Here is a 115,343-nt window from a genome sequence, read left to right on the forward strand (position 1 = left end):
TATTTTCCTCCTACTCGATTAAAGGACTATAAAAGAAGAAATATTTAGGTTAATATATTAAATAGATAAGCAAATATATTTAATAGTATATTATTATCTTGAAGGGAGAGATAAATATAATAAATATAGATTGGAAGCCGGATAAAAACATAAATAAGCCTCTATATATTCAAATTGTAGAGTACTTTAAGGAGAAAATAAATGGAGGAGAATGGCAAGTCGGATTCATGATTCCTACGCAACGAGAATTAGCTAAAATTTTTAATGTAAATAGAAGTACTATTGTTTCAGCTATAGATGAGTTAAAGGCAGAAGGAATCTTAGAGGGTAAGGGAAAGGGTGGAACTAAAATAGTAAATAATGTATCACCTTTATTATCTAATATACAACCAGATTGGAAGTCCTATATTGATGAAGGCATTCATATCCCTAATGTTAAGACTATTAAGAAAATCAATACCCTTGAGTTTAGAGAAGATTATATACGATTGAGCACTGGAGAACCATCATCAGAATTATTTCCAAAAGAAGATATGAAAATAATATTAAATGAAGTAGCAAGGGATATGGATAATTTAGGATATGAAAGTCCCAGTGGAACTATGTATCTTAGGCAGCAAGTAAGTAATTATTTAAAGACAATTGGCATATATGCATCACCAGGTTCTATACTTATTGTTTCTGGAGCTTTGCAAGCAATGCAGCTAATTTCTATGGGATTATTGCAAAAGGGTTCTACTGTATTGTTAGAAAATCCTTCTTATATGTACTCACTTCAAATATTTCAGTCATTAGATATGAGAAGAAGTGGGATACCTATGGATAATGAAGGAGTTATGGCTAATTTAATTCCAGATTACATAAAAAAACATGTTCCATCTATACTATATACTATACCAAATTTTCAAAATCCTACTTCTATAGTCATGTCAGAAAAAAGAAGAAAAGAGTTGATAAAGGTTTGTCAGAAAGAGAAGTTACCTATTATTGAAGATGATGTATATAGGGAGCTTTGGATTGACGCTCCACCACCGGACCCTATTAAGAGTATAGACACTAATGGATTGGTATTATATGTAGGGAGTGTATCAAAGACATTATGTCCAGGATTAAGAATTGGGTGGATTGTGGGACCAGAACCAGTAATTGAACGATTAGGTGATATAAAGATGCAAACTGATTATGGTTCTAGCTCTTTATCACAACTTACTGTGGGTAAGTGGCTAGAAACGGGGTTGTATGAAAATCATTTAAAAGAGATAAGAAGTCAATTAACTATAAGAAGAGATGTAACAATAAATGCTTTAAATAGATACTTCAAGGATATAGCTACTTGGGAAATACCCTCAGGGGGTTATTATGTTTGGATTACTTTAAAGTATAAAATAGGTATGTATAAGCTTTTTGATGAAGCATGTAAAATGGGAATTTTATTGTATCCTGGATATATATATGATGCTAATTTTAATAATTCTTTGAGAATATCTTTTTCCTATGCACCTATAGAAGAGCTAGAGGAAGGTTTATTAAAACTGTCATTACTTATTAAAGAATTGGTTAGAAGGTAAGAACTCTGTTTAGAGCGATTAAGCAATCAACTAAATTTAGAATTATATTTGTTTTTAATTACTCATAACATAATTATATGGTTGTGTTATGAGTAATTTTTGGTTGGGTTTATTTTAATTAATATGGATGGAGAAGTATTGAGTGAATTTTCTTATAATATAAACAAGATAGCAGCTGTTAAATAAAACTAATTTAAATTAGGTATCTTTATATTAGGGGACAGGAGAGGATACTATGTTAGAAAACACTTTGATTAATGATATTCATATAAAGGAAATAGAGGAGCTGGAAGAATTTCCGCTACTAGAGATAGATTTAAAAAAGGTATATGATAATACTAAATATGTAGTGGATTTATGTAAGAATCAAGGAATTTCTGTAGCAGGAGTAGTTAAAGTTGTACATGCTATGCCACAGATAGTTTCAGAGATGGATAAGGCAGGATGTGAGTATCTTGCTACATCTAGAATAAATCAAGTTATAGAGATGAAAAAACAAGGTATAAAAAAACCTGTTATGCTTATAAGAATACCTATGCATAATGAAATAAAACAATTAGTGGAATATGTGGATATAAGTTTAAACTCTGAAATTGAAACTTTAAAGAAAATAAACGAAGAGTGTAAATACAAAAACAAGAATCACAAAGTTATTTTAATGATGGATTTAGGTGATTTAAGGGAAGGTATTGTAGATGAAAAAGAGTTCATAAACTTAGCCTTATATGTAGAGAAAGAATTAACTAATGTAAAACTTTATGGTATAGGGACAAATTTAGGATGCTATGGTTCTGTGAAACCTACAGAAGAGAATTTAGGTAAATTATGTAATGTAGCAGAAAAAATAGAAGCTTTGATTGGAAGAGAATTGGATGTGGTTTCAGGAGGAGCTACTTCTTCGTTAACTTTAATTTGGGATGGAAAAATACCAAGTAAAATTAATAATTTAAGAATTGGAGAAGGAATATTAGTTGCTAAGGATTTAGATGATTTTTGGGAGTATGATATGTCCATGTTACATCAAGATGCCTTTGTGCTAAAAGCTCAGGTAGTGGAAGTTAAAAATAAGCCATCTCATCCAATTGGTGAAATATTTATAGATGCATTTGGGAATAAGCCCATCTATGAAGATAGAGGTGAAAGAAGACGTGCATTATTGGCAATAGGTAAGCAGGATTTTGTTTCTGTAGATACTTTAATACCTATAGATAAAAATATAGAGGTAATTGGTGCTAGTAGTGACCATTTAATTATAGATATAGAAGACTGTAAGACAAATTATAAAGTTGGTGATGTTATAGAATTCAATATATATTATCCACACTTATTATATCTAAGTGGATCAAGGGATGTAAATAAGAAATTTATATAATGAAGATAAAGGATGTTTAAATACAATATAGGTATATGCAATAGATATTTTGAAATCTATTGTATATACCTATAATTATTTACAAAATTAAATAATATTAATATAATAATATTTGTGACAAGGACATGTGCCATTAGCTCAGTTGGCAGAGCACCTGACTCTTAATCAGGGGGTCCAGGGTTCGAACCCCTGATGGCGCACCAAGGGAAACAATACTGTAGAGTGTTGTTTCTTTTTAATAGAAATTTTTTTGAAAAAAGTAGCTCGTAAAATAATTAATATGATTAAATTAATCTATTTAAGTATAAACTGAATTGGTTTATATTTTTTTACATTAAATGATAAATATTTATTTAATGTATTTTAATAAAATACTTTACAAAACTTACAGTGGGTTGTATAATAATATTTGTGACAAGGACATGTGCCATTAGCTCAGCTGGCAGAGCACTTGACTCTTAATCAAGGGGTCCAGGGTTCGAACCCCTGATGGCGCACCATACCTCGTAGTACTAATAAGTATTACGAGGTATTTTACATTTTAAACTAAAAAATAGTATAGACTTAATTAATAAAATATATTAAGGTTAATATAGATTTTATACAAAATGAAAGAAGGAAAAATAATGAATCATTTATCAACAGAAAAAACTAATGCTCCTATTTGGTTTATATTTAGACAAAATGAATTATTAGTAGAAGAAAAAGAGGATAAAATTTTTATACCAAGATTTAAAGATTTAGAATCAGTTAATATTAATCCAGTAAGAGTTCAAGATCTAGGAACTAGAAGTTGTGGTAAATGTTACTCTGTAGAGGTATCAAAAGAGTATACAGAACCTTTGGGTATGAAATTTATAACCTTAAGAAACTTATATGGACAAGTTTCTGATGAAATATATATAGAAGCGGGACGTGCTATTCAAATCATGAATTGGGATAGAACCCATCAATATTGTGGTGTTTGTGGTAATAGTACTAATACTATACTAAATGAATATGGGAAAATATGTCCACAGTGTGGTTTTATAAGCTACCCTAGAATAAGTCCTGCTATAATAGTTGCTATAGTTAAAGATGGTAAATTACTTCTTGCTAAAAATGCTAAGTCAAAACATAATTTTTATAGTGTTTTAGCAGGATTTTTGGAACCTGGTGAAACATTAGAGGAATGTGTAGAGAGGGAAGTAATGGAGGAAGTGGGAATAGAAGTTAAAAATATAAAATATTTTGGTAATCAACCATGGCCATTTCCTAATTCTCTTATGGTAGGGTTCACAGCAGAATATGATAAGGGTGAAATAAAGGTTGATGGAGTTGAAATTGAAGAGGCAAACTGGTTTGAGGTAAATAATTTACCTAGTATTCCTGGAAGCATTAGTATTGCAAGAAAACTAATAGATTGGTTTAAGGATAATTATACTGAGATCTAGATTTTAAAATTAAATTAATAATAGAATTCATAGGAAAAGTATATTGTGTTTAACAGTATACTATAAAAACTTTAACACATAATAAACAATGAATATATGTGTTAAAGGAGGGATAAAGATGGATCATGATTTATTAAGAGAACAACAATATGAGATTAAACAACGTGAAGAAGATAAAAGGAAATACAAAAAGGAGAACTATCTTCGTAATGGGAATAAATCTCAAGGTCAATACGCTCAAAGTAGCTTTAATACTACTATTGAAGAGCCAGGTACCAATGAAAGTGGTATCGTAGCAAAAAAAAACGGTTATTAAAATTAAATATTTTATTTATAAAAGGGCTATTTCAAAGTAATCTAAATCTTAATTATGTTGAGTATTATCTGCTAATGGTATTAAAGTATAAACTCAATATTTTAGAGATTCTAGAGAATTATTTTGAGATAGCTCTTTAGGGTTTAATTATAAAATCTTAGAATTTGAAAAGAAAATAATGTGCTAAGGAATTATATAAAAATTTCAATAAAAAAATCTTACTATGTTATAATAAAGCTATTGAAATTTTACATAGCAAATAAGGAGCAATTAAAGGATGAATAAGAATAAAGTTAAGGCTTTTGCCACTTGGGCAAGAAGTAATCTTATTGAAAAAATAAAAGATAGAGCGTATAAAATAGGTATTGAAGATAATAGAATTAGAGATATAGAAGTGGTTCAAAGTGGATTTAAAGTAGTGGGTGGAGAAGAAATATTTAATATTTCACCTAAGCATAGAAAATCACTAATAAAGGAAATGGAATCAAAATCTTTAGATGAAGTTGTGGAAGAAGTGGCATATACTTGGTTTAATAGGTTTATAGCTTTAAGGTATATGGAAGTACATGATTATTTGCCCATTGGAATAAGAATTATATCTTCAGAGATACCAGGTAAAATGGAACCAGATATTTTATTTAGGGTTGGTGAAGTTATAAGAGAGTTGAGACTAGATTCAGATTTAGTCTATAAATTGTTAGATAGTAGTAAAAATTATGATAGAGAAAATCTATATAAATATATTTTAATAAGACAATGTAATGAATTAGGGAATATTATTCCTGGTTTATTTGAAAAAATAGAAGATTATACAGAATTGTTATTTCCTGATAATTTGTTAGAAGAAGGTTCCATACTAAGGAAAATGTGCAATGACATAGATGAAGAAGACTGGAAAGAGGAAGTAGAAATTATAGGGTGGATGTATCAGTATTATATATCTGAAAAGAAGGAGAAGGTTTTTGATGATCTAAAGAAAAATGTAAAAATAACTAAAGAAAACATTCCAGCAGCTACTCAGTTATTTACTCCTAAGTGGATAGTGAAATACTTAGTAGAAAATTCATTAGGAACCATATGGATTCAAGGACATGAGGATGAAAATTTAAAGAATGAATTAAAATATTATTTAGAGGAAGGCATTCAGGATTTCGAAATAGATGACATTTTACATAATATTAAATTGGGGAGAAAAAATTTACATCCTGAGGATATAAAGGTTCTTGACCCATGTATGGGTTCGGGGCACATATTGTTATATGCCTTTGATGTGCTTTATAAAATTTACAAATCTGCAGCTTATCCAGAGCGAGAGATTTCAAGAAAAATTTTAGAAAATAATATATTTGGATTAGATATAGATTTAAGAGCTAGTCAAATTGGTATGTTCTGTCTTATTATGAAGGCTAGAGCGTATAATAGAAGATTTTTCAGAGAAGTTGAAAAAAATCCTTTGAAGCTTAATATAGTAGCTATAGAAGAAAGTAATGGTATTACTTATGAAATTATAGAATATTTCGCGAAGGAAGATGAAGAGCTAAGAGGTGATTTATCTTATTTAGTAAATACCTTTAAGGATGGTAAAGAGTTTGGATCAATATTAAGAGTTGAGAAGGTGAATTTTCAGAGGTTAAAAGAACGGTTAGGAGAGATAAATGAAGAAAATAATTTAGTATTTAGTGATTATAGACAGATACTGTTAAATAAATTACCAAAGCTCATTAATCAGGGAGAAATAATGAGTATTAAATATGAGGTTTGTATTACTAACCCACCTTATATGGGACTAAGGGGAGCTAATGATACCCTAGCTAAATATTTGACCAACCATTATCCTTTATCAAAGCATGATTTATTTTCTGTGTATATGGAAGTGTGTAAGAACTATCTTAAAGAAGATGGAATATATGCCATGGTAAATCAGCATTCATGGATGTTTTTAAGTAGCTTTTTAGAACTTAGAAATAAGATTTTAGAAGACAGTACTTTTATTAGCATGATTCACTTAGGATCTAGAGTATTTGAAGATAATGTGGGTACCATAGTACAGAATGTTGCTTTTATAAATCAAAATAGTGAAATTCCTAAATATAAAACGAGAATTGTAGACCTTACTAAAGAGTTAACAGCTTTGGAAAAGAAAATAAAGATTAAGTCAGTTTGTAGTGGAATGGAGAGAGATGGGATTTACAGTATATGGCTAAAAAAACTAATGACAATCCCAACAAAACCTTTTGCTTATTGGGTAAATGATAATGTATTAAATTTATTTTCTAATTTACACAAGTTTGAAAATATTGCAAAGCCTAGACAAGGAATGGCTACATCAGATAATAAACGGTTTTTAAGAGATTGGTATGAAGTTGATATAAATGAAATTAATTTTTCAGCTGCTGATAGAGATGAAGCTTTGTTAAGTAAGAAAAAATGGTTTCCATATAACAAAGGTGGAGAATACAGAAAGTGGTTTGGTAATAATAGATATGTGATTAATTGGGAAAATGATGGCAGTGAAGTAAAAGATTATGCAGCAAAGTTATATAAATCATATAGTAGAACTATAAAAAATGAGGAGTTTTATTTTAAAAGTGGTCTTACATACACTTTTATTTCTGAAAATATGGGAGTAAGGTATTCTCCTCAGGGGTTCATATTTGACGTTGCTGGATCTTCTATATTCTTTGATGATAAAGACCTAGAAAAGGTAGTACTAGCATTGTTATGCAGCAAAGTTGCTAATATGTTTTTAGATATAATGAATCCAACCTATAATATACAAGTAGGAGATTTGAAGAATGTTCCAATACATGAAGATATATTTAAAGAAGAAATAAAATCTACCATTGATGAAATTGTACAAGAAAACATAGCCATTAGTGAAGCGGAATGGAATGACTTTGAGACATCATGGAACTTTAGAACTCATCCATTGATGAGAGGCTTAAGAGAAAAAAAAGTTAAGGATGTAACCATAGAATCTAGATTTAAACTTTGGGAAAAAGAAAATATGAAAATTATTGAGAAACTTAAAAATAATGAAGAGAAGTTAAATAAAATTTTCATAGATGTTTATGGTTTAAATGAAGAATTATCCCCGGATGTATCATATAAAGATATAACATTAAGGAGAATTGAGGTAGAAAGAGAAGTGAAATCTTTAATATCTTTTGCAGTGGGATGTATTATGGGTAGATATTCAATAGATGTTGATGGGTTAGTGTATGGAGGTGGAAACTTCCAAGATAAATGGGATTTTAAAAATCATAGAGTTAAGAAAGTAGAAATAGATTCCACTGGAAAAGTAAATGATAATAGATGGGTTAATTCAAGTTTTATGCCTAAGGTTGATAATATAATGCCTATAACAGAAGAAAAATATTTTTCAGAAGATTTAATGACCAAGTTCATTGAATTTTTAAAAGCAGTTTATGGAAATGAAGTATTGGAAGAGAATCTTAATTTTATAGCCAATATTTTAGGCGAAAAAGATAGTGAAACTTCAAGGCAAAGCATTAGAAGATACTTCTTTAAGGAATTCTATAAGGATCATATAAAAGCTTATGGAAAGAAACCTATATATTGGTTATTTGATTCAGGTAAGAATGATGGATTTAAAGCATTGGTATATGCTCATAGATATGACGACTTAACTGTAGCTTTATTGAGGACAGAATATATTCATCTTATGCAACGGAAATATGAAGGTGAATTGAGTACATTGGAGCTAATAAAAGACTCACAGGAATATAGTGCTAAGGAAAGAGCAATAGCTAGGAAAAAAAATGAAAAGTTAAAAAGGAAAATAGAAGAACTCATTGAATATGATGAAATAGTTGCGTATATGGCTAATGAAAAAAAATCCATTAACTTAGATGAAGGAATTAAAGAAAATTATGATAAATTCCAAGGTATCAAAATTATGAAAACAAATGGAAAAGAAACTAAGATAAATCTTTTATATAAAATCTAAGGAGTTTATATTAAAACATATAGGGGTACAATTATACTTTATTTTATGGTAATATTTAAAATGGATTAATATTTAATAGAGTTTTATATAAGGTAAACTTTAAATAAGATTACTACATATCTCATATTATATAAAATGCTAAATTGTATTATTAAGTTGTATTATATAAAATGGATTAAGCTAAAGTGTGAGGTAATTAATAAATATATAAGGTAAGGTGAGTAAAATGAATTATGAAATATTAGCAAATACAATTTTCCCTAACATTGATAAGGAGCCTGAGTATTATATTTCAAAGTATCCCAAGAGAAACCTTAAAGAAGGTGCCAAGGTTACTAGATATGCTCCAAGTCCAACAGGGTTTCAACATATAGGAGGAGTATTTTCTGCATTAATAGATGAAAGAATAGCTACTCAAAGTGAAGGAGTTTTTTATTTAAGAATCGAAGATACAGATCAAAAAAGAGAAGTGGCTGGTGCTATAGAAGATACTATAAATACCATGCATAAGTTTGGGTTAGATTTTACAGAAGGTATGACAGGGGATAATACATCTAAAGGTGAGTATGGTCCTTATAGACAAAGCGAAAGAGAAGAGATATATAAAACTTTTGCTAGAGATCTAATTAAAAAGGGGCTTGCTTATCCATGTTTTTGTACATCAGAAGATCTAGAACAACTGAGAGAAAAACAAATTAGTGAAAAATTAACTCCAGGATATTATGGAGAATATGCAATCTGTAGAAATTTATCTCCAGAAGAAGCTTTAAAAAGAATAGGTGAAGGTGAAAAATATATTATAAGATTAAAATCTCCAGGTAATCCAGAAAACAGAGTTGAGTTTCACGATCTAGTTAAAGGTGATATTTCTTTCCCAGAAAGCAATCAAGATATAGTTATAATTAAATCTGATGGACTTCCAACCTATCATTTTGCTCATGCTATTGATGATGCGCTAATGGGAACTACTACTGTAATTAGGGGAGAAGAATGGTTATCATCTCTTCCAATTCATATTCAACTCTTTGATATTCTTGGATTTGATAGACCTGAATATGCACATACTCCTACAATAATGAAGTTAGATGGAGATTCTAAAAGAAAGTTATCTAAGAGAAAAGATCCCGAAAGTGCAGTAAGTTATTATGATGAAGAAGGATATCCTATGATATCTGTTATAGAATATTTACTTAATATAATAAATTCTACTTTTGAACAGTGGAGAGAAGAAAATCCATCATCTGATTATCATGAATTTAGAGTATATCTAGATAAGATGAGTAAAAGTGGTGCTTTATTTGATATTGTAAAATTAAGTGACGTAAGTAAAAATGTAATTTGCAAGTTAAAGGCTGATGTGGTATATGACTACTATATAAATTGGGCTAAGAATTATGATAAGGAAATGTATGACATAGTAACTAACAATGAATTAATGTGTAAAGAAATATTCAATATTGATAAAGAAGGACCAAAACCTAGAAAGGATTTTGCTAAATGGAATGATGTTAAGGAAAAAATATTCTTCTTTTTTGATGTATTATTTAAGAGTACTGTAGAAGAAATAGAATTTCCTAAGAATATAGATTTACCAGAAGCTAAAAGGGTAATAGAAGCTTATGCTAAGGCATATAATTTTAATACTGATAAGGATACTTGGTTTGAAGAGTTAAAAGTAGTAGCTATAGAATTAGGGTACGCTACAGATAGAAAAGCCTTTAAGAAAAATCCTGAAAATTACAAAGGTATGGTTTCAGATGTAGCTGGATGTGTAAGAACGGCATTAACTTATAGAAATAATACACCAGACCTTTATACTATTATGCAAATAATGGGGGAAGAAACAGTTAGAAATAGATTTGCTAAATTTTTGAAACTATAATTAGAAATATAGATAAAAATCATCTCTGTAATTTTATAGAGATGATTTTTTATCTATAACTGAAACATACTTATTACCTTCAATATAGTACCTCCAAAGAAAATCTTTTGCCTCTTCAGCGTAATCAATGCCAATCCTTTTAGAATATACAATTTTGAAATCTTTAAAATCGTCAGCATATAAGGATAATTCCTCACTTAATATAGAATGGGTATTTAAAGATTTGTCTATATTAAGGGCTATACATAGTTTTCCAGGACCAGAAGTGAGATTTAATATTTCTCGAGGCTTAAGCTTAGTAAAAGGCTTATTAAATCGGTTTTCACTCATAACTTCAATACCTTCTATTGGTTCAATGGCACGAATTAAGACTCCTTGAGGATCGCCTTCACAACCGGTTACTATATTCATACAGTTATACATTCCATATATTTTATATACGTAGGCTATACCAGCACTTTTAAATAAAGGTTCCGTTCTAGTGGTTTTCTTATAGTTATAGGCATGAGAAGCTTTATCAATTTTTCCCACATAAGCCTCAGTTTCTACAATTCTACCAGTAAGCTTATATCCCATATAATTCCTTACTACTATTTTACCTAAGAGGTCCTCAGCAACTTTTCTTGCATCCCTACGAAAAAAATCAAGGGAAAGGTTTTCAAATTTCATAAATATCCTCCATATTTATTTTACAAATGTAATATTTAATCTTTTATACTATATAGTTTAGGTTAAAATCGCTTAGATTATTTATAATATATCTATATAAAGATAAAATATCTAGTAATTTTCATTTGATTGAATTAAAATTTGAATTAATAATTTAAATCTGTATTATATATATGAAAAAATAAATATTAACTATTTTATGATAGTATAGTTTGAATTTTCAGGGAGGAATTATATATGAAAATTAAAATAGAAACAGTGCTAATTACTGGAGCTTCGTCTGGAATTGGATATGAGTTTAGTAAAATATTTGCTCGAAATGGCTATAACTTAATTTTAGTTGCCAGAAGAATTGAAGTTTTAAAAAGGATTAAAGAGGAGCTATCAAAGATTTATGGAATAGAAGTAATTATAATTGAGAAAGATTTATCTAAATCTCATAGTGGAAATGAGGTTTTTAATGAAATTATAAATTTAGATATAAGGATAGATGTACTAATAAATAATGCTGGTGTAGGTTATTGTGGTCTATTTCATGAAATTAATATGGAAAGTCATCGTTTAGTAATACAAACTAATATGGTTGCTTTAACGGAGCTTACATATTTAATTTCTAATGAAATGATTAAAAATGGGGGTGGAAAAATCCTAAATGTGGCATCTACTGGTGCTTATCAACCAGGACCTTATACTGCAGTATATTATGCATCAAAAGCTTATGTATTATCTTTAACTGAAGCTTTATCAATCGAACTTAAAAAGTATAATATTCAGGTAAGTGGACTTTGTCCAGGAACTACAAAAACAGATTTTCATCAAAGAGCTGGCAAAAGAGAATTAAGAGGAGCTATGTCGCCTAAGTTAGTTGCTGAAATAGGGTATAAAGAATTTATGAAAGGAAGAAGCATAATTATACCTGGGATTAAAAATAAAATTGCTATAGGAATATCTAAGGTTTTACCTAGAAAACTATTGGGAAAAACCGTTGGATTTATCCAAAATTCGGCTATTTTACTTAATAAGTAATATTTTTGTAGGAAATGTATTAATAATAATGTATAATTATATATTATATGGCTTTAATTTCATATAGGGGGGTAAAAATTTGAAAACACAAGATGTATTTTGGGGTATAATGGGAATTCTTATTGTGACTTTAATCATAGTTTCTATATTTAATATAAGAATTAGAAGTTCAATAAGAAGGCTAACTAATGAAATGGAGAAAATTGCTCAAGGTGATTTAACAAAGAAACTAAAGGCAAACAAAATTAAAATAATAAAAGAACTAATAGTTTATTCCAATGACTTTATGATAAAGGTTAGAAGGCTTATAGGAAAATCTACAGAAATTAGTGATAGGATACTTATAAACTGTGATGTCTTAAGTAAAGATATGAAAAATATGGAGTTACATGTGGTTGAAAATGTAGAATCTATAACCACCATATCGGATGATATGAATAATCAGGTTGATAAAGTTGTATCTGTTAGAAGTGATATAGAAAGTATTGTTTTAAATCATGGGACTATGGTTAGAAATTCTCATAGCGTGGAAAAAACAGCTATGTCAATGATGGAATCTGTAAGTGAAAGCAAGAGTGAGTTTGATAAACTTATTAATAAGATGGAAAAATCACTATGCTTGGAAAAGGAACTCTCTCTTAGGATAAAAGCCTTAGAAATTGGTGCACAAAAAATTCAAGATATATCTGATACTGTAAAAGAAATAAGTGGTACTACAAATTTATTATCTTTAAATGCATCCATAGAAGCTGCAAGAGCAGGAGAAGCTGGAAGGGGTTTTTCTGTAGTGGCTGAGGAAATAAGAAAGTTGGCAGAAATGTCATCTGTACAAGCAGATGAAATTCAAAAGATAACAGATAATGTTCAAAAAGATATATATGAATTTGGATCTATAATGGAAGAAGATTTATCAGTTATAAAAGAATCTATTTCATACGCTAAGAAAAATAGTGAAAATTTTCAATCTATATCTAGTTCTAGTATGAATACATTAAACTCTATACAAGAAATAAATAAAGCTATTGAGGAGCAAAATATAAATTTAAGGAATATAGAGCTATCTATAAATAGTATTTCTAATTTTGTTTCTAAAACTACCATTCATGTACAAAATACAGCAGAAAGTTCTAAGGTTCAACTTAAGGTAGTAAAGCGTGTTTCTGATAATATCAAAGAAGTTGTAAATATGAATAAAGATATGAAGCTTATAATATCATCCTTTGCACAAAATTATATTTTAGATGAAGATACTGAAAAATATATAAATAATGCTAAAAATATTTTGAATAGTGTTGCAAAAGAAGGCACAATAATATGTTTAGAAGAAACTAAGTGTAATAAAACATTAAAAGAATTTGTGAAAAAATATCCGTTCTTTTATCTACTATCAGTTATGGATATAAATGGAGATACTAAAGGGATAACCCTTGAGGGAAGCAGGGAAGAGTTATATTGTAATTATTCTCATAGACCATACTTTAAAGAATCCATTAAAGGATTAGTATATAAGTCAGAGCCCTATATATCTTCTGATACTGATGGATATTGTATAGCTCTTTCAGTACCTATAAAGAATAATAGTGGACAAGTGGTAGGTATTGTAATGGGAGATTTAGTATTAGAAAAGAATTAAAATGAAGCTATCTNNAGATAGCTTCATTTTAATTCTTAGTTTTATAAACTTCTAAAGCTCTTGATAATTGATCTGGACAGGAGGTATCTTTTGAACCGCACTGGATTCCTTTTAGTCTTGATATAACTTCATTGATATCCATGCCTTCTACTAAACTAGAAATACCTAGTAGATTACCGTCGCAACCGCCTATAAAGCTTACATTTTTTATTTTATTTTCAACTACGTCAAAGTTAATTTCTTTTGAGCAAACTCCTAAAGTAACATATTTCATTTATTATTTCCTCCTATGCAAACTTACATACTATTTGATAATACTGTAATAAGGTTAATATTTCAATATTATCAAATGATTATTTTAAAATTGAATAGATGATTTTGCAATAATTAAAAATGTTTAACTAATTATGAAGTTTACTAGCTATTATTTCTTTAACCACAGTAGGAAGTTTTTCTTGTTCTTCTTTAGATAAATTTTTAATTTCAATAGGAGGATGAATAAATAACTCTACATTAGCAGCCTTAATTCTATTGTTATTAGCTTCCATAAGTTTATAGGAACCATTTATAGTTATAGGTACAATAGGTGCATTAGATTTAGTTGCTAGTTTAAAGCTACCAGCTTTAAATTCACCTAGAGGACCACCCTTACTTCTAGTACCTTCTGGGAATATAACTAGTGAATGACCAGCTTTAATTATTTTTACCCCTTCAATTATAGCAGTAGCAGATTTTCTAAGATTACTTCTATCCATAAATACACAGTGAATATATTGCATCCAGGTTCTAACTATAGGTATTTTTAAAGTTTCAACTTTAGCAATAAAACCTTTTGGTTTATTAATATAACTCATTAATAGTGGAATATCAAAATTTCCTTGATGATTACTAATAAACACTACGGGAATATTAGATGGAATATTATCTTCACCATAAACAGATACTGTTGCTCCGCTATATTTAAGCTGCGACATAGCCCACTTTGAGGTTACTTTATGTATATAAGCTTCCATTTCTTCAGTTTTTCCGTGTTTCTCTAAAGAATTAACTTTATACATTGGTCCAATTTTGGTCAAAAGACTAATGGCAAAATGACCAAACCAAATAATTGTTTTAAACATAATAAATCCTCCATTATAATAACGTATATTAGTAATTATAGTACAGAGTATTAATTTAATAAAGAATAAAAAACCTCATATTAAGGTAATTGTAAAGTTTTAGTTTATTATTTAGTAAAAGTTTAAACAATTTATATGAAGAAAGTGGTATAATCCAATATAAGATAATATAGAAAGGGTGATATCTATGACTTTAAAAGATATAGACATAAAAAATAAATTTAAAAATCTTGAATTAGAGCAATTAGAAAAACATAATGAAAAATTATCTTCAGCATTAGTTGCTGGTGTAGTTATTGCTGCTATTGGAATTGGATACAAGGTAACTAGAACTATTATGAAGGTAAAAGGTAAAAAATAGTGTAACTTAGTGTCTATAAAATTTAAATTTAAAGCTTATAGGAGGTGAATTAAATGTATGAGATATTAAAGGAGATGGAAAAAGAATTAATAGATTTAGAATCTATTAATTTAAAGGATTTGAAAGAGGAAAATACAGCAATAATAGTTGTTGATATGGTTAGGGGTTTTTATGATGTAGGACCTTTGGCGTCTTCTAGGGTGAAGAATATAATAAGCCCTTTAGTGAAGCTAAATGATAAAACTACAGGTTATAAAAAAATATTCTTTATAGATTGTCATGAAGAAAACTCTAGTGAGTTTAATGCATATCCACCTCACTGTATAGCTAATACAGTAGAATCACAGTTAATAGAAGAACTAAAGGTCTATACAAAGAATAATAGAATTATAAAGAAGAATAGCACTAATGGATTTCATGCTAAAGAATTTCAACAATGGCTTAAAGAAAATTCTAGCATCAATAACTTTATAGTTACAGGTGTTTGCACAGATATATGTGTAGAAACCTTAGCCATATCCTTAAAAACCTATTTCAATGAATTTAATGAAGAAAAAAGTATAATAGTTCCTATGAACTTAGTAGAAACTTATGATTTAGGAATACATAATGGAGATTTGATGAATTTAATAAGTCTATACAAGATGAAAATAAATGGTATAAATATAGTTAAGTATATAGAATAATAAAAATGAGTGGACAATTCCACTCATTTTTACTTACAAATAAGTATCAAACCATTGAAGAGCTTCAGAAACTATAGCCTCTGTTATATAATGGTTTAGTCTGTCGTAGGTTTTCATATCTACTAAATCTTTATTTTGGTAGTGATCTTTTATTGCATTAAAGAAAGCAATCTCACTTTTAATTGGCACTAAAGCATCCTTATCCCCGTGAAGTAAAAGAAGAGGAGTATTATTAAAATTATTAATATTATTTATAGGGCTATATAAAGATAGTTCATTTAAGCTTTTATCTATATAATCCTTATTATCTTTATACTGATCCCCAATTATTTCTAAAGTCGCTTCGACCCAAGCCCCAGAGCTATTCATAATTACTCCAGCCTTAATGCATTTATTATGAGCAATGATACCAGAAGTAATCATTCCTCCCATGGAATGACCAGATACTCCAATTCTATGTTCATCTATATTGTAGTTAGATTTAATATAATCAAGAATAAAACTGAATTCCTTTACAGAGGATAACACCGTTGGCCAAAACTTAGTTAATCCACTTTCACCTTGCCAATAATCTATGGTTCCACGCTCACCATGATTTATTGAATCAGGTATAACCACCATATATCCATTGCAAGCTAAGAAACTCCCTAGGTTTTTATGAACATCCTTATTAGAACTCCAGCCATGATAAAAGAATATTACAGGAAGTTTTTCAGTAAAATTTTTAGGATATATTATTAGAGTAGATATATTTTCAATATATACTTTTTTAAAATTGATTAAATTATTAATCCACATTGTCTTACCTCCTTTAAGATTCCCCAATTATATTATACATAAATTATTATAATTTTAAAAGATAATTACCATTACTATTGAATAGGCTAATATTAAAAATTAAAGAAAACAGACCATATTGAATTGATAAAATATGATCTGCTTTTCTTTAAAATAAATATAACTAAATATTAGAAATTATTTTAGAATATGAAGTGAGCAATAATTGAAATTATAGGAAGAGTTATTAAAGTTCTTTCTATAAATATTATGAACAATTCTTTTATATTAACAGGTATTTTAGAACCTAGCAATAAAGCTCCAACTTCGGAAAGATATATAAGCTGGGTTATAGATGTTGCAGCTATAATAAATCTTGTCATATCACTTTGAATTCCACCTGACATTATAGATGGTAATAGCATGTCTGCGAATCCAGCTACTAATGTGCTAGAAGCTGTTGCAGCTTCTGGAATTTGAAGAAGTTTTAAAATTGGTATAAAGGGTAAACCAAGAATTTGAAATAATGGTGTATATTCTGCTAACATTAGTGCTATAGTTCCTACAGCCATAACTACAGGGATTACTCCAAACCACATATCTACAACATTTAATGTTCCTTTAGTAAATACATCTTTTTTTAAGGATGAAGATTTAGCTTTATCTATAGCTTTTTCTAACCCGAATTTAAAAGGCGTATACCCTTCAGGAAGAAGGTCTTCCATAGATTTATTTGTATTATTATAGTATATATCCTTTTTCATTGATAGTGGAGGTAATTTAGGTACTAATATTGCAGCTACTAAACCAGCAAAGGTAACTGATAGATAGAAGGGTAAAAACATATGACTAAGCCCAACGGTATCAATTACAACTATGCTAAAAGTTATTGAAACTAAAGAGAAGGTTGTACCAATTACACAGGCCTCTCTTTCAGTATAATACCCATCAACATATTGTTTGCTTGTTAAAAGAACACCAATAGTACCATCTCCAAGCCAAGAAGCAATACAATCTATTGCAGCTGAGCCAGGAAGATTAAAAATTGGTCTCATTATTTTTACTAGGAGGGAGCCTGCAAATTCTAAAAGTCCGAAATTAAGAAGAAGAGGTAGAAATAATCCAGCAAATAAAAATACTGAAAAGAGTATAGGAAGTAAATCAGATAAAATCATTCCTCCTGTATTTTCTGACCAAATTGCTTTAGGACCTATTTGAAACATTGTACATATTATGAATATTCCACCTAAGACTCTGATAATAAACCAAATATTATTTACATTGAAAAGAGAATTTAAAAAATTATTTTTAACAATAAATTTAGGCTTTAATGCTTTAGTTACTATTGTAAAAAATGCGGTTACAACTATTATTGTTGTTATTATGTATGGAAGTGATTGGCCAAGAGCTTCTTGAACATAGGTTGATAAGGTTGCAACAGGTATAACTACTTCTTCTCCTTTGGTAATTGGGATCATAAATAAGAAGATACCTAAAGAAGAGAATATAAGAAATTTAATTACAGCTAATATATATGAATAATCTTTATTATTTGCTGAAATAGACACTTTATTGCTTTTGCTTTCCATTTATATGCATCCTTTCTGTAACGAATTTATGTATAATTATACATAAATTTTCCCTATAATGCAACATAATTATACATAAATATTGTATTTAACTTTAAAAAAATATAATGTTTTTCAAGGAAATGTAAAAATATATAGATATTTGTACTATGACATTTGATTGATAATATATTATTTTTAAACTGAACTTACATAAGAGAGTTATATGAAAAGTTATTTACTAATTTATTTTTAGCTATAGGAATTAATAATTATTAATGAGTTAACTGCATAAAAATAATAAGTGTAAGTAATAATTATACTTATTATTACTACTTACACTTATCTAAAGGTAAATACTTAGTTAGGGTTATATTGAAAGGTAGCACATAAGGTTTCTTCACTAGTAGATGAGGTATAACCAGAAATATCAATAGAGTTCGCAGTGCATTTGAGTTTTTTATTATAAATACATTGTTCTGCATTACAATTTACATTAGAATAAGGAGTATTTATACTTATAGAGTTTGTTAATGCACTTGATTTGTTTATAAAGTTTTCACAATTTGTACCATCAGGTTGATAGGTATTGGAACCCCCAATGGTTATCTGATTTAAATTACAGTAGTTGGAATTATTATGTATACAGTTGTGAACTGAACATTGAAGTAAAACCATTTTATCTCCTCCGAAAATAATTTTACTTTAGTATACCTAATTATTCTATTTTTTATACAAAATCATAAACTTCTTAAAATCTTCCTCACTAAGAAACATATCTCCAATGCTACCGTGTTTAGTATCATCCTTAGAAATTCCATGAAAATCAGAACCACAAGTTATTATCATATCCCTTGATTTAGCTAAGGATATAAATTCATCGGTTTCTCTTTTAAAGTTTTGATAATACAGTGCCTCAATACCATGAAAATCATAATTTAATATATTTTTAATAGGTGTTTTTTTAATAAGTTTAGGATGTGCTAGAATTACAATGCAATTATACTTTTTAAGAAGTTCAATTCCTTCTGGTATGGATATATGTTTATTAGGAACATAGGCAGGGCTATCATTTCCTATAAATTTGTCAAAAATATGTTGAAAATCAAAGGGGTATCCAGCATTTACTATGGCTTGTGCTATGTGAGGTCTAGCTATAACACCATTACCAATTTTTAAAACATCATCTACATTTATTTTAATGTTAAAGTATTTATCTAGATTTTTAACTATAGATGAGGCTCTAGTTTCCCTGTTTCTCTTTAAATTATTAAGAAATTTAATTAAGGTTTCATCTTTATAATCATTTCCTTTAAAATATCCTAAGATATGTATGCTTTCTCCATTGTGATTACAGCTTAACTCTATTCCAGGAATAAAATTAAGGGAAATTTCATTAGCTTTATTTAAAGCTTCGCTAATACCTTCAGTGGTATCGTGATCTGTTATAGATAAAAGTTCAACATTTTTATTTTTAGCCATTTCAACTACTTGAGAAGGGGAGAACCTCCCATCAGATGCAGTTGTATGACAGTGAAACTCTGCTATAATATTCATAAATATCTCCTTCCTTTGTATAGTAAATAGATATAATAATATAGATTTATTATATCTTAAGTGTAGTATTATTTATACTATATAAGTTGAAAGAAAATTCTATAGATATTACTCTATTGCATCATAAAAATAATTGTCATAATTGAAATAAAGTTATATAATAAAGTCACAATGAAAAATACTTAATAAATTTAAAGGAGATAAAAATGAAAGGTGAAACAAGAAAAAGAATTGCAACATTAGATAATAGAATAAATACTACAAAGCTTGTAAAATTATATATCCTACATTATTTAATATATGAAAATAATGAGGAATATGGATTGGAAATAGTGAATTATATAAATAAAAACTTTACTAAAGTTTCTAATGGGTTGGTGTATCCACTTCTTAGAGATTTGGAGGAAAATTTATATCTTACAGCTAAATGGGAAGATTTTGATAGAAAAAATAAACGTTTATATAAAATTACCGATGAAGGTATAGAACACTATAAAAAAATAAAGGTAGATTATTTTCATGCCATAGAATATAATATTTCTATTTATAATAATGTTTTAAATCAAATTTATAAGAAACAATAGACAAGTTTTATAGCATTATTCAAAGATGGCTCATTCCTATTATTAATCACATATGTAATATTAAAGAATATTATATATGAAGAGATTAATTAATGGGAGGATTTTAATTATGTATAAGATAACCTTAGACCCTGGACATGGTGGAAGCGATCCAGGAGGCGTTTATGGTGATCTAATAGAAAAAGACATTACACTAACTATAGCTATAGAATGTGAGAAAGAGCTACTTAGACATGGGATAAAAGTTCAAATGACAAGAGATGCTGATAAATATCTAGGACTTTCTCAAAGAACTACTATGGCAAATAATAATATGTCAGATTATTTTATTTCTATCCATTGTAATGTAGGTGGAGGAGATAGAGGTGAAATAATTTATTCTATATATAATGGTAAAGGGTTGGAGCTTACAAAAAAAATTTGTAATGAAATTATGAATATTGGTCAGAATCAAGTTAAAATTTATAATCGAATGAATAAAAGTGGAAGAGATTATTTTCCTTTAATAAGAGACACTATTATGGATGCAATTATTATCAAGTGTGCTTTTATAGATAATGAAGAAGATAATAAGATAATTAGTACTATTGAAAATCAAAAGAAATTTGGAAAAGCTATAGCGAAAGGTATTCTTTCTCAACTAGATATTGAGTGTACTGACATGGATTAATTTAACAATATTTATTTTGATAGTTTCAAAAATATATATATTAAACGAGCAATTATAAATGAAGAAAATATTAGACCCATTAGTAGATTAATTCTAATGGGTCTAATATTATTTTATACTTTTTATATAAATACTAAGTATATCCTCATAGGTTAATGGATAGGGATGATTTTTAAGTTTTGCTTTATTGGAATTCATGTAAGAAGTATAATTTTTTAATTCATCAAGGGTTATTTTCAAATCCTTTGAAAATAATTCATCTATAAAGTTTCCAAACTCATCTACATTTGAGAAGTTCAATAAATATATGATTTTATCCACTTTATCCTTAGAATTATTTGCGTATATTTTAAGATATTCTTTTAAAAGAATTCCATTAGCCTTACCATGAGGTACATTATGATAATAAGTTAATGAATATCCCATTCCATGAGGAATAGATGTGCCGCTTTGTGAAATTACCATACCAGCAATAGAGGATGCTATTAATAAATTTTCACGTATTTTAAAGGGAATATTTTCTGAAGATATATATGAAATACATTCACTAAATATCTTTAAACCACTTTCTGCAAGAGCATTGCTAAAGCAGTTAGAATTAGTAGATAAATACCCTTCTATTAAATGTGAAAGTGCATCTATAGAAGTATTTATTGTTACATTTTTAGGTGTATCCATCAAGTAAGTAGCATCTAAAAAAGATACTACAGGAAAAATTTTAGGGCAAATACCTCTTTTATTTTTAATGTTATGATCTGTTAATATAGAGTAAGGTGTAGTTTCGGTTCCAGTTCCAGCAGTGGTAGGAACTGCAACGATTGGAAGAGAATTAAGAGCGGAATTTGTAAATAAATCTTCAATAGTGGCTTGTGAATTAAAAAGAAGAACTCCGGCAGCTTTAGATGCATCTATAGGTGAACCTCCACCTATTCCAATAATAAAATCGATACCTTTATCTTGGGCGAATAATTTTATTTTAATAATTGTTTCTGTAGATGGATTTTCTTCTACATCATCAAATATATGATAATCTATATTGTTTTCTTTTAAGGAATTTACCACATGGTTTAAAGAACCATTAGTTTTAGAAGAATGTTTACCAGTTACTATTAAAGCAGTACTTCCTAAAGAATTCATTATACTACCGTGATTTGCTATTGCGTTTTCTTCACATATAATCTTTGTTGGCATAAAAAATATTGGATTACTCAAAATTTTATTCCTCCTTAAAGTTAATTGTAATATTAAAATTTTATCTTATATTTTAATATAGCATCTATTACAAGTTTTCTCAATTCATTAGAAGGATAACTTTATTATAAATTTTTATCTGTAAGATCTATTATTATTGAATATTTAAATTAATTTTGAAAATAATAGTTAATAGGGAGGTGAGCTTTATGGCTAAGAATAAGCAAAACAAACCTAAGAAGTCTTCCAATAAGGTGAATGGTGAACTAACTTCTATGAATGACAAATCAAATGACAGTAGAAATTCTAAAACAGGATATATGGAACAGCAACCTAATTCTCACTTAAATCAATTTAAATAAGTCTAGGTTATACTTAAACCGGTAACACTACAAAATATTAATATGTAGAGTTATCGGTTTATTGTTTAGTTGGATTGATTTTTTTGTTAATAAAAATTATAATTCTTTTTATTAGAGTTATGAAGGGAAGTTTAAGATGGAAGAGAGATTACAAAAATATATGGCTAGATGTGGTGTTGCTTCTAGAAGAAAATGTGAAGAAATAATATTATCTAACAGAGTTAAAGTTGATGGGATTATAGTAAAGGAATTAGGAACAAAAATTGACTCTAGAGTTAATGAAGTTAGAGTAGATGACAAAGTAATAAAACCAGAAGAAAAAAAGATATATATAGCACTTAATAAGCCTACAGGATATATATCATCTGTAAAGGATGATAGAGGTAGAAAAACTTTATTGGATATTGTAAAAGTAGATGAAAGGATATATCCTATTGGAAGGTTGGATTATGATACTTCTGGATTAATTCTTCTAACTAATGATGGTGAAGTTTATAACAATGTAATGCACCCAAGAGTTTCTATTAATAAAACTTATATAGCTATAGTAAAAGGAATAATCAATGATGATGAAATACATAAATTTGAAAAAGGAATTGATATTGGGGATTATATTACTGCACCAGGAAGATGTGAAGTGTTAAAAAAATATAAAAATAGTTGTGAAGTTGCTATAACTATCCATGAGGGGAAAAATAGGCAAGTGAGAAGAATGTGTGAAGCAATTGGACATCCAGTTGTAAGTTTGAAGAGAGTTTCAATTGGTGAAATAAAATTAGATACAGGGTTAAAAGAAGGTCAATGGAGATACCTAAGTGAAATAGAAATACAATACCTAAAGAATGGAGGAGATAAAAATGTTTAAATACTTAGGAAATATAACAGATCTATCTCACTATATAATTGAAAATTTTGTGGTGGATAAAAATATAGCGGTAGATGAGACTCTTGGGAATGGTGGAGATTGTGATTTTCTAAGTGAGAGCTTTAAAAAAGTTTATGCATTTGATATTCAATCAGTAGCAATAGAAGAATATAAGAAAAAGAACAAAGATAATGTAAAACTCATTTGTGATTCTCATGAAAATATAGAAAAACATATAACTGAAGAAATAGATGTAGCCATATATAATTTAGGTTTTCTACCCGGTGGTGACAAATCAATAACTACGGAGGCTGAATCTACACTAAAAAGTATTAAAGAAACTTTAAAAATATTAAAAAATGGAGGTTTTGCCATTGTATCAGTATACATTGGTCATAATGAAGGTCTTCGTGAAAGTGAACAGATACTAAAATATGCAAGTTCTCTACCAAAAAATAAGTATGGAGTAATGATTCATAAAGTTATAAATAGGAGTGAAAGGGCTCCATATTTATTAGTCATTGAAAAGAAGTGATTGCTCTAAAACAGTGATTTTACAATACTTAATACAGAAACTTAAACTATGTTATAAGTTTATAATTATCTCTTATATAGGAAAAAATTCATAAAATTAATAATCATAGAAGTTTTATGTTGAAGGATAATCCATACTGTGTTAATATGAAGTATATAATTCATTTTTCAGTAAAATGAATTATATACTTTATAATCTTTTAAAAGGAGTTAAGTGATGGAGAATAATAATACTGATTTAATGAGAATGATACAAACTAAGTTTTCAAGGTTAAGTAAAGGGCAGAAGCTCATAGCTGAATATATTTTAAAGCATTATGATAAAGCAGCATTTATGACTGCTGCGAAGCTAGGAGCAAGCGTTGGTGTAAGTGAATCAACAGTAGTTAGATTTGCTAACCAATTAGGTTATGAAGGATATCCTGAACTCCAGAAGGCGCTACAAGAACTTATAAAAAACAAACTTACCACAGCTCAAAGAATAGAATTATCTAATGATTTTATTATTCCTAATAACGCTTTAAAAGGAGTATTAAAATCAGATATAGAAAATATTAGAGCAACAATGGAAAAAATAAATTATGAGGCTTTCGAAAGTACAGTTAATAGTATTTTAAACTCTAAGAAAATTTATATTGTAGGATTAAGAAGTTCCGCTGCATTGGCAGACTTTTTAGGATTTTATTTAAATTTAATATTAGACAATGTAAAAATCGTATCTTACGGGATGAGTGATATTTTTGAACAGATGCTAACATTAGGTGAAGGAGACTGTGTCATTGGTATAGGTTTCCCACGTTATGCTATGAGAACTGTTGAAACCCTTAATTATGCAAAGTCAAGGGGAGCTGATGTTGTTGCAATTACAGATAGCGTTTTATCTCCGTTAGCAACTAAAGCTGATTATGTACTAATAGCTGAAAGTAATATGGCTTCCTTTGTTGATTCTTTAGTGGCACCACTAAGTGTTATTAATGCTCTTATTATAGCTGTAGGATTAAAGGAAAAGGACAAAATATCTAAAACCTTCACAGAACTTGAGCAAGTATGGCAAGAATATCAAATTTATTCCTACAAAACAAATAAAGATATTAACAAGTTTTAATTTTTATGTCTAAATTTTTATAAAATTATGTTGATTTATATACAAAAGTATTCTATTATGTAAATAAAGGCATGTAATCGTTTTTAGTATTTGCAATAAATCTGTTAAAATGTTTTTAAAAAAGAAGGAAAAAAAGCAAATACATAGAATATATATTACATGTAAAGATTTACTTCAGTGTGTTATCATACAAAAAGTAAATTATATAAATAATTTTGTTTAAATTTTAGGAGGTATTGATACTATGGATACTAAAGCTTATATTGAGCAAGTATTAGAAAACGTGAAAAAAAGAAACAGCGCTGAACCAGAATTTATACAAGCTGTTGAAGAGGTTTTAAACTCTATAGGGCCTGTACTTGATAAGCACCCAGAATATGTAGAGTCTAACTTATTAGAAAGATTCTGTGAGCCTGAAAGACAAATAATGTTTAAAGTATCTTGGAAAGATGACAATGGTAAAACTCAAGTAAATAGAGGATTTAGAGTACAATTTAATGGAGCTATAGGACCTTACAAAGGTGGATTAAGATTCCATCCATCTGTTTACTTAGGAATTATCAAGTTCCTAGGATTTGAACAAATTCTTAAAAATGCATTAACTGGACTTCCAATAGGTGGAGGTAAAGGTGGTTCAGACTTTGATCCAAGAGGCAAGTCTGATGCTGAAATCATGAGATTCTGTCAAGCGTTTATGACTGAATTACAAAGACACATCGGACCAGATGTGGACGTTCCAGCTGGAGATATCGGTGTAGGTGGAAGAGAAATCGGATACTTATATGGTCAATATAGAAGAATTAGAGGAGCTTTCGAAAATGGAGTTTTAACTGGAAAAGGTTTAACTTATGGTGGAAGCTTAGTAAGACCAGAAGCAACAGGATTTGGAGTTACTTATTTCTGTGAAGAAATGCTTAAACATGAAGGAACTGACTTCAAAGGAAAAACAGTTGCAGTTTCAGGTTTCGGTAACGTTGCTTGGGGAGCATGCCAAAAAGTTGCTGATTTAGGTGGTAAAGTTGTTACTTTATCTGGACCAGATGGTTATATCTATGATAAAGATGGAATAACTACTCCAGAGAAAATTAATTACTTAGTTGAAATGAGAAATTCAGGTAGAGATAAAGTTCAAGATTATGCTGATAAATTTGGATGCGAATTCTTCCCAGGACAAAAACCTTGGGGTGTTAAAGTTGACATCATAATGCCTTGCGCAACTCAAAACGATATTCATATAGAACATGCAAAACAAATCGTTGCTAATGGCATTAAATTTGTATGTGAAGCTGCAAATATGCCATGTACAAACGAAGCAGTTGAATACTTCTTAGCTAATGGATTAATAGTTGGACCTGCTAAAGCTGCTAATGCTGGTGGAGTTGCCACTTCTGCATTAGAAATGGCACAAAACAGTATGAGAATATCTTGGACAGCTAAAGAGGTGGATCAAAAACTTCATCAAATAATGGTAACAATTCATAAAAATGCTATGGATGCAGCTGAACAATGTGGATTTGGATACAACTTAGTTGCTGGTGCTAACATTGCTGGATTTATGAAAGTTGCTGAAGCAATGCATGCTCAAGGAGATATTTAATATTAAATTAAAATAGTTTTAATATTAAAGGAGGGAATTTTTAAATTCTCTCCTTTTTCATGTGATATGACAAGGATTTTAGTTTTAAATGTAATTTATTATAATTAAACTCTACTAATAAACGTAGAATAAAATTTTAGTTAACAAAATAAATTCATTGAATAATTAGGAATTTTATATTAAATTATAATATAGGAATATATTTAAAATAAAACAGAAGAGATGGTGATTTTTTGGCACAAGTAGTAGTTGTAGGTGGAGGTCCAGCTGGAATGATGGCTGCAATAGCAGCAAGTAAAAACAATAAGGTTATATTAATAGAAAAGAATAATAAACTTGGCAAAAAACTGTTTATTACTGGGAAAGGTAGATGTAATGTAACTAATAATAAGGATATTAGTGAGTTTTTTGATTATATTCCAACTAATCCTCATTTTCTATATAGTGCTCTTTATACATTTACCAATGAGGATACTATTAAGTTTTTTAATGAAAGAGGAGTTGAACTTAAAGTAGAGAGAGGGGATAGAGTTTTTCCTAATTCAGATAAATCTTCAGATATTATAAAAGCCTTTGAAAAAACTTTAATGGAGAAAAATATTGAAATTAAACTTGGAATTGCTGTAAAAGAATTAAAAGTTGAAAATAATAAGATTACTTCAGTAATCCTTGATAATGATGATTATATAGAATGTGATAATGTAATCTTAGCTACTGGCGGGGCTTCATATCCTCAAACTGGATCTAATGGTGATGGGTTTAGATTTTGCAAAAGTTTGGGTCATAATGTAGTGTCTATAAAACCGTCCTTAGTACCAATTGAAATTAATGAAGCTTGGGTAAAAGACCTTCAAGGTTTATCACTAAGAAATGTACAACTTACATTATTAGATAAGAACAATAAAATTATTTTTAAAGATCAAGGTGAAATGTTATTTACTCACTTTGGAATTTCTGGTCCATTATGTCTTAGTGCAAGCAGTTTAATAAAACCAGGTGAAAAGTATAAGATTGTATTAAATCTTAAGCCTGCACTTAGCGAAAAAGAGTTAGATTTAAGAATACAAAAGGATTTTTTAAAGTATAATAATAAGGACTTTAAGAATGCATTAAATGATTTATTTCCACAAAAATTAATTCCTATTATGATTAATTTAAGTAAAATACCAGAAAATCAAAAGGTAAATAGTATTACAAAAGAACAACGTAAGTTTTTTCTAAATCTTATTTCAAATCTTACAATGGATGTAAGAGGATTAAGGTCTATAGAAGAAGCAATAGTTACATCTGGAGGCATTGATACAAAAGAAATTGATCCGTCTACAATGAAATCCAAGGTGGTTTCTAACCTAAGTTTTGCTGGAGAAGTAATAGATGTAGATGCTTATACGGGAGGCTATAATGTACAGATTGCTATTTCTACAGGTTTTATAGCAGGAAGTAAGATATAAATATACAAGTAAAGTTATTATTGAGAAATTTATAGTTTAAAAACATCTATTTAAATTATAGATTGATAGTAACTATATAACTGAGGAGTGAAACTATGAAAATATCAATAGCTATTGATGGTCCTGCTGGAGCAGGAAAAAGTACTATAGCTAAATTAATAGGAGAAAAATATAACTTAATGTACATAAATACTGGATCTATGTACAGAGCAGTTACTTTATTTGCAATGAGAAAGGGTGTTGAACCTAATCAAGTAGGTGATTTATGTGAACTTATAGATACTTTGAAGATGTATTTTGATAATGATAACCTATTTGTTAATGATATAGATGTGACTGATGAGTTAAGGAGTATTGAAGTTACTAATAATGTGTCGAGATATGCATCTATACTAGAGGTTAGACAAAAGCTAGTTGAAATGCAGCAAGAAATAGCTAAAAATTACAATGTAATCATGGATGGTAGGGATATAGGCACAGTAGTACTTAAAAATGCATCCTTAAAAATATTCTTGACAGCTAGGGCAGAAGAAAGAGCTAAACGTAGGTATGATGAGCTTATAGCCAAGAATGTAAAAGTAGATTATAATAATATATTAGAAGATATAAAAAAAAGAGATTACATTGATTCAAATAGAGAAGTAGATCCTTTAAGAAAAGCTGAAGATGCAATAGAGATTGATACTTCTACTATGGGTATAAATGAAGTAGTAGATGCCATATCTAAGTACATATCATATATAAATGTAGATAAATAGTCATGTGTAATATAAAATAATTTGTTTTATAGTAAATGGTATTAGAGGTGAGGATAATATGTCTGAAGTAACTCTTGCAAATAAAGCAGGTTTTTGTTTTGGAGTAAAAAGAGCAGTTGAAGAGACTATAAGATTGAGAGAAAAATATAATAAGGATATATACACATTAGGGCCATTAATCCATAATAATGATGTTGTGAAAAGCTTAGAGGAAAAAGGTATTCATTCTATAACTCTAGAAGAAGCATATAATCTTAAAAAAAATGATGTTGTAGTAATAAGATCTCATGGTGTTGGCAAAAATGTATTTGACCATTTAAGAAAGAATAATGTTATAATAGAAAATGGGACTTGTCCATATGTGAGAAATATACAACAAAAAGTTGAGGAGTATTATAACAAAGGATATAATATAATTATTGTTGGTGATGATAAGCATCCAGAGGTCATAGGGATTAATGGGTGGTGTAATGATACAGCTATTATATCTAAGGATGGAGAAAACATAGATGCAATTAAGAGCAAGGTATGTGTAGTTTCCCAAACTACAGAAAAGCAAAGTAATTGGGAAAAGGTTTTGAACAGGATAATATCATTAGCTAAAGAAATAGTAGCTTTTAACACTATATGTAATGCCACAGAAGAAAGACAGGAATCAGCGAATAAACTTTCTAAAGAGGTTGATTTAATGATAGTTTTAGGCGGATATAATAGTTCAAATACTACAAAGCTTTATGAAATTTGCAAAAAAAATTGTGAAAATACTTATCATGTAGAAAAAGTAGATTCTTCACTTTTAAATATGATAGGGAATGAAAATATAAATAAAATTGGAATTACTGCTGGGGCGTCAACTCCAGAGTACGTAATTGAGGAGGCTATTAGTAAAATGAAAAAACAAAACGATATAAGTCAAGAGGATATGGACCTTTATGATAAATATTTTAAGGATACTAGCAACATATCTGTAGGAAGTATTTTAGAAGGTGAAGTATTTAAAGTAAATGAAAAAGAAGCATATTTAACTATAGGTACAAAAACTGAGGCTATAGTAACAGCAGAGGAATACTCTAGAGACAATGAAACTCCTTTAAATCAACAAATTAAAGTAGGAGATGTTATTAAAGCAAAAGTAATAAACAGAAAAAATTCTGATGGATTAGTTGTATTATCAAGAACTGAGGTTTTAAGAGCTGAACAACAACAAGTGTTAAAGGCTGCTTTTGATAATGGAGAGATAATAAATGTTCAAGTTAAACAAGAAGTAAAAGGTGGACTTGTAGCTTTATTTGAAGGAGAAAGAGTATTTATACCAGCATCTCATATAGAATTAAGTAGAGTTAGTGATTTGTCTAAGTATATAGGACAAAATTTTGATATAAAACTTATAGAGTATTCTAGAGAAAGAAATAGAGTTAAAATAGTTGGTTCAAGAAGAGAACTTTTAGAGAAGGAGAATGAAGTTAAAAAGGCTACTACATGGGCTTCTTTAGAAAAGGGAATGGTAGTTGAAGGTGAAGTTAAAAGATTAACTGCTTTTGGAGCTTTTGTAGAAATTAATGGTATAGATGGTTTATTACACAGTTCAGAAATGTCTTGGAATAAAGTTAATAACCCATCAAAATTATTTAAAGTTGGTCAGATTATTAAAGTTGGTGTTTTAGAAGTTGATAGAGAAAATAACAAATTAGCTCTAAGTGTTAAAATGTTAAGTGAAAATCCATGGAATAATATTAATGAAAAATATCCAACAGGAAATGTTGTTGCTGGAAAAGTAGTAAGATTTGCACCATTTGGAGCATTTGTTGAATTAGAAGAAGGTATAGATGGATTAGTCCACATATCTCAAATTTCTAATGAGAGAGTTGAAAAAATTGAAGATGTTTTAAAAATTGGAGAGATCGTAAAAGCTGTTATAACTCAAGTAGATGCTGAAGGAAAGAAAATTGGACTTAGCATTAAAGATTTAGAAGCATAAAAATTTTTAGAAGATACACTATACTGGGGTATCTTCTATTTTAAATTAAAATAAATATACTAAAAATGGTTATATTATTTAAATTTGGATTATAATATATATATAGATTCAAAAGTATGAGGTAGATGGATTTATGTATAAATTAGAAACATTAAATAATTCAAATTTAAATTTTATAAATGAGTTTGATATTACTAATGAGTATAAAGAAGAACTCATAGAGATTTGTACAAATAAGAATATATTTAAAAAACTCCTTTTGGGAAAAAACATCAAGTATATAAAATCTCAACAAAAATATATAGGGTTTTTATGGTATAGTAAACTTCAATATCAAGTATATAAAATACACTGTATAAAGTTTATTCCAGAATATAGTACTTTTGAGTATTATAAAGAAGTTTTTAAGTTTTTCAATAGTTGTAATTCAATTATAATCAGTGAAAATAATAACTTGAATACAACTTTATTGATTAAACTAGGATTTAGTGTAGAAAGAGCTATTATTGAAATGGAAAGAGATATAAATTCCTATGAAGAACAGAATAATGATGAAAATATTTCTTTTGAAACCTTTAAAGAAGGTAAAGATGAAAAATATAGGTGTTTAATTCAGAATAAAGTTTTTGATTCAGCTAATAGACAGTCTATAAATAAAGAGGATATTATATATGAAAAATATCAAAATTATTATATTCCAGAAGGATGTATTTTTATTAAACATAAAGGGGTCAATGTAGGTTATGGACAATTAATAAAAAAAGATTCAAAAATTTATATAGCTAACTTTGGAATTTTACCGGAATATAGAGGCAAAGGTTATGGAAAGAAGCTATTAAAATATATAGTAAATATAGCTCATGATCTTGGTAATAGTAAAATATATCTTAAATGCGATAAAAAAAATATAGAAGCTGTAAACTTATATATAGGTGAAGGGTTTAAAACAATAGATACTTATCATGAGTATAAGAAAGATAATATAGATTCATTTTAATATAATAATTAATGTAGTAAATATAGCACTATACTTTATAATTATTAAGAACAAATATAATAAAAAAGAAATTAAGTCATGAAACTTAATTTCTTTTTTGATTACTATTTTTCAATTTTTACATATTCAGCTAAAGCTCTTTCTAATATGTCCATTGCATCAGCTAGAGCTTCAGTATTTAAACAATAAGATAATCTTATTTCATCCATACCAAGACCCTCTGTTGCATAGAAACCTTCTGCAGGTGCAACCATAACAGTTTTATTATTATAGTTATAGTCTGTAAGTAACCATTTTGCAAAATCCTCACCACTTTTTATTGGAAGCTTTGCTACTATATAAAATGCTCCAGTAGGTTTTTTACATATAACACCTGGCATTTTTGAAAGCTTTTCAAACAGAATGTTTCTTCTTGATTCATATTCTTTTTTAACATTAATAAAGTATTCTTTAGGAGTATTGATTAAATTTGCTGCTGCTAGTTGTTCTATAGTTGGAACACATAGTCTAACTTGACACATTTTCATAATTTGACTTATAAGTTCTTTATTCTTAGAAGCTACTAAACCAATTCTTGCACCACATGCGCTATAGCGCTTAGATATACTATCTATTAAAATTACTCTATCTTTAATATCTTCCATATAAAGAGCAGAAGTGTATTTTAGTCCATCATAAACAAATTCTCTGTATACTTCATCTGCAATAAGGAATAGGTTATTCTCTTTACATATATCAGCAAGCATTCTTATTTCATTTTCAGTGTAAACAACTCCAGTTGGATTTCCAGGGTTAGAAACCATGATTGCTCTAGTTTTAGGAGTTATTTTAGATGTTATAACCCCCTTTGCTGGTAGATGAAAGCCTTCTTCAGCTTTAGTTATAAAAGGTACTACTTTTACGCCAGCACCTTGTGCAAATCCTGCATAATTAGTATAGAAAGGCTCTGGTATAATTACTTCATCGTCTACATCACAAATTGCTGTTAATGCTAAAGAAATAGCTTCAGAACCTCCATTAGTAATAAGAATTTCATTTGATTCGAAATCTATATCCCATTCTTTATAGTATTTAATAAAACTATTAATTGCTTCATCTATTCCTTGAGATTGAGCATATTTAAGTACATCATCTTTATAGTTATTAATTCCTTCCATGAATTCCTTTGGAGTTTCGATATCAGGTTGACCAATATTTAGATGATATATTTTTACTCCTTTACGTGCAGCTTCAGCTCCATATGGTGCTAGTTTTCTAATCGGTGAATATCCCATAGCCAGTATTCTTTTTGAAAATTCCATTTTAACTCCTCCTAAAATAATATGAATAAATATTTAAGTTTATTTATTTTCATTATTGTACTAGTATACATTACATATTGTTTCTATTTTGTATAATATTTATGAAGAACTTTACCTAATCTTTTTATTCCTTCTACGATTTTATCTTCTGGCATATTAGAGTAATTTAATCTAAAGAAGTTTTTCTTTCCACCATTAGGGAAGAAAGAAGCACCAGGTACATAGGCTACATTCTCTTTTAGAGCATCTTCCATAATAGAAGCAGAATCTAAATCTTTTCTTAATTCAACCCAAGTAAACAACCCTCCTGAAGGGTAAGTGTATTTAACGTCTTCAGGGAAATATTTTTTCATGCTATCTATCATTAAGTCACGTCTAGCTCTATAAACTTCAATTATGCTCTTTATATGATCATCTAAACTGTAAATTTCCATGTATTCTCCTGCAATAACTTGAGCAAAAGTATTACATTGTAAGTCTGCGCCTTGCTTAATTAAAATATACTTTTTAATTATTTCTTCTTCTGCTAATATCCATCCAAGTCTTAGTCCGGGACAGAAAGTTTTAGAGAAAGTACCTAGATTAATTACATAACCAGCTTTATCAAAGGATTTAATTGAAGGAAGACTTTCTCCCTCAAATCTTAATTCCCCATAGGGACTATCTTCAATTAAAGGTATTTCATACTTAGCAGCTAGTTCAGATAAGCGTTTTCTTCTTTCGATATTCATTGTAATTCCACTTGGATTTTGAAAATCTGGAATAGTATAAATCATTTTTATATTGTGGTTTTCGTTTTCTAATGCTTTTTCTAATTCCTCTACAATCATACCATTTTCATCCATTGGTATTTCTAAGAATTTAGGACCATAAGCCATAAATGCATTTAAAGCGCCGAGATAGCTTGGACTTTCACATGCAATAGTGTCTCCTTCATTTATGAAAAGCTTTGCAGAAAACTCTAAACCTTGCTGAGAACCATTAGTTAGCATAACATTTGAAGTATCGCATTTTACTCCTGTAGGCGCTATTCTTTCTTTTACAATTATTTCTCTCAAAGGCATGTAACCATCAGTAGAAGCATATTGTAGAGCTATTTGGCCTTTTTCTTTTATAACCTTTGATGCTATTTCGTTTAGTTTATCTAAAGGAAATAATTCAGGTGCTGGTAATCCACCTGCAAAAGAAATGATTTCTGGCTTTTCAGTCAATTTCAAAAGTTCTCTTATTTCAGACGCTTTTAAATTTGAAGTCCTATTCGCATAACGTATATTCATATATACACCCCCATAATTATGTTTTAAAATTAATTATACTATTCATCTTATGTACCATGATTTTATTATAACTTATTTGCATGTTTTTTCAAGATATTTTAATATAGTGGAAAGAGTAATAAAATAAATCTTAAAAATACTTGTTATTTGAGTGAAGAAGTAGTATAATAACTTAAAGAATAAATTAAATAATTAAATATTTCTTTAAATCAGTCCAGAGAGGCTGGCAAGAAGGTAGATATAATTACAGGGCACACTATATTTATGTATATAACTTCTTGCGAAAGTAAGAAGTTTTTTTATTTATATACCTTTTAATCAGTACTGAGATACTGAAAGGGGAGAAAGAAATTTCTCCTAATATTAAAAATATTAAGGAGGCTTTATATGTCAGAAATAACATTAAAAAAAGAAGCAGAAGAAACATTGGCAAAGAGATCTATTAAGGAAGAGACTAAAAGAATGGTACTTGCTATGCAGCATTTAATTGCTATGTTTGGTGCAACGGTTCTAGTACCTGTACTTACAGGACTTGACCCTTCAGTTGCTCTTGTTGCAGCAGGATGTGGTACTTTGATATTTCACCTTTGTACAAAAGGAAAAGTTCCAGTATTCCTTGGTTCTTCCTTCGCATTTATACCAGTAATAATAGCTGCAGGAGAATTAAATGGTGGAGATTTAGCGTATGCACAAGGCGGATTGTTAGTTGCAGGATTTATTTATGTAATAATTTCATTTCTTGTTAAGAAAATTGGTGTAACCACTATAAAAAGACTCCTTCCAGCCCAAGTGGTAGGACCTATGATAATAGTTATAGGATTAAACCTTGTACCTACAGCTATAGGAATGGCTAGTGAAAATTTTATTATAGCAGGGATAACTTTAGTTATAGCATTATCCATTAACTTATTTGGAAAAGGTTTTTCAAAACAGTTAGCTATACTTATTGCAGTATCATCAGGGTATATACTTTCATTGATTTTTAATATAGTAGATACTAGCATAATATCTAAATCGGCATATATAGCGGTACCTAGCTTCACACTGCCTAAATTTGATATAGCATCTATACTCGTAATTGCACCAGTAGTGTTAGCAGTATTAATGGAGCACGTTGGTGATATTACTACAAACGGACAAGTAGTGGGCAAAAACTTCATTGAAGATCCCGGTCTTAATAGAACTCTATTAGGAGATGGACTTGCAACTATGTTTTCTTCATTTATTGGAGGACCAGCAAATACAACTTATGGAGAGAATACTGGAGTTTTAGCATTAACAAAGAACTATGATCCATCAATAATAAGAATTACAGCAATATTTGCTATAATCCTAGGTTTCGTAGCTAAATTAGGAGGATTACTATTATCTATCCCTAGTGCTGTTATGGGTGGTATTAGTATCATGTTATTTGGAATGATTTCATTAATAGGATTTAAAACTATTAAAAATGGAGATGTAACTTTTGATTGGAAAAACATTGTAGTAATAGCTACTATAATAATAATTGGTCTTGGTACTACTAATTTAGAAAAATACACTGGTATATCAATTGGAATTCCAGTTGGTGCATCTGTTAAAATAACAGGCGTAAGCTTAGCAGCTCTTGTAGGGGTTATACTAAATATGATTTTAAATTTTAAAAGTGAAAAAGAAGAAAATAGAAATGAATATGTAGCTTAACTATGCATTCATTGAAATACCACTTAATACAAAGATTATGTATTAGGTGGTATTTTTTTACATCTGATGATATAATATAATAAAATATAACATGGGGGTGTGACAATGAAAAAAGTTAAAGTTGAAGATGCTATTGGGATGGTGGTGGCCCACGATTTAACTAAGATCGTACCGGGGGAATTCAAGGGTGCTGCTTTTAAAAAAGGACATATAATAGAAGTAAAAGATATAGAAGAGTTGAAGTTTATAGGGAAAAATCACGTTTATATTATTGAAATGAATTCAGAAATGCTTCATGAAGACCAAGCAGCTTTAGAGTTAGGACAAGCAATTGGAGGAGAAAATACCTACATTAAATCACCTAGTGAGGGAAAAGTAAATATTTTAGCTGCTCGGGATGGGCTTTTGAAAATTAACACTAGTTTGTTATATGAAATTAATTATATTAAAGACATTGTAGTAAGTACATTACACAATAATACTGTTGTAGAAAAGGATACAATTGTTTCTGCTACAAAAGTAACACCGTTAGTTGTAGAAAAAAGATATATCAATCAAGTTAAGGATATATTAAGAAATGTATCAGGGATTATAGACATAATACCTTTTAAAGTTCAGAAGGTAGGAATCGTTATTACTGGTACGGAAATTTATGAAGGCATCATTACTGATAAATTTGCTCCAATACTTAAGGAAAAGGTTAGTAATTACAAAGCTATTGTTGAAGATGTCATATTTGTTCCAGATGACTTAGAAAAAACAACTAATGCTATAGAGATATTTAAGTCTAGAGGATGCAGTTTAATAATATGCAGTGGGGGAATGTCAGTAGATGCAGATGATTTAACACCTGTAGCTATTGAAAAAGTAGCTTCAGAGATAATTACCTATGGATCTCCAGTAATACCAGGAGCTATGTTTATGTTAGCATATAGTGATGATATAACTTATGTGGGGATTCCAGCTTGTGGAATGTTCTCTAAAATAACTGTATTTGATGTTTTACTTCCTAGGATAATGGCAAAGGATAAAATTAGTAAAAGAGAAATAAATGAGTTATCTCACGGAGGGCTTTGCTTAAAATGTAATATATGTCATTATCCAATTTGTCCATTTGGGAAATAGGGAGGTATTTTATATGAGTATTACTTTACTTGAAGAAGTGAATGAGCAAGTGAAGAATGGGAATTTTGTAGCTCTTTCTATAATTACTAAGGCTTGTGGATCTTCACCTAGGGGAGAAGGTACCATAATGGGAGTTCTAAGAGATGGTACTGTAATTGGTACTATAGGTGGAGGTGCAGTTGAAGATGAAATTATAAAATCTAGTATAGAGGCTATAGAAACACAAAGGAGTGGTAGATATGAATATAGTTTGAATGAAGCTAATAAAGAGCTTAATATGGTTTGTGGAGGAAACATTGAAGTATATATAAAAGTATTAATGCCTAAGCGTAAACTTCTTATAGTTGGTGGGGGACATATTGCATTGCCACTACATTTTATAGCTAATGTATTAGGATATGATATTGTAGTTTTTGAGGATAGGGAAGAATATTGTAATTGGGAAAGATTTAAATTAGCTGATGAGCTTTTACTAGGAGATATTAAAGAAAATTTAAAAAAATATCCTATAAATAATCAATGCAGTATAGTAATTATAACTAGGGGACATTTCCATGACTATGAAGCTTTAAAAACTATTATAGATACTGAAGCAAATTATATTGGTATGATAGGAAGTAAAGTTAAGATAAAAAAAACTATATATAAATTATTAGATGAAGGATTTAACAAAGATTTGTTGAATAAAGTATATGCACCTATTGGTATAGATTTAGGTGGTGAAAGACCAGAAGATATAGCATTATCTATAATGGCAGAAATTTCATTAGTTGTAAATAATGGAAAACTAGCCCATAAAAAATTACAATAATATATAGAGAGATAAAAATTTATCTTGAATTATTGTAATATAATCAATATGTTCATAATATTTTAATTATATAAGGGTTGATTTTCTTTCTAAAAAGTAAAGTATGATAGATAATATTGTATTTTATTAATATATAAATAAAAGGGAGTTCTAAGGGGGAAAACAATGGTAAATCGAAAAGCTTTAAAAAATAAATCTAAAGATCAATTAAGGGGGCAGTGGAAGATACCGGTCTTAATAACACTAATAATCTTTGTAATTCAAGGAAGTATAAGTCTTGGTTCTGAGACTTTTAAAGATGCTATAGGACCATCACTTCTGATAACAGTTATAAGCATAATAGTAAGCTTAAGTATAGCAATTATGAGTAATTCATTTTATCTTAAAATTTCTAGGGATAAGAAAGTTAAATTTTCTGATATACTTATCTCAGGTAAGACTTGGGGAAAAGGTATGGGTATACAGCTTTTAATAGTATTAATGTACATACCAATAATAATTATTATTGGTATAGTTGTAGGGTTTATAGCAATTCATTATAGTAACCAGATATTTATGGGTTCTTTATCAGGTAATTCTATTCCATCTTTTGAAGGCATGACAACAATGATTGTTCTGGTTACGTTAGTTTTATGTATACCAATAATTATTTTGGGTTTATATTTGTTCCCAGCAGTGATTTTAGTATGTGAAGATAATAGTAAGGGTGTAATTCAGTGTATAAAAGAAAGTTTTAAATTAATGAAAGGGAATGTATGGAGTTTATTTGTACTATACCTTAGCTTTTTAGGTTGGGTGATTTTATGTATTGTACCAGGTGTAGTTGTAGCTATAATTGCAGTTTTTTCATTTAATGAAATACTCATTACTATATTACCGTTAATTATAGGAATTAGCTTTCTATGGTTAACCCCATATATGAATACAACATTTTTGAATTTCTTTAATGAAATATCTGGATACAATAATAAACCTATATATAATGAAATTAATCCATTAAATTAACAATATGTGTTATATATCTATATAAGTTGTCTATGAATGAGATTACTTATATAATAACTTAGTATTTAGCGTAAATTAAATTTTAACTAGGTTTATATATAAATGTTTATATCATAATTAAAGAAGATGTATATCAACTTAAATCCAAAGGAATTCTTTGGATTTTTATTATTAAGTCTAATTGGAAATTAATAAACTAAAGCCTAAATTAAAAAAATATTACTTCAAGATTTAAGATTGTATATAAATGCTATTGTTTGTTATGAATAAAGATGATAGATTTATAATAGAGTACATTAAAGATAAAATATATTAATTAGCTATGTATTGGATAAATATAAATATAAATATAAATAAATGATTAGGTGATGAAATGAAGATAGTATGTTCAATAGGTCCTAATGTTAAGACCTTAAATGATTTAGATAAGTTTGTAAATGCAGGAATGAATTCAATGAGATTGAATTTTTCTCATATAGAAAATGATACAGCTAAAAAACAAATTAAGTATATGAAGGAGAATTATCCTGATATTTCTATTATTCAAGATTTACAAGGCAATAAAATTAGAGTATCTAATTTGTTTAATGGCCAATTAAGGGTTAACTTTGGAGAAACCGTATATTTTTGTAGTGAAGAATTTTTTAAAGAAAATCTTAGACATAGTGGAAAGAATACATTAATTCCAATTTCTTTTCAAGGACAATTTACATGGCTTTCTAAATGCAAAAAAATTCTTATGAAGGATGGAACAATGGAATTTAATGTTGTAGGAAAGCTTAAGGATAAAGAGGCAATAAAGGCAGAAGTCGTTTTAGGTGGCATGGTTAGAGGTGAGAAGGGGTTAAATGCTCCGGGAATGGATAGGTTGGGTATGACGTTAACCATAAAGGATAAGAAGGATATTGAATTTGGCCTATTAAGTGGTGTGGATATAATATGTCTTTCCTATGTTACGAGAGAATCTGATATTCTAGAATTAAAGGAATATATAAAAAAAGTAAAGAAATATAATCCTCAAATTATTATGCCTAAAATTTGGGCAAAAATAGAGTGTAAAGAAGGAATTCTTAATTTTGATTCTATTTTAAAATCTGTTGATGGAATTATGCTAGGTAGGGGAGATTTATTCTCGGAATTGGACATAATGGAAATTCCTTTTGTACAGGATGAAATAATAGGAAAGATGAAATCTGAAAAAAAGGAGCTTATAATCGCAACCTATGTGTTAGATTCTATGAGAAGTGCCCGAAAACCTAAAATTCCTGAATTAGATGATTTATATAATTTTATAAAAAATAAGGTTGATGGAATTATGCTAGCTGGAGAAGTTGGGATAGGTAAAAATCCTCTCCATGTTATAAGATTTACTAAAGAATTTATAGATAAATATAGTTATCTTAGTTAAGAAAAAAATGAAGATGGATATAAAATTTATATCCATCTTCATTTTAGAATTAATTAACTATTTAGTCTAGTTTAGTTATATTTTAGGAATAAATTCTATATATTTACATCGGGTTCAATGATATAATTAAATATAGATAGTGTAAAAACTCTACACTAACCTAAGCATATAGGGGGGATTATTATGAATAAAGATTTACAGAAGGAAAAGATACAAGAAATATATAATGAAATTACTAGATTAACAGAAGAATTATCAAAAATTCAATGTACTCATAATGAATGTGAAGAATGTCCTTTTAGAGAATTGACAACAACTGATTCTAATCAAACACTTGATTGTGGTGGATTTATTGATTTATTCATGTATAATTAATAAGTCCTTATAATTATTTAAAATGTAGAGCAAAAGCAATAGACTTAATTTTGTCTATTGCTTTTAAACATATATTAATGAAAATGTATATAAACTATTTTCCTAAGTTAAATATATCTAAATCTTTAACTTTCAATCCTCGTTTCATTACTGTTACCATGGCTCTTAAGGTGTCGAGAGAAGTCATTAATGAAACTCCTGATTCTACAGCTGTTCTTCTAAGTTTAAAGCCATCGCGCTGAGAGTCATTTCCTCTAGTTGGTGTATTAACTATCATATTTATAGATTTATTTCTGATAGAATCTACTATATCAGGTTTTCCTTCACCAATTTTATTAACTATTTTTGCATCTATACCTTCAATTTGAAGCATTTTTGCAGTTCCTTCTGTGGCTACTATCTTACAGCCAAGTAAGTTCATTTCTTTAGCTAGTATTAAGAATTCATCTTTGTCACTATTATTTATGGTTGCAAGTAATTTGTCTCCAGACTTTAAAATTGGTCTTTTGGCAGCCAAGAAACCCTTCATCATAGCTTCATCAAAGGTATGTCCTACACCAAGAACTTCTCCAGTGGATCTCATTTCAGGTCCAAGACTTACTTCAACCTTTGGAAGCTTTTCAGTAGAGAATATAGGTACTTTTACAGTTACAAAGTCAGGTTCAGCACATATTTGTTCCTTATATCCCATATCTTCTAGAGATTCTCCAAGCATGGCGCGAGTAGCTAATTCAACTATAGGTACATTAGTAACCTTGCTTATATATGGAACAGTACGAGAAGCTCTAGGGTTAACCTCTATGATAAAAATTTCTCCTTCAAACTCAATGAACTGAATATTTATCATGCCAAGAACTTTAAGCTCTAAAGCAATCTTCTTTGTATATTCAAAGATAGTATTCTTAGATTTGTCAGATATATTTTGAGAAGGATATATGCTTATAGAATCTCCAGAGTGGACTCCGGCTTTTTCAAGGTGTTCCATAATTCCTGGAATTAAAATACTTTTACCATCACAGATAGCATCCACTTCAATCTCTCTACCAACTAAGTATCTATCAATCAAAACAGGATTTTTATGATCTCTTTTAAACGAATTCTCCAAATACTTTTTAAGCTCCTTTTCTCTATAGGTGATTTCCATACCTTGACCACCTAACACATAAGAAGGTCTAACAAGTACAGGATATCCAAGGTTCTCAGCACCAACAATTCCTTCATCAAGGTTCCATACTGCAATTCCTTTAGGTCTATTAATATCAAGATCTTCAAGCATAGCATCAAATCTTTCTCTATCTTCGGCCCTATCTATACCATCAGCATCAGTACCTAAAATCTTAATTCCATTTTCTCTTAGAAACTTAGATAGTTTTATAGCAGTTTGACCACCAAATTGAAGAATTACACCTTCAGGTTTTTCCTTGTTGATTATGTTGAGTACATCTTCTTCAGTTAGAGGTTCAAAGTAAAGTTTATCTGATATATCAAAGTCTGTTGATACAGTTTCTGGGTTATTATTTACAATTATAGTTTCGATGCCTTTTTTCTTAAGAGCTCCAACAGCATGAACAGAGCAGTAATCAAACTCAATCCCTTGTCCGATTCTAATAGGACCTGAACCTATAACCATTACTTTTCTTTTATCAGATACAACTACTTCGTCAAATTCTTCATAGGTTGAATAGTAGTATGGTGATATGGCATCAAACTCTCCAGCGCAAGTATCTACCATCTTATAGGTTGGCATAATGTTATACAGCTTTCTAAGAGTATACAACTCTATAGGGCTAATATCCATTAAGTCTGCAATACCTTTGTCTGAAAAACCCTTTTTCTTTAATAGATTTAAATATTCTTTATTTAAATCTTCTAACTTAGCAGTTTTTAAGAATTCTTCTTGTTCTACTATCCATTTTATTTTATTTATAAAGAAGGTATCTATTCCTGTAACCTCTGATAATTTCTCAACTAGATATTTTCTTCTAAGCATTTCAGCTAGATCAAAGACTCTTTCATCATCTGGCACCATTACGCTACTCTTTAACTGAGACAAAGTTTTTTCCTGAGATGGCTTATGATCTAACACATATTTTCCTATTTCTAAGGAGCGAATTCCTTTTAGGAAGGCAGCCTCAAAATTTGATCCAATAGCCATGATTTCTCCTGTTGCCATCATTTTAGTTCCTAAGGATTTATTGGCATTTTTAAATTTATCAAAAGGCCATTTTGGTATTTTCACAACTACATAATCAAGAGCTGGCTCAAAGGAGGCCATTGTTTTACCAGTAACGGAGTTTACAATTTCATCTAGGGTATATCCAAGGCCAATTTTTGCAGCTACCTTTGCTATGGGATATCCTGTAGCTTTTGATGCAAGGGCAGAAGAACGAGAAACTCTAGGGTTTATCTCAATTACAGCATACTCAAAACTATTAGGATTTAAAGCAAACTGGACATTACATCCTCCAATAATTCCTACTTCATCTATGATTCTCAAGGCTGAAGTTCTAAGCATTTGATATTCTTTATCAGAAAGGGTTTGAGAAGGAGCTACAACTATGGAATCTCCTGTATGAACACCAACAGGGTCTATGTTTTCCATATTACACACGGTTATGCAATTTCCTTTAGAGTCACGCATAACTTCATATTCAACTTCTTTCCATCCTTTAATACTTTTTTCTAAAAGAACTTGATTTACAGGGCTAAGATAAAGACCATTTTCTAATATGGTAATTAGCTCTTCTTCAGTATCTGCAATACCACCGCCAGTACCACCAAGGGTGTAGGCAGGTCTTACAATTACAGGGTAACCAATCTTTTTAGCAAAGTTAACTCCAGAATCTACATCATTTACTATATCTGACTCAATAACAGGTTCGTTGATTCTTTCCATTAATGCCTTAAATAAATCTCTGTCTTCACCTTTTTTTATAGACTCTACCGAAGTTCCTATGATTTTAACTCCATATTTATCTAATATACCTTTTTCAGCGAGTTCTATAGTTAGGTTTAAACCTGTTTGTCCACCCATCCCTGATAAAATGCTGTCTGGTTTTTCTTTTACTATAATTTTCTCAATAAACTCAGTAGTTAATGGCTCTATATATATTTTATCTGCCACTTCCTTGTCAGTCATTATGGTTGCAGGGTTAGAGTTTATTAGTATGGTTTCTATCCCTTCTTCCATAAGTGCTCTACAAGCTTGAGTTCCAGAATAGTCGAACTCAGCAGATTGTCCTATTACTATTGGACCAGATCCTATTATTAATACTTTTTTTATGTCATTTCTCTTACTCATTGATTATTCCTCCTACATGAAAGCTCACTGTCTTTCTTAATGTAATTTATTTTATTAAGCTTAAAAAACTATCAAATATAACGTTATTTTCTTTAGGTCCTGGTGATGCTTCTGGATGATATTGTACACTTGCTATTGGCAATTTTTTATGCATCATACCTTCTAAGGTGCCGTCATTTACACTGACATGAGTGATGTCCATATCAACAGGTAACTTAGAAACATAGTAGCCATGATTTTGACTAGTTATGTATACCTTACTTGATATAATATCTTTCACTGGGTGATTAGATCCTCTATGACCAAACTTTAGTTTACTAGTTTCTCCACCAAAGGCCCAAGCTAAAAGTTGATGTCCAAGGCAAATTCCGCAAGTAGGTTTTGAAGTTGCTAATTTTACTACTTCTTTAACTATATTATCTAATTTCATAGGGTCTCCAGGACCATTAGATAGAAATATTAAATCTGGGTTTGTAGAAAGAATTTCTTCAGCCTTTGAGGTAGCTGGAAACACAGTTAGTCTACAATTTCTTTCTTTGAAACTTCTCAAGATATTTGATTTAACTCCAAAATCCATAACGGCAACATGTGGTCCACTGCCTTGTATTTCATATATTTCATCAGTAGATACTTTATACACAGCATCATCATTTTGGAATTTTTCCAACTTATCCTTTATATCTTCTAAGGATAAGTTTTTAGTTGTTATATAACCCTTCATTGATCCATGGTCTCTAAGAATTTTCGTAAGGGCCCTTGTATCGATACCTTCTAGTCCAAAAATCTTGTTTTCTATAAGATATCCATCTAACTCCATCTCACATCTGAAGTTTGAAGGATTATTAGATTTTTCTCTTACAATAAACCCCTTAACTTTTGGAGAAGAAGATTCTAAATCCTCTAAATTAATTCCATAATTTCCAATTAAGGGATAGGTCATAGTTACAATTTGACCATAATAAGATGGATCAGTAAGAGTTTCCTGATACCCAGTCATAGATGTATTAAATACTACTTCTCCAACGGTATCATCAATGTATCCAAAGGCTTTACCTTTGAATTCCATTCCGTTTTCTAATATAAGTTTTGCTTCAATATTTTTTGTTTTCAAGAAAAACCCTCCAATCAAAATAATTAATGTACAACAAAAAGGACAACAAACAAAGCAAATTATTAGATGCTCTATTTATTATCCTATGGGTTTCTCTTTAAAATAATTATAATTCTAGCCATTATTCCTGTCTCCCTTCTTGGCCTCTCTGGACCAACTTAAAAGTAGATTTATCTTTTTGATTTTATAAAAAAATTTTTCAAATGTCAATAATAAAATAAATATATTATTATAAAATATAATTTTTAATGAAGTATATAGCAAATATTTGTTGAATAAATCTAATAAAATTACTAACAATAAATTCAGGAGGTGATAACAAATGAGTGAAAACAATAATTTTAAAAATAATGGTTTGAAAAATGATAATAATCTCCAAGGATTAAATTCAAAGGCTATTGGTAATTATACTAAAGGGGCCGTAGAAAATTTTGAAAATAAAATTGTTAGTGAAACAAATTATTTAGAGAAAGTAAATGAAAATTTAGATAAATAAAAATATTTATAAATAAGCTTAGGTAAATTTAATTTTATCTAAGCTTATTTTTGTTAATTTTTATTAAATTCCATTGCAAATATAAATTAATTATATATTATATTAATTATTAGAAGTATTTAAGGAGTATATTATGAGTTGTTTAGGAAATATTATTTGGTTTGTATTTGGAGGATTAGTTGCAGGGTTGCAATGGTTTTTAACAGGTCTTTTATGGTGTATAACTATTGTGGGAATACCAGTTGGTATTCAGTGTTTTAAGTTAGCTAAACTACAATTTGCACCTTTCGGAAAAGAAGTTATTACAACAAATGATAGTAGTATGGGATTTTTTCTGAATATATTATGGGTAATATTTGGAGGTTTGCTCCTTGCAATAACCAATATAATAAGTGCATTTTTACTGTCTATAACTATAATAGGGATACCTTTTGCTGCTCAATCATTAAAAATGGCAAAATTATCTTTAGCACCATTTGGAAAAGATGTAATATAAGAATTGATTTAATAGGTTATATTTATGATTATTGTAGTATTAAAGTAATTATATAGGAGGAGTTATGAGAGATATATCAGAATTAAAGGGGAAGATTTTTAGACACTTCAAAGGGGATTTATATTTACTTGAGGATTTTGTAATAAATTCAGAAACGCAAGAAAAGATGGTGCTATATAGAGCATTATATGGGGAGTGTGGATTGTTTGTAAGACCATATAAGATGTTTATAGAAGAAGTACCTAAAAATAAGGTTAATCCAACAGGACAAAGGTATAGATTTCAAGAGATAATAGTAGAAAGTAAAAATATTTGAAGTAAAGAATAGTATAAAATATAAATCTATGTTATAATAGTAATCGTATGTTTTAAAGAAAAGTTCAAGAGGTTTTACCCAATGGGTAAGACTTTTTTAATGATAATTGGAGGTAACGTTATGATTAGTACTACAGGAGTTAGTTTAAGATACGGAGGACGTAAACTTTTTGAGGATGTTAATATTAAGTTCACAGAAGGTAATTGTTATGGATTAATAGGAGCAAATGGTGCAGGGAAGTCTACATTTCTTAAAATATTATCCGGAGATATAGAACCTAATACAGGCGAAGTTAATATAACACCAGGACAAAGATTAGCAGTTTTAAAGCAAGATCACTTTGCTTATGATGAAGAAGAAGTACTAAGAACTGTAATTATGGGTCATCCTAGATTAATTGAAATTATGAATGAAAAGGATGCTCTTTATGCTAAAGAAGATTTTAGTGATGAAGATGGTATAAGAGCCTCTGAGCTTGAAGGTGAGTTTGCAGATCTTAATGGTTGGGAAGCTGAAAGTGAAGCAGCTACATTACTTCAAGGACTCGGGATAACAGAAGATTTACATTACAAGTTAATGAAGGATTTAAATGGTTCAGAGAAGGTTAAAGTCTTACTTGCACAAGCCTTATTTGGTCATCCAGATATTCTTTTACTTGACGAGCCTACCAACCACTTAGATATTAAATCTATAGCTTGGCTTGAAAATTTCTTAATGGATTTTGAGGGAACTGTTATTGTGGTATCCCACGATAGACACTTCCTAAATAAAGTATGTACTAATATGGCTGATGTAGACTTTGGAAAAATTCAAATGTATGTTGGTAACTATGATTTCTGGTATGAATCAAGTCAATTAGCATTACAAATGTCTAAGGATCAGAATAAAAAGAAAGAAGAAAAAATTAAAGAGCTTCAAAACTTTATAGCTCGTTTTAGTTCTAATGCATCAAAAGCTAAGCAAGCAACTAGTAGAAAGAAGCAATTAGATAAATTAACTCTTGATGATATTAAGCCATCTTCAAGAAGATATCCATTTGTAGGATTTAAAGCGGATAGAGAAGCTGGTAATGATTTGTTAGTTGTTGAGAATCTATGTAAGACTATTGATGGTGTTAAAGTTTTAGATAATGTAAGTTTTATGATATATAAGAATGATAAGGTAGCATTTTTAGGAGATGGTATTGCTAAAACCACTTTATTTAAAATATTGATGGGTGAAATGGAACCAGATAGTGGAAGCTATAAATGGGGGATAACTACATCTCAATCGTATTTCCCATCTGATAACTCTGAGTTCTTTGAGAGTTGCGATCTAAATCTTGTGGATTGGTTAAGACAATTTTCAGAAGAAAAGGCGGAAAGTTTTATAAGAGGATTCCTTGGAAGAATGTTATTCTCAGGAGAAGAAGCATTAAAGCAAGCATCTGTGCTATCTGGAGGGGAAAAAGTTCGTTGTATGCTATCAAAGATGATGTTAAGTGGAGCTAACGTATTAATCTTAGATGAGCCTACAAACCACCTAGATCTTGAATCCATAACAGCAGTTAATAATGGATTAATTAACTTTGCTGGAACTATATTATTTACATCCCATGACCATCAGTTTATTAATACTGTTGCAAATAGAATAATAGAAATTATTCCTGGTGGTGTAATTGATAAGAATATGACTTATGATGAGTATTTAGAATTAAAATAGAGCTTAGGTTGATATAAAAATTACTTTTGTAGTAGATAGGCATTAAATGAATAAATTAACATTTAACTTGTATAAATATTAATTTATTTAGTTGACAATTTACCATTATTTATTTATAATACAAATAATATAAAATTTAATATGGAAATTCTATGAAAAGGACAGTACTTTCTTTATTAATTCTTAAAGCGAGTGAAGGTTGGTGTGAGCTTCACAAGAATAAAAGAATCTTAACAAGTAATTGTAGGGAAATTTATTTATAATAAATTAGGAAGAGAACCTTGGAGAAGCTGCCCCAAAGGATTACTTAGTAGGGTTAGTCGTGAAAAGCGTTAAAATTATGAGTGGACTTTTTAAAAAAGTCAATTAGAGTGGTACCACGGGTATATAACCGTCTCTTTCCAATGGAAAGAGACGGTTTTTTATATGCATTTTGAAATTTTAATAAATAAAAGAGTTAGAAATAAAAAGGAGGATTTATTATGGAGTATAAAAATATAATAGCAGAAAATTTATGTAAGCATATAGATATGGAAAAGGAAACAATAGAAAGACTTGTTGAAAACCCACCAAAACCAGAAATGGGGGACTTTGCATTCCCGTGTTTTCAGTTAGCAAAATCTATGAAGAAAGCACCAAATATGATAGCTCAAGATCTAAAAGGATTACTTGGTAATTTAGATGGATTTGAAAAAATAGAAGCTTTTGGTCCTTATATAAACTTTTTTGTAGCTAAAAATGATTTTATGAAAGAAATTATTGAAAAAGTATTAAATGAGAAAGAGAATTATGGAAGTACAAAAGAAGGAGTAGGCAAAAATGTAATTGTTGAATATTGTTCAGCTAATATTGCAAAGCCATTTCACGTAGGACATTTATATACTACTATGATTGGTAATTCTCTTTATAAAATATTTAATTCTCAGGGATATAACGCTATAGGGATAAACCACTTAGGAGACTGGGGAACACAATTTGGTAAACTTATATATGCATATAATCATTGGGGTGATGAGAAAGCTTTAGAGGAAGAACCGATTAAAGAAATGTTAAGGGTTTATGTAAAATTTCATGATGAAGCAGAAAAAAATCCTGCTCTTGATGATGAAGGAAGAAAGCATTTTAAACTTCTAGAGGATGGTAATGAAGAAGAAGTTAAGCTGTGGACTAAATTTAAAGACTTAAGCTTAAAGGAATTTGATAAATTATTTAATATGTTAAATGTGAAATTCGATTCTTTTGCTGGTGAAAGCTTCTATCAAGATAAAATGGATGCTGTCATTGATGAAATAGAATCTAAAGGGTTATTAACGGAAAGTAATGGTGCTAAGGTTGTTATGTTAGAGGAGCTTAATATTCCACCTTGTATAATAAAGAAGGCAGATGGAGCTACAATATATGCCACTCGTGATTTAGCAGCTATGTTCTATAGAAAGAAAACCTATGATTTTTATAAGAATATATATGTAGTTGCAAAGGATCAATCCCTTCACTTTAAACAAGTATTTAGCACAGTTAAAAAGATGGGCTATGATTGGGCTGATGATTGTATACATGTACCATTTGGCTTAGTTCGTTTCCCAGATAAGAAGCTTTCTACAAGAAAAGGCGATGTAGTATTCCTTGAGGATTTGTTAAACGAAGCTGTAGTTAAAACAGAAGAAATAATAAATGAGAAAAATCCTACATTAGAAAATAAAAAAGAAGTAGCTAAGAAGGTAGGAATTGGAGCAGTTGTCTTTGCTTATCTTAAAAACTCAAGAGAGAGAGACATAATCTTTGATTGGGATGAAATGCTTAGCTTTGAAGGAGAAACTGGACCATATGTTCAATACACTTATGCTAGAGGAAAGAGTATTTTAAGAAAATTAGGAGAAGGTACTGGAGAAGTTGATTATGGTAAGCTTATTTCAGAGGAAGAGTTTGAACTAGTTAAAACTTTATCTGGGTTTAATAATTCTATTAAGCAGGCTTTGGATAAACTACAACCAAGTATAGTTACAAGATTTACTATAGATGTAGCTAAAGCTTTTAATAAATTCTATAATTCTATAAATATATCTAATTCAGAGGACGAAGTAACAAAGAATACCAGATTAGCTTTAGTTAAAGCTACTCTTCAAGTAATAGAAAGTGGATTACATCTTATAGGTCTTGAAACAGTAGATGAAATGTAATAAAAGATTAATATAAAGAAAATCCCTTGGATGATTTATCATCCAAGGGATTTTCTTTACTTATTATGTTATTTATCATCCTCATATTTTTTTATTGTATTAACGTAATTAGGACACTTAGAGGTACAACTACCACAATTACATCCTTTAGATTTTTTCTTTAAATTTTTAAATAGAATAAAGATCGCTAATATAGCAATAATTATAGTTATAAGTATTTCCATAGTATTATCACCTCTTTAAAATATCAGTGAAGCTATATGATATATTCCAAATGAAAAAATCCATGCCACAATAAATTGATATACAACTGAGAATACAGCAAGTTTTCCGCTGAATTCTTTTTTAAAGGTAGCTACAACAGAAACACATGGTGTGTATAACAAAGTAAATACTAAGAAAGAAAGACCACTAGCTATTGTAAATGTCGTAGCTATGCTATTAGCTAAATCACCTGTATAAAGTACCCCTAGAGTTCCTATAACTACTTCTTTAGCCATAAGTCCAGTTAAAAGTGCCACAGAGTTTTCCCATGTACCAAAGCCTAATGGAACAAAAATCGGGGATATGAAGTTACCTATAGATGCAAGGAAACTTTCGTTAATTTCAGACATTCCACTCATATTAAAGTTTGATAAGAACCATACTAGAACAGATATAGAGAATATCAAAGTTCCAGCCTTTTTTAAAAATCCTTTACCTTTTTCCCAAGTATGAAGTATTAAACTTTTAAACTCAGGAAGTTTGTATTCAGGTAATTCTATTATAAAGGGTTCTTCGTCTTTTTTAAATAAAGTATTTTTAAATATAAACGCCATTATAAAGGCTACTATAAGTCCTAAGAAATATAATCCGAAAATGACTAATGATTCATAACCTGCAAAGAGTGCACCAGCAAATAGGGCATATACAGGTAATCTGGCATTACAAGACATAAAAGGAATAATCAGAGCTGTTAACTTTCTATCTTTTTCACTTTCTAAAGTTCTTGCAGACATTATTCCAGGTACTGAACATCCAAAGCCCATTATTAAAGGTATAAAAGCCTTTCCTGAAAGTCCTAATTTTCTCATTAACTTGTCCATAATAAATGCTGTTCTAGCCATATAACCGCTATCTTCAAGGAAGCTAATCCCTACAAATAGAGTTAATATAATTGGAAGAAACACAATTACTGAACCAACACCACCAATGATACCATCAATTATTAATGATTTAAACCAAGGGTATGTATTAGCTAGAGGTATTTCTATTAAAGATACAAAGTCTTCATTGACTAGTTTATCAGCTAATTCTTGCAGTGGCCCACCAACCCAATCAAAGGTAAATTTAAATATAATAAACATAATTCCTAAAAATATAGGGTAAGCCAAAAACTTATTAAGCACAATAGAATCTAATTTTTCAGTAATAGTATTAATGTTTGTTTTTTTTCCTTCTACACATCTGTTAAGAATGTTTTCTATATATCCATAGGTTTCTTTTTCGTTCATTTTATTAAACTCATGTTTAGAATTAATAGTTTTATCTATAGAGTTAAAGGAAGAGTTATTAATAAGAAAGTCTTTAACCTCTTTTACACCTTCACCTTTTGAAGCAGATATAGCCATAATATTAACACCTAATTCTTTAGATAAATCGGAATAATTAATGTGAATTCCATTACTTTCTGCTACATCTATCATATTTACCACTAATAAAATAGGCTTATTAAATTCGGTTAATTGAGAGGTTAAGTAAAGGTTTCTCTCAAGATTAGAACCGTCTATTATATTTACAATTAAATCTACTTCATCAGTATACAAAAAGTTTTTAGACACTTTTTCTTCATTAGAAAAGGTATCCATTGCATATATACCTGGTAGGTCAACAATTTTTATTTCCTTTGACAAATATCCTTCTTTTTTATCTACAGTTACACCTGCCCAGTTACCTACATATTGGTTAGAACCTGTTAGTGCATTAAATAAAGTTGTTTTTCCTACATTAGGATTACCAATAAGGGCAATGGTTTTCATATTACACTGCCTCCTTAATAAAAATTAATTCAGCATCTTTTTTTCTGATTGCAAGGTCTGTCCCTCTTAAGTTTATAATAATTGGATCCCCTAAAGGAGCGGTTTTCTTAACTAAAACCTCTGTTCCTTCAACAAACCCTAAAGCTAATAATCTTTTAGCTAATCTATCATCACATGCAAGTTCTTTAATTAAACCTTTATCACCAGGTTTTAAATTAAAAACATTCATGAATATCACTCCTTTATGAAAATAATTATCAATATCTATGGTAATATTATATTCTAAATGATAACCAATGTCAACTTAAAATATGTATTAATAAAATGCATAAAACGGATGTATAATATAGATAAAAGGGATTTATTTATGGTATAATATAATTATATATTTTTATAGTACATATAATTATATATAGGTTTATTTGAAGTACAATACCTATTAAAGAAATGAGTGGTAAGGTGATAGTTAAAGAAAGTACTATAGACATTGAAAAAGATAAATTTAAACAAAGTCTAAATATTAGCGGAGATAATGAACTTTATAAAAAATCAGTTTTCTTTGACTTAGAACATTATGTTTATAAGAAACCTATATGCATAGGGGTCTTTGGAGCAGGATATTATGACGAAGAAAATAATAAGTTGGTAATTACTCAGTATATGATTGAAAATAAGCATGAACTTGAGAAAATTCTTGCCTTGGCTAAAGAGTATTTTGAAAATATGAGAAATACATTAAAAAAAGAATATGTTGTTACTTTTTCAGGTAATAATGATTATCTAGTAATTGATTATCTGTTTAAAAAATATAAGTTAAATTATACTGTAGAAGAATATTTTAAAAGTATAGATTTGCAAAAAAAATATGAACAAGTTAAACAGAAGTCAATAGGACTTAAAGCACTAGAGAGTGAATGTGACATTGTTAGGGAAAGTGAAGTCATAAGTGGCTCAACATTAGCTAAAACCTTTGGTAAGATAATGAAAGATGATATGTATTTTTCAAGAATGCCTATGGAAAAGAAAGAGAAAATTCTTTTGTATAATATGCAGGATGTAGTTAGTTTATTTCATATATATACTCAATGGAATAAGTATATTAGACCAGAGTAATTAAAAACTATCTCATAGAAGAATATAAATTTGTATTTTTCTATGAGATAATTTTATATATATTGTATTTGGTATTCACAAATTTAGAATGTGGGAAATAATAGTTAAATTGTATAGAATGAATTAATATATTAAACATGATACCACATAAATTCATAATAACATACAAAATACATATAATTCTAAAAATTTAGGGGGTATTATGGAAATATTAATAAAAGGAAAAGGCGCTACTATAGGGAATGATAAGTGTGATTTAGTACTTAAAAATAGTAAATTTATTAATGTATTTACTGAAGAAATAGAAGAGGGAGATATAGGAATTATTGATGACACAATTATAGGAATAGGTTCATATGAAGGGCTTAAGGAAATTGATTGTAGTTCTAAAGTTATATGTCCAGGGTTTATGGATGGACACATTCATGTGGAATCTTCCATGACAACTCCAGAATCTTATGGAAATGTAGCTTTAGCCAATGGGGTTACTACAGTAGTAGCTGATCCGCACGAAATTGCCAATGTACTTGGAATTGATGGAATATCTTTCATGCTAGATAGTGCACAAAGAAGCCCTTTGGATATATATTTTATGATGCCTTCCTGTGTACCAGCAGTATCCTTCGAAGAGAACGGTGCTATTTTAAGTGCAGAAGATTTATCTAAGTTTATTGATAAACCAGAAGTAATAGGGCTTGGTGAGGTAATGGATATACCTTCTGTAATAGAGCAAGCACCGTCCATGATGAATAAGTTGAATGTATTTAGAGATAAAATTATAGATGGGCATGCACCTCAAATTTCTTATAAACATCTTAATCAATACATTTTATCAGGTGTAAGAACTGACCACGAATGTTCTTCAAAAGAAGAAGCTTTAGAAAAAGTAAAATTAGGTATGTATATTCTTATAAGGGAAGGTTCTGCTGCTAAAAATTTAAAGGATTTGATTTCTGCAGTTAATAATAAGAATTTTCGAAGGTTTTTATTTTGTACTGATGATAGACATCTAGAGGATTTGGTGGAAGAGGGATCTATAAATAATGCTATTAAACTCAGTATACAAAGTGGTATTGATCCTATAAAAGCATATATAATGGGGAGTTATAATGGGTACACATGTTATGGCATAAAAGATAAAGGAGCTATAGCACCAGGATATAAGGCTGATCTGGTTATTTTAAATGATTTAAATGAGGTAGATATTTATAAAGTAATTAAGTCAGGTCGAGAAATAGATGACTATAATAAATTATCTTACATTGTTAAAAGTGAAAACACTATGAAAATAGAAAAGCTGAAAGAGGAGGACTTTAGAATACTATCTAATGGAAACAAAGTAAATGTAATTGGTGTAACTCCAGGATCTCTTGAAACTAAGTTGTTAGTGAAATCTAGTAAAACTATAGATGGATATTTAGATATGAGTGAATATGAAGATGTTTTAAAAATAGGAGTTTTCGAAAGACATAAAAATACAAATCATTATTCCTTAGGATATTTATCGGGATTAGGTATTAAAAACTGTGCTATAGCTCAAAGTATAGCACATGATTCTCATAATATTATAGTTATAGGAGATAATGATAAGGATATGTGTAAGGCGGTAAATAAGCTAATTGACATAGGTGGAGGAATTACTATAGTCAGTGAAGGTGTACTAATTGATAGTCTACCCTTAGAAATAGGAGGATTGATGACTAATTCACCTATAGATTATGTATATAATAAGTTGAAAAATTTAAATAGATTAGTAAAGAACTATGGATTAAAACCTGATATGGATGCGTTTATAACCTTATCTTTTATGAGTCTACCTGTTATTCCAAAGGTGAAGCTTACAAGTAAAGGATTATTTTCCTATGATTTATTTAAATTTATTGAACTTTCTTTTAATTAATTACAACACAATATTACAAGTTATATAATATTAATAATACTTTTTATATAATTAAAAAATGAACAACATTAATTAAGGAGATTGTAATCTTGAAGAACTTAAACTCTATATATAAATTTAAGAAATATATCGGTATGAGAAATATAAAAACTGCTCTAGCCGCAGTAATAAGTGTAATTGTAGCTGAATTGTTTCATCTTCAATCACCATTTTTTGTGGTTACAGGTGCCTTGATTTCTATGGAAACCACAGTGAAGAAGGGAATTAATGCTGGAATTGCAAGGGTGCTTGGTACTATAATGGGAGGAATAATAGGCATTATAACTGTTCTAATAGATCCAGGTAACATATTTCTGCTCTTTTTAGGAATGGTGCTTTTGATTACATTACTTAATATATTAAAATGGCAAGACTCTATATCTATGGCTTGTGTTGTATTTTGTGTAATTATGATTACTATGACTAGTGAAAATATAGTTCTATACGCTTTTCAAAGAACCGTTGATACTATTGTTGGAATTGTAATATCGATAATAATTAATTACATTATATCTCCACCCTCAGATTCTAAATTTGCTAAGGGTAAATCGGAGCATGAGGATGATGAAGATATAGAAAATTTTATTATGAAAGTTCCTGAAAAAATAGATATAAAAGAGTAAAAATAGTAAAAACTACTGATTAATTTATCAATTAATCAGTAGTTTTTATTTTCGAAAATTTTATTAATTAAATGTTATAGATTAAATACATACCTATAAATGAAGTAATAATGAGTAAAACTTCCAAGTAGAACAAAAATATGAAATATTTCATGAGCACCAAAAGTTCTGTGTTTACCTTTTCTTTCTAAGCAATATATAATTCCACCGATGGTGTATAATACTCCGCCTATCACTAGTATTGAAAGACCTCTACTAGATACAACTTTTGAAAGTGGATTAAAAATGAATATAGCCATCCATCCCATAGCAATATAAATAGAGGAAGATAACCAGGAAGGACAATTAATCCAATACAATTTAAAAAGAATTCCAATTATAGCTACAGTCCATATTATAGCAAGCATATAGTACCTAATTGGTGTCTCTAATAGAACTAAGCATATAGGTGTATAAGTTCCAGCAATTAATACAAATATCATAGCATGATCAATCTTTCTAAGGATATTAATCATGGAATCTTTAGCTACGGTAAGGTGATATACACTGCTAGCTGTATACAGTAGAATTAAACTTATTCCAAATATAACAGTTGATATTAAAGTGTATATGTTGTAATTGTTACTATGAAGTTGAGCAAATAATAAGAAACATAAACCAAGTAAAGAAATTATAGCTCCCACCATATGGGAAAATCCACTAAAGGGCTCTCTAAATTTTGAATTAGTCATAATATACCTCCTAAGATTTATTGTAACATATAGTTATCAATACTATGTATTATTATATGTATATTATATCACATTGATTATATAAATATATATAATAATTATTAAAAATGTGTTAATTATAATTATTAATTAAGTTTAAGTTTCTATAAAATAATTTTAATATGTATATTTATATCTAATATTATTTACTACTATTAATAATAATATTATAATAAAAGAAAATATACATAAGAGGTGATTATGTGAACTTTAATATAGAAAATTTAGAAGAGCTTTTAATTAATATGAACTTAGATGATAGGATTAATATTAATAAAATACCAGATATTGATTTATATATGGATCAAGTAATTCAATTATTTGAAAATAACTTAGAGCATATAAAAAGAAACCCTACGGACAAGATTTTAACCAAAACTATGATAAATAACTACTCTAAAGACAAATTGCTTTTTCAAAATAAAAATAAAAAATATTCTAAAGATCATATTCTTTTAATGATTTTAATTTATGATTTAAAGCAAACTTTGTCTATAGCTGATATAAAAAAATTATTTACCCCTATGGTAAAAATATTATCAGAAGAAAAATCAAATTTTGATTTAAGTAATATATATAATGAATATCTTTCATTAAAGAAAAATCAAATTGATAAAGAAAAAGAATTCTTAACTTCAATTGTCAATGATACAACTAATTTATGTGAAAAAGAAGCTACTAAAAATTATGAGGATTATAAAAAAATATTATTGATTATATTAACACTTTTAAATTCAGCGTCCTTAAATAAAAGAATTGCAGAAAAGATGATAGATACTTATTTTAATGAATAAATTTAAAATCAATGAATAAATAAAATGACTGCCTTAATAGACAGTCATTTTATTTTTAGGTGTAAATTTATAATTAATGCTTATATTATAAATTATATGAAATATTTAATTAAATATATTGTTTGAAAAGTATTGACAAAAAAAAGAAATGAGCATAATATAAACGTATGAACAAGTGTTCACATGAAAGGGGTATGTAATATATGTATAAAGAAGAGGTTTGTATGCAAGTTTGCATACATGATGAAATTACTGAGAAATTAAAAGATAAAACTTTAAATGATACTACAGTAGAGGAACTGTCAAATTTATTTAAGTCCATGGCAGATCCTACTAGGGTTAAAATATTAAATATTTTGTTAAATACAGAAGCTTGTGTTTGCGACATAGCAGCTTTAACTAATATGACACAATCTGCAATATCTCATCAATTAAGAGTACTAAAGCTAGCTAGGATTGTAAAATCAAGAAAAGATGGAAAAGTTGTATATTATTCTTTAGATGATGATCATGTTAAAGATATTTTCTATAAAGGACTTAGCCACGTTAATGAATAAACTAGTTATAGGGGGAGTAAAATAATGGGACAAACAAAAAGGCTTTATGAAATTCAAGGATTGCATTGCGCAAATTGTGCTTTGAAAATCGAACGTGAACTAAATCAATTATCTTACGTACAAAGTGCTGTAGTCAACTCTGTGACATCAAAAGCTATTTTAGAGGTTGATGAGAACACTAATAGAGAAATAATATTTGATGATGTGGAAAGCATATCTACTAGAATTGAACATGGAGTTAGAGTTAAAGAAATTGAAAAAAATATTATAAATAAAAAAAATGTTAAGGTTCAGGGAAATATAAAAAGTATTAATTCTAATTCAAATGATAATAAAGTTAAGGAAGAAAAGGTTACCTACAAGGATTCTCATAGTGATGATCATGTTCATAATCATAGCCATGATCATGGAGAAGGGGTTAAAAAGAAACAAATAATAAAATTTATTATAGGAATTTCTTTGGCAGTTGCTGGAGTATTAACTAATAATAGGATAAGTTTATGTTTATTTATAGCTTCTTATCTAGTAATTGGTGGAGATATTCTGCTTATTGCCGGCAAAAATATAATAAAAGGTCAAGTTTTTGATGAGAACTTCTTAATGAGTATAGCTACAATTGGTGCATTTTTAATTGGTGAATATCCAGAAGCTATTGGAGTAATGCTATTTTATCAAGTAGGAGAGTTTTTTCAAGAATTGGCAGTTAATAAATCTAGAAATTCTATATCAGAGTTAATGGATATTCGTCCAGACCATGCAAATTTAAAATTAAGTAACGGGGATATATCTTCTGTCTCTCCAGAAGAGGTAGGTATTGGTGATATAATAGTTGTTAAGCCAGGTGAAAAAATTCCTTTAGATGGAGTTGTAGTAAGGGGAGATTCTCAAATAGATACTTCTGCTTTAACAGGAGAATCTGTTCCAAGAGTAGTTAAGGAAAGAGCTGAAGTTTTAGCTGGATCAATAAATAAAACTTCTCTTATTGAAGTTAAAATAACTAAGGAATTTAGTGAATCTACAGTATCAAAGATTCTTGAATTAGTAGAAAATGCTTCAAATAAAAAAGCACCAACAGAAAAGTTTATAACAAAGTTTGCTAGATACTATACTCCTATTGTGGTTATATTAGCTATTCTACTAGCTTTCTTACCACCGTTAGCTATGGGTGAAGATTTATATACCTGGTTATATAGAGGACTATCATTTTTAGTTGTATCTTGTCCTTGTGCCCTTGTGATATCAATACCTTTAAGCTTCTTTGGTGGGATTGGAGGAGCATCTAGAAGTGGGGTGCTTGTCAAAGGAGGAAACTATCTTGAAGCATTGAGCAAAGCAGAAGTGGTAATTTTTGATAAAACAGGTACATTAACAGAAGGAAGCTTTGAAGTTACAAAAATTACTCCTTATGGATTCATTACTGAGGACATGTTAATGGAATATGCGGCATATGCTGAAATATATTCTAATCATCCTATTGCAAAATCTATTGTAGAATCCTATAAAAAAATTAGTACGAAGGCTATTATTGATAAAAGTAGAATAAAGAGTTATGAAGAGATTCCAGGTAAAGGTGTAAAAATATACTTTGGTGATAGATATATATATGCAGGAAATTATAAACTGATGGAAGAACTTGAAATTAGGTATGTAAAATCAAATGAAGTGGGTACTATTATATATGTTGCAGTAAATAATAATTTTGTAGGAAGTTTAGTGATTTCTGATAGAATAAAAAATACTTCACCTATGGCTATTGCAAAGTTAAAAGAACTAGGGATTAAGAAAACTGTTATGCTTACTGGAGATAATAAAACAATTGCTGAATATGTTGCAAAGGTTATTTCTATTGATGAGGTTAGGGCCGAATTAATGCCACATGAAAAAGTAAGTGAAGTAGAAAAAATATATAATGGCCTTTCTAAGAAGGGAAGATTAATATTTGTTGGAGATGGAATAAATGATGCTCCCGTATTAGCTAGAGCAGATATAGGGATAGCAATGGGGGGAATAGGCTCAGATGCAGCTATAGAAGCTTCTGATGTTGTTATTATGACTGACGATCCTGAAAAAATATCTACATCTATAAAAATAGCTAGGAAGACACAAAAAATTGTAGTTCAAAATATTGCATTTTCCTTATTGATAAAAGCTATAGTCTTAGTATTAACAGCTCTAGGGATTACCAATATGTGGATGGCGGTATTTGCAGATGTAGGAGTTACAATAATAGCTGTATTAAATGCTATGAGAGCTATGAAGATGGAAGAATAAATAAAAGTTTAACTTAAAAATACTAAAATACAGAATTAAAATATATTAAAACCCTTTAATGTTTTTAGCATTAAAGGGTTTTTAAACTTAAGTGATAATTATTAACTTATTTTTGACATAGTTTTAAATTCGCTAAACTCATCACTATTATCTACCTCAAATAATTTCTTATAACAATATGATATTATATCTCCTCTTTTTATAATTCCAATGAATATATTTGAGTCATCAACTACTGGAACGAAATTTTGTGATTTAGCAACAAGTATTAAACTTTCAATATCAGAATTAATTGATACGGGTTTATCTTTAAAATGTCTTGGTATATCCTTTATTAAAACATTTTCTGTATCCTTTAAGCTTAATTCGGAAGAATTTTTTAATTTCCAAAGAAGATCACCTTCTGTTAAAGTACCTACATATTTTCCTTTATCATCCACTAAAGGTATAGAAGTATATCTATGATATTCCATTCTCTCCATTGCTCTTCGCATAGTAGAACTAACCTTTTCAAAAATTACTTCGCTTTTAGGAGTTAGAAAAAAGGCAATGTTCATATTTTATCATCCTCCAATAAATCAATATTCAATAAGTATACTAAAAAGCTATACTTTAATTATAACATAGTTTTTAGACTAAAAGAGAGTAAAGTTTTTAATAATTTAAGAACATGTAATGCTATAAATTGATTCTATAATTAATTAAACACAAAAACATATGAGCAATAAACTCTTTAGGAAATGTAATTGCTAAAGTGTTTCTAAAGGCTATTGTGGATTTAGATGTATCTAGAAGATTGCAATTTTTAAAAATTAAATAATCTTTTAGTGAAAGTTCCTTACAATTTATATTTTTTTTATATACATTTACTTTTTGTAAAATTTTATTTAAAAGTTCATCATATCTATATACAATATTTCTTTCAATTTCTAAAATTTCTGCAGTGATTTCCATAGCCATGATAATATTAACACGGCTTTTTGTTATTATGCCTGAAAAGTTATCAATTTTTTTTATAGTTCTTAATAGTTTTAAATGATTGTATAGGGAATTATTAAAATTTAAGGAATCAGTTATAAGTTTAAACTCAATGGCATTAATATTTACTAATAATCCCTTAGGGAACTCATCTTTGAAAAAATAATAGTTTTGTCCTGTTAATTGCTTAAAGGTTTTTAATGTATCTAAATATCCTATACTTATATTTCTTTTAATTCTTTCACTATCAAAACTAATAATTGGACCAAGATTTTCACTACATTTTATTTCTATTATAGGTATATCATTTATATTATTAATTTTTTGACTGAATCCAGGTCCATCTATATCCACTTGGATTATAGCAGAACAAGGGCTATTTAAAAGCATGCTGGTTGGAATATTATTATACATACCTCCATCAACAAAACTGACACCATCAATAACCATATGCTTTAGGCCAGGCAGAGAGCAACTTGCCATTATATAGTCAATAATTTTTCCGTAAGGAATATCAGTCTTAAATATTTCTATAGGTTTTAGGGGATACATAGTAAGGGTAACAATACCAAAATCTATAGGTGAATTCCTTATTATATCTTCATTTAAATAGCGTTGTAGTAATCTTTTTAAAGGTGTATGATCTAACCCTCTATTAGATATAATATTTTTCATGAATTTAGGAAGATTTTTAAATGATAGATTTTCATCTATAGAAAAATTATCATCAATATTGAAGCAAGTTGAAAAATCTATTGATAGCCATAACTCTTCTAAGTCATTATAATTATTGCTACATATAAAAGCGCTATTAATAGCTCCAATAGAAGTTCCAACTACCGAAGATATATCTATATTTAATTCTATTAAAGCTTTCCACACTCCAACTTCATAAGCACCCCTAGAACCACCACCACCTAATACTAATCCATAACTATTCAAGCGTTATAACACCCCTTCGGTAAGTAAAATTAACTTAAATATAATTCTACTTAATATTATATTATACTAAATGAGTTAAATTTGATAATTATTATAATGATTATATTATATATACTAATAATTACTATTTATACGTTGAACTTTTATGTAAAAAACTATATAATTAGTATATACTAACAATAGAATTATAGTATAGTAAACTATTTTAAATGATATAATTTAAAAATGTCGGAAGATTTCAATAATAACCAAGATGAGAAGGAGATTAGTTATGGAAATAAGTTTAAATTTAATAGAAGAAGCAGTTAAATCCAATAGTATTGAGGAAGTAAGAAAAGCATTAATTGAATACATAAGAGTTGAACCAGAAAATTCAGAAAAAATTATAAATGCATTAAATTATGCTAAAGAAAACATTAAGGGATTATTTGAAATTCATGATGGAGCAAAACTAGAAGAGGATAATAAGTGGACTAAAGAATATTTTTTGAAAACTCTTCAAGATTTATCGAATAACTTTTCAGAAGAAAGATTTAATCATTTGTGCTTAGTAGGAGCTTTTATATATCCAAATGAAGATATTATAGAACAGGATACAGTTATAATTAACAATGTGAAACCTATTTCAGATGCTGAAATTAAATTTGAAAAAGTAAAGTCTGCTCTTGCATTAGGAACTGGACTTTTAATAGGATACATCATTGGTAAAAAGATTAATAAAAAAAGATAATATATATTAAAATGCCCTATTAGTATTTTATTGAATTAATACTAATAGGGCATTTTAATGTTTTTAGGAATTATAATGTATTGAAATTATTTTACAATTTTTATTGAAAACTACCACTATATAATTCATATCTTTCAATATGATTAATATGTTTTTGATAATCTTTATTCATTAAATTTATAGTAGTATAGCTTTCACGATTAATAAAATTAGGATCTGATATTAATTTACAACCTAAATTTAATACATTATTTGCAGCTTCACAAGTTTTTTTTAAAAGCTCTTTGTCAATAACTGTAGCATCAATATTAATATATGAATTTATATCAACACAATTATCAATTTCTATAGGATTACCACCTAAATCAGTTATTATATTACATATTCTATATGCATGTTTTTGGTAGTCATTTCGAACTTTAGATATTTGAGAAATAACATCTTCATTTTTAGAGTGCTTTATATAATCTTCAAAAAGGTTTATATCAATATATATGCCCTGTAATAATTCATTTAAACTATTAACTATATATTTTTTATCCAAGAAAATCAACTCCTTGCAATAATATTCATTATATTATTGCCTAAGTGGTATTGACATTATTCATATTAGAAAATATTATAAAAGGATAAAAAGGCCATTTAATATATGATCTTTTCAAAGCATACTAGGATTTGATAACTGGTTTGTCTAGTTTTTCTGGGTCTTCTAGTTTTTCCATTGAGAATCCTGTGTATCCATAAACTATTGATATTATAGGATTTATATAGTTCAAGAAGCAGAATGGTGCATATAAGAAACAAGAAACACCAAGAGTAGTAGACATAAATGCTCCACAGGTGTTCCATGGAATAAATGGTGATGTTAATGTTCCAGAATCTTCTAGAGCTCTAGATAAATTCTTAGGTGCTAAGCCACGTTTAGCATACTCATCTTTATACATTCTACCTGGAATAACTATAGATAAATATTGATCTCCAGCAAGTATATTAACAACAATGCAAGAAATTATAGTAATTAGTACAAGAGAACCTGTATTAACGGCAAGTCTAAGTAATTTTTCAGCAAGTACATTTAAGAATCCAGCTTTCTCCATTATACCACCAAAGGTCATCGCACATATAATTAAAGAAACGGTATACATCATACCTTGAAGGCCACCTCGAGTTAATAGTTCATCTACAATTTCAACTCCAGTTTCACTTACATATCCATCATTTAAAATGTTAACTATATCACCATAATTAGAACCTTGTACTAAAATAGCTAAAAGAACTCCCGTAGCAACACCTATTAGTAGTCCTGGAATTGCAGGCATTTTTTTTATAACAAGTATTATTACTATTATTGGAGGTAGCAATAGAATTGGGTTAATTACACCGGAGGCTTTTAGTCCATCAAATATTATATTCAACTTTGATACATCCAATTCTTGGCCTGCATATTTCATCCCAAGTATAGCGAATAGTATAAGAGATATTATTAAACTTGGCGTTGTAGTATAAAACATATGCTTAATGTGATCAAATAAAGTAGAACCAGCCATAGCAGGAGCTAAGTTAGTTGTATCAGAAAGCGGTGACATTTTATCTCCAAAATATGCACCAGATATTATAGCACCAGCTATCATTGGAGTAGGGATTCCTAAACCAATACCTACGCCTATAAGTGCAATACCTACAGTACCAGCAGTTGTCCACGAACTTCCAGTAGCTAATGAAACTATAGCGCAGATTATACATGTAGCAACTAAGAATATACCAGGAGATAAAATTTTAAGTCCGTAATAAATCATTGTTGGTACAGTACCACTTAATATCCAAGCACCAATTAAAACTCCAATTATCATAAGTATTATAATTGCTTGCATTGACATTTGAATAGTATCGATAAATCCTTTTTCGAGATCTTCCCATTTAAATCCAATACATAAAGCTGTAATAGTTGCAGCTGCAGCTGCAATTATTAAAGGAATATGTGGACTTGATTCATAGAATATAATTGCAATAGATAGAGAAATAATGAGAACTAAAATAGGTATAAGAGCTTGCCAAACTTTTGGCTTTCTAGGGGGGGAAGCTATCTTACTAGATTTTTGTTTTTTTTCTTTCATTAACAACACACTCCTATATTAAATTCCAATTTAAGTAATTAAATAAATTATATATCAGTATAATTATAATTGCAATACTATTCAGAAAATTTATGAATTAAAAAGCCGTATTTAATATTATGCATTTTTATGAAAAATAATTGATATAAACAGCTATTATAATTAGTTTATGAAACTTGATAAATTATTATATTCATTTTATTGTAATAAAAAAAGAGTACAAAAAAACTTTGTACCCCAAGTTATTATAAATGTTATAATTATACACTTATATATTAAATGATTTATAGGCTGTAAGAAATTTATTTATATCATCTTCGCTATGAGAAATTGATAGGAACATTGCTTCAAATTGTGACGGTGGTAAATTAATTCCTTTGTCTAACATATGCATAAAATATTTTCTAAATATGTTTGTATTACAACTTTTAGCATCTTCGTAATTATTAATTTCATTTAAGTCTGTAAAAAATACAGTCATCATACCACAAACTCTATTAATTACTACATTTATATTTTTTTCTTTTGAAATTTCTTTAATACCATTTTCTAATCTTGTTCCTATGGTTTCTATATGGGTATATATATCTTGTTTTTCATGTAATTCTTTAACTGTTGCTATTCCAGCAGCCATAACAAGAGGATTACCTGACATGGTTCCTGCCTGATACACAGGGCCTAATGGAGCAAGTAGTTCCATGATTTCACGTCTTCCGCCATAAGCCCCACAAGGTAAGCCGCCTCCAATAATTTTACCATAGGTAATAAGATCAGGTTTAACATTTGGGAATAGCTCTCTTGCGCCTTTATATGCAATTCTGAAACCACACATTACTTCATCAAATATTAATAAAGTACCATTATCTTTACAAAGTTTATCTAAGTTCTCCATGAACTCCATAGAAGGTTTAACAACTCCCATGTTTCCAGCAATAGGTTCAATAATAACACAGGCTATATCATTACTATAAGCAGTAAATATTTCTTTTAAATTATCTATATCGTTATAATTAGCAACAATTGTATGCTCTATGTGTTCTTTAGGTATACCAGCGCTGCCAGGTATTCCACAAGTCATAACACCAGAACCTGCACTTACTAAAAATCCATCATAATGGCCGTGATAACAACCAGCAAATTTAACAATTTTATTTCTCTTAGTATAGCCTCTGGCTAATTTAATTGCACTCATAGTAGCTTCAGTGCCAGAGTTAACCATTCTAATCATATCAATTGAGGCAGTTTCACATAAAAGTTTTGCTAAGTCTAATTCTAATTTTGTTGGTGCACCAAAGGCTATAGCAGTTTCTGAAGTATTTTTTATAGCATCAACAACTCTGGAGTTACAATGCCCTAAAATCATAGGTCCCCAAGCTCCAACAAAATCTATGTATTCTTTATTTTCTTCGTCATATATTTTAGAACCCATACCAGATTTTATAATAGGAGGGGTGATACCCATATCCTTAAGTGCTCTTACTGGACTATTAACTCCTCCGGGAATATACTTTTTGCTTTCTTCAAATATAGTTTTATTGTTCATTAAGCTCTTCCTCCTAATTAAATTTATTTAGAAAAATACGTTCAATTAACTCATAGGCGTCCTTATTATTTCCTTTTAAAGTTTCTTCTTTTAAAACTTCAATGGCACGATTTATATATGTGTTAGCACTACTTTTTAAAAGGGTAGCTACAAGCTTGTCATTATCTTTAGTGTACTTTTTATTTTTAAAAGTTTTAAGATTATTTTCCACAAGTAATTTACCTTCTTCTTTTACATCTTTAATTATACCACTTAAGGACATTAACTTTAAAAAATTATTATATTCACCATAGTATTTCTTTATTATATATTTATTTGAATTCATAATATTTCTTCGCTGAATCTTATTTTCTTTATCTACATTTTGAAGATTATCTAAATTAAATAAACATATATTTTTTAATTCACTACAAGAATCTTCAACATTAATTGGTAAGGAAAGATCAAAAATTAAAATTGGTTGTGAAGGGAGATCTTTCTTTAGTACAATTGGAGTAGGGGAAGAAGTACAGCATATTAAAGCATCTATATATTTATAAGTATCTACCATATTATCAATGGGTATAATTTCAATCTTTTTATTTTCCATTAATTTTATATTTTTTATTATAGTACTATGATTAATAACCTTATCTGTATTTCTTACTACAATATATATTTTATCTAAGATATCTTGTTTTCCTATAAGATAATTTAAAGTTAATTGAGCCATTTTACCAAAACCTAATATTAATATATTTTTACAACCTTGGTCTATAGCTTTTTTAGCAGCAATAGATGAATAGGACACAGGTGTCTTATATAGTTTACTTTCGGTTTTAAACTCTTTACCACAACTAATAGCCATTGTAAATAGCTTATCAAAAGAAGCTTTTATAACTTTTAACTCTTTACTTTTTAAGTAGGCATCCTTTACTTGACCTAAGATTTGATCTTCACCTAAAATTTTTGAATGAAACCCACAACTAACTTCCAGTAAGTGAGTTATAGCCTTGCTATCATTAGAGTAAAATATATATTTAATAAACTCTTCATCCCAATTAAGTGTATTGAATACTTCTTGTATTATGATATTTTGAGATAGGGAAGATTTTAAGTATATTTCTGTTCTATTACAGGTATTAATTATAACAACTTCTTCGCATAGAGTTTCTTTCATTTTTAGTAATATTCCATCTATATTATCTTGGGATATTGCTAGTTTAGCTCTTAAAATTAAGTCAAGTTCTTTCTTTATTCCAATTAAATGAATCATCTTTACCCCCAAATCTATGAAACTACTAAATTTTATTTAATCAAATTTAAAACCCACTACAAGTGGGCACATTATAACTCATATATTGTAACATGAAAATTATACTATATGAAAATTTTTTTGACAATGATAAAATAGGATAATAAAATTGTATTGTATAGATTACTAATTTCTAACAAATAAAAGGTGAGGTAATACTATGAAAAAGTTTATTCTAAATGTCCTTATTTCTATTACAGGTTTTGTTTTAATTATTCTTATTTCTACTTTAATAGTAACAAGCATTAAACCTATTTATACTTACAGTATTAATAAATTTAATATGGAAGAGAGAACAAGCTTATCTATTGCGGAGATGAAAAAAAATTATTCTTATGTAATAGACTATTTGTTATATAATAACAACGACAAATTTGAACTACCATCTTTAGAATCATCAGAGGCTGGTGCTTTTCATTTTAAAGAAGTAAAGGAATTATTTAAACTAGCTAAGATTACTATATTAAGTTTAATAATTACGTTAGCAATATTGTCTGTACTGTATACTAGCAGTTATAAGAGCTATATTTATATAAAATATATTTCCATTATATCAATTATTACTCCAGTTATATTCTCAATAGTTGTAAGTATTAACTTTAATTTTTTCTTTACAATATTCCATAAAATTTTTTTTAATAATGATAAATGGATTTTTGATCCCAACACAGATCCTATTATAAACATATTACCTGAAGAGTTTTTTGCATTATGTACTGGTACTATTGGAATTCTTTGCATAGTCATTGGAATAGTACTATATGTGGTGTATTACAATTATAATAAAAAGAATTTAAAAAGATATTAGAAAAAATCTAATATCTTTTTGAAATTAAAGATAATTTACATTGACTTTTTTACCTAATGCAGTTAGTAATCTGGCTATGTCTTTAACAATTTTAATTTTTAAATTAAATTCATCTGGAAAAGATGGATTTTGATGAGCTGGATTAACTGCTTGCCCTATATATATATCTATGGATGTACCTTCATTAATTAACATATTAGTAATTCTAGAGGCTCCATCAGAGCCATTTATAGCACAGGGTATAGCATTCTTTTTAATGGAATTTAGATAATTTTTTAATAATTCTTTTACTTTATTTAAAGTTAGTATACCTTCTGTAACCAAGTCTATCCCTTTCATAAATCCCATAGGCGGGACTTCCGAAGTATAATGCTTTAAGTCTATCTCTATCGGGGTGTGTAATGTATTAGATATTATATTAGCAGTAGTGCCACCACATACAATTTTTTTACCTGTAGCATTTTTCACAAGATTTATAAGAATATCATCGTCATCCTTATTTTTAGGTGGCCCTGTAAAGAGAGAGATGTTTTGTTCCTTTCTTATCTTAATAGTTACTACTGTTGTATCATCCCCAGGTTTATTATCATATAAGTCTTTACAAACCTCTAATAGTTGTCTACATATGTTTTGAGCAATCACCTCTTTATGGAGTACATTAGTTAGATATCTATTTATATGAGGCCATTCCCAACCTAAATTTAAGAGTCCACCTACACCAGCATGTACAACTCCGTCACTTATAATAACTAGAGCATCAGATTCATTCATATAAAATCTACTTTCAAAAATAACTTTACCATTCACTATACGTCGATTCTTCTTGATGTCACAACTACGATTATTTCTAAAAAGAAAAACAGGTGGATTATCGTACTCTACCATATATACCTCGCCACTGTTTTTAATTTTCACAATTGTAAAAGTGGAGTAGGCTAACTTTCTAACTTGACATTCAGGCAATGTATTAATTATAGTATCTATAGTCTCATCTATAGTAGCCCCTTCTTTTAACATAGTAACTGCAATCTTAGATGTTAAAGTTCCTAGTATATTAGCTTTAACACCACTGCCAAGACCATCTGACATCACTACGATAATTCCATCTTCTGTATTAGCAATTTCAACGTTGTCACCACAAAGTTCTTCACCGTGTTTATTCATACTCATATTAGCTACATCTAAGTAATATTTTCTCATATTAGTCTTCCTCTTCTAATACTTTTTTTAACTCTAGGATAGCAACTTTAGTTTCTGCAGTAGTTTCACCAAGTAAGCTAGCAATTTCTTGAGCAACCATCATTTGCTTGTTTATAATTGTTTGGGTAACATCAATAGATTTACGCTTCAATTCAGTCAATTCTAATTTCCTATTTTCTTCCTCAGTTATGTCTGTAAATGTTATCAATAAAGATGAGTGATTTTTAATATAAATTACACTTTTATACCCATGAAAATCTAACTTACTGTAGAATACTTTTTTACCTAAAATATTCTTTTTTGTGTCGGCTACTTTTTTAAAGTCTAAGTCGTGTATAATTTCTGTTATAGGAACTCCTATTATACTTTCTTTTTCACAATTTAAAAACATTCTTCTTCCAGAGGGATTAATGTCCTTAATCAATAAGTTATCATCAATTATAATTAAAGCATTAGGTGAATTTTTAAATATTTCACTATTCATATTTTCTGCTAATGATCTCATATAAGGTACACACATCTCAACCTCAGACATTCCATTGTAAACAGCAATTGCCTTTTCAACACAAGTGTTGTATCCACAAGCGCCACAGTTTAATTCATCTTCTTTAGTGTATTTTCCCATTTGTTTAAGAAGAACTTTAATTTCATCGTCTTTAGGTGTTAGCATATGGATTTTTTTATTTTCAAAGTTTCTTGTAAGATTAAGATTATCCTTATTTATATTAATAACTTTTGAATTATTATTTTTTGTTTTTAAGTAATCTTGAATTCTTTGTAGTCTAGTGTATACAGATTCATTATCAGATAATGTGCCTGGACCGCCAAGACAACTTTCATTACAGGCACTTAATTCTATACACACATTCTTTAAAGTGTTATTTTTAAGTTCCTCTAAAATAACTTTACAATTTTCCAGACCATGAACCCTAATTACATTTAAATCTTTTTTATCAATAGTAGGTCTTATGGCATTTAATATTCCACCAACTACAGGATAGCGATCACCTCTTGTAGTACCGCTAAAATCTACTTCTCCATCTTCTAGTTCAGAATATTCAATACCATTTTCTTTTATATAGTCGATGATTTCGTCAAAGGTTAACACAGAATCAACAAATCCTAAATTAGATTCAGATAAAGCTTCATATTTTTTAGATACACATGGACCTATAAAAACAGTATAAGATTCCTCATATCTATTTTTTATGCTTTTTCCATGGGCGACCATAGGAGAGGATACTGGTAAAACTAATGGAATTAATTCAGGATAATATTTTTCTATTAACATTACTATGGAAGGACAGCAACTTGTGATAAATTCACTACTTGAACTACAATCAATCCTACATTCATATTCTTGAGTTACTAGTTCTGCACCTATGGAAACCTCTTCAATATAAGAAAAACCTAATCTTCTTAGAGCAGTTATCAATTTAGAAGGATGAGAGAATACTCCTCTAAAAGCAGGTGCTAATTGAGCAACAACTGTTTTATTGCTATTTAATGCTGCTTTGACATCATCAATATCTGAAAGCACATGACGAGCGTTTTGAGGACATACGACTAAACAATGACCACAAAAAATACATCTATCTTCTTGGATTTTAGCTTGATCATTTAAGACTTCTATAGCTTTAACTGTACAAGTACGTACACATTTGTAGCAATTTTTACAGTTAGCGGAGGAAAAATTCATTACTTGCATAGATTCACCTTCTTAACTATATATTCTTCAAAGAATTTATCTACTTCATCTTCATTTACAGTATAAATGTTATCATCGACAGTAACACATACCGAATCAGTACAATGACCAAGACAAAATGAAGCTTTTAATTCTATTTTATCTGTTAAATTATTTAATTCTATTAAGCTCTTAATTCGGTTTATAACATTGTGAGAACCTCTTACATAACAAGCACTTCCAACACAAACTTTAACAATCAAAATAAAACCCCTCCTTAATCTGTATATATGTTATATAATAAATTATAGAACTTTGGTAAAATACCGTCAATCACATGTTGTTATACATTTGACAATGTTATAAAAGTAATGTAAATAATAAGTATAAAATTTATTATGGGAGGATATAAAATGAGATTAGTAGTTATTTCTGATATTCATGGTTCTTCAAAATACACAAAAAAAGCTATAGAAGTATTTAATAGAGAACAGGGTGATTATTTATTAATTCTTGGAGATATACTTTATCACGGGCCAAGAAATCCATTACCGGAAGAGTATGATCCTAAAGAGGTAGCAAAGATACTAAATGAATATAGATATAAGATAATTGCAGTACGTGGAAACTGTGATTCGGAAGTTGATCAAATGTTATTGGATTTTCCATGCATGGGAGATTATTCTGTAGTTTTATATAATAACAAAAGATTTTTTTTAACTCATGGACACAAATATAATGAGAATAATATGCCTAATATATCTACAGAAGATATAATGCTACATGGTCATACACATATATTAGGTATTAATAAAAAAGATGGCATTTCTATAATTAATCCAGGTTCTATTTCTTATCCAAAGGAAAATAATCCTCATAGCTATGGAGTTGTAGATGGAGATGTATTCTATATAAAAACATTAGAGGGAACTATAATTCAAGAAATAGTATTGAACTAAATAATGTTCTATATTAAAAAGTAGAGGGTATTTCCTCTACTTTTTAATTATTTTATCAATTATATTAGATTCAATTAATTCACTTTTACTAAATCCGTTTCTAAAGTATCTCACTTGCTTATACTTAACTCCACCCATTTCAAAATCAAGGATATCAATTCTATCTCCCTTAAAAATTTCAGCTTCTTTCTTGCCTTTTAGAAATATATGAATTTCCATATCATTCCTCCTTGTAGTTATTAATTAAATAGATTATATAACAACGTAGATGATTTATTCAATAATATAGATAAAGGAATTATTAAATTATGTTAAATAGTATTTTAAAAAATTAAATATATAGAAACTATTTAAGGGTGTTTTTGTACACATAAAGTCATATAATTAAAAAATTTCAAGAATAATTAAAAAATTGAGTATGTTAACATGAAAATAAATGTTATAATAATATGTAAAGGTTCTGGTGGTTATATTGTTGCTATCTGTGCTGCAAAACTAAGTACTAAAGCTTTACTAACGCAAAAGAAAAAAACTTGTTAAAAAGCTATTCACATGGTTCCACCAAAAACAACTAATTTTAATTGCAGGAGGAGTATGTATGAACTTAGAACATGTTAAAAACATTGATACGGAAATTTATGAAGCAATTTGTCTTGAGACTGCTAGACAGGAAAGTAAAATCGAACTTATCGCTTCAGAAAACTTTACAAGTGAGGCCGTGAGAGAGGCTATGGGGTCCACTCTTACAAATAAATATGCAGAAGGATATCCAGGAAAAAGATATTATGGTGGTTGCGAATGCGTAGATGTTGCTGAAAATATTGCTAGAGATAGAATGTGTAAACTATTTGGAGCAGACCATGCCAATGTTCAACCTCATTCAGGTTCTCAAGCTAACATGGCAGTTTATATGAGTGTATTAGAACCAGGAGATAAAGTATTAGGAATGAATTTATCTGATGGTGGACACTTAACCCATGGAAGTCCAGTTAATTTTTCTGGAAAGTTATATAAATTTATATCTTATGGAGTAGGTGAAGATGGATTTATAGATTATGATGCATTAAGAACTGTAGCTTTAGAGGAAAGGCCTAAAATGATAGTTGCGGGGGCTAGTGCTTACCCAAGAATAATAGAATTTGATAAAATAAGATCAATATGTGATGAGATAGGTGCATATATGATGGTAGATATGGCTCATATAGCTGGACTTATTGCCGCAGGTGTACATCCTAGTCCAGCTCCATATGCAGACTTTATTACAACAACAACTCATAAAACTTTAAGAGGACCAAGGGGTGGGGCAATACTTTGTAAAGAAAAGTATGCAAAACTAGTAGATAAAACTATATTCCCTGGAATACAGGGTGGTCCATTAATGCATACTATTGCAGCTAAAGCTATCTGCTTTAAAGAAGCTCTAGACCCATCTTTTAAAGAGTATCAGCAAAAAGTTTTAGAAAATGCTAAATCTCTTGCAAGTGCATTAAAAGAAAAAGGATTTAAATTAGTGTCTGATGGTACCGATAATCATTTAATTCTTGTGGATTTAAGAAATAAAGATATTACAGGAAAAGCAGCGGAGCATCTATTAGACGAAGTTGGAATCACTGTAAATAAAAATACAATACCTTTTGAATCCCAAAGCCCATTTGTAACTAGTGGTATTAGAATAGGTACTCCTGCTACTACTACTAGAGGTTTTGGAAAAGAAGAAATGATTGAAATTGCTGATATAATGAATTGGGCAATTGATAACAGAGATGCTGATTTATCACCTGCTAAGGAAAGAGTTAAAGCTCTTTGCAATAAAATTCCATTATATAAGTAAAGTATTTGTAATAACTAAGGACCTAGCATTTTCACTGCTAGGTCTTTACATTTTTTATAGAATATAAGAATGAATGCAAAGTAAAATTCACATTATATTGACTTATGTGTTTAAACCTCTTATAATTATGGGTGAAAATTAAATAGTATTTTAGGTGCTTTTTAAAAGTGAAAAGGGAATATGGTTAAAATCCATAGCAGCCCCCGCTACTGTAAATGATGACGACCCTCAAATACCACTCTTAATAGGGGAAGGTGAGGTTAGAATGATTCATAAGCCAGGAGACCTGCCTAAATATGAGCTTTCGGAGGGAAATGAGCTATTTTAGTGACTAAGTTAATATGTATAAGTAAAATTAAAGATTTTGGTAAGTTTATCTTACTTAGATTTAAACTTATATTTTTTATTTTACTAAGATGGAAATTTTAATTATTTGGCAAGGGAGCTTTTCTTCCTTGCTTTTTTATTTTATTTAAATTGAAACTCGACTCACTGCGTTCGCTGAGTAAGTGATTCACCCCAAATCAAAGATTTGGGTTCTCTACTTAATAGAAAGAAGGTATTATAAATGGCTAAAATAATGATTCAAGGTACAGCTTCTTCTGTAGGAAAAAGTATACTAGTTACTGCATTATGTAGAATATTTAAACAAGATGGATATTTGGTATGTCCATATAAGTCACAAAATATGTCTCTTAATTCATATATAACTTTGGATGGAAAAGAGATGGGGCGTGCTCAAGTTTTGCAAGCTTATGCTGCAGGGCTTGAACCTGAGGTATATATGAATCCTATTCTACTAAAACCTACTACAGATAAAAATTGTCAAATAATTTTTAATGGAGAAGTATATGGTTACTCCAATGCAAAGGAATACCACAATTTAAAAGTTAAATTTAAGGATGATTTAAAGTCTGCTTTTGAAAAATTAGAAAATCAATTTGATATTATTGTTATGGAAGGGGCAGGAAGTCCAGCAGAAATAAACTTAAGAGACAACGATATTGTTAACATGGGGATGGCTGAACTAATAGATGCACCTGTTTTACTTGTAGGTGATATCGATAAGGGCGGCGTATTTGCTTCTTTATTAGGTACTATTATGCTCCTTAGTGATAGTGAAAAGGACAGAGTTAAAGGAACTATTATAAATAAGTTTAGAGGAGATATATCCTTACTTAAACCTGGAGTAGATAGTTTAGAGGAGTTAACTCATAGGGATTGCTTAGGGGTTGTTCCATATTTTAAATTAGACTTAGAGGATGAAGATGGAGCTGTTGACCTTAATAAAAATATCACAGATAAAATTGATATAGCCATTATAAGGTTACCGCATATATCAAACTTTACTGATTTTGATGCGTTATCTATAGAACCAGATGTTTCTGTAAGATATGTTGAAACTGTAACTGAATTTAAAACTCCTGATTTAGTTATAATTCCTGGAACTAAAAATACCTTAGGGGATTTAGAATATTTAAAAAAATCAGGCTTATATAACAAAATTAGAGAATATGAAGTTAATGGGAAAATCATAGGTATTTGTGGAGGATATCAAATGCTAGGGAAGATATTAGAGGATCCTTATGGAGTTGAAACTACACTAGAGTCTATGGAAGGATTAGATATTTTACCTATAAAAACAGTTTTTGAAGAGAAAAAGATTACTACTAGAGTTAATGGTATCATAGCAAAGGATTTAATAAACAATGATACACCTTTAAGTATTTATGGATATGAAATACACATGGGAAAAACTACGATTTTAGATGAAGGTAAAAGCCTTATTAACATAAATAAGAGCAATAATGAAGAAGCTAATCATTTAGATGGGGTAGTAAATAATAAAAGAAATGTTATGGGAACGTATATTCATGGTATTTTTGATGGGGTTGAGTTTAGACAACACATTATTAATGAATTAAGAAGAGACAAGGGAATTGAAGAGAAGGTTTCTATGGCTTATGAGCACTTAAGAGAAAAGGAATTAGATAAACTAGCTGACCTTGTAAGAGCCTCTATAGATATGAATAAAATATATAAAATAATGGGCTTAAATAGATAGTGGGAGAAGTTATCATGATTAATTTTCATATATCCTTAAATATACTTTGTGTATCTTTAGCAGTTATTTTAGACTTTATTTTAGGTGATCCTAATTGGCTATCACATCCGATTATATATATAGGAAAACTTATTGGAGCTATAGAAAAGTGGCTAAGAAAACATTTCCCTAATAATATTAAATTGAAGTGGGCTTCTTTATTTATGGTGTTTATGGTTTGTATAATTACATACACTATTCCATATTTATTACTTAAGCTATCTATAATAAATAATATTGTTTTTATAGTAGTTAATACTTTAATAATATGGACAACACTTGCTGCTAAGAGTCTTCATACAGCCGGAATTCAGGTCTATAATGCTCTTGTTCAGGATGATATAAAAGAAGCTAGAGTTAAGCTTTCATATATTGTAGGTCGAGATACAACTTCTTTAAGTAAGGATGAAATAATTCGAGGTGATGTAGAAACTATAGCTGAAAATACTTCTGATGGTATAATTGCACCTATAATTTATGCCATCATAGGAGGGGCACCACTTGCTATGATGTATAAAGGAATTAACACTATGGATTCTATGGTAGGGTACTTAAATGAAAAATATAAGAATATAGGTTTTTTTCCAGCAAATGTTGATGATATATTTAATTTTATTCCTGCTAGACTAACTGGAGTATTAATGTGTCTTACAGCATGGGTAGTTAAGGGAAGGATAATTGAATCCTTTAAGATTATGATTAGAGACAGAAAGAATCATAAAAGTCCTAATTGTGCCTATCCTGAGGGAGCTACTGCTGGAGCCTTATCTATTCAATTAGGTGGTGCTAATACCTACTTTGGAGAAATAGTAGAAAAACCAACTATTGGAGATGCTACAGAAGCTTTAAGTCATCAACACATTAAGAAATCTATAATACTAATGTATAGTAGTGAAATTTTACTAATAATATTAAGTTTAACATCTATAATTATACTTTAGTTAAAGGTGAGTGTTTTTATATACTTGCACATATTAAGATGAAAGGTGGTATATATATTTTGAAACATGGAGGAGATATATATACTGAAGGTACTTTAATTGGAAGAAAACTTTTAGACTTTAGCTCAAATGTAAATCCTATATCCATATCTAAGGATTTTAAGGGAAATATAGGAGAAGCTTTAGAAAAGGTACCTCTGTATCCAGATATAAAATATAGAGAATTAAAAAATAACCTATTAAATTATTTATTTAAAAGTAATGAGTATTTTAATGGAAATGCCTATGGTAAAGAGTATTTTAATAGCATAGGTATTGAAAATATTATAGTAGGAAATGGAGCAGCTGAAATTTTAGATTTAGTTATAAGCTACTTGAATTCTATAACCATAGTTGTTCCTTCCTTTGTAGAATACGAAGATTTTAGTAAAAAACATAAATTGGATATCAATTATTCTTTTTTAAATGAGTTTATGGAATATGATTATGAAGATATTTTTACACAGATACAAAATACTGAGGGGTTAATAATGGCTAATCCTAATAATCCAAATGGTTGTATTATTGATCATTGTAAATTTAAAAACATATTAGATTATTGTGAAGCCCATAATAAATTAGTGATTATTGATGAAGCGTTTATAGAGTTTGTATTAGATAATAATAAGAGTATAATTAATTATATACATAATTATAGTTGTATTGTAATTGTTAGAGCTATAACAAAATTTTTCTCCATGGCAGGAGTTCGTTTGGGCTATGCCATAAGTAGAAATAATAAATTACTAGATTTCATTATTTGTAATCAAAATCCTTGGACAGTGAATTGTTTTGCAGAAGTTGCTGCTAAGTATGCATTATTTGATGAAAAGTTTATAGATGAAAGTAAAAATTGGTTGATATCCGAAAGAGCATTTATGAAAAAATCTTTGAATGATATAAAGATTATACAAAAGGTGTATGAAAGCAAGGCTAATTATTTTCTTTGTAAGATAAAAGGAATTACAAGCTCAGAACTTTTAAAACAGCTTATGGAAAAGGGTATTTTAATTAGAAATTGTAATAACTATACTGGTCTTAATGATAGTTTTGTAAGGTTAGCTATAAAAACTAGAGATATGAATGAAACTATTATAAAAGCTTTAAGTGAAATTAGTAGCTAAATAAATATTAAAATAAAGGATAGGATTCTCATGGATAGTTTTAATGATTCCGTATTTATTTCATTGAATGGTATGAATACTAAAGTTTTAATATTAGGAGGAGGAAAAAGTGCTTTAATAAAAGCTAAAACTCTTTTAAATAGTAGGTTTGTGGTTCATTGCATCTCAGAACAGTTTACAGATGAATTTAAGTTGTTAGATGGTGCTTATGATAATTTGAAACTTCTAGATAAAACTTTTACTAATGAGTTATTGGAGGATTATCATTTAATTGTAATTTGTACAAATGATTCTAAATTCAACGAAAATATTAGGAATATATGTAACAGTAAAAATAAAATTTTTATTGATACTACCCTTCCGGAGAATTCTAAAGCTATTCTTTGTGCTACAGGAAGAAGTGAAAATATTGCTTTGGGGCTTCGAATTAAAGGAAAAAATCCTAAAGCATCGGTATTTTTATGCAATAAGGCAAAGGAGTATCTTCAGAACTTTGACAATTATATAGAATTTATAACTCATATTAGAAATAATGTAACAACTTTAAATAATAAAAGTGAAATTCTAAATTTTATATGTTCTGAAGATTTTCTTTTCTTCTTTAACAATGGATACCATATTGAGATTTTGCAATTATTTTATTCGGATTTAATAAATGAATGGGTATAGATTTAAATTATACAATGAATGGAGGAGTAGAATTGAATTTAAAATTAGCTACACGAAAAAGTAAGCTTGCTCAAGTTCAAACTGATTATGTAATGGATTTGGTTGAAGAGCTACATAATATAAAATGTGAAAAGGTTCTTACAGATACTTTAGGAGATAAAAGACTTGATGTAACGTTAGATAAAATAGGTGGAAAGGGAGTCTTTATAAAAGAGTTAGAAAAATTAATGATTGATGGAAAAGCACATGGAGGAGTCCATAGTATGAAGGATGTGCCATATGAGCTACCAGATGGTTTCTCTATTGCTGCTACGCCAATAAGGGAAGATGTAAGGGATGCCTTTGTTTCTATGAATGGTGTTTCATTTTTTAATTTACCTAAGGGGGCTAGAGTTGGTACTAGTAGTAAAAGAAGAAGTGAGCAAATTCTCCTTTTAAGACCAGACATTGAAATAGTTCCTGTAAGAGGTAATGTTCAAACAAGAATTGATAAGATTGAAAATGAAAACTTAGACGGAATAGTATTAGCAGCTGCTGGATTAAAGAGATTGGGATTAGAAGGAATTATTACCAATTATTTTGAAACAAATGAAATAATTCCTGCTATTGCACAAGGAGCTTTAGGTATAGAAATTCATGAGAGTTGTGAGTATGCAGATGAATTAAGGGCTCTAGATAATGAGGAAGTTAGAATTTGCGTAGAAGCTGAAAGAAGTTTTATGAGAGAGTTAAAGGGTGATTGTCATTCTACTATTGGTGCATATGCTTCTATAGAAGATGATGTAATGACTATTATGGGTATATATGAAGTCAATGGTAATTTAGTAAAAGACACTATAATAGGAAATAAAGAAGAATATTTAAACTTAGGAAAAAAATTATCACAAGTTATCTTAAATAAGTAGATATTTAATAGGAGGATTTATGGGAAAGGTTTATTTAATTGGAGGTGGTCCAGGATCACCAGACTTAATAACATTAAGAGCTATAAAGGTTTTAAGAGAATGTACAGCTATACTTTATGACAGATTATCTGGTTCTGAAATATTAAAATATGTAAATAGAGATGCAAAACTTTATTATTGTGGAAAAGAGCCAGGATGTCACTATAAAACTCAGGAAGAGATTAATGATACCTTAGTTAAATTAGCAAAAGAAGGACATATTGTTGGAAGAATTAAAGGTGGAGATCCATACATATTTGGTCGTGGTGGTGAAGAAGCTTTAGCTCTAATAGATGAAAATATTGATTTTGAAGTAGTGCCAGGTATAACTTCACCTATTGCAGCACTCAATTATGGTGGCATACCTGTAACCCATAGGAAAATTGCCCAAAGTTTTCATGTCTTTACTGCTAAAAGTGCAGCTGGTTTAAACTTAGATTTTGAAACTATAGCTAAATTAAAGGGTACTTTAATTTTTATGATGGGTTATGAACAATTAGGAGGCATTTGCAACGGTCTTATTACTGCTGGATTAGGAGAAGAAACTCCAGTAGCTCTTGTAATGAGTGGAACTACCTCTAATCAAAAGAAAGCAGTAGGAACTTTAAAAGATATAACTGAAATAGCAAAGGAAAAGGGCATATCAAATCCATCTATCATTGTAGTGGGAGAAGTAGTCAAATTCAATGATAAGTTGAATTGGTTTGAGAAGTTACCTCTATTCGGAAGAAATATTTGCATAACTAGGAGTAAAGCTCAAAGCAGGGAAATTGGCGATGAATTATCTAAATTAGGAGCTTCAGTTACAGAAATAAATTCTATTGCAATAGAACCTAATCCTGAAAGTATTAAAGCTATTGAAAATAAATTAGAAGACTATAAGTATATATTATTAACTAGTATTAATGGAGTTGAAATGCTATTTAATGCATTATACCATAACAGTATAGATATAAGAAAAATTAAAGGTGAGTTTGTTTCTATAGGAGATGCTACTACTAAAGCTTTAAAAGCTAAGGGAATAATTCCAACTTTAACAGCAGAGGAATTTACAGGTGAAGGTTTATTTAAAGCTATAGAACTAAAGGTTTCATCAGGAGATAAAATATTAATTCCACGCTCAAAAAAGGGGAGAAACTATATTGTAAATGAACTTCGAAATATTGGAGCTGAGGTAGATGATATACCAGTATATGACACAGTTATTGGTGAAAATCCTAATATAGTTTCTTTTGATAATTGTGATACAGTTGTATTTACTAGTCCTAGCACCGTAGAAAATATGATTACTTTAGTTGGAATAGATAAGATAAAAGAAAAATCAATTATATCAATAGGGCCTATTACTTCAAAGGCTTTAAATATTCATCAATTATCCTATACACAATGTGATAAAATTGGAACTCAAGGTATTATAGATACCTTAATAAAATAAATTTTTTTAAAGACTGAAAGGTAGGTGTATCATGGCCTTGCATTAATAGGCCATGTTTATTATGTTCAAAAGATATAGAAGATTAAGAGAAACTAGTGCAATAAGAGATATGGTACGTGAAACTATTTTAAATAGTAATGATTTTATATACCCAATTTTTGTGGTTGAAGGAGAAAATATTAAAGAAGAGATTCCATCTCTGGTAGGGAATTACCACTGGTCTTTAGATAGATTACCAGAAGTTATAGATGAAGTTATTGCTGCAGGAGTAAAAGGTATAATCTTATTTGGACTTCCGGATGAGAAGGATGAAATTGCTTCTTCAGCTTTCTGTGAAGAGGGTATAGTTCAAAGAGCAATAAGAAAAGTCAAAGAAATCTCTAAGGAATTATTTGTTATTACCGATGTATGCATGTGTCAATACACTTCTCACGGTCATTGTGGAGTTATTAAAAATGAGAGAGTAGATAATGATGAAAGCTTAAAGTACTTAGCTAAGATTGCACTTTCTCATGCTAAAGCTGGAGCTGACATGATTGCACCTTCAGATATGATGGATGGTAGAGTTAAAGCCATAAGAGATATCTTAGATGAAAACGGATTTAAGCATATATCTATAATGAGTTATAGTGCAAAATATAGTTCTGCTATGTATGGTCCTTTTAGAGCAGCTGCAAATTCAGCTCCTCAATTTGGAGATAGAAGCAGCTATCAAATGGATCCTGCTAATGGTAAGGAAGCTATGAGAGAAATCGCAGCTGATATTGAAGAAGGTGCTGATATAGTAATGGTTAAACCAGCTATATTATATTTAGACATAATAAAAGAGGCCAGTATGACTTTTAATATGCCTATAGCTGCCTACAATGTCAGTGGAGAATATGCTATGATAAAAAATGCAGGAGAAAATGGATTAATTGATGAAAAAAGAGCTGCTCTTGAAATGTTAATTTCAATAAAAAGAGCTGGTGCTAAATTAATTATCACTTACTATGCATTAGAAGCAAGTAAATGGATTAAAGAATAAATAGATTTAACATAAAAACTCATTGTAATAAAGCAATGAGTTTTTTTATACCATAATAATTAGAAATCAGAATTTAGATATTTGGTATAATGAATAATTTTAAAACGAAATTCATATTTATAAATTATATCATTGATTGTATAAAATTTTAGCAGTATAATAGGTTTAGATGTTTATTAGTAGAAAATAGGGGTGAATATGGATGAATGTTAAAGAAAAAATTGAAAGCCTAAGAAGGGCTATGAAGGAAAATCAATTATCAGCTTACATTATTCCTAGTTTTGATTCTCATCAAAGTGAATATGTAGCTGAATACTTCAAAGCTAGAGCATGGATTTCTGGCTTTACAGGTTCAGCAGGAACTGTAGTGGTAACTCTTAATAGAGCAATACTATGGGCAGATGGTCGTTATTATATTCAAGCTGAAAAGCAACTATCTGGTACGGGAATAGAGCTTTTTAAAATGGGACAACCTAAGGTTCCTACCTTCACAGAATTTCTAAAAAAAGAGCTTAATCCAGGAGATATAGTTGGTTTTGATGGTTCTGTAATGCCTATTGGAATATATAAAACTATGACAGAAACATTTAAAAGCAGAAAAATAAAAATAAATCCAGAAAAGGATTTAATATCTCCAATTTGGAGTGATAGGCCAGCTATGCCTAATACAAAGGTGTTTCTTCATGATGTTAAATTTGCAGGTGAATCAGCATCAGAAAAACTTGCTATTATTCGTGAAAAGATGAAGGAAATAGGGGCTGAATATTACGTATTAAGTTCCTTAGATGATATCGCTTGGACATTAAATATTAGGGGAAATGATGTAGAAAGCAGTCCTGTAACAATATCTTATTTATTAATTAGCATGGATTATGTTAAGTTTTTCATAGATAATAATAAATTAACTGATGAAGTTATAACCAATCTAAAGGCTTCTTCTGTTGATATATTAAAGTATAATGAGATATTCAATAACTTAAAAGAACTTAAAGATACATCTATATTATTTGATCCAAATAAAACTAATGTGAAAATTCTTACCTCATTAAATGAATCTATTTCTAAAATCGAAAAAAGAAATATAACTACAGATTTAAAAGCAATAAAGAATGAAGTTGAAAGAAGTAACTTTAGAAACTGTACTATAAAAGATGGAGTTGCTATGGTTAAGTTCATAAAGTACTTAAAAGAAAATGTAGATAAAGAAGAAATATCTGAGATGTCAGCCACAGATACTCTAATTAAATTAAGAAGTGAACAAGAGTATTTTGTTGAACCAAGTTTTTCAACCATAGCTGCATATAAAGAGCATGCTGCCATGATGCATTATTCTGCTACGCCAGAAAGTAATTATATTTTAAAGCCAGAAGGATTATTCTTAGTGGATTCAGGTGGGCAATATTATGATGGAACTACAGATATAACAAGAACCATAGTTCTAGGTGAATTGACCGAAGAAGAAAGAAGAGACTTTACTCTTGTAGTTAAGAGTAATTTAGCTTTAACTATGGCTAAGTTCTTATATGGAGCTACTGGATCTAATTTAGATGTTATTGCAAGAACACCACTTTGGGAAGCAGGAATTGACTATAAATGTGGAACTGGTCATGGAGTTGGATTTTTCCTTAATGTTCATGAAGGACCACAAAACTTCTCACAAGTTCCTAATACAGTAGTATTTGAAGAAGGAATGAATGTTACAAATGAACCTGGTGTATATAAAGAAGGTAAGCATGGTATTAGAATAGAGAATTTACTATTTGTTACTAAAGACAATGAAACAGAATATGGGGGACAATTTATGAAGTTTGATGTAGCTACCTATTGTCCTATAGATTTAGATGGTATAAAAATAGATATGCTTACAGAAAAGGAAAAATTATTATTAAATAATTATCATAAAGAAGTATATAAATTGTTATCACCTTATCTAAATACAGAAGAAAAAGAATTTTTGAAGAAAGAAACTAGAGAAGTTTAACCTTATATTACAAATTATTGTTTCATAACAAAACAAAAATCATCTCTACATAATAGGGATGATTTTTATTATAGCATTTTAATATTATAGCATTTTAAATATTCCGGATATTATAATTAGTAACATACCTATAAACAAATAACTGAACATATTAGAATCACGGTTCATGGCAATACCTCCAAACTTACTGGTGTTTATATGTACACTTATAATATATACGCTATATAGGTGGAAAAAATACCTGATTAAATAATATAAAAAAATATAATATTTTACTATAATGTGATATAATTATACTTAATACACAAGCATATAATAATTTATATATGCTTGTTAATATTATTTAAATTTGAGAGGTGATATTTAATGGATTTAAACTGGATTTGGTTTGGATTACTTATTTTTGTAATAATTGTAGATATAACTACAAGTAGTTTTACCTTTTCATGGTTAGGGTTAGGATTTATTCCTGCTTTTATTGCAGGATATTTTGTAGACTTTACTACACAAATATGGATTGCTTTAATACTAGGAACTATTGCAATTATATTTGGATTAAAGGTGTCTAAAAAATATATTAACGTAAATCTACCAACTGAAAAACCATTGGTTGGCAAGTATGAAGATAGAGAGTTTGTATCTGAAGTTAAATTAGAAAGTAATAGGGAATGTAGAATAAAAGTTAACGAAGTTTATTGGACAGCTAGAAATATAGGTGAAGATATAAATATTGGTGATACTTTTAAGGTGTTAAAAATTGAAAATAATAAATTGATAATTAAAAAAGGAGTGATTTAAATGGAATTAGTAATTGGTGTTTTAGTCATACTATTTGTAGTTCTAGTCATCATAATTTCATCAGTTAAAGTAGTTAACACTGGTTCTAACTATGTTATGGAGAGGTTTGGTCAATTTTATAAGGTATTAGAACCTGGCTGGCACTTAACAATACCTTTTGTGGACTTTATTAGAAAGAAGGTATCTGTTAAACAACAAATACTTGATATACCACCACAAAACGTAATAACTAAAGATAATGTTAATATTTCTGTAGATAACGTTATATTTTATCAAGTTTTAAGTGCAAAGGATGCAGTTTATAACATAGAAAACTATGTTCAAGGTATAATGTATTCCACTATAACTAATATGAGAAATATTTTAGGTGATATGACTCTAGATGAAGTATTAGCAGGAAGGGACCTTATAAACTCAAAATTATTACAAATCGTTGATAATGTTACTGATGCTTATGGAATTAAGTTATTGTCTGTAGAAATTAAAAATATTGTACCTCCATCAGAAATTCAGCAGGCTATGGAAAAACAAATGAGAGCTGAAAGAGATAAGAGAGCCATGATTCTTCAAGCAGAAGGATCAAGACAATCAGAAATTGAAAAAGCTGAAGGCGAAAAGAGAAGTAAAATACTTGCTGCTGAAGCGGAAAAAGAAGCAAATATTAGAAGAGCAGAAGGATTAAAAGAATCTCAATTACTAGAGGCAGAAGGTAAAGCAAAAGCTATTGAAAAAATTTCAGAAGCAGAAGCAGAAGCGATAAGAAGAGTAAATGAAGCTATAATTCAATCAGGAACTAATGAAACTGTTATAGCTTTAAAACAAGTTGAAGCTCTTAAAGAAATGGCTAATAATCCTGCTAACAAGCTTATATTACCAAATGAAACACTATCTTCCCTTGGAAGTATAGCAGCTATTGGTGAAATGCTAAAAAATAATAAATAGTAATAAAACAAAGCATTAGGACACAACCTAATGCTTTATTTTATACATAAATAATTACAATATCTATATTAAAATGTTGAATTTATTAAATAAATATTGTAAAAAATTCTATATTAGCATATACTCTTAATACAGTGAAATGAGAAAGTTTATATAAATATATAATTTAAAAGGTAGGTGAAAATTTTATGAATAATTTAAACATTGATTTAGACTTAATGTTAGAGCTTAGCTTATCAGAAACAAGAGGTGAAGGGGAATGTTATTTAAACTTAAATGATGGTGAATTTTCTTACATTCCTCAAAGTATTATAGAAGCATTAAAGGATGAATCCAAATTTGATAAACTTGAAAGTTGGGAAAAGGAATTAGCTACGGAAGCAGAAGATGTTACTATGAACTATAGTGATAATTATCTTTATATTCCACTAATAGATGAAAGTATATTAGTGAATTCCATGAAAAGCTACTTAGATACTTTAAATCCTAATGACAAAAATGAAATTTATAGTAAGGTTGATTGGTCAAATCCTCTATTAACTTTTAATAGAGTTTTAATTAATAAAGACAAATTAGATGAATTTTATACCTTTAGAGATGAATTTTTAATTAATCATTTAATTGATTGGTTAAAAGAGAACAACATAAGTGTAGTTAAATAGTTTTATAATACAAATAAAAAGACGTAGAATTCTTATTAGAGTTCTACGTCTTTAATCTTAATCTAGAAAAGGAGTTTCTCTTTCTATATATACTTTATGCCAAATTAAGAATATAAGTATTGTCCAAATCTTTCTACTTAAGTCAAATGGACCCTTTCTATGATCTTCTACTAATTTAATAGCAGCAGCTTTATTTACAAATTCATCAGCATTACTATTTTTTATTATGTCCATAGCCCATTGATAAAGTTCATCCTTAAGCCATAATCTTATTGGAACTGGGTATCCCAGTTTTTTTCTATCTAGAGCAGTTAAGAATGGTAATTCTGATTTAAAAGACTCTCTTAATAAGTATTTTGTTACATGACCATTGATTTTTTCATCTGCAGTGAGCTTTGAAGCAACTTTAAACACTTCTTTATCTAGGAAAGGTACCCTAAGCTCTAAAGAATGAGCCATAGTCATTCTATCAGCTTTAACAAGGATATCTCCAGTAAGCCATGTATTAAAATCTACAAACTGCATTTGAGTAATAGGGTCATACTGAGCAGCTCTATCATAGATATCATTCATAGATCGCTTAATTGTATATTTTGACTCATACTTATTAAGTATTCCTTCTTTTTCATCATCTAAGAAGATTTTTGCATTACCAACATAACGCTCTCTCATAGGAGTACAGCCTCTATCAATAAAGCTTTTTCCTCTTGTTCCTTCTGGTATAAGGGATGCACCAGATTTTAAGGCTTTCTTTAAGAAGCCAGGTACATAATCAAACATTTTTAACGAATTAGGTTCATGGTAAATAGTATATCCACCAAATACCTCGTCAGCGCCTTCTCCAGATAAAATAACTGTAACATGCTTAGCTGCTTCTTTTGCTATAAAATAAAGTGGTATAGCTGCAGGGTCTGCTACGGGTTCATCCATATGCCAAATTATTTTAGGTAATTCATTGGCAAATTCTTCATAAGAAACTATTTTACTTATGTTTTCTAGCCCTAGTTTATCAGCTGATTCTCTAGCTAAATCAATTTCACTATATCCATTTCGGTCAAAACCTATGGTAAAGGTCTTTAAGTCCGGCATGTGTTTTTTTGCTAAAGCAGTTACTACAGTAGAATCAATCCCACCTGATAAGAAAGATGCAACAGGAACCTCAGATTGCATATGCAGTTCAACGGAATCTTCTATGGCCTTACGAATTTCTTCCATCTTTTCATCTTTAGGTCCTGGAGTAGGGTTAAACTTGATCGAATAATAGCAACTTATTTCATGAGCTTTACCTAATTCTTTCTTTATAATATGACCTGGTTTTAAAACCTTTATATCCTTTAGTAGAGTTTTAGGTTCAGGTACAAATTGGAATGTAAGATAGTCATGAAGTGCTCCATTATCAATATCAACACAGTCGCTATCTGGATTAGCATGAAAACTCTTAAGCTCAGAAGCTACATAAAGTCCAGTTTCATTTTCTGTATAATAAAATGGCTTTATTCCAAATGGATCTCTTCCACCTAAGAATACTTTTTTCTTTCTATCCCAAATAATAAATGAGAACATTCCTCTAAGTTTCTCAACAAACTTATCTCCTAAATGAGTATATAATGTAGCTATTACTTCTACCTCTGAGTTAGTAGTAAAACTATAGCCTTCTTTTATTAATTCATCTCTTAAAGATATATAATTATATATTTCTCCATTAAAAACTATTTCTAATTCATCCTTATAAGAGTAGGGTTGAATTCCGTTTGCCAAATCAAGAATACTTAGTCTTTTAAAACCTAAATAAACATTTTCGTCCATATACTCTCCATCTTGAGTTGGGCCTCTATGTTTAATAACTTCTCTCATATCACGAAGAGTTTCTTTCTTTTCTTCTAGTATTTTAGAATTGCTAAAAAACGTTACAAATCCGCACATCGATAATCCTCCTTAGTGTTTATACACATAAAAATATTTTACAATATATATCTATCTTAATCAATATATTCATTATTATATAATTAGTAGTACCTAACTATTATTTCTATCACATAGTATACCATATTTCTACATGAAAAGTTATATAAGTTGGATAACTTTTCAACCAGGATAAGAACTTTAAAATGGTTGTAATAAAATGTAAAAATAATCAGATAATTATTTTATGGAAAAAAAAGGTAATTAAACATTGTAATAGAATAATAATAATAGAATCAATATGGTATTAATTAAGGGGAGAGAGATTATGAGTAATTGTTGCGGTAAAAATATCTGTTTTTATTATTATGGAGAGGATCATTTGGTGATTAATCTATATAAATACATAAAACAGCAAATAGAAAATAATAACTATGTTTATCTTTATGTAGATGAAGATATATATAAATTACTTACTAATAATTTAGATTCAAATGAAAGATTAATGATAGAAAATATTAAGATGAGTAGTATATTAATGTCATCCTATAATGAAAATATAAACTCTACGATGATTTCAAAGTTTTTTAGAGATCTTAAAGCCAAAGCCTCAAATTCAGGATTTTGGGGAGGTTGCTTTATAATAGATGGTGCTAAGATATTAAATAATACATGCAATACAATATTTCAAGAATTTATTAAAGCTTTATCTAATATATGCGAAGAGGAACGTATAGATATATTGACATCCTATGACTTTTTAGATTATGTAAATAGAGGAAAAACTATTACTGAAGACATTATGAGAGGCTCCTATAAATACCATGATTATAGGATGTTTGGAAATGAAATTTTACCAATAGAATCCTTTCAAGTAGAGAGTAATATAGTATAGAAAAATTTGGCTATTACATTCTCTTATAGGTAATAAAGTTCTATAGAAAAGAGTGATAAATAAGTCTATTGACACACATAACGGCTATGATATTATATAAATATAAATGACATTGAAATTATTTATATTTAATGTCATAAAGATTTAATTATATCGAGATAATAGTTAGTATATATAGAAAAGAGGAAGAAAAATATGTCAATAGTTAATATAAGTGATAAAGCTACTACTGAATTCTTACAATTTTTAAAGGATAATGAAGTTACCACAGATACAGTAAGAATTCATTTTGCAGGTATGGGTTGTGGTGGTGCTGTATTTAATCTAGTTTTAGATGAGAAAAAAGATACTGATAACATAGAAGTAGTAGAAGGACTTACATTTTTAGTAGATAAGGGAGTTACTGAGCAATTTGGTGAATTAACAATTCTTTCTGCAGACGAAAATGGTAGAGGTGGGTTCTCAATAGAACCAGAAAAAAAACCAGAAGGTGGCGGTTGTGCTGGTTGCACAAGTTGCGGTTAAATTTAATAAATAATAATTATATTACTGAAAGTGCAGTGTTAAACTTGTTTAATATTGCACTTTTTTTAGTATGTATATTTATTTCAAATAAAATCTATTAATAAATCCAATGATAAATACAATTGACATTCATAGTAATATTTATTAGTGTAATAAATATGTAGATTCATTGACACAATAGTAATGTATCTATAAAACTGAAAAGGAAAAGAGGTAAAGATTATGTCAACAGTTAAAATAAGTGATAAAGCTACCGTTGAATTCTTACAATTTTTAAAAGATAATGAAGTTACAGCAGATACAGTAAGAATTCATTTTGCAGGTATGGGATGAGGCGGCCCATCATTTAATCTAGTTTTAGATGAAAAAAAAGATACTGATAACACAGAAGTAGTAGACGGACTTACATTCTTAGTAGATAAGTCTGTTACTGAGCAATTTGGAGCTCTTACTATTCTTTCAGGCGAAGAGAATGGTAGAGGTGGATTTTCTATAGAGCCTGAAAAGCAAGCTGAAGGTGGCGGATGCTCAAGTTGTAGTAGCTGCGGCTAATGAATAAGTAAAATCTTATATTAAAATAAAAGTGCAATGTTAATTTTATTTAGCATTGTACTTTTATTTTAATATACTTATTTCCATCTATAGAAAACATATTTGAGTATAAAACTTTTCATATTGTTTAAACTAATGGTGACAAATAAGTAGGAGGGAAATATTATGGCAAAAGCAGGAATGAGAAGACCAGATCCAAAAGATTCACATGGTACAGAAAGTAATAAACATAATCACTTTCCTAAAAATGAAGTTCATCCAGTACCAGAACTTCAAGGAAGGGCTAAAACTTCAGATAAAAAATCTAAGCCAATTAGCTATGATGGAAAATGGTAAAATAATGTGAGAATAAAAATAAAGTACACATTATGGTAGCAATTTAAACTAAAAGAAGTAATAAGCAGCACTTACTTAAATAAAGAGTAGGTGCTTTTATTATGGTTAGATTACATGATTTAAAGGATTAATCATTGCTTACTAGACTTTCTTTTTATATCTTTTATATGCTATAATACTATAGAAATTCAAAAGGAAAAATGGAGGAAATAGTAAATGAATGAAAATAATAAGATTGATATATATGGTCTAAATAAAAATTTAAAATACTTTATAGAAACATGGGGTTGTCAAATGAATGAAGAGGACTCTGAAAAATTATCTGGTGGATTAAAACCATTAGGATATGTAAGAACTGACTCTAAAGAAGAAGCGGATATAATTATCTTTAATACATGTTGTGTTAGGGAAAATGCTGAGCAAAAGGTAGATGGAAACCTAGGGGCTTTAAAAAAACTAAAAAAAGAGAACCCTAATAAGGTTATTGCTGTTACAGGTTGCATGATGCAACAAGAGGGAATGGCAGACAAAATAATAGGTAAGTTTCCTTTTGTAGACATAATTATAGGAACTCATAATGCCTATAAGTTTACAGAATATCTTGGAAGAGCTTTAGGTGGAGAAAGACCTATAATAGAAATTTGGGATAAAGAAGCAGATATAATAGAAGGAGCTCCTATTGATAGAGCAAGTACTATAAAAGGCTTTGTTACAATAATGTATGGTTGTAACAACTTCTGTACTTATTGTATAGTTCCCCATGTAAGAGGACGTGAAAGAAGTAGAAACTCTGCTGAAATAATAAAAGAGATAGAGAGTATGGTTAAAGAGGGATATAAAGAAATAACCCTTCTTGGACAAAATGTTAACTCCTATGGTAAGGGATTAGACGAAAATATTAACTTTGCAGAACTTTTAAGAAGAATAAATGAAGTAGATGGTATTGAGAGAGTGAAATTTATGACTTCTCATCCAAAGGACTTAAGTGATGAAGTAATTGATGTAATTGCAGCTGGAGATAAGTTATGTGAATCTATTCATCTTCCAGTACAATCTGGATCATCAAGAATATTAAAAAAGATGAATAGACACTATACTAGAGAGCAGTATTTAGAATCAATTAGAAAAATTAAAGAAAGAATTCCTAACGTAGCATTAACTACGGATATAATTGTAGGATTCCCAGGAGAAACTGAAGAAGATTTTGAAGATACTTTAAGTCTAGTTAAAGAAGTTGAGTATGATTCTGCCTTTACCTTCTTATATTCTAGAAGGGGTGGTACTCCTGCAGACTTAATGTTTGACCAAGTAGATGAAAAAGTTAAAAAAGAGAGATTTAATAGATTAGTTGAAGTCGTTAATGAAATTTCTGCTAAGAAAAATAAGCTTTATGATGGAAAACTTGTTGAAGTTCTTGTAGAAGGTGAAAGTAAAAGTGATGATACAAAATTAACCGGAAGGACAAGAACAAGTAAACTAGTTAATTTTACTGGTAATAAAGAAAATATAGGTAAGTTAGTTAATGTTAAAATCACTAAAGCAAATTCTTTTTCATTAATAGGAGAAGAAGTATAAAAGCGACTTTGTCGCTTTTTTTAAATAATTATGAAGGAGAGATATATATGGCATTAACTCCAATGATGCAACAATATTTTCAAATTAAAGATAAATATAAAGAATGTATCTTATTTTTCAGACTAGGCGATTTCTATGAAATGTTCTTTGATGATGCTAAAGTTGCATCAAAGGAGTTAGAATTAACACTAACGGGAAGAGATTGCGGTCTTGAAGAAAGAGCTCCTATGTGTGGGATTCCTTTCCATGCAGCTAAGAATTATATTGGAGCCTTAATATCAAAAGGGTTTAAGGTAGCTATTTGTGAGCAGGTAGAAGATCCAGCAGTGGCTAAGGGAATTGTAAAGCGGGATGTAGTAAAAATTTATACCCCAGGAACTTACACAGAAGCTTCCTATTTAGATGAGAGTAAAAATAGCTATACAGCTAGTTTATATGTGAAAGAAAATTACATTGCATTGGCCTTTTGTGATGTGTCTACAGGGGATTTCTATACTACTGAATTTAAATATAATATTAATGTACTTATAGATGAGCTGTGTAAATTTAATCCTCGAGAGATAATTATTACAGAAAACTTTAACCAAGAGATTATGGATGAAATTATAAATAGAACATCCTTTTATATATCCCACTTCCAAGACGATAATTTTAATATGGAAGAAGAAGATCTTAAAGAACAGTTCTTGAACATAGAAATAGATAAATTGTCAGAAATAGTAACTAAAACTTGTAATGGATTAATTAGATATATAAAAGAAACTCAAAAGGTTTCCTTGACTCATATAAACCATATAGAGATATATGATATCTGCACCTATATGACCATAGATGTTAACTCAAGAAGAAACCTTGAACTGGTAGAGAATATCAGAGATAAAGGAAAAACAGGAACTCTTTTATGGGTTATAGATAAAACAAATACATCTATGGGTGGAAGAAGAATTAGAAAGTGGTTAGAAGAGCCTCTAATTATTAAGGAAGATATTTTAAATAGACAAGATGCCATTGAAGAGTTTACTAAGGATATAATCTTAATGGAAGATTTAAAGGAAGCTTTAAATAGCATTTATGATATTGAGAGATTGGTTGGTAAAATAAGCTCTACTGCAATAAATGCAAAGGAACTTATATCATTAAAGCATTCCATTGCTAAAGTTCCAAGGATTAAAGAACTTATTTCTAATCTTACAAGTCCTTTAATGAAGGATGTTTATTCTAACTTAGATGAGCTAAGAGATATTTGGACTTTTCTCGAAAGCTCTATTATGGATGAACCTTCTTTGTCTGTTAAGGAAGGTAATATTATTAAAACTGGTTATAATTCATTAGTAGATGAATTAAGAGAAAGTAAAACTAATGGAAAGCTTTGGCTTGCAAATTTAGAAAATGAAGAGAGAATAGCTACAGGTATAAAATCCCTTAAGATTTCTTATAATAAGGTTTTTGGATATTATATAGAAGTTACAAAATCTAATCTTTCCTCAGTGCCAGAAGGAAGATATATTAGAAAACAAACTTTGTCTAATGCTGAAAGATATATAACTCCTGAGCTTAAGGAGATGGAAGATAAAATCTTAGGAGCAGAAGAGAAATTAATTGCTCTTGAATATTCTATATTTACAGAGATTAGAGAAAAATTAGAAGAAAATATAGAGAGAATGAAAAATACAGCTAAGCTTATATCTGAAATTGACTGTATATGGGCTTTGGCTATGGTTGCTAGAGAACATAACTATGTGAAACCTGTAATTAATACTGAGGGAATCATAGAAATTCAAGAGGGCAGACACCCAGTTGTAGAAATTATTACAAAGGCAAATAGCTTTATATCTAATGATACTACCTTAGATCTTGAAGACAATAGACTTATGTTAATTACTGGTCCTAATATGGCTGGTAAGTCTACATATATGAGACAGGTAGCTTTAATTACATTATTAGCTCAAATGGGAAGTTTTGTTCCTGCCAAAGAAGCAAATGTTTCTATTTGTGATAAAATATTTACTAGAATAGGAGCTTCTGATGACTTAGCTGGTGGTAAGAGTACCTTCATGGTAGAAATGTGGGAAGTATCAAATATTCTTAATAATGCTACCAATAAGAGTTTGGTTCTTCTTGATGAAGTTGGTAGAGGTACTAGTACCTACGATGGACTTAGTATTGCATGGGCAGTTATAGAGTATATATGTAAAAATTCAAATATTAAATGCAAAACCCTATTTGCCACACATTATCATGAATTAACTAAGCTAGAAGGAGAAATTCCAGGAGTGAAAAATTACTCTATTTCAGCAAAAAAAGTAGATAATAATATTATATTCTTACGTAAAATTATAAAGGGTGGAGCAGATGAATCTTATGGTATAGAGGTTGCTAAGCTTGCGGGATTACCTTCAGCAGTAATTTCTAGAGCAAGAGAAATTTTAGAAACTTTAGAAGATGGCACTTCAAAAGATATAATCAAAGAAGAAGCGAAAACCGTAATTCCATCTACAGAGAAATTAGAAAAAATAGAAAAAGAAATTTGTTTAACTCAGCAAATAGCTTTTGAAGATGTAGCGATGCAAAACCTAATTGACGAAATTAAATCTATAGATGTACTTAATCTTACACCTATGGATGGATTTAATAAATTATACGATATTATAAAAAAAGCTAAGAATATATAGATAAAATAATTATTTAAGGTGGGTGTATTATGAGAAGAATCAATTTATTATCTGAAAACACTGCCAATAAAATTGCAGCAGGAGAGGTTGTTGAAAGAGCTAGTTCTGTTGTTAAGGAATTAGTGGAAAACAGCCTTGATGCTGATAGTAAAAACATAACTATTGAAATAGAAGATAGTGGCAATAAGCTTATAAGAATCACAGATGATGGACGTGGTATTCATCCTGAAGATATAAAAATAGCTTTTTTGCCTCATGGTACAAGTAAGATAAGTTCCGTAGAGGATATTTACGACATTCAATCCTTTGGATTTCGTGGAGAAGCTCTTGCTAGTATAGCTGCTGTTTCAAAGGTAAGACTAAAATCAAGGATGGAAGCTTTTGATTATGGTAGAGAGATCTATATTGAAGGTGGAAAAGTAATCTATGAGAAAGATGTAGGTTGTAATTTAGGAACGGAAATTGAAGTTAAAGATTTATTCTTCAATACTCCAGGGAGACAAAAGTTTCTAAAATCACATCAAAGAGAAAAATCTATAATAAATGACTTGGTATTAAAGCTAGCTCTAGGAAATTATAAGACTTCTATAACCTTAATTAATGATGGAAAACAAACCCTTAGAACCTTTAGTGAAGATGAACTAGATAAAACCCTTAGAATTTTATATGGAAAAGAAGTATATGAAAATGTAATACCAATAGAAAACCATAGCGATATTTTATCTGTATATGGATATATTGGAAAAGAAAGTATTAGTAGAGGTAGTAGAAATAGACAAAGCATTTTTGTAAATAAGAGACTTATTAAAAGTTCTTTAATAACTGCTGCGGTAGAGAATGCATTTAAATCCTTTATTATGGTAAATAAATTTCCCTTCTTCGTTATACACATTGATATATTTCCAGAATTTATAGATCCCAATGTACATCCAACTAAAAATGAAGTTAAGTTTTTAGAGGAAAGAGTTTTATTTAAAACTATATTTGATGGAGTTCATAGTGCATTAAAAGAAAGCTTAAAGAAGAGTTTTATTATACCAGAAGAAATAGAGGATTTAGCTATAGTTCAAGAGGATAAACTACATAAAAGTTATACTTCTTCAGAACCTAGTCAAATTGGATATTTAAATGATAATCACTATACTAGTGAGGATAATAATTTAGGTTATAATAAGGATTTTGGATTTAATAAAGAAGCAAATTATAATGACAAACCTTCTTATATAAGAGAAATTCCTATTGAAAATCAAGTTGAACCTAAAGGAGATAATATATATTCTAATAAGGAAATATCAAGGATTCCTAAAATTCCACCAATTAAACTTATTGGACAGTGTTTTAATAGTTATATAATTGGTGAATATTTAGATGAATTGTATTTAATCGATCAGCATGCTGCTCATGAGAAGATATTATTTGAAAAGTATAGAAAAAATATAGGTAATTTTAATGTGGTAAGTCAGATTTTAGCTGTACCTACAATCATTCCATTAACCTTTGATGAATATGCAATTTATAAAGATAATGAAGAAATTTTCTTAAATGCAGGATTTGTGGTTGAAAGTTTTGGTGAAAATGACGTATTAGTTAGAGAAGTTCCAGTGTTTTTGGGGAAACCTCATATAAACAATTTGTTTCATGATATGATAGAAAATATAAAATCCATGGGCAGTGGTTTAACCATAGATATAAAATATGATAAAATAGCTTCTCTTGCTTGTAAGGCAGCTGTAAAGGCTAATGATAAATTGTCCGATGTAGAGATTCTATCCCTCCTTGAAGAGTTAAGGTATATAGATGAACCATTTACATGTCCACATGGTAGACCTACTATAATTAAATATTCATTAAAGGAAATAGAAAAAAGTTTTAAAAGAATTTAGTATGAAGGGATTAAAGCAATGAAAGATTTATTTATATTAGCAGGACCTACTGGTATTGGCAAAACAAAGATTTCAATTCATATTGCCAAAGAACTTAATGGGGAAATAATATCTGCTGATTCTATGCAGATATATAAGAAGATGGATATTGGATCTGCTAAGATATCCAAAAAAGAGATGAATGGTGTGAAGCATCATCTCATTGATTTTTTAGATCCTAGTGAAAACTTCAGTGTGGCAGAGTTTAGTTCTTTGGCAAAGGAAACCATTGAAGAAATAAGCATTGAAAATAAGCTTCCCATGCTGGTAGGTGGCACTGGGCTTTATATTAATTCTCTTATTTATAATTATAGTTTTGCTGAGACTAATAAAGATGAAGCTTATCGCAAAGAACTAGAACAGTTAGCCTTAGAAAATGGAGTAGAATATGTTCATGAGCTGTTAAAAGCCGTTGATGAAGTGAGTTATAACAAGTTATATCCCAATGATCTTAAAAGGGTAATTAGAGCTTTAGAGGTTTATAAGGTAACAGGAATTCCTATATCTGAAGCAGCTAAAAATGATGAGATTTTTGATATACCTTACAAAGTTTATTATTATGTATTAAATATGAATAGAGATAAGCTTTATGAAAGAATTAATCATCGTGTTGACTTAATGTTAGACGCTGGTCTTCTAGAAGAAGTAATAAGGTTAGAAAAAGAAGGATATACCACAGATATGCAATCTATGAAGGGAATAGGTTATAAAGAGCTATTACAACATCTTCATGGTGAAGTTTCTAAAGAGAAGGCTATAGAAAATATAAAGCAATTTAGTAGAAATTATGCAAAACGTCAGCTTACTTGGTTTAGAAAAGATCCAAGGGTTAAGTGGATAGACAAGGATGATTTTTCTAATGATGAGGATGTAGCAAAATTTATTATTAATGATTATAAAGAGAAAAAATATAAAGACTAAGTTAATTTTAAATATTGTATAAGATATATAGATAGCTATAAATATTAAGGAATTATTTGCTTAATATTTATAGCTATGTTAGTATTAGAATGTTATTTTATGTTTAAGGAGCGATTTTTTATGATAGAAAAAACTAAAGAGTTTTTAATAAATAACTTTAAAATAAATGAAGAAGTTTTTAAAGTATCAGAAGAAGCTTTAAAGGATATTCAAGAGCAATTTTCTATGATGGATGATATTCGAGAATATAATCAATTAAAAGTTCTTAGTGCCTTGCAAGCTGAAAGAGTTAGTGATATGCATTTTACTAATTCTAGTGGATATGGTTATGGTGATGTTGGTAGAGATACTTTAGATAAGGTTTTCGCTAGAGTATTTAATACACAAGCAGCCCTAGTTAGGCCACACTTTGTAAATGGAACTCATGCTATTGGATGTGCTTTATTTGGCAACCTACGACCAGGAGATACAATGCTGAGTATATGTGGTTCACCTTATGATACCTTACATAACATTATAGGAATAACTAAGGATGTAAATATAGGCTCTTTAAAGGAATATGGGGTAAACTATAAGCAATTAGAGTTGACAAGTGCAGGTAAAGTTAATATTGAAGAGGTTCAAAAGACTTTAAAAGAAGACAATAGCATAAAACTTGTACATATTCAAAGATCTACAGGATATGGGTGGAGAAATGCACTGTTAGTAGAGGAAATCGGTGAAATAATAAAGTCAATTAAAGAAATCAAACCAGAAGTAATTTGCTTTGTTGATAACTGTTATGGCGAATTTATAGATACTATAGAGCCAACAGATGTAGGAGCTGATCTTATAGCTGGTTCTTTAATAAAAAATATTGGTGGAGGAATTGCTCCAACAGGTGGTTACATAGCAGGTAAAAAAGCCTATGTAACTCAAGCAGCATATAGATTGACCATTCCAGGTATAGGCGGAGAGTGTGGTTCTACCTTTGGTGTAATGAGAAGTTTATATCAAGGATTATTTTTAGCTCCTCACGTGGCTATGGAAGCTGTAAAGACAGCTATATTCTGTTCAAGGGTAATGGAGCTTTTAGGCTTTGAGGTACTCCCAAAATATGATACTAAGAGAAGTGATATCATACAAGCTGTTAAATTTAATGATAAAGATAAATTAATTCAGTTTTGCAAGGGTATTCAAGCTGGTTCTCCAATAGATTCCTTTGTAGAATGTGAACCTTGGGCTATGCCTGGTTATGAAGATGAAGTAATTATGGCTGCGGGTGCATTTATACAAGGTTCTTCCATTGAACTTTCTGCTGATGCTCCAATAAGAGAGCCATATATAGCATATCTTCAAGGTGGATTGACCTTTGATCATGGAAAAGTTGGAGTTTTAATGGCTATATCTAGAATATTATCTTAATTAGGAGTTAAATTAATAGATATATAATAAATTTATTTTATTATATAAAAAATATTAAGAAGCTATTATAGCTTCTTAATATTTTCTATAGATTCCTGATAGTTTACCTAAGATTTTGCAATCGTCAACAATTATTGGCTCCATGGTGGAGTTTTCTGGTTGTAGTCTAATATGCCCATCTTCTTTAAAAAAAGTTTTTATAGTGGCTTCATTTTCTATTAGAGCAACTACAATATCTCCGTTAGATGCAATAGAAGTTTTTTCTATTATAGCTAAGTCTTTATCATGGATTCCAGCTTCTATCATACTGTCACCTTGAACTTTAAGTATAAATAATTCATTTGTACTGTTTACAAAGTCAAGGGGGATAGTTAGATAATCTTCTATACTTTCTTGGGCAAGTATAGGAATTCCAGCTGTAACTTTACCTATAATAGGAATATTAATCATTTCTTTTTTATTATGAGGTTCTTGCAGTAATTCTATTGCCCTTGGTTTAGTTGGGTCACGTCTTATTAAGCCTTTTTTCTCAAGTCTAGTAAGATGACCATGAACCGTAGATGTTGAACTTAAATTTACAGCTTCACAAATTTCTCTTACTGAAGGGGGATACCCTTTAGTATTAACTTGATTTTTAATAAACTCATAAATTTCAGATTGTTTACCACTTTTAATTTCAATCATGAAAACACCTCTCAATCTAGATAATTATACCATAAGAAATAAAGAATATCAAACCTTTGTTCTCATATAGGAAAATTATTGTAGTAAATTTAAATAAAAACTGGAGATGAAAAAATGGAAAATTTTTTAGAATTAAATATAAATGCGGAAATAATAAAGGTATTGGAGGAATTAAAAATAACAAAGCCAACTCTAATACAAGAATTATCAATTCCTAAAATATCAGAAAATATGGATGTGATAATGCAAAGTGAAACAGGCAGTGGTAAAACCTTGGCTTATTTGCTACCACTAATTGAGAGAATTGATTATGAAAAAAGAGAAAATCAATTTATAGTCTTAGTTCCTACCCATGAATTAGCTCTTCAAGTAAATGAAGTTTTAAGTACTTTGGGAGATAAATCTTCTTTGAATATAAAGTCTACGGTTATCATGGGGGATGTAAATATAAAAAGACAGGTTGAAAAACTAAAGGAAAAACCTCAATTTGTAATAGGTTCTCCAGGAAGGATACTAGAGCTAATAAAAATGAAAAAAATAAGTGCTCATACAGTTAAAACTATAGTAATTGATGAGTGTGATAAACTTTTAGACAAAAATAATTTAAATATAGTTAAGGATGTTATAAAAACTACACTTAGAGATAGACAATTAGTAATGACTTCTGCTACTTTAACAGAGGAAGCTTTAAGTATAGGGGAAAGCTTAATGAAATACCCTAAAATCATAAAGTGTAATGATGATTCAACTATAAATCCTAACATAAACAATTTATATATAGTTTGTGATAGGCGGGATAAGATACTTATTCTTAGAAAATTAATGGCAAGTATAAATCCTAGAAAGGCTATTGCCTTTATTAATAAAAGTGATGAAATAGAAATATTAACTACTAAGCTAAAATACCATGGACTAAAGGTGGATGGAATACATGGCAGTTTTGTTAAAAATCAAAGACAAAAAACCATGTTAGACTTTAAATCAGAGCGTATAAACCTTTTGGTATCTTCAGACTTATCTGCAAGGGGATTGGATATAGAGGACGTTACTCATATATTCAATGTAGACTTACCAGAAGATATAAATACTTATGTTCATAGAAGTGGTAGAACAGCTCGTGGAGATAAAAGCGGTACTGTTATATCTATTATTTCACCTAAGGAGATAGCGCAATTGAAAGCTTATAGTAAAAAACTGAATTTTAATCTTACTGAGAAGACTATATCTCACGGAAATATTGAAGATGTAGCTGTTGTGGTTAAAAACTATAAGAAGAGTAATGCACCTTCAGATAAAAGGTCAAAACCATCTGAGAAATCATCAAAACTTAGGAAGAATACTGCTAAAAAAGACAAAAGAGATAAAAGATAGGTATAAGGATAATATAAAGTATATCTTATGCATATAATCTAATAGAGTTCTATCTAGGGAGGAATTATGTCTAGACATTTTACAAATGCAATTTACTTAAGTGATGAAGTGGAGAACATTATAAGGAGTTCTAAATTCCTAGGAAAGGGCAATAATGGAGTGGTATATAGAATTGATAATGAGAGAATTATAAAAATATTTAATGATAAAAAAGTTTGCGAAACAGAGTATATAATTCTTAAATCATCTATGCATCATCCATCCTTTCCTAAGGTTTTTGACTATGGAGATTTTTTTATTGTAAGAGAGTTTGTAGATGGGATAAGACTTGATAAGTATCTAAATCATAACCCTCTAAATCAGAAACTAGTAAGAAGCCTAGTAGATTTAATAAATGATTTTAAAGAACTTGGTTATAAAAAGTTAGATATACGTTGCAAGGATCTCTATGTACAAGAGGACTTTTCTATCAAAGTTATAGATCCAAAGGATAACTTTGATAGGGAGATGCCTTTTCCACGGCATCTGATGAGAGGTATACTAAAGAGAGATAGTATAGGTGAATTTTTCTATTATCTACAAAGAATAGATAGGAATCTATACGAATCTTGGAGAAGTCAATTTAAAGAATATCTAAAAAAATTAGCTGAGAAAGATAAAAAGCTCTAAGAATGACAGTCTTAGAGCTTTTGTGTTTAATTGGATAATTTTAATCAAAAATTAACTAATTATAGGTTTTATTTTAAAAGATACAATGGTAAACTTATCTAGTAAAAACATATAAACATATGAAAGGAGACGTTTCAAATGAAAAAAAGTACATTAGGAACTTTGATTATTACAGCAATACTCTCCCTTGCATTAATAGGATGCAGTACCTCTAATAAGACTAGTAAAGATGAAGCTAATACTGGAAGTAATGATAATAAAGAAATATATCTTTCAAAGGAAACGGAGAAGAAGGAAGGGGATAAAAATCCAGTGGCTACCATAGAAATGGAAGATGGAAAAATTATAAAGATGGAGCTTTATCCCGAAATAGCACCAAATACCGTTAGAAACTTTATAAGTCTTGCTAATAGTAAATTTTATGATGGTCTAATATTTCATAGAGTAATTTCAGGCTTTATGATTCAAGGTGGAGATCCTGAAGGAACTGGAATGGGTGGACCTGACTACTCCATATATGGTGAATTTACAAATAACCAGTTTGAAAATACTCTTTTACATACTAAGGGTGTTATATCTATGGCTAGATCAAATGATAAGAATTCTGCTGGATCTCAATTTTTTATAATGCATGGTGATACACCTAGTTTAGATGGAGACTATGCAGCCTTTGGTAAGGTTATAGAAGGTATGGATGTTGTAGACTCTATAGCTAAAGTAGAAACTGGCAGTGATGATAGACCTAAGAAGGATATAAAAATTAAATCCATTTCAGTAGATACCTTTGGAGTTACTTATAATGAACCTGTAAAATATACAAAATAATTTTAAATAAACCTAGCTGTGTTATGGCTAGGTTTATTTTTTTATAAACTGAGTTCTTTGCTTCAGAGAGCTTTTCGAACTGAAGCTTACTAATAGACTTCTTAGTATCAGTATTTTTAATACTAAGAAGTGGTTGTCTTTTAGGAGAAAACGTAGCTGCTCGTTGTTCTCATTGGATAAATACACTGCTACCTCTTTTTGAAGTGTTTAATTTTCCTACGTATACACATTTTTTATCTACTTCCTCTTTTATTACTACTTAATTATTTCAATATAGTAACCATTCAATANNTATTGAATGGTTACTATATTGATTTGCGATAAAAACATATTTACATAATGTATACGTATTGTAAACATGGATAAAATGCTTGTTTACAAGGGTAAAATTATGTATACTTAAATCAAGGTGTAATTTTATAAATTTTAAGGATGTGTAATTAATGGATTCAATTTTAAGTGTAAGGATAAGCGAGGAACTAAAAGAAAAATTTCAAAGTTTAGCTGAGGTAGAGGGGATAAATAATAAAGAATTCATGGATCTTATAATAAGGAACTACGAATTAAACAAAGCTTCAACGAGTACAGACTTTATTAAAAGCGATGTAGAAGAGTTACAGAGCATAACAAAAAGAATTTTAGATATATATATAAATATGATAGAAAAGAGCAAGGTTAAGAACTCCGAAGTTATTAATAGTTTTAAAGGAACTTTAGAGGAAGAGACTAATAGAAGTGAAAAATTAAAGGGGAATATAGAAAGTTTAAAAAAAGAACTAGAAGATTTAAAGTCTCATAATAAAGAACTGAAGGATTCGTTAAAGGAATATAAAGAACTTTTAGAAAAAGAGAGAGAAGATATCAAGGGATATAAAGAGTTAAACCTCATGTTAAAGGATAAGGTAAATGAGTTAAATGCCTATAAAAATGAAGCAGAAAGTTTAAGAGCAATAAACCGAAATATGGAAGAGAATTTAAAAAACCTAGAGAGAGAAAAGGAAAGCCTTACTAATAAATTAAATGAGGAATTAAATCATAGTATTGCATTAGAAGATGAAATTCAGGATATGAAGAGTTCTTATGAAAATAAGATTAACCAGATTTCAGAGGAGTTTAGCAGAGAATTAAGATTAAAAGATGATGAAATAAGGATTTCTATGCAAAAAGAAGTGTTGCAAAAAGAGGAAGAGTACAGAAAAGAAATTTGGTCTATGAAATCTCATTATGATGATAAAATTTCTAAATTGATGGATGATAAAGAACAATTACTACTAAAAATAAGAGACGATATAAACAACAATAAATAATATAAAAAATAGTATAAAAAATGCTGAAGTATTTCTAATTTTAAAATTAGGCTCCAGCATTTTTGTTATTTACCTTCTGTATAAGCATGTTCTAGTATATCTAAATATTCAGTAAAACTATCCTTGTCTTCATTAGAAACGTTTTCTAAGGAATAATCGAGAAATTTACATCTTTCCATAATTACTGCTTCTAATATGTTATGTCCCTTTTCTAAACCTTCTATTCTAACTATTCGTCTATCTTTTGAATCTCTAACTCTCTTAACAAGATCCTTACTTTCCATTCTATCAACTAAATCAGTGATGGTGCTAGGGGCTTGATATAGTTTATTGCTAAGTTCACTAATGGTTACTTCTTTATGATTTACTATAATTTGTAAAGCTTCAAATTGTGCAGGAGTAATATCATAATCTTCTAATATAGTTCTTCCTTTTTTCTTTATATAAAAGCATACTCTTCTTAATAGTTTCTCTATCTTTTCTATTTGTGGATCTTCATAAATTTTCAAAAAATCACTCCTAAATTATATTATAAAAAACATTAAAGTTTATTATACTTCTGTATTATTATACACTTTTTTTCGAATATAGTCAATTAATTACAGTTCAATGATAAAATTCAATAAAAAACAGCATCTTGAATTGAAATCAAAATGCTGTTTTTGTATTTTAAATTAATTATGTAAGAATTTATTATTCTTGCATTTTAGCAATACTATCAAGACATTCTTCACAAATATTTTTACCTTTGTAGTTTTTAACGTCTCTAGCATTACCACAGAATAAACATGCTGGCTCATATTTTTTTAATATGATTTGATCTCTATCTACATAAATTTCTAAAGCATCTTTTATCTCGATGTCTAAAGTTCTTCTTAACTCTATCGGAATTACTATTCTTCCTAATTCGTCTACTTTTCTTACTATACCTGTTGATTTCATAATATTTTCCTCCTAAATGTTTGTTATTTATTTTTTCATAAGTATAAGTGGGATTATATATAACTATTATATATAATTATTGTAATTTGTATACATTATTAAATTATCCAATTCCCATTAAATTATACATTAATAGTTAATATATATCTATTATAACTTATTCTTTTAAATTTTAACAGAGATTTTTTGCATTTGTCATATTTTACAAATATAAACCTTACCTATAGTTAGTGAATTGTACATCTATACCATAGTCTTTAGATTTTAATAGCTGCATTGTTTCTTGTAAATCATCCTTATTCTTTCCAGATATCCTTAACTGATCATCCATTATTTGAGGCTGAACTTTTATTTTACTAGCTTTAATATCTGCCACCATAGCTTTAGCTTTCTCAGTAGAGATACCTTTTATTAATTTACAAGTAACTTTAGCTGTACCTAGAGAACCTGAATCAATTTTACCAACTTCAAGAGCTTTGGAAGAGACACCTCTTTTAATAAATTTCCCCTTGAGTATGTCGATTACAGTATCTAACTTAAACTCATCATCAGATATGAGCTTAACTTCATCTTTTAGTAAAGTTATTTCTGTCTTAGTAGCTTTAAAGTCATATCTTTGTTTAATTTCCTTTAGGGCTTGATTAATAGCATTATCAACTTCTTGCATATTAATTTCAGAAACCACATCAAAGGAATATGAACTTGCCATACTTAGAACCTCCTTAAAATAATCTATATGTAAAAAACATATAAATATATAATAATTTATATATTTAAAAATGTCTATATAAATTTTAAAAAATTTAGATTTATTTTTAGTTGATGTTTTTCAATAGTTTTGTTAAAATAGTCTAATGATTTAATAAAGATAAAACAGGAAGTGATGATAATGAAATACTGTATTTTTGATGAAAAGAAAGTATGTAATGATTGTGGAGAGTGCAATGTATGTGAATACAATAGAGATAAGATCTGTGATAACTGTGGTAAATGTCTAGAGATTGAAGGATATGATGTTAAGGCTGTAAAAATAGATGAGGTATTTGAAAAGAATAAAGAAGAAGAAATCAAAATCGATTTGGAAGACTTTAGTGATTTTGATACAATTGAAGAAGAGGATAGCTTTCAAGAAGATGTAGTACCATTAGAAGAAGATGAAATACCATATATAGATGCTCTCGATGATGAATCTAATTGGGATTATATATCTGATGTAGAAGGCATGGATGAACTTATGGAAGAAACGGGTACAGATGGGCTGCTACATGAAGAATATCCAGGTTTATATGTATTAAATAATAAAAGATAGCTACACAAAACTATTATATATGATATAATATTTTACTATGGAGGTACAAAAGAATGAGCATTACTATTCTTAATTAATTTTATAAGCATAACAAAATAAATACTTATTACAATTTAAATGTAGTTTTATGTTTTTTGTTGTGCAATTAATTAGGCAGTGGTAATCTATTCTTTTAATTCTAATCATATAATAATGTTTTGATAGGTGAAGGTATGTAACTATAGTTTACTATAATTAATTTATTTTAATAGTTTCTATTTACCCTTAACCAGTTTATATTATATGAATTAATAATAGAGTTGTAAGTTTGGTTTTAATTGCTTATTGTGATTAAAACCTTTTTTGTTTCTTAAAATTGAAGTACCACCATTGCCTTTTGATAGACTTTATTAAAAGGAGTGTTATAAATGGGTAAGATAATTATAAAAAATATTTCTAAATCCTTTCAAAATCGCACAATTTTAAATAATATAAGTTTTGAAATAGGAGATAATTTAAAGATAGGTCTGGTAGGAGAAAATGGCGTAGGTAAAAGCACCTTAAAACAAATAATAACTAAGGAGATTTCCTACGATGAAGGAAGTATCAATTATATTCCTTCAAATATTCTTATCGGAATTATAGATGAAAACTTATATAATAATAATACTTTTTTAAGTGGTGGTGAAGCTACTAAAAAAGAAATTCTTAATATATTTCATAGTAACTATGATTTGTTTATACTAGATGAGCCTACAAATCATTTAGATTTAAGTGGTGTTCAATGGTTAGAAAGGCTTATAAATTCTATAAACAAACCTATGATTATAATAAGTCATGATAGGTTTTTCTTGGATGAAGTTACAAATAAGACCTTCGTTTTAAGTAATAACGGAATAAAAACCTATGAAGGTAATTATTCTTCCTATGAAAAACAGCTATTAATGGAAAAGATAACCAATGAAAATTTATATAACAAACAACAACAGGAAATAAGGGATTTGAAAGAAAATATCAGTCAAAGAAAACAATGGTTTAACAAAGCACACAAAATGGCGGGTACTAATGACCACTTAAGAGCATTAAGTAAAAAGCATGTTTCTATAATGAGATCAAAAGAAAAAAAGTTAGAAAAATTAAAAGAAAATGGAGTTGAAAGAATAAAGGATAATTCTTCAATTAAACTTACACTTAATAATAATAATAGTTTTAAAACAGCCATAAGAGTTGAAAATCTTAGTAAATCCTTCGATAAGAAATTATTATTTAAAGATGGAAACTTTACTATAAATGGTGGAGATAAAGTCGGAATCATTGGTAATAATGGTAGTGGGAAGACTACATTACTAAATATTCTTCTAGGTGAAGATAAGAATTACATTGGTGATGTTTATTTAAATCCAAATATGAAGATTAGCAGTTTATCTCAATATCTAGAAGTAGTAAATGAAGAAATAACTATATTAGACTATTTATTAACCACCAATGAAACTGAAAATATAATTCGGTTATATTTAGGAAGTGTATTTATAAAAGGGGATAGAGTAAATACATTAATTAAAAACTTAAGTATGGGCGAAAAATGCAGAGTAATATTTACTAAAATAATCATTGAAAATCCTGATTTAATAATTCTTGATGAGCCAACTAATTATATGGATATCTTATCTAAAGAAAGTGTAAGTTTGCTTTTAAAAAGTTATTCTGGAACAGCTTTGGTAGTTTCCCATGATAGACATTTAATTTCTACAGTATGTAATAGAATTCTAAAAATAGAAAATAACAAAATTATTAATTTTACTGGAAATCATACTGAGATAATTGAGTTTTTCACTTGTAATAAGACTAGTAATAGTAAATTAAAGGTTAATAAAGATGAAATATTAATGCTTCAGTGTCGACTTTCTCAACTAAGTGGTTTACTAGATGATCCTTCATTAGAAAAGGATGCTAAGTTAAATTATGAAAAAGAATTTTTGAATACGAGCAGACGTATATCTGAATTGAGAGATATAAAATATAAAAAATAATAAAAAGAAGGATAGCAGCCATAGATTTGATAGCTGCTATCCTTCTTTATTATTCATCCCCTAAGGGGTGAGTGTTAATAGCCTCTCTTAGGGTTTCATCATCAACATGAACATATATTTGAGTAGTACTTACATTTTCATGACCTAATATCTCTTGGAGAGTTTTAACATCTACACCACCATGTTTATGAAGTAATGTTGCAGAGGTATGCCTTAATTTATGAGGTGTGTATTTATCAGTATCAAGACCTGCTGCACCTACATATTTTTTTATTATTCTTTCTACAGTGCGCTTATTAATTCTTCTATACTTTCCACTTATGAATAGAGCCTCTCTATCCTCACTATGAACTTTATCTGCAATATCATTTCTTACAACAAGATACTTATTTATAGCTTTAATTGATGCTTTATTAAGATAAATAGTCCTTTCTTTATTTCCTTTACCAATGACAGTAAGGGTATCACCTTTAATATTGGCAATATTGATGCTGCAAAGCTCTGATAGTCTCACACCACAGTTTAAAAATAGGGTAATTATACATAAATCCCTAGGTGAATTTTTATCTCTATTATTAGCTACAGCTAATAAGTCTCTACTTTCATCTAAAGTTAAGTAAATGGGGGAGCGCTTTCCTATTTTAGGACTTTCTAAGTCTAAAGTAGGATCTGTAGGTATAATTTTAGCTTTAGAACATAAATAGTGAAAAAAGGACTTTAGAGAGGCAACTTTTCTTGCCTTTGCATAGGTTCCATTTTCTCTCATATTCTCTAAAAAGGATAGATAGGTGTAAAAATCAACCAATTCTAAATTTTTAAGATAATTAGAAGAGATGTTATCAATAGGAATATTTTCAAAAATTACATCCTGTGATAAAGTTACTTCATTATTGTGTACTTTAAGAAATTTAAAGAATAAAGTTAGATCATAAGCGTAGGCAACTAAAGTATTGCTAGAAACACCTTTAACAGAAGAAAGGTAACTTAAATAATCCTTAAGTATTTTTGGTAGAGAATTATCTTGCATATAATTTAATTTAGAATCCATATAATCCATTCCCCTTTAATTTTTATAGTATAATGTCGCGAAACTTACATTTCACGACATTAATTATTCTATGAAGAGAGGTAAAAATCCTTTAATTTTTAAAAAACTTTTCTATTTTAATTTTTTCTTCTAAAATTTTATAATCTACATTACTCACAGAATCAATCAAATGTATTTTTAAAGATCCACTTCCCTGAAACTTTTCTACTATTTTATTATAAGCAAGTTCACCACATACCCCCATAATACAAAAAGCAGTTACCGTTGAATCAAAGATTTTATGAGGATTAGCACCGACTAAAACTCCTATGATTGATGAAAGCATACATCCTGTTCCAGTAACATTTCTCATAGATGGATGTCCATTTCTAATAATATATACTAAATCTTTATCTACAACTATATCTATAGCCCCTGTAATGGCTATAATTGCCCCTAGATCCTTAGAAATCTCCATAGCTAGAGTAATCGCACCTTCTATATTATCTTCGGTTATAGACTCAATTTCACTGGCATCTACACCCTTACATATAGTTTTTTTCTTTCCTATAGTTTTTATTTCAGATATATTACCTTTTATAACTTGAAAATCTACAGTGTTTAAAAGTTCCCTTACAGCCTGTTGTCTAAAGGATGATGCACCAATACCTACAGGATCCAATATTACAGGATGCTTTAATTTATTAGCTCTCCTCCCTGCCTTAATCATGGCTTCTAACTTTCTTGGATTTAAAGTACCTAAATTCATTACTAAAGCATTACATAAGGTGGTTATCTCCTCTACTTCCTCTGGATCATCTGACATAATAGGAGAACCACCACAAGCTAAGGTTATATTAGCACAATCATTAGCTGCCACATAATTAGTTATATTGTGCACAAGAGGGTTGGTTTTTCTTACTGAATCTAAAATATCTTTAATCATTTTATATCCTCTCCCTAAGATCTATTTTAAAATACTAAGATGTTAAGCTCTAATTACCTTTATTAGAAACTTTATATAATACTCCTGTTTTTTTAAGAGCTATTAAAAATAGTATAGCAATTAGTGTGCCACCAATAGAGCTTATGCTAAATGGCACCACAAAGCCCCATAGAGCCGCTTCCTTTGATAGGATGAACTTTGCTACCGGATAGGCTATTAAAGCTCCTATTACACCTGTACCGAAGATTTCTCCTATGGATGCCATAGTTATTTTTTTATTATATTTATATAGGATTCCAGCTAAAAGAGCTCCACACATACTTCCAGGAAAAGCTAGGAAGGTACCTGTACCAATAAGCACTCTAATTGTGGAAGTAAGGAAAGCTATAGCTACTCCATAAAAAGGACCTAAAATAACAGCTGATAAAACATTTATCAAATGCTGAACTGGAGCACATTTTGCAATTCCTACTGGTATAACTATAACTGTAGATAAAATAACTCCCATGGCAATGAAAATTCCAGCTAAAGTTAGTTTTTTTGTTTTTAACATTACATATCATCCCCTCAAAATCAATATTTTTAAATTACTTACCCTCCCCTATATGAACAAAAATAAAAGGCATACCAACTAAGTGGTATACCTATAATTATATAAATCTACTTCCTACGTTGGCATTATCCAAATCAGGTACGGTCGAAGTTTACACTCCCTCTCAGCCTGTACACAAGCTCCCGAATATTAAGTTAACTAAATATTATCATAATGAATTACTATAGTCAATTAAGGATATGCTTGCTATTTTAGAAAAATAATATGTTATAATTATTTTAAAGCCTTGAGTCATTATTTAAAGCTATATACGTAAAATTTTCAAGGAGGATGATCTATGGAAAATAAACAAGTCACTCTATCTATTATTTTAGTAGTAATATTAGGTTGTATTATTATGGCCTTAGTGGAAATTTTAATTGTACCTAATTATTTTACAAAGTCTTTAATAAAAATATGTATCTTTTTACTATTGCCCTTAATTGTATGTATAAAACAGAGAGCTATTTCCTTTAAAGCACTTTTTAAAGGAAGTAAAAAAAGCATATTTTTTGCACTTATATTTGGTATAGTTGTATATGGATTTATACTAGGAGCTTATTTTATTCTAGGTCCATTTTTTGATTTTTCTATGGTCACTACTAATTTAGAGAATAATTTAGGAGTAACTAAAGAAAATTTTTTATTTGTAGCACTATATATTACATCAGTTAATTCCCTTTTGGAAGAGTTTTTCTTCCGTGGTTTTTCCTTCTTATCTTTAAAACAGGTAAGTTCAAGAAAAGCTGCTTATATTTTTAGTGCTTTAGCCTTTGCAATTTATCATGTGGCTATTATGAATAATTGGTTTACTCCCCCACTGTTCATTTTGCTTATAGTTTCACTATTTATAGCTGGACTTCTTTTTAATTACCTTAATGAAAGGTTTAATAATATTTATGTCTCTTGGATAGTTCATATGTCTGCCAATTTAGCTATAAACACTGTGGGATTTATCCTCTTTGGCATCATAAAAATAAGCTGAAATGCATTAGCATTCCAGCTTATTTTATTATACGTTTATTTCTACTTCTTCACCTAATTCATTTTTATGAGCTTCTAATATAGGGTTTATATATTCCTCTATAAAATCAACTACCTGCCCACTAGATCTTCCAGTAAACTTACTTGGATCTATTATAGATAGAATCTCTTCTTTTGATAATCCAAAGGATTCATCAGCTAATATTCTTTCTATTAAATCATTCTTTTCTCCAAACTCTTTTACTTGTCTTGCAGCAGCTAAAGAATGTACTCTTATTTTTTCATGAAGTTCTTGTCTATCCCCTCCACGCTTAACAGCTTCCATCATAATATTTTCTGTAGCCATAAATGGTAACTCACTATTAACATGGGCAGCTATTACCTTTTCATATACAACCATATTAGAAGTTATGTTTATATACAGGTTAAGTACTCCATCAAGAGCTAAGAAAGCTTCTGCAACGGATATACGTTTATTAGCAGAATCATCTAGTGTTCTTTCAAACCATTGAGTTGCAGCAGTAATCGCCGGGTTAAGAGAGTTTACAATTATATATCTTGAAAGTGCACTAATTCTTTCACTTCTCATAGGATTTCTCTTATATGCCATAGCTGAAGATCCTATCTGATGCTTTTCAAAAGGTTCTTCCATTTCCTTCATGTTTTGAAGAAGTCTCATATCATTACTAAATTTGTATGCACTTTGTGCTACTTCAGATAATGTATTTAATATTATAGAATCTAATTTTCTAGAGTAAGTTTGGCCAGTAACAGGATATGCTTTTTCAAAGCCCATTTTTTTACATATAATTTTATCAAGTTCTTTAACTTTTTCTTCATCATTGTTAAATAAAGACATAAAGCTAGCTTGAGTTCCTGTTGTTCCCTTAACTCCTCTAAATTTCATTTTATCAATTGCAAAATCAAGGTTTTCTAAATCCATTAATAACTCTTGCATCCAAAGAGTAGCTCTCTTTCCTACAGTTGTAAGCTGAGCCGGTTGAAGATGTGTAAATCCAAGAGTTGGAACGTCTTTATATTTTAAAGCAAACTTGCTTAGTTGATCTAACACATTTATTACTTTTTTTCTAATTAATATAAGAGCATCTCTCATAATAAGTAGGTCCGTATTGTCACCTACATAACAGCTAGTAGCTCCTAGATGTATTATTCCTTTAGCAGATGGAGCTACAACCCCATAAGCATACACATGACTCATTACATCATGTCTAACCTCTTTTTCTCTAGCAGTAGCTAATTCATAGTCAATGTTTTCAATATTGTCTCTAAGCTCTTTTATTTGTTCATCAGTAATATTTAATCCTAATTCTTGTTCTCCCTCAGCTAATGCAACCCAAAGTTTTCTCCAAGTTTTAAATTTCATTTCCTCAGAAAAAATATAGCTCATTTCCTTAGATGCATATCTAGAATTTAATGGTGAATTATATGTATCTCTCATAGTAACCTCCGTACAAAAATGATTTTTTGTCTAATATCATTCACTATTATAGCATATTATATAAGCATAAGTCTATTTAAAATTCGTGTTATTTATAACAATAGGTTATTCTCATTGTTCTATTTTACCCAAATATATCATATATATTAAACATAAAAATATATTAATAGATTTAAACATATCATAATATAATAAAAATGGGGGGAAGTTTTTATGTGCAAAATTAGTTTATTAGACAAAATATCATTTGTACTTGTTATTATAGGCGCAATTAATTGGGGAATATTTGGACTCTTCAATTTTGATCTTGTTCATTTCATCTTTAGCTTTTCAGATATGCTAGTTAGAGCAATATATATATTAGTAGGACTAGCAGGCATAAATATGATTAGATTTTTATATTGTCTCAATAAAAAATAGTATCTTTAATATTAAGAAATAGTTCTATATGTAAATATTTATATATGGAACTATTTCTATTTTTATGTAGGAAACTATGAAACTATGAAAAAATAGAAATAGTTAAATAGTTGTACTGTTCATGGGGATTTCAGAGGATATGTCATTGGAATATTAGAATTAAATAGACTCATTTATCCTCCATACCTAAGAATAATGGTATAATATTTTCAGAAATATATACTTATTGGAGGGATAACATGAAAATTGCTTTTATTGGTGATACTCATCATAATGAAAGAGCTTTAAAAGTAGCTTCAAAATATATAAATGATTTAAAATCTGATATAGTTATTCATTTGGGAGATTGCATAGAAGACGTAAAACTCTTAGAAAAAACTTTCAAAGGTGAAATATATGCAGTGGCTGGAAACTGTGATTTTTCTAATACATATCCTAAAGAAAATACTATTACTATTAATGGAGTAAAAATTTTTTTTACCCATGGTGATTTGTATAATGTTAAAAGTACCATGAATAGTATAGCTATAAAAGCAGAGAGTATTGGTGCTGATGTGGTACTCTTTGGTCATACCCATATACCCCTTAAAGAAGAATATAGAAATACTATATTTATGAATCCTGGCAGTATCCCTAAGCCTTCT

At 29.0% G+C, this 115,343-nt stretch carries 105 protein-coding genes, 2 tRNA genes, 2 riboswitches and 1 other annotated feature (1 of these 110 running past the window's edge); of the genes, 72 read left to right on the top strand and 35 right to left on the bottom strand.

What is annotated here, in order from left to right:
• Nucleotides 1–98 precede the first annotated feature (98 nt).
• From B3B03_RS00005 to gltX, 8 genes are all read left to right on the top strand, one after another.
• A complete protein-coding gene (locus B3B03_RS00005) occupies nucleotides 99–1,568 on the top strand; it encodes a PLP-dependent aminotransferase family protein (RefSeq protein WP_346848070.1) in 1,470 nt (489 codons plus the stop codon).
• Nucleotides 1,569–1,803: 235 nt separating this feature from the next.
• A complete protein-coding gene (locus B3B03_RS00010; RefSeq protein WP_346876170.1) occupies nucleotides 1,804–2,940 on the top strand; it encodes an alanine/ornithine racemase family PLP-dependent enzyme in 1,137 nt (378 codons plus the stop codon).
• A gap of 127 nt (nucleotides 2,941–3,067) precedes the next feature.
• A tRNA-Lys gene (locus B3B03_RS00015) sits at nucleotides 3,068–3,143 on the top strand.
• Between the two features lie 221 nt (nucleotides 3,144–3,364).
• Nucleotides 3,365–3,440 (top strand) — tRNA-Lys (locus B3B03_RS00020).
• A 126-nt stretch (nucleotides 3,441–3,566) separates the two neighbouring features.
• Nucleotides 3,567–4,373: an NAD(+) diphosphatase gene (gene nudC, locus B3B03_RS00025; RefSeq protein WP_346876171.1), complete on the top strand. Its 807-nt coding sequence runs from the start codon at nucleotides 3,567–3,569 to the stop codon at nucleotides 4,371–4,373.
• A 118-nt stretch (nucleotides 4,374–4,491) separates the two neighbouring features.
• On the top strand, nucleotides 4,492–4,689 hold the full coding sequence (locus B3B03_RS00030) for a hypothetical protein (RefSeq protein ID WP_035132938.1): 198 nt from the start codon (nucleotides 4,492–4,494) through the stop codon (nucleotides 4,687–4,689).
• A 277-nt stretch (nucleotides 4,690–4,966) separates the two neighbouring features.
• Entirely contained in the window at nucleotides 4,967–8,659 is a 3,693-nt protein-coding gene (gene pglX / locus B3B03_RS00035) for a BREX-1 system adenine-specific DNA-methyltransferase PglX (RefSeq protein WP_346876172.1), read from the top strand.
• Between the two features lie 226 nt (nucleotides 8,660–8,885).
• Nucleotides 8,886–10,541: a glutamate--tRNA ligase gene (gene gltX / locus B3B03_RS00040; RefSeq protein ID WP_346876173.1), complete on the top strand. Its 1,656-nt coding sequence runs from the start codon at nucleotides 8,886–8,888 to the stop codon at nucleotides 10,539–10,541.
• Nucleotides 10,542–10,574: 33 nt separating this feature from the next.
• On the opposite strand, the gene B3B03_RS00045 is transcribed toward gltX, so the two are convergent.
• Nucleotides 10,575–11,210 carry a DNA-3-methyladenine glycosylase gene (locus B3B03_RS00045; RefSeq protein ID WP_346848075.1) on the bottom strand — a complete coding sequence of 212 codons (636 nt, stop codon included), beginning with the start codon at nucleotides 11,208–11,210 and terminating at the stop codon, nucleotides 10,575–10,577.
• Nucleotides 11,211–11,447: 237 nt separating this feature from the next.
• On the opposite strand from B3B03_RS00045, the gene B3B03_RS00050 reads away from it, so the two are divergent.
• Both B3B03_RS00050 and B3B03_RS00055 read left to right on the top strand, forming a co-directional pair.
• On the top strand, nucleotides 11,448–12,236 hold the full coding sequence (locus tag B3B03_RS00050; protein ID WP_346848076.1) for an SDR family oxidoreductase: 789 nt from the start codon (nucleotides 11,448–11,450) through the stop codon (nucleotides 12,234–12,236).
• A 79-nt stretch (nucleotides 12,237–12,315) separates the two neighbouring features.
• Nucleotides 12,316–13,869, top strand: coding sequence for a methyl-accepting chemotaxis protein (locus tag B3B03_RS00055; protein WP_346876174.1), 1,554 nt, complete (start codon nucleotides 12,316–12,318; stop codon nucleotides 13,867–13,869).
• A gap of 28 nt (nucleotides 13,870–13,897) precedes the next feature.
• Here the strand turns inward: B3B03_RS00055 and B3B03_RS00060 are convergent, their stop codons facing one another.
• Both B3B03_RS00060 and B3B03_RS00065 read right to left on the bottom strand, forming a co-directional pair.
• Nucleotides 13,898–14,143, bottom strand: coding sequence for a TIGR03905 family TSCPD domain-containing protein (locus B3B03_RS00060; RefSeq protein ID WP_346848078.1), 246 nt, complete (start codon nucleotides 14,141–14,143; stop codon nucleotides 13,898–13,900).
• A gap of 127 nt (nucleotides 14,144–14,270) precedes the next feature.
• Nucleotides 14,271–14,990 (bottom strand): lysophospholipid acyltransferase family protein, encoded by a 720-nt coding sequence (locus B3B03_RS00065; RefSeq protein WP_346876175.1) that lies wholly within the window; start codon nucleotides 14,988–14,990, stop codon nucleotides 14,271–14,273.
• Between the two features lie 187 nt (nucleotides 14,991–15,177).
• Between B3B03_RS00065 and B3B03_RS00070 the strand changes: the two genes are divergently transcribed.
• Both B3B03_RS00070 and B3B03_RS00075 read left to right on the top strand, forming a co-directional pair.
• Nucleotides 15,178–15,351 (top strand): hypothetical protein, encoded by a 174-nt coding sequence (locus B3B03_RS00070; RefSeq protein WP_156964330.1) that lies wholly within the window; start codon nucleotides 15,178–15,180, stop codon nucleotides 15,349–15,351.
• Between the two features lie 53 nt (nucleotides 15,352–15,404).
• A complete protein-coding gene (locus B3B03_RS00075) occupies nucleotides 15,405–16,037 on the top strand; it encodes an isochorismatase family cysteine hydrolase (protein WP_346848080.1) in 633 nt (210 codons plus the stop codon).
• 33 nt (nucleotides 16,038–16,070) lie between these two features.
• Here the strand turns inward: B3B03_RS00075 and B3B03_RS00080 are convergent, their stop codons facing one another.
• The 4 genes from B3B03_RS00080 to B3B03_RS00095 form a co-directional block, all read right to left on the bottom strand.
• Nucleotides 16,071–16,835, bottom strand: a complete 765-nt coding sequence (locus B3B03_RS00080) for an alpha/beta hydrolase family protein (protein WP_346848081.1) — start codon at nucleotides 16,833–16,835, stop codon at nucleotides 16,071–16,073.
• Between the two features lie 182 nt (nucleotides 16,836–17,017).
• On the bottom strand, nucleotides 17,018–18,382 hold the full coding sequence (locus tag B3B03_RS00085) for a YjiH family protein (RefSeq protein WP_414632826.1): 1,365 nt from the start codon (nucleotides 18,380–18,382) through the stop codon (nucleotides 17,018–17,020).
• 360 nt (nucleotides 18,383–18,742) lie between these two features.
• A complete protein-coding gene (locus B3B03_RS00090; protein WP_346848083.1) occupies nucleotides 18,743–19,060 on the bottom strand; it encodes a DUF1540 domain-containing protein in 318 nt (105 codons plus the stop codon).
• 45 nt (nucleotides 19,061–19,105) lie between these two features.
• Nucleotides 19,106–19,939, bottom strand: a complete 834-nt coding sequence (locus B3B03_RS00095; protein ID WP_346848084.1) for a PHP domain-containing protein — start codon at nucleotides 19,937–19,939, stop codon at nucleotides 19,106–19,108.
• 206 nt (nucleotides 19,940–20,145) lie between these two features.
• Between B3B03_RS00095 and B3B03_RS00100 the strand changes: the two genes are divergently transcribed.
• Both B3B03_RS00100 and B3B03_RS00105 read left to right on the top strand, forming a co-directional pair.
• Nucleotides 20,146–20,523 (top strand): PadR family transcriptional regulator, encoded by a 378-nt coding sequence (locus B3B03_RS00100; protein WP_346848085.1) that lies wholly within the window; start codon nucleotides 20,146–20,148, stop codon nucleotides 20,521–20,523.
• 109 nt (nucleotides 20,524–20,632) lie between these two features.
• Nucleotides 20,633–21,193: an N-acetylmuramoyl-L-alanine amidase gene (locus B3B03_RS00105; RefSeq protein WP_346848086.1), complete on the top strand. Its 561-nt coding sequence runs from the start codon at nucleotides 20,633–20,635 to the stop codon at nucleotides 21,191–21,193.
• Between the two features lie 108 nt (nucleotides 21,194–21,301).
• Here B3B03_RS00105 and B3B03_RS00110 read toward each other — a convergent pair whose 3' ends face one another.
• Nucleotides 21,302–22,405: an iron-containing alcohol dehydrogenase family protein gene (locus B3B03_RS00110; RefSeq protein ID WP_346848087.1), complete on the bottom strand. Its 1,104-nt coding sequence runs from the start codon at nucleotides 22,403–22,405 to the stop codon at nucleotides 21,302–21,304.
• Between the two features lie 188 nt (nucleotides 22,406–22,593).
• Between B3B03_RS00110 and B3B03_RS00115 the strand changes: the two genes are divergently transcribed.
• The 9 genes from B3B03_RS00115 to B3B03_RS00155 all read left to right on the top strand — a co-directional run bounded on the left by B3B03_RS00115 (nucleotide 22,594) and on the right by B3B03_RS00155 (nucleotide 32,031).
• On the top strand, nucleotides 22,594–22,746 hold the full coding sequence (locus tag B3B03_RS00115; RefSeq protein WP_156964331.1) for a hypothetical protein: 153 nt from the start codon (nucleotides 22,594–22,596) through the stop codon (nucleotides 22,744–22,746).
• 136 nt (nucleotides 22,747–22,882) lie between these two features.
• A complete protein-coding gene (locus B3B03_RS00120; RefSeq protein ID WP_346848088.1) occupies nucleotides 22,883–23,611 on the top strand; it encodes a pseudouridine synthase in 729 nt (242 codons plus the stop codon).
• Nucleotides 23,604–24,146 carry a class I SAM-dependent methyltransferase gene (locus B3B03_RS00125; RefSeq protein ID WP_346876177.1) on the top strand — a complete coding sequence of 181 codons (543 nt, stop codon included), beginning with the start codon at nucleotides 23,604–23,606 and terminating at the stop codon, nucleotides 24,144–24,146. Before B3B03_RS00120 ends, B3B03_RS00125 begins: the two co-directional genes overlap by 8 nt.
• A gap of 216 nt (nucleotides 24,147–24,362) precedes the next feature.
• Nucleotides 24,363–25,250 (top strand): MurR/RpiR family transcriptional regulator, encoded by an 888-nt coding sequence (locus tag B3B03_RS00130; protein ID WP_035132970.1) that lies wholly within the window; start codon nucleotides 24,363–24,365, stop codon nucleotides 25,248–25,250.
• A gap of 244 nt (nucleotides 25,251–25,494) precedes the next feature.
• A complete protein-coding gene (gene gdhA / locus B3B03_RS00135; RefSeq protein WP_346876178.1) occupies nucleotides 25,495–26,847 on the top strand; it encodes an NADP-specific glutamate dehydrogenase in 1,353 nt (450 codons plus the stop codon).
• A gap of 233 nt (nucleotides 26,848–27,080) precedes the next feature.
• The gene (locus tag B3B03_RS00140; RefSeq protein WP_346876179.1) at nucleotides 27,081–28,298 is read left to right on the top strand and encodes an NAD(P)/FAD-dependent oxidoreductase; all 1,218 of its coding nucleotides are present in this window, start codon (nucleotides 27,081–27,083) and stop codon (nucleotides 28,296–28,298) included.
• 95 nt (nucleotides 28,299–28,393) lie between these two features.
• On the top strand, nucleotides 28,394–29,056 hold the full coding sequence (cmk, locus tag B3B03_RS00145) for a (d)CMP kinase (protein ID WP_346848091.1): 663 nt from the start codon (nucleotides 28,394–28,396) through the stop codon (nucleotides 29,054–29,056).
• Nucleotides 29,057–29,114: 58 nt separating this feature from the next.
• On the top strand, nucleotides 29,115–31,034 hold the full coding sequence (locus B3B03_RS00150) for a bifunctional 4-hydroxy-3-methylbut-2-enyl diphosphate reductase/30S ribosomal protein S1 (protein WP_150844231.1): 1,920 nt from the start codon (nucleotides 29,115–29,117) through the stop codon (nucleotides 31,032–31,034).
• Between the two features lie 133 nt (nucleotides 31,035–31,167).
• Nucleotides 31,168–32,031, top strand: a complete 864-nt coding sequence (locus tag B3B03_RS00155) for a GNAT family N-acetyltransferase (protein WP_346876180.1) — start codon at nucleotides 31,168–31,170, stop codon at nucleotides 32,029–32,031.
• 104 nt (nucleotides 32,032–32,135) lie between these two features.
• On the opposite strand, the gene B3B03_RS00160 is transcribed toward B3B03_RS00155, so the two are convergent.
• Together B3B03_RS00160 and B3B03_RS00165 are read right to left on the bottom strand one after the other, a co-directional pair.
• Nucleotides 32,136–33,332, bottom strand: a complete 1,197-nt coding sequence (locus tag B3B03_RS00160; protein ID WP_346876181.1) for a pyridoxal phosphate-dependent aminotransferase — start codon at nucleotides 33,330–33,332, stop codon at nucleotides 32,136–32,138.
• An 83-nt stretch (nucleotides 33,333–33,415) separates the two neighbouring features.
• Nucleotides 33,416–34,609 carry a PLP-dependent aminotransferase family protein gene (locus B3B03_RS00165; protein ID WP_346876182.1) on the bottom strand — a complete coding sequence of 398 codons (1,194 nt, stop codon included), beginning with the start codon at nucleotides 34,607–34,609 and terminating at the stop codon, nucleotides 33,416–33,418.
• 387 nt (nucleotides 34,610–34,996) lie between these two features.
• Here B3B03_RS00165 and B3B03_RS00170 point away from each other — a divergent pair, with 387 nt between their 5' ends.
• The 6 genes from B3B03_RS00170 to B3B03_RS00195 all read left to right on the top strand — a co-directional run bounded on the left by B3B03_RS00170 (nucleotide 34,997) and on the right by B3B03_RS00195 (nucleotide 41,016).
• Nucleotides 34,997–36,292 carry a uracil-xanthine permease family protein gene (locus tag B3B03_RS00170; RefSeq protein WP_346876183.1) on the top strand — a complete coding sequence of 432 codons (1,296 nt, stop codon included), beginning with the start codon at nucleotides 34,997–34,999 and terminating at the stop codon, nucleotides 36,290–36,292.
• Between the two features lie 105 nt (nucleotides 36,293–36,397).
• A complete protein-coding gene (locus B3B03_RS00175; RefSeq protein ID WP_346848096.1) occupies nucleotides 36,398–37,417 on the top strand; it encodes a molybdopterin-binding protein in 1,020 nt (339 codons plus the stop codon).
• A 13-nt stretch (nucleotides 37,418–37,430) separates the two neighbouring features.
• Complete coding sequence (locus tag B3B03_RS00180; RefSeq protein ID WP_346848097.1) at nucleotides 37,431–38,228, top strand: XdhC family protein; 798 nt, start codon at nucleotides 37,431–37,433, stop codon at nucleotides 38,226–38,228.
• A gap of 165 nt (nucleotides 38,229–38,393) precedes the next feature.
• Complete coding sequence (locus B3B03_RS00185; protein WP_346876184.1) at nucleotides 38,394–39,233, top strand: DUF975 family protein; 840 nt, start codon at nucleotides 38,394–38,396, stop codon at nucleotides 39,231–39,233.
• Between the two features lie 373 nt (nucleotides 39,234–39,606).
• Entirely contained in the window at nucleotides 39,607–40,641 is a 1,035-nt protein-coding gene (locus B3B03_RS00190; RefSeq protein WP_346848099.1) for a pyruvate kinase, read from the top strand.
• Between the two features lie 183 nt (nucleotides 40,642–40,824).
• A complete protein-coding gene (locus B3B03_RS00195; RefSeq protein WP_150844223.1) occupies nucleotides 40,825–41,016 on the top strand; it encodes a hypothetical protein in 192 nt (63 codons plus the stop codon).
• A 94-nt stretch (nucleotides 41,017–41,110) separates the two neighbouring features.
• On the opposite strand, the gene carB is transcribed toward B3B03_RS00195, so the two are convergent.
• Together carB and B3B03_RS00205 are read right to left on the bottom strand one after the other, a co-directional pair.
• On the bottom strand, nucleotides 41,111–44,317 hold the full coding sequence (gene carB / locus B3B03_RS00200) for a carbamoyl-phosphate synthase large subunit (protein WP_346876185.1): 3,207 nt from the start codon (nucleotides 44,315–44,317) through the stop codon (nucleotides 41,111–41,113).
• Nucleotides 44,318–44,363: 46 nt separating this feature from the next.
• On the bottom strand, nucleotides 44,364–45,413 hold the full coding sequence (locus B3B03_RS00205) for a carbamoyl phosphate synthase small subunit (RefSeq protein ID WP_346876245.1): 1,050 nt from the start codon (nucleotides 45,411–45,413) through the stop codon (nucleotides 44,364–44,366).
• A 337-nt stretch (nucleotides 45,414–45,750) separates the two neighbouring features.
• Here B3B03_RS00205 and B3B03_RS00210 point away from each other — a divergent pair, with 337 nt between their 5' ends.
• From B3B03_RS00210 to argS, 5 genes are all read left to right on the top strand, one after another.
• Nucleotides 45,751–45,924: a hypothetical protein gene (locus B3B03_RS00210; RefSeq protein WP_346848101.1), complete on the top strand. Its 174-nt coding sequence runs from the start codon at nucleotides 45,751–45,753 to the stop codon at nucleotides 45,922–45,924.
• A gap of 133 nt (nucleotides 45,925–46,057) precedes the next feature.
• On the top strand, nucleotides 46,058–46,420 hold the full coding sequence (locus tag B3B03_RS00215; protein ID WP_346848102.1) for a YccF domain-containing protein: 363 nt from the start codon (nucleotides 46,058–46,060) through the stop codon (nucleotides 46,418–46,420).
• Nucleotides 46,421–46,484: 64 nt separating this feature from the next.
• Nucleotides 46,485–46,736, top strand: coding sequence for a DUF1653 domain-containing protein (locus tag B3B03_RS00220; protein ID WP_035132998.1), 252 nt, complete (start codon nucleotides 46,485–46,487; stop codon nucleotides 46,734–46,736).
• Nucleotides 46,737–46,856: 120 nt separating this feature from the next.
• Nucleotides 46,857–48,437, top strand: a complete 1,581-nt coding sequence (locus B3B03_RS00225) for an ABC-F family ATP-binding cassette domain-containing protein (protein ID WP_346876246.1) — start codon at nucleotides 46,857–46,859, stop codon at nucleotides 48,435–48,437.
• A gap of 143 nt (nucleotides 48,438–48,580) precedes the next feature.
• Nucleotides 48,581–48,839: a binding site (T-box leader), on the top strand.
• Between the two features lie 80 nt (nucleotides 48,840–48,919).
• A complete protein-coding gene (gene argS / locus B3B03_RS00230) occupies nucleotides 48,920–50,614 on the top strand; it encodes an arginine--tRNA ligase (RefSeq protein ID WP_346848103.1) in 1,695 nt (564 codons plus the stop codon).
• A gap of 68 nt (nucleotides 50,615–50,682) precedes the next feature.
• On the opposite strand, the gene B3B03_RS00235 is transcribed toward argS, so the two are convergent.
• From B3B03_RS00235 to B3B03_RS00245, 3 genes are read right to left on the bottom strand one after another with little or no spacing between them, the layout of a single operon-like run.
• Nucleotides 50,683–50,838, bottom strand: a complete 156-nt coding sequence (locus B3B03_RS00235; RefSeq protein WP_346848104.1) for a FeoB-associated Cys-rich membrane protein — start codon at nucleotides 50,836–50,838, stop codon at nucleotides 50,683–50,685.
• 15 nt (nucleotides 50,839–50,853) lie between these two features.
• On the bottom strand, nucleotides 50,854–52,632 hold the full coding sequence (gene feoB, locus B3B03_RS00240) for a ferrous iron transport protein B (protein ID WP_346848105.1): 1,779 nt from the start codon (nucleotides 52,630–52,632) through the stop codon (nucleotides 50,854–50,856).
• A gap of 1 nt (nucleotide 52,633) precedes the next feature.
• Entirely contained in the window at nucleotides 52,634–52,861 is a 228-nt protein-coding gene (locus tag B3B03_RS00245; RefSeq protein WP_035133006.1) for a FeoA family protein, read from the bottom strand.
• A 218-nt stretch (nucleotides 52,862–53,079) separates the two neighbouring features.
• Here B3B03_RS00245 and B3B03_RS00250 point away from each other — a divergent pair, with 218 nt between their 5' ends.
• From B3B03_RS00250 to B3B03_RS00260, 3 genes are all read left to right on the top strand, one after another.
• On the top strand, nucleotides 53,080–53,745 hold the full coding sequence (locus B3B03_RS00250; protein ID WP_150845565.1) for a ribonuclease H-like domain-containing protein: 666 nt from the start codon (nucleotides 53,080–53,082) through the stop codon (nucleotides 53,743–53,745).
• Nucleotides 53,746–53,947: 202 nt separating this feature from the next.
• A complete protein-coding gene (ade, locus tag B3B03_RS00255; RefSeq protein ID WP_346848106.1) occupies nucleotides 53,948–55,645 on the top strand; it encodes an adenine deaminase in 1,698 nt (565 codons plus the stop codon).
• Nucleotides 55,646–55,734: 89 nt separating this feature from the next.
• Nucleotides 55,735–56,307: an FUSC family protein gene (locus tag B3B03_RS00260; protein ID WP_346848107.1), complete on the top strand. Its 573-nt coding sequence runs from the start codon at nucleotides 55,735–55,737 to the stop codon at nucleotides 56,305–56,307.
• Nucleotides 56,308–56,381: 74 nt separating this feature from the next.
• On the opposite strand, the gene trhA is transcribed toward B3B03_RS00260, so the two are convergent.
• On the bottom strand, nucleotides 56,382–57,038 hold the full coding sequence (gene trhA, locus B3B03_RS00265) for a PAQR family membrane homeostasis protein TrhA (RefSeq protein ID WP_346848108.1): 657 nt from the start codon (nucleotides 57,036–57,038) through the stop codon (nucleotides 56,382–56,384).
• A 242-nt stretch (nucleotides 57,039–57,280) separates the two neighbouring features.
• Here trhA and B3B03_RS00270 point away from each other — a divergent pair, with 242 nt between their 5' ends.
• The 3 genes from B3B03_RS00270 to B3B03_RS00280 all read left to right on the top strand — a co-directional run bounded on the left by B3B03_RS00270 (nucleotide 57,281) and on the right by B3B03_RS00280 (nucleotide 60,699).
• Nucleotides 57,281–57,871 carry a DUF1836 domain-containing protein gene (locus B3B03_RS00270; protein WP_346876186.1) on the top strand — a complete coding sequence of 197 codons (591 nt, stop codon included), beginning with the start codon at nucleotides 57,281–57,283 and terminating at the stop codon, nucleotides 57,869–57,871.
• Nucleotides 57,872–58,074: 203 nt separating this feature from the next.
• Nucleotides 58,075–58,428 (top strand): ArsR/SmtB family transcription factor, encoded by a 354-nt coding sequence (locus B3B03_RS00275; protein WP_035135755.1) that lies wholly within the window; start codon nucleotides 58,075–58,077, stop codon nucleotides 58,426–58,428.
• 24 nt (nucleotides 58,429–58,452) lie between these two features.
• Nucleotides 58,453–60,699, top strand: coding sequence for a heavy metal translocating P-type ATPase (locus B3B03_RS00280; protein ID WP_346876187.1), 2,247 nt, complete (start codon nucleotides 58,453–58,455; stop codon nucleotides 60,697–60,699).
• 101 nt (nucleotides 60,700–60,800) lie between these two features.
• On the opposite strand, the gene B3B03_RS00285 is transcribed toward B3B03_RS00280, so the two are convergent.
• Both B3B03_RS00285 and B3B03_RS00290 read right to left on the bottom strand, forming a co-directional pair.
• A complete protein-coding gene (locus B3B03_RS00285) occupies nucleotides 60,801–61,256 on the bottom strand; it encodes a CBS domain-containing protein (protein WP_035135753.1) in 456 nt (151 codons plus the stop codon).
• 121 nt (nucleotides 61,257–61,377) lie between these two features.
• Nucleotides 61,378–62,619: a patatin-like phospholipase family protein gene (locus B3B03_RS00290; RefSeq protein WP_346848110.1), complete on the bottom strand. Its 1,242-nt coding sequence runs from the start codon at nucleotides 62,617–62,619 to the stop codon at nucleotides 61,378–61,380.
• Between the two features lie 271 nt (nucleotides 62,620–62,890).
• Here B3B03_RS00290 and B3B03_RS00295 point away from each other — a divergent pair, with 271 nt between their 5' ends.
• Nucleotides 62,891–63,349 (top strand): hypothetical protein, encoded by a 459-nt coding sequence (locus tag B3B03_RS00295; RefSeq protein WP_035132239.1) that lies wholly within the window; start codon nucleotides 62,891–62,893, stop codon nucleotides 63,347–63,349.
• A gap of 100 nt (nucleotides 63,350–63,449) precedes the next feature.
• Here B3B03_RS00295 and B3B03_RS00300 read toward each other — a convergent pair whose 3' ends face one another.
• The 4 genes from B3B03_RS00300 to hemA form a co-directional block, all read right to left on the bottom strand.
• On the bottom strand, nucleotides 63,450–63,893 hold the full coding sequence (locus B3B03_RS00300; protein WP_346848111.1) for a ferritin-like domain-containing protein: 444 nt from the start codon (nucleotides 63,891–63,893) through the stop codon (nucleotides 63,450–63,452).
• Between the two features lie 124 nt (nucleotides 63,894–64,017).
• On the bottom strand, nucleotides 64,018–65,463 hold the full coding sequence (nhaC, locus tag B3B03_RS00305) for a Na+/H+ antiporter NhaC (RefSeq protein ID WP_346848112.1): 1,446 nt from the start codon (nucleotides 65,461–65,463) through the stop codon (nucleotides 64,018–64,020).
• 268 nt (nucleotides 65,464–65,731) lie between these two features.
• The gene (hemL, locus tag B3B03_RS00310; RefSeq protein WP_346848113.1) at nucleotides 65,732–67,006 is read right to left on the bottom strand and encodes a glutamate-1-semialdehyde 2,1-aminomutase; all 1,275 of its coding nucleotides are present in this window, start codon (nucleotides 67,004–67,006) and stop codon (nucleotides 65,732–65,734) included.
• A gap of 13 nt (nucleotides 67,007–67,019) precedes the next feature.
• The gene (hemA, locus tag B3B03_RS00315) at nucleotides 67,020–68,261 is read right to left on the bottom strand and encodes a glutamyl-tRNA reductase (protein WP_346848114.1); all 1,242 of its coding nucleotides are present in this window, start codon (nucleotides 68,259–68,261) and stop codon (nucleotides 67,020–67,022) included.
• A 199-nt stretch (nucleotides 68,262–68,460) separates the two neighbouring features.
• On the opposite strand from hemA, the gene B3B03_RS00320 reads away from it, so the two are divergent.
• Nucleotides 68,461–69,108 (top strand): TIGR01906 family membrane protein, encoded by a 648-nt coding sequence (locus B3B03_RS00320; RefSeq protein ID WP_346848115.1) that lies wholly within the window; start codon nucleotides 68,461–68,463, stop codon nucleotides 69,106–69,108.
• A gap of 24 nt (nucleotides 69,109–69,132) precedes the next feature.
• On the opposite strand, the gene B3B03_RS00325 is transcribed toward B3B03_RS00320, so the two are convergent.
• Genes B3B03_RS00325 through B3B03_RS00335 form a run of 3 tightly spaced genes read right to left on the bottom strand, consistent with a single transcriptional unit; the run spans nucleotide 69,133 to nucleotide 72,258 of the window.
• On the bottom strand, nucleotides 69,133–70,308 hold the full coding sequence (locus B3B03_RS00325; protein ID WP_346848116.1) for a SpoIIE family protein phosphatase: 1,176 nt from the start codon (nucleotides 70,306–70,308) through the stop codon (nucleotides 69,133–69,135).
• Nucleotide 70,309: 1 nt separating this feature from the next.
• Nucleotides 70,310–72,016, bottom strand: coding sequence for a [Fe-Fe] hydrogenase large subunit C-terminal domain-containing protein (locus tag B3B03_RS00330; protein WP_346876188.1), 1,707 nt, complete (start codon nucleotides 72,014–72,016; stop codon nucleotides 70,310–70,312).
• Nucleotides 72,007–72,258: an NAD(P)H-dependent oxidoreductase subunit E gene (locus B3B03_RS00335; RefSeq protein ID WP_346848118.1), complete on the bottom strand. Its 252-nt coding sequence runs from the start codon at nucleotides 72,256–72,258 to the stop codon at nucleotides 72,007–72,009. Before B3B03_RS00335 ends, B3B03_RS00330 begins: the two co-directional genes overlap by 10 nt.
• A gap of 150 nt (nucleotides 72,259–72,408) precedes the next feature.
• Here B3B03_RS00335 and yfcE point away from each other — a divergent pair, with 150 nt between their 5' ends.
• Nucleotides 72,409–72,954 carry a phosphodiesterase gene (gene yfcE, locus B3B03_RS00340; protein ID WP_346876189.1) on the top strand — a complete coding sequence of 182 codons (546 nt, stop codon included), beginning with the start codon at nucleotides 72,409–72,411 and terminating at the stop codon, nucleotides 72,952–72,954.
• 36 nt (nucleotides 72,955–72,990) lie between these two features.
• Here yfcE and B3B03_RS00345 read toward each other — a convergent pair whose 3' ends face one another.
• Nucleotides 72,991–73,173, bottom strand: a complete 183-nt coding sequence (locus tag B3B03_RS00345) for a hypothetical protein (RefSeq protein WP_150845548.1) — start codon at nucleotides 73,171–73,173, stop codon at nucleotides 72,991–72,993.
• Nucleotides 73,174–73,552: 379 nt separating this feature from the next.
• Between B3B03_RS00345 and glyA the strand changes: the two genes are divergently transcribed.
• The 12 genes from glyA (at nucleotide 73,553) to B3B03_RS00405 (ending at nucleotide 87,451) form a co-directional block, all read left to right on the top strand.
• Nucleotides 73,553–74,785 carry a serine hydroxymethyltransferase gene (gene glyA / locus B3B03_RS00350; protein ID WP_346848120.1) on the top strand — a complete coding sequence of 411 codons (1,233 nt, stop codon included), beginning with the start codon at nucleotides 73,553–73,555 and terminating at the stop codon, nucleotides 74,783–74,785.
• Between the two features lie 135 nt (nucleotides 74,786–74,920).
• Nucleotides 74,921–75,093, top strand: a riboswitch (cobalamin riboswitch).
• A 260-nt stretch (nucleotides 75,094–75,353) separates the two neighbouring features.
• Nucleotides 75,354–76,850 carry a cobyric acid synthase gene (locus B3B03_RS00355; RefSeq protein ID WP_346876190.1) on the top strand — a complete coding sequence of 499 codons (1,497 nt, stop codon included), beginning with the start codon at nucleotides 75,354–75,356 and terminating at the stop codon, nucleotides 76,848–76,850.
• 14 nt (nucleotides 76,851–76,864) lie between these two features.
• Nucleotides 76,865–77,830, top strand: a complete 966-nt coding sequence (gene cbiB, locus B3B03_RS00360; RefSeq protein WP_414632824.1) for an adenosylcobinamide-phosphate synthase CbiB — start codon at nucleotides 76,865–76,867, stop codon at nucleotides 77,828–77,830.
• A gap of 38 nt (nucleotides 77,831–77,868) precedes the next feature.
• Nucleotides 77,869–78,993, top strand: coding sequence for a pyridoxal phosphate-dependent aminotransferase (locus tag B3B03_RS00365; protein ID WP_414632446.1), 1,125 nt, complete (start codon nucleotides 77,869–77,871; stop codon nucleotides 78,991–78,993).
• Nucleotides 78,994–79,023: 30 nt separating this feature from the next.
• Nucleotides 79,024–79,662 (top strand): NAD(P)-dependent oxidoreductase, encoded by a 639-nt coding sequence (locus B3B03_RS00370; protein ID WP_346876191.1) that lies wholly within the window; start codon nucleotides 79,024–79,026, stop codon nucleotides 79,660–79,662.
• Nucleotides 79,663–79,694: 32 nt separating this feature from the next.
• A complete protein-coding gene (gene hemC, locus B3B03_RS00375) occupies nucleotides 79,695–80,567 on the top strand; it encodes a hydroxymethylbilane synthase (protein ID WP_035132259.1) in 873 nt (290 codons plus the stop codon).
• Between the two features lie 19 nt (nucleotides 80,568–80,586).
• On the top strand, nucleotides 80,587–82,041 hold the full coding sequence (gene cobA, locus B3B03_RS00380) for a uroporphyrinogen-III C-methyltransferase (RefSeq protein WP_346876192.1): 1,455 nt from the start codon (nucleotides 80,587–80,589) through the stop codon (nucleotides 82,039–82,041).
• A gap of 61 nt (nucleotides 82,042–82,102) precedes the next feature.
• Nucleotides 82,103–83,068, top strand: coding sequence for a porphobilinogen synthase (gene hemB / locus B3B03_RS00385; RefSeq protein ID WP_346876193.1), 966 nt, complete (start codon nucleotides 82,103–82,105; stop codon nucleotides 83,066–83,068).
• A 202-nt stretch (nucleotides 83,069–83,270) separates the two neighbouring features.
• Nucleotides 83,271–85,049, top strand: coding sequence for an aminopeptidase P family protein (locus B3B03_RS00390; protein ID WP_346876194.1), 1,779 nt, complete (start codon nucleotides 83,271–83,273; stop codon nucleotides 85,047–85,049).
• Between the two features lie 366 nt (nucleotides 85,050–85,415).
• Nucleotides 85,416–85,847: an NfeD family protein gene (locus B3B03_RS00395; RefSeq protein WP_346876195.1), complete on the top strand. Its 432-nt coding sequence runs from the start codon at nucleotides 85,416–85,418 to the stop codon at nucleotides 85,845–85,847.
• Nucleotides 85,848–86,789 carry an SPFH domain-containing protein gene (locus B3B03_RS00400; RefSeq protein ID WP_035132267.1) on the top strand — a complete coding sequence of 314 codons (942 nt, stop codon included), beginning with the start codon at nucleotides 85,848–85,850 and terminating at the stop codon, nucleotides 86,787–86,789.
• A gap of 188 nt (nucleotides 86,790–86,977) precedes the next feature.
• Nucleotides 86,978–87,451 (top strand): hypothetical protein, encoded by a 474-nt coding sequence (locus tag B3B03_RS00405; protein WP_346848128.1) that lies wholly within the window; start codon nucleotides 86,978–86,980, stop codon nucleotides 87,449–87,451.
• Between the two features lie 57 nt (nucleotides 87,452–87,508).
• Here B3B03_RS00405 and asnB read toward each other — a convergent pair whose 3' ends face one another.
• The gene (gene asnB / locus B3B03_RS00410; RefSeq protein ID WP_035132270.1) at nucleotides 87,509–89,374 is read right to left on the bottom strand and encodes an asparagine synthase (glutamine-hydrolyzing); all 1,866 of its coding nucleotides are present in this window, start codon (nucleotides 89,372–89,374) and stop codon (nucleotides 87,509–87,511) included.
• 307 nt (nucleotides 89,375–89,681) lie between these two features.
• Between asnB and B3B03_RS00415 the strand changes: the two genes are divergently transcribed.
• The 8 genes from B3B03_RS00415 to B3B03_RS00450 all read left to right on the top strand — a co-directional run bounded on the left by B3B03_RS00415 (nucleotide 89,682) and on the right by B3B03_RS00450 (nucleotide 100,155).
• Nucleotides 89,682–90,248 (top strand): MEDS domain-containing protein, encoded by a 567-nt coding sequence (locus B3B03_RS00415; RefSeq protein ID WP_035132272.1) that lies wholly within the window; start codon nucleotides 89,682–89,684, stop codon nucleotides 90,246–90,248.
• A 195-nt stretch (nucleotides 90,249–90,443) separates the two neighbouring features.
• Complete coding sequence (locus B3B03_RS00420; protein ID WP_035132274.1) at nucleotides 90,444–90,773, top strand: HesB-like protein; 330 nt, start codon at nucleotides 90,444–90,446, stop codon at nucleotides 90,771–90,773.
• Nucleotides 90,774–91,490: 717 nt separating this feature from the next.
• Nucleotides 91,491–91,661: a hypothetical protein gene (locus B3B03_RS00425; RefSeq protein ID WP_167403110.1), complete on the top strand. Its 171-nt coding sequence runs from the start codon at nucleotides 91,491–91,493 to the stop codon at nucleotides 91,659–91,661.
• A gap of 216 nt (nucleotides 91,662–91,877) precedes the next feature.
• Nucleotides 91,878–93,236, top strand: coding sequence for a tRNA (N6-isopentenyl adenosine(37)-C2)-methylthiotransferase MiaB (miaB, locus tag B3B03_RS00430; RefSeq protein ID WP_346876196.1), 1,359 nt, complete (start codon nucleotides 91,878–91,880; stop codon nucleotides 93,234–93,236).
• A 47-nt stretch (nucleotides 93,237–93,283) separates the two neighbouring features.
• Nucleotides 93,284–95,908 carry a DNA mismatch repair protein MutS gene (gene mutS / locus B3B03_RS00435; protein ID WP_346876197.1) on the top strand — a complete coding sequence of 875 codons (2,625 nt, stop codon included), beginning with the start codon at nucleotides 93,284–93,286 and terminating at the stop codon, nucleotides 95,906–95,908.
• Nucleotides 95,909–95,937: 29 nt separating this feature from the next.
• Nucleotides 95,938–97,791, top strand: coding sequence for a DNA mismatch repair endonuclease MutL (gene mutL, locus B3B03_RS00440; protein ID WP_346876198.1), 1,854 nt, complete (start codon nucleotides 95,938–95,940; stop codon nucleotides 97,789–97,791).
• An 18-nt stretch (nucleotides 97,792–97,809) separates the two neighbouring features.
• Nucleotides 97,810–98,751, top strand: a complete 942-nt coding sequence (gene miaA, locus B3B03_RS00445) for a tRNA (adenosine(37)-N6)-dimethylallyltransferase MiaA (RefSeq protein ID WP_346876199.1) — start codon at nucleotides 97,810–97,812, stop codon at nucleotides 98,749–98,751.
• Nucleotides 98,752–98,871: 120 nt separating this feature from the next.
• Nucleotides 98,872–100,155 carry a methionine gamma-lyase family protein gene (locus B3B03_RS00450; RefSeq protein WP_346876200.1) on the top strand — a complete coding sequence of 428 codons (1,284 nt, stop codon included), beginning with the start codon at nucleotides 98,872–98,874 and terminating at the stop codon, nucleotides 100,153–100,155.
• A gap of 75 nt (nucleotides 100,156–100,230) precedes the next feature.
• On the opposite strand, the gene lexA is transcribed toward B3B03_RS00450, so the two are convergent.
• Nucleotides 100,231–100,839 carry a transcriptional repressor LexA gene (gene lexA / locus B3B03_RS00455; protein ID WP_035132284.1) on the bottom strand — a complete coding sequence of 203 codons (609 nt, stop codon included), beginning with the start codon at nucleotides 100,837–100,839 and terminating at the stop codon, nucleotides 100,231–100,233.
• Nucleotides 100,840–100,953: 114 nt separating this feature from the next.
• On the opposite strand from lexA, the gene B3B03_RS00460 reads away from it, so the two are divergent.
• The 4 genes from B3B03_RS00460 to B3B03_RS00475 all read left to right on the top strand — a co-directional run bounded on the left by B3B03_RS00460 (nucleotide 100,954) and on the right by B3B03_RS00475 (nucleotide 105,011).
• A complete protein-coding gene (locus B3B03_RS00460) occupies nucleotides 100,954–102,210 on the top strand; it encodes a DEAD/DEAH box helicase (protein ID WP_346876201.1) in 1,257 nt (418 codons plus the stop codon).
• A gap of 66 nt (nucleotides 102,211–102,276) precedes the next feature.
• Nucleotides 102,277–102,879 (top strand): protein kinase, encoded by a 603-nt coding sequence (locus B3B03_RS00465; protein ID WP_346876202.1) that lies wholly within the window; start codon nucleotides 102,277–102,279, stop codon nucleotides 102,877–102,879.
• A gap of 327 nt (nucleotides 102,880–103,206) precedes the next feature.
• Nucleotides 103,207–103,704 carry a peptidylprolyl isomerase gene (locus B3B03_RS00470; protein WP_414632827.1) on the top strand — a complete coding sequence of 166 codons (498 nt, stop codon included), beginning with the start codon at nucleotides 103,207–103,209 and terminating at the stop codon, nucleotides 103,702–103,704.
• A gap of 443 nt (nucleotides 103,705–104,147) precedes the next feature.
• A complete protein-coding gene (locus B3B03_RS00475; RefSeq protein WP_346876204.1) occupies nucleotides 104,148–105,011 on the top strand; it encodes a hypothetical protein in 864 nt (287 codons plus the stop codon).
• Nucleotides 105,012–105,076: 65 nt separating this feature from the next.
• On the opposite strand, the gene B3B03_RS00480 is transcribed toward B3B03_RS00475, so the two are convergent.
• The 3 genes from B3B03_RS00480 to B3B03_RS00490 all read right to left on the bottom strand — a co-directional run bounded on the left by B3B03_RS00480 (nucleotide 105,077) and on the right by B3B03_RS00490 (nucleotide 106,662).
• Entirely contained in the window at nucleotides 105,077–105,520 is a 444-nt protein-coding gene (locus B3B03_RS00480) for a MarR family transcriptional regulator (protein WP_346876205.1), read from the bottom strand.
• 184 nt (nucleotides 105,521–105,704) lie between these two features.
• Nucleotides 105,705–105,953 (bottom strand): AbrB/MazE/SpoVT family DNA-binding domain-containing protein, encoded by a 249-nt coding sequence (locus B3B03_RS00485; protein ID WP_035135880.1) that lies wholly within the window; start codon nucleotides 105,951–105,953, stop codon nucleotides 105,705–105,707.
• A gap of 217 nt (nucleotides 105,954–106,170) precedes the next feature.
• Nucleotides 106,171–106,662, bottom strand: coding sequence for a YajQ family cyclic di-GMP-binding protein (locus tag B3B03_RS00490; RefSeq protein ID WP_346876206.1), 492 nt, complete (start codon nucleotides 106,660–106,662; stop codon nucleotides 106,171–106,173).
• A 180-nt stretch (nucleotides 106,663–106,842) separates the two neighbouring features.
• Here B3B03_RS00490 and B3B03_RS00495 point away from each other — a divergent pair, with 180 nt between their 5' ends.
• Together B3B03_RS00495 and B3B03_RS00500 are read left to right on the top strand one after the other, a co-directional pair.
• Nucleotides 106,843–107,262 carry a hypothetical protein gene (locus B3B03_RS00495; protein WP_346848152.1) on the top strand — a complete coding sequence of 140 codons (420 nt, stop codon included), beginning with the start codon at nucleotides 106,843–106,845 and terminating at the stop codon, nucleotides 107,260–107,262.
• A gap of 407 nt (nucleotides 107,263–107,669) precedes the next feature.
• On the top strand, nucleotides 107,670–109,271 hold the full coding sequence (locus tag B3B03_RS00500; RefSeq protein ID WP_346876207.1) for an ABC-F family ATP-binding cassette domain-containing protein: 1,602 nt from the start codon (nucleotides 107,670–107,672) through the stop codon (nucleotides 109,269–109,271).
• Nucleotides 109,272–109,320: 49 nt separating this feature from the next.
• On the opposite strand, the gene B3B03_RS00505 is transcribed toward B3B03_RS00500, so the two are convergent.
• The 3 genes from B3B03_RS00505 to thiW all read right to left on the bottom strand — a co-directional run bounded on the left by B3B03_RS00505 (nucleotide 109,321) and on the right by thiW (nucleotide 111,797).
• On the bottom strand, nucleotides 109,321–110,319 hold the full coding sequence (locus B3B03_RS00505; protein WP_346848154.1) for a tyrosine recombinase XerC: 999 nt from the start codon (nucleotides 110,317–110,319) through the stop codon (nucleotides 109,321–109,323).
• A gap of 91 nt (nucleotides 110,320–110,410) precedes the next feature.
• Nucleotides 110,411–111,244, bottom strand: coding sequence for a hydroxyethylthiazole kinase (gene thiM, locus B3B03_RS00510; protein WP_346876208.1), 834 nt, complete (start codon nucleotides 111,242–111,244; stop codon nucleotides 110,411–110,413).
• A 49-nt stretch (nucleotides 111,245–111,293) separates the two neighbouring features.
• Entirely contained in the window at nucleotides 111,294–111,797 is a 504-nt protein-coding gene (gene thiW, locus B3B03_RS00515) for an energy coupling factor transporter S component ThiW (RefSeq protein ID WP_346848156.1), read from the bottom strand.
• A 94-nt stretch (nucleotides 111,798–111,891) separates the two neighbouring features.
• Nucleotides 111,892–111,993: riboswitch (TPP riboswitch) on the bottom strand.
• A 141-nt stretch (nucleotides 111,994–112,134) separates the two neighbouring features.
• On the opposite strand from thiW, the gene B3B03_RS00520 reads away from it, so the two are divergent.
• Nucleotides 112,135–112,821, top strand: a complete 687-nt coding sequence (locus B3B03_RS00520; protein WP_346876209.1) for a type II CAAX endopeptidase family protein — start codon at nucleotides 112,135–112,137, stop codon at nucleotides 112,819–112,821.
• Nucleotides 112,822–112,848: 27 nt separating this feature from the next.
• On the opposite strand, the gene purB is transcribed toward B3B03_RS00520, so the two are convergent.
• Nucleotides 112,849–114,279, bottom strand: coding sequence for an adenylosuccinate lyase (purB, locus tag B3B03_RS00525; RefSeq protein WP_346876210.1), 1,431 nt, complete (start codon nucleotides 114,277–114,279; stop codon nucleotides 112,849–112,851).
• A gap of 213 nt (nucleotides 114,280–114,492) precedes the next feature.
• Here purB and B3B03_RS00530 point away from each other — a divergent pair, with 213 nt between their 5' ends.
• Together B3B03_RS00530 and B3B03_RS00535 are read left to right on the top strand one after the other, a co-directional pair.
• Nucleotides 114,493–114,699 (top strand): DUF378 domain-containing protein, encoded by a 207-nt coding sequence (locus B3B03_RS00530; protein ID WP_150845516.1) that lies wholly within the window; start codon nucleotides 114,493–114,495, stop codon nucleotides 114,697–114,699.
• Between the two features lie 239 nt (nucleotides 114,700–114,938).
• On the top strand, nucleotides 114,939–115,343 hold the 5' portion of the coding sequence (locus tag B3B03_RS00535; RefSeq protein WP_346876211.1) for a metallophosphoesterase. It continues 90 nt past the right edge of the window; 405 of the gene's 495 nt are visible here — the first part of the coding sequence; the start codon lies at nucleotides 114,939–114,941; the stop codon falls past the right edge of the window.

It is taken from the genome of Clostridium sp. UBA5712, from assembly GCF_002419845.1.
Lineage (GTDB): Bacteria > Bacillota > Clostridia > Clostridiales > Clostridiaceae > Clostridium_J > Clostridium_J sulfidigenes.

Coding starts and splice junctions, on each gene's coding strand:
- trhA (WP_346848108.1), bottom strand. CDS start 57,038: ATGACTAATTCAAAATTTAGAGAGCCCTTTAGTGGATTTTCCCATATG.
- B3B03_RS00045 (WP_346848075.1), bottom strand. CDS start 11,210: ATGAAATTTGAAAACCTTTCCCTTGATTTTTTTCGTAGGGATGCAAGA.
- B3B03_RS00115 (WP_156964331.1), top strand. CDS start 22,594: ATGGCTAAGAATAAGCAAAACAAACCTAAGAAGTCTTCCAATAAGGTG.
- B3B03_RS00275 (WP_035135755.1), top strand. CDS start 58,075: ATGTATAAAGAAGAGGTTTGTATGCAAGTTTGCATACATGATGAAATT.
- B3B03_RS00060 (WP_346848078.1), bottom strand. CDS start 14,143: ATGAAATATGTTACTTTAGGAGTTTGCTCAAAAGAAATTAACTTTGAC.
- B3B03_RS00475 (WP_346876204.1), top strand. CDS start 104,148: ATGGATTCAATTTTAAGTGTAAGGATAAGCGAGGAACTAAAAGAAAAA.
- B3B03_RS00195 (WP_150844223.1), top strand. CDS start 40,825: ATGAATAAAGATTTACAGAAGGAAAAGATACAAGAAATATATAATGAA.
- B3B03_RS00030 (WP_035132938.1), top strand. CDS start 4,492: ATGGATCATGATTTATTAAGAGAACAACAATATGAGATTAAACAACGT.
- B3B03_RS00065 (WP_346876175.1), bottom strand. CDS start 14,990: ATGTTTAAAACAATTATTTGGTTTGGTCATTTTGCCATTAGTCTTTTG.
- thiM (WP_346876208.1), bottom strand. CDS start 111,244: ATGATTAAAGATATTTTAGATTCAGTAAGAAAAACCAACCCTCTTGTG.
- asnB (WP_035132270.1), bottom strand. CDS start 89,374: ATGTGCGGATTTGTAACGTTTTTTAGCAATTCTAAAATACTAGAAGAA.
- B3B03_RS00120 (WP_346848088.1), top strand. CDS start 22,883: ATGGAAGAGAGATTACAAAAATATATGGCTAGATGTGGTGTTGCTTCT.
- B3B03_RS00500 (WP_346876207.1), top strand. CDS start 107,670: ATGGGTAAGATAATTATAAAAAATATTTCTAAATCCTTTCAAAATCGC.
- B3B03_RS00485 (WP_035135880.1), bottom strand. CDS start 105,953: ATGAAATCAACAGGTATAGTAAGAAAAGTAGACGAATTAGGAAGAATA.
- B3B03_RS00295 (WP_035132239.1), top strand. CDS start 62,891: ATGGAAATAAGTTTAAATTTAATAGAAGAAGCAGTTAAATCCAATAGT.
- mutL (WP_346876198.1), top strand. CDS start 95,938: ATGAGAAGAATCAATTTATTATCTGAAAACACTGCCAATAAAATTGCA.
- cmk (WP_346848091.1), top strand. CDS start 28,394: ATGAAAATATCAATAGCTATTGATGGTCCTGCTGGAGCAGGAAAAAGT.
- B3B03_RS00215 (WP_346848102.1), top strand. CDS start 46,058: ATGAGTTGTTTAGGAAATATTATTTGGTTTGTATTTGGAGGATTAGTT.
- B3B03_RS00505 (WP_346848154.1), bottom strand. CDS start 110,319: ATGGATTCTAAATTAAATTATATGCAAGATAATTCTCTACCAAAAATA.
- B3B03_RS00090 (WP_346848083.1), bottom strand. CDS start 19,060: ATGGTTTTACTTCAATGTTCAGTTCACAACTGTATACATAATAATTCC.
- carB (WP_346876185.1), bottom strand. CDS start 44,317: ATGAGTAAGAGAAATGACATAAAAAAAGTATTAATAATAGGATCTGGT.
- gdhA (WP_346876178.1), top strand. CDS start 25,495: ATGGATACTAAAGCTTATATTGAGCAAGTATTAGAAAACGTGAAAAAA.
- B3B03_RS00425 (WP_167403110.1), top strand. CDS start 91,491: ATGGCAAAAGCAGGAATGAGAAGACCAGATCCAAAAGATTCACATGGT.
- B3B03_RS00170 (WP_346876183.1), top strand. CDS start 34,997: ATGTCAGAAATAACATTAAAAAAAGAAGCAGAAGAAACATTGGCAAAG.
- B3B03_RS00390 (WP_346876194.1), top strand. CDS start 83,271: ATGAATGTTAAAGAAAAAATTGAAAGCCTAAGAAGGGCTATGAAGGAA.
- B3B03_RS00155 (WP_346876180.1), top strand. CDS start 31,168: ATGTATAAATTAGAAACATTAAATAATTCAAATTTAAATTTTATAAAT.
- B3B03_RS00325 (WP_346848116.1), bottom strand. CDS start 70,308: ATGAGAAAATATTACTTAGATGTAGCTAATATGAGTATGAATAAACAC.
- B3B03_RS00165 (WP_346876182.1), bottom strand. CDS start 34,609: ATGAATATACGTTATGCGAATAGGACTTCAAATTTAAAAGCGTCTGAA.
- B3B03_RS00175 (WP_346848096.1), top strand. CDS start 36,398: ATGAAAAAAGTTAAAGTTGAAGATGCTATTGGGATGGTGGTGGCCCAC.
- B3B03_RS00405 (WP_346848128.1), top strand. CDS start 86,978: ATGAATAATTTAAACATTGATTTAGACTTAATGTTAGAGCTTAGCTTA.
- purB (WP_346876210.1), bottom strand. CDS start 114,279: ATGAGAGATACATATAATTCACCATTAAATTCTAGATATGCATCTAAG.
- B3B03_RS00450 (WP_346876200.1), top strand. CDS start 98,872: ATGATAGAAAAAACTAAAGAGTTTTTAATAAATAACTTTAAAATAAAT.
- B3B03_RS00070 (WP_156964330.1), top strand. CDS start 15,178: ATGACTTTAAAAGATATAGACATAAAAAATAAATTTAAAAATCTTGAA.
- argS (WP_346848103.1), top strand. CDS start 48,920: ATGGAGTATAAAAATATAATAGCAGAAAATTTATGTAAGCATATAGAT.
- B3B03_RS00520 (WP_346876209.1), top strand. CDS start 112,135: ATGGAAAATAAACAAGTCACTCTATCTATTATTTTAGTAGTAATATTA.
- B3B03_RS00075 (WP_346848080.1), top strand. CDS start 15,405: ATGTATGAGATATTAAAGGAGATGGAAAAAGAATTAATAGATTTAGAA.
- B3B03_RS00100 (WP_346848085.1), top strand. CDS start 20,146: ATGAAAGGTGAAACAAGAAAAAGAATTGCAACATTAGATAATAGAATA.
- mutS (WP_346876197.1), top strand. CDS start 93,284: ATGGCATTAACTCCAATGATGCAACAATATTTTCAAATTAAAGATAAA.
- B3B03_RS00185 (WP_346876184.1), top strand. CDS start 38,394: ATGGTAAATCGAAAAGCTTTAAAAAATAAATCTAAAGATCAATTAAGG.
- B3B03_RS00095 (WP_346848084.1), bottom strand. CDS start 19,939: ATGAATATTATAGCAGAGTTTCACTGTCATACAACTGCATCTGATGGG.
- yfcE (WP_346876189.1), top strand. CDS start 72,409: ATGAGATTAGTAGTTATTTCTGATATTCATGGTTCTTCAAAATACACA.
- B3B03_RS00370 (WP_346876191.1), top strand. CDS start 79,024: ATGGATAGTTTTAATGATTCCGTATTTATTTCATTGAATGGTATGAAT.
- miaA (WP_346876199.1), top strand. CDS start 97,810: ATGAAAGATTTATTTATATTAGCAGGACCTACTGGTATTGGCAAAACA.
- B3B03_RS00105 (WP_346848086.1), top strand. CDS start 20,633: ATGTATAAGATAACCTTAGACCCTGGACATGGTGGAAGCGATCCAGGA.
- hemA (WP_346848114.1), bottom strand. CDS start 68,261: ATGATTCATTTAATTGGAATAAAGAAAGAACTTGACTTAATTTTAAGA.
- B3B03_RS00250 (WP_150845565.1), top strand. CDS start 53,080: ATGAGTGGTAAGGTGATAGTTAAAGAAAGTACTATAGACATTGAAAAA.
- B3B03_RS00530 (WP_150845516.1), top strand. CDS start 114,493: ATGTGCAAAATTAGTTTATTAGACAAAATATCATTTGTACTTGTTATT.
- B3B03_RS00470 (WP_414632827.1), top strand. CDS start 103,207: ATGGAAGATGGAAAAATTATAAAGATGGAGCTTTATCCCGAAATAGCA.
- B3B03_RS00180 (WP_346848097.1), top strand. CDS start 37,431: ATGAGTATTACTTTACTTGAAGAAGTGAATGAGCAAGTGAAGAATGGG.
- B3B03_RS00130 (WP_035132970.1), top strand. CDS start 24,363: ATGGAGAATAATAATACTGATTTAATGAGAATGATACAAACTAAGTTT.
- B3B03_RS00345 (WP_150845548.1), bottom strand. CDS start 73,173: ATGGAAATTCATATATTTCTAAAAGGCAAGAAAGAAGCTGAAATTTTT.
- B3B03_RS00400 (WP_035132267.1), top strand. CDS start 85,848: ATGGAATTAGTAATTGGTGTTTTAGTCATACTATTTGTAGTTCTAGTC.
- B3B03_RS00160 (WP_346876181.1), bottom strand. CDS start 33,332: ATGGAATTTTCAAAAAGAATACTGGCTATGGGATATTCACCGATTAGA.
- B3B03_RS00495 (WP_346848152.1), top strand. CDS start 106,843: ATGAAATACTGTATTTTTGATGAAAAGAAAGTATGTAATGATTGTGGA.
- lexA (WP_035132284.1), bottom strand. CDS start 100,839: ATGATTGAAATTAAAAGTGGTAAACAATCTGAAATTTATGAGTTTATT.
- B3B03_RS00420 (WP_035132274.1), top strand. CDS start 90,444: ATGTCAATAGTTAATATAAGTGATAAAGCTACTACTGAATTCTTACAA.
- B3B03_RS00355 (WP_346876190.1), top strand. CDS start 75,354: ATGGCTAAAATAATGATTCAAGGTACAGCTTCTTCTGTAGGAAAAAGT.
- B3B03_RS00210 (WP_346848101.1), top strand. CDS start 45,751: ATGAGTGAAAACAATAATTTTAAAAATAATGGTTTGAAAAATGATAAT.
- B3B03_RS00150 (WP_150844231.1), top strand. CDS start 29,115: ATGTCTGAAGTAACTCTTGCAAATAAAGCAGGTTTTTGTTTTGGAGTA.
- B3B03_RS00465 (WP_346876202.1), top strand. CDS start 102,277: ATGTCTAGACATTTTACAAATGCAATTTACTTAAGTGATGAAGTGGAG.
- B3B03_RS00365 (WP_414632446.1), top strand. CDS start 77,869: ATGAAAGGTGGTATATATATTTTGAAACATGGAGGAGATATATATACT.
- B3B03_RS00050 (WP_346848076.1), top strand. CDS start 11,448: ATGAAAATTAAAATAGAAACAGTGCTAATTACTGGAGCTTCGTCTGGA.
- thiW (WP_346848156.1), bottom strand. CDS start 111,797: ATGTTAAAAACAAAAAAACTAACTTTAGCTGGAATTTTCATTGCCATG.
- B3B03_RS00225 (WP_346876246.1), top strand. CDS start 46,857: ATGATTAGTACTACAGGAGTTAGTTTAAGATACGGAGGACGTAAACTT.
- gltX (WP_346876173.1), top strand. CDS start 8,886: ATGAATTATGAAATATTAGCAAATACAATTTTCCCTAACATTGATAAG.
- cbiB (WP_414632824.1), top strand. CDS start 76,865: ATGATTAATTTTCATATATCCTTAAATATACTTTGTGTATCTTTAGCA.
- nhaC (WP_346848112.1), bottom strand. CDS start 65,463: ATGAAAGAAAAAAAACAAAAATCTAGTAAGATAGCTTCCCCCCCTAGA.
- B3B03_RS00010 (WP_346876170.1), top strand. CDS start 1,804: ATGTTAGAAAACACTTTGATTAATGATATTCATATAAAGGAAATAGAG.
- pglX (WP_346876172.1), top strand. CDS start 4,967: ATGAATAAGAATAAAGTTAAGGCTTTTGCCACTTGGGCAAGAAGTAAT.
- cobA (WP_346876192.1), top strand. CDS start 80,587: ATGGGAAAGGTTTATTTAATTGGAGGTGGTCCAGGATCACCAGACTTA.
- B3B03_RS00395 (WP_346876195.1), top strand. CDS start 85,416: ATGGATTTAAACTGGATTTGGTTTGGATTACTTATTTTTGTAATAATT.
- B3B03_RS00490 (WP_346876206.1), bottom strand. CDS start 106,662: ATGGCAAGTTCATATTCCTTTGATGTGGTTTCTGAAATTAATATGCAA.
- B3B03_RS00280 (WP_346876187.1), top strand. CDS start 58,453: ATGGGACAAACAAAAAGGCTTTATGAAATTCAAGGATTGCATTGCGCA.
- B3B03_RS00285 (WP_035135753.1), bottom strand. CDS start 61,256: ATGAACATTGCCTTTTTTCTAACTCCTAAAAGCGAAGTAATTTTTGAA.
- B3B03_RS00245 (WP_035133006.1), bottom strand. CDS start 52,861: ATGAATGTTTTTAATTTAAAACCTGGTGATAAAGGTTTAATTAAAGAA.
- feoB (WP_346848105.1), bottom strand. CDS start 52,632: ATGAAAACCATTGCCCTTATTGGTAATCCTAATGTAGGAAAAACAACT.
- hemL (WP_346848113.1), bottom strand. CDS start 67,006: ATGAACAATAAAACTATATTTGAAGAAAGCAAAAAGTATATTCCCGGA.
- B3B03_RS00080 (WP_346848081.1), bottom strand. CDS start 16,835: ATGTGGATTAATAATTTAATCAATTTTAAAAAAGTATATATTGAAAAT.
- B3B03_RS00190 (WP_346848099.1), top strand. CDS start 39,607: ATGAAGATAGTATGTTCAATAGGTCCTAATGTTAAGACCTTAAATGAT.
- B3B03_RS00235 (WP_346848104.1), bottom strand. CDS start 50,838: ATGGAAATACTTATAACTATAATTATTGCTATATTAGCGATCTTTATT.
- B3B03_RS00125 (WP_346876177.1), top strand. CDS start 23,604: ATGTTTAAATACTTAGGAAATATAACAGATCTATCTCACTATATAATT.
- B3B03_RS00220 (WP_035132998.1), top strand. CDS start 46,485: ATGAGAGATATATCAGAATTAAAGGGGAAGATTTTTAGACACTTCAAA.
- ade (WP_346848106.1), top strand. CDS start 53,948: ATGGAAATATTAATAAAAGGAAAAGGCGCTACTATAGGGAATGATAAG.
- glyA (WP_346848120.1), top strand. CDS start 73,553: ATGAACTTAGAACATGTTAAAAACATTGATACGGAAATTTATGAAGCA.
- nudC (WP_346876171.1), top strand. CDS start 3,567: ATGAATCATTTATCAACAGAAAAAACTAATGCTCCTATTTGGTTTATA.
- hemB (WP_346876193.1), top strand. CDS start 82,103: ATGTTCAAAAGATATAGAAGATTAAGAGAAACTAGTGCAATAAGAGAT.
- miaB (WP_346876196.1), top strand. CDS start 91,878: ATGAATGAAAATAATAAGATTGATATATATGGTCTAAATAAAAATTTA.
- B3B03_RS00460 (WP_346876201.1), top strand. CDS start 100,954: ATGGAAAATTTTTTAGAATTAAATATAAATGCGGAAATAATAAAGGTA.
- B3B03_RS00415 (WP_035132272.1), top strand. CDS start 89,682: ATGAGTAATTGTTGCGGTAAAAATATCTGTTTTTATTATTATGGAGAG.
- B3B03_RS00330 (WP_346876188.1), bottom strand. CDS start 72,016: ATGCAAGTAATGAATTTTTCCTCCGCTAACTGTAAAAATTGCTACAAA.
- B3B03_RS00320 (WP_346848115.1), top strand. CDS start 68,461: ATGAAAAAGTTTATTCTAAATGTCCTTATTTCTATTACAGGTTTTGTT.